General features: G+C 58.4%; 91 protein-coding genes, 1 tRNA gene, 1 pseudogene and 1 riboswitch. Of the genes and pseudogenes, 43 read left to right on the top strand and 50 right to left on the bottom strand.

Going from position 1 to position 90,036, the window contains the following annotated elements; genetic code table 11:
* Positions 1-228: zinc ribbon domain-containing protein (locus ACVWZ1_RS05095; protein ID WP_457502719.1), on the top strand; the 228-nt coding region annotated here is incomplete at its 5' end.
* Positions 229-265: 37 nt separating this feature from the next.
* Here ACVWZ1_RS05095 and ACVWZ1_RS05090 read toward each other — a convergent pair.
* Positions 266-466 carry a DUF2811 domain-containing protein gene (locus ACVWZ1_RS05090; protein WP_041436785.1) on the bottom strand — a complete coding sequence of 67 codons (201 nt, stop codon included), beginning with the start codon at positions 464-466 and terminating at the stop codon, positions 266-268.
* A gap of 252 nt (positions 467-718) precedes the next feature.
* Between ACVWZ1_RS05090 and ACVWZ1_RS05085 the strand changes: the two genes are divergently transcribed.
* Positions 719-970: a hypothetical protein gene (locus ACVWZ1_RS05085; RefSeq protein WP_457491954.1), complete on the top strand. Its 252-nt coding sequence runs from the start codon at positions 719-721 to the stop codon at positions 968-970.
* 115 nt (positions 971-1,085) lie between these two features.
* Here ACVWZ1_RS05085 and ACVWZ1_RS05080 read toward each other — a convergent pair whose 3' ends face one another.
* Positions 1,086-1,760, bottom strand: a complete 675-nt coding sequence (locus ACVWZ1_RS05080) for a RibD family protein (RefSeq protein WP_457502718.1) — start codon at positions 1,758-1,760, stop codon at positions 1,086-1,088.
* 106 nt (positions 1,761-1,866) lie between these two features.
* Between ACVWZ1_RS05080 and ACVWZ1_RS05075 the strand changes: the two genes are divergently transcribed.
* The 3 genes from ACVWZ1_RS05075 (at position 1,867) to clpS (ending at position 4,727) form a co-directional block, all read left to right on the top strand.
* Entirely contained in the window at positions 1,867-2,262 is a 396-nt protein-coding gene (locus ACVWZ1_RS05075; RefSeq protein ID WP_457502717.1) for a hypothetical protein, read from the top strand.
* Positions 2,263-2,402: 140 nt separating this feature from the next.
* A complete protein-coding gene (locus ACVWZ1_RS05070) occupies positions 2,403-4,244 on the top strand; it encodes a hypothetical protein (protein WP_457502716.1) in 1,842 nt (613 codons plus the stop codon).
* A 177-nt stretch (positions 4,245-4,421) separates the two neighbouring features.
* On the top strand, positions 4,422-4,727 hold the full coding sequence (clpS, locus tag ACVWZ1_RS05065) for an ATP-dependent Clp protease adapter ClpS (RefSeq protein ID WP_011434126.1): 306 nt from the start codon (positions 4,422-4,424) through the stop codon (positions 4,725-4,727).
* On the opposite strand, the gene cobT is transcribed toward clpS, so the two are convergent.
* Positions 4,676-5,803 carry a nicotinate mononucleotide-dependent phosphoribosyltransferase CobT gene (gene cobT, locus ACVWZ1_RS05060; protein ID WP_457502715.1) on the bottom strand — a complete coding sequence of 376 codons (1,128 nt, stop codon included), beginning with the start codon at positions 5,801-5,803 and terminating at the stop codon, positions 4,676-4,678. The genes clpS and cobT overlap by 52 nt on opposite strands.
* 150 nt (positions 5,804-5,953) lie before the next feature.
* Between cobT and ACVWZ1_RS05055 the strand changes: the two genes are divergently transcribed.
* From ACVWZ1_RS05055 to ACVWZ1_RS05040, 4 genes are all read left to right on the top strand, one after another.
* Positions 5,954-6,277: a DUF1825 family protein gene (locus ACVWZ1_RS05055; protein ID WP_011434128.1), complete on the top strand. Its 324-nt coding sequence runs from the start codon at positions 5,954-5,956 to the stop codon at positions 6,275-6,277.
* A gap of 29 nt (positions 6,278-6,306) precedes the next feature.
* The gene (locus ACVWZ1_RS05050) at positions 6,307-6,756 is read left to right on the top strand and encodes a Fur family transcriptional regulator (protein ID WP_457502714.1); all 450 of its coding nucleotides are present in this window, start codon (positions 6,307-6,309) and stop codon (positions 6,754-6,756) included.
* Positions 6,753-7,256, top strand: coding sequence for an AbrB family transcriptional regulator (locus ACVWZ1_RS05045; protein ID WP_414330730.1), 504 nt, complete (start codon positions 6,753-6,755; stop codon positions 7,254-7,256). Before ACVWZ1_RS05050 ends, ACVWZ1_RS05045 begins: the two co-directional genes overlap by 4 nt.
* Before the next feature lie 132 nt (positions 7,257-7,388).
* Positions 7,389-8,084 (top strand): chorismate pyruvate-lyase family protein, encoded by a 696-nt coding sequence (locus ACVWZ1_RS05040; RefSeq protein ID WP_457502713.1) that lies wholly within the window; start codon positions 7,389-7,391, stop codon positions 8,082-8,084.
* Positions 8,085-8,209: 125 nt separating this feature from the next.
* Here ACVWZ1_RS05040 and ACVWZ1_RS05035 read toward each other — a convergent pair whose 3' ends face one another.
* The gene (locus tag ACVWZ1_RS05035; protein WP_457502712.1) at positions 8,210-9,781 is read right to left on the bottom strand and encodes a photosystem II high light acclimation radical SAM protein; all 1,572 of its coding nucleotides are present in this window, start codon (positions 9,779-9,781) and stop codon (positions 8,210-8,212) included.
* 139 nt (positions 9,782-9,920) lie between these two features.
* Between ACVWZ1_RS05035 and ACVWZ1_RS05030 the strand changes: the two genes are divergently transcribed.
* On the top strand, positions 9,921-10,061 hold the full coding sequence (locus ACVWZ1_RS05030) for a hypothetical protein (RefSeq protein ID WP_457465518.1): 141 nt from the start codon (positions 9,921-9,923) through the stop codon (positions 10,059-10,061).
* A 3-nt stretch (positions 10,062-10,064) separates the two neighbouring features.
* On the opposite strand, the gene ACVWZ1_RS05025 is transcribed toward ACVWZ1_RS05030, so the two are convergent.
* The 3 genes from ACVWZ1_RS05025 to ACVWZ1_RS05015 all read right to left on the bottom strand — a co-directional run bounded on the left by ACVWZ1_RS05025 (position 10,065) and on the right by ACVWZ1_RS05015 (position 11,297).
* On the bottom strand, positions 10,065-10,376 hold the full coding sequence (locus ACVWZ1_RS05025; protein WP_414399467.1) for a hypothetical protein: 312 nt from the start codon (positions 10,374-10,376) through the stop codon (positions 10,065-10,067).
* 182 nt (positions 10,377-10,558) lie between these two features.
* The gene (locus ACVWZ1_RS05020; protein WP_414384205.1) at positions 10,559-10,846 is read right to left on the bottom strand and encodes a hypothetical protein; all 288 of its coding nucleotides are present in this window, start codon (positions 10,844-10,846) and stop codon (positions 10,559-10,561) included.
* Between the two features lie 130 nt (positions 10,847-10,976).
* Complete coding sequence (locus tag ACVWZ1_RS05015) at positions 10,977-11,297, bottom strand: hypothetical protein (protein ID WP_414408930.1); 321 nt, start codon at positions 11,295-11,297, stop codon at positions 10,977-10,979.
* 129 nt (positions 11,298-11,426) lie between these two features.
* Here ACVWZ1_RS05015 and ACVWZ1_RS05010 point away from each other — a divergent pair, with 129 nt between their 5' ends.
* Complete coding sequence (locus ACVWZ1_RS05010) at positions 11,427-12,557, top strand: geranylgeranyl reductase family protein (RefSeq protein ID WP_414352097.1); 1,131 nt, start codon at positions 11,427-11,429, stop codon at positions 12,555-12,557.
* Here ACVWZ1_RS05010 and ACVWZ1_RS05005 read toward each other — a convergent pair.
* The 3 genes from ACVWZ1_RS05005 to ACVWZ1_RS04995 form a co-directional block, all read right to left on the bottom strand.
* Entirely contained in the window at positions 12,554-12,955 is a 402-nt protein-coding gene (locus tag ACVWZ1_RS05005) for an ATP-binding protein (protein WP_414426315.1), read from the bottom strand. The two genes, ACVWZ1_RS05010 and ACVWZ1_RS05005, sit on opposite strands and share 4 nt — an antisense overlap.
* A gap of 203 nt (positions 12,956-13,158) precedes the next feature.
* Complete coding sequence (locus tag ACVWZ1_RS05000) at positions 13,159-13,998, bottom strand: OmpA family protein (RefSeq protein WP_457502710.1); 840 nt, start codon at positions 13,996-13,998, stop codon at positions 13,159-13,161.
* Positions 13,999-14,149: 151 nt separating this feature from the next.
* Complete coding sequence (locus ACVWZ1_RS04995) at positions 14,150-14,809, bottom strand: XRE family transcriptional regulator (protein ID WP_457465525.1); 660 nt, start codon at positions 14,807-14,809, stop codon at positions 14,150-14,152.
* A gap of 404 nt (positions 14,810-15,213) precedes the next feature.
* Here ACVWZ1_RS04995 and ACVWZ1_RS04990 point away from each other — a divergent pair, with 404 nt between their 5' ends.
* From ACVWZ1_RS04990 to ACVWZ1_RS04965, 6 genes are all read left to right on the top strand, one after another.
* Entirely contained in the window at positions 15,214-15,462 is a 249-nt protein-coding gene (locus ACVWZ1_RS04990) for a hypothetical protein (RefSeq protein WP_011433899.1), read from the top strand.
* A 100-nt stretch (positions 15,463-15,562) separates the two neighbouring features.
* Positions 15,563-15,925, top strand: coding sequence for a photosynthetic/respiratory NAD(P)H-quinone oxidoreductase subunit C (gene ndhC, locus ACVWZ1_RS04985; RefSeq protein WP_414424565.1), 363 nt, complete (start codon positions 15,563-15,565; stop codon positions 15,923-15,925).
* Positions 15,922-16,656: an NADH dehydrogenase subunit K gene (locus ACVWZ1_RS04980; RefSeq protein ID WP_457465577.1), complete on the top strand. Its 735-nt coding sequence runs from the start codon at positions 15,922-15,924 to the stop codon at positions 16,654-16,656. Before ndhC ends, ACVWZ1_RS04980 begins: the two co-directional genes overlap by 4 nt.
* Before the next feature lies 1 nt (position 16,657).
* On the top strand, positions 16,658-17,209 hold the full coding sequence (locus ACVWZ1_RS04975; RefSeq protein ID WP_414358109.1) for an NAD(P)H-quinone oxidoreductase subunit J: 552 nt from the start codon (positions 16,658-16,660) through the stop codon (positions 17,207-17,209).
* Positions 17,210-17,256: 47 nt separating this feature from the next.
* A complete protein-coding gene (locus tag ACVWZ1_RS04970; protein ID WP_011433903.1) occupies positions 17,257-17,430 on the top strand; it encodes a hypothetical protein in 174 nt (57 codons plus the stop codon).
* A 76-nt stretch (positions 17,431-17,506) separates the two neighbouring features.
* Positions 17,507-18,691, top strand: a complete 1,185-nt coding sequence (locus ACVWZ1_RS04965) for a class I SAM-dependent methyltransferase (RefSeq protein ID WP_457465528.1) — start codon at positions 17,507-17,509, stop codon at positions 18,689-18,691.
* Positions 18,692-18,726: 35 nt separating this feature from the next.
* Here ACVWZ1_RS04965 and ACVWZ1_RS04960 read toward each other — a convergent pair whose 3' ends face one another.
* A complete protein-coding gene (locus tag ACVWZ1_RS04960; RefSeq protein WP_457465529.1) occupies positions 18,727-19,596 on the bottom strand; it encodes a hypothetical protein in 870 nt (289 codons plus the stop codon).
* Between the two features lie 584 nt (positions 19,597-20,180).
* Here ACVWZ1_RS04960 and nagZ point away from each other — a divergent pair.
* A complete protein-coding gene (gene nagZ, locus ACVWZ1_RS04955; RefSeq protein WP_457502709.1) occupies positions 20,181-21,683 on the top strand; it encodes a beta-N-acetylhexosaminidase in 1,503 nt (500 codons plus the stop codon).
* Positions 21,684-21,704: 21 nt separating this feature from the next.
* Here the strand turns inward: nagZ and fabD are convergent, their stop codons facing one another.
* From fabD to hmpF, 4 genes are all read right to left on the bottom strand, one after another.
* Entirely contained in the window at positions 21,705-22,571 is an 867-nt protein-coding gene (gene fabD, locus ACVWZ1_RS04950; protein ID WP_414422165.1) for an ACP S-malonyltransferase, read from the bottom strand.
* A gap of 4 nt (positions 22,572-22,575) precedes the next feature.
* Entirely contained in the window at positions 22,576-23,577 is a 1,002-nt protein-coding gene (locus tag ACVWZ1_RS04945; protein ID WP_457502706.1) for a beta-ketoacyl-ACP synthase III, read from the bottom strand.
* Between the two features lie 5 nt (positions 23,578-23,582).
* Positions 23,583-24,701, bottom strand: a complete 1,119-nt coding sequence (plsX, locus tag ACVWZ1_RS04940; RefSeq protein ID WP_457465535.1) for a phosphate acyltransferase PlsX — start codon at positions 24,699-24,701, stop codon at positions 23,583-23,585.
* Between the two features lie 339 nt (positions 24,702-25,040).
* The gene (gene hmpF / locus ACVWZ1_RS04935) at positions 25,041-26,774 is read right to left on the bottom strand and encodes a pilus motility taxis protein HmpF (protein WP_414357591.1); all 1,734 of its coding nucleotides are present in this window, start codon (positions 26,772-26,774) and stop codon (positions 25,041-25,043) included.
* 283 nt (positions 26,775-27,057) lie between these two features.
* Here hmpF and trpC point away from each other — a divergent pair, with 283 nt between their 5' ends.
* The 6 genes from trpC to ACVWZ1_RS04905 all read left to right on the top strand — a co-directional run bounded on the left by trpC (position 27,058) and on the right by ACVWZ1_RS04905 (position 33,298).
* On the top strand, positions 27,058-27,978 hold the full coding sequence (gene trpC / locus ACVWZ1_RS04930; protein ID WP_457502704.1) for an indole-3-glycerol phosphate synthase TrpC: 921 nt from the start codon (positions 27,058-27,060) through the stop codon (positions 27,976-27,978).
* 65 nt (positions 27,979-28,043) lie between these two features.
* Positions 28,044-28,283: a DUF5340 domain-containing protein gene (locus tag ACVWZ1_RS04925; protein ID WP_414412982.1), complete on the top strand. Its 240-nt coding sequence runs from the start codon at positions 28,044-28,046 to the stop codon at positions 28,281-28,283.
* A 64-nt stretch (positions 28,284-28,347) separates the two neighbouring features.
* Positions 28,348-28,542: a heavy-metal-associated domain-containing protein gene (locus tag ACVWZ1_RS04920; RefSeq protein ID WP_414357588.1), complete on the top strand. Its 195-nt coding sequence runs from the start codon at positions 28,348-28,350 to the stop codon at positions 28,540-28,542.
* A gap of 112 nt (positions 28,543-28,654) precedes the next feature.
* The gene (locus tag ACVWZ1_RS04915) at positions 28,655-30,970 is read left to right on the top strand and encodes a heavy metal translocating P-type ATPase (protein WP_457502702.1); all 2,316 of its coding nucleotides are present in this window, start codon (positions 28,655-28,657) and stop codon (positions 30,968-30,970) included.
* 127 nt (positions 30,971-31,097) lie between these two features.
* Positions 31,098-31,233: riboswitch (cobalamin riboswitch) on the top strand.
* 30 nt (positions 31,234-31,263) lie between these two features.
* The gene (locus ACVWZ1_RS04910; RefSeq protein ID WP_457502701.1) at positions 31,264-32,307 is read left to right on the top strand and encodes a sirohydrochlorin chelatase; all 1,044 of its coding nucleotides are present in this window, start codon (positions 31,264-31,266) and stop codon (positions 32,305-32,307) included.
* Positions 32,308-32,404: 97 nt separating this feature from the next.
* Positions 32,405-33,298, top strand: coding sequence for a hypothetical protein (locus tag ACVWZ1_RS04905; protein WP_457502699.1), 894 nt, complete (start codon positions 32,405-32,407; stop codon positions 33,296-33,298).
* A gap of 8 nt (positions 33,299-33,306) precedes the next feature.
* On the opposite strand, the gene ACVWZ1_RS04900 is transcribed toward ACVWZ1_RS04905, so the two are convergent.
* Genes ACVWZ1_RS04900 through obgE form a run of 4 tightly spaced genes read right to left on the bottom strand, consistent with a single transcriptional unit; the run spans position 33,307 to position 36,190 of the window.
* Positions 33,307-33,924, bottom strand: a complete 618-nt coding sequence (locus ACVWZ1_RS04900) for a PAP/fibrillin family protein (protein ID WP_457502697.1) — start codon at positions 33,922-33,924, stop codon at positions 33,307-33,309.
* Between the two features lie 55 nt (positions 33,925-33,979).
* Positions 33,980-34,693: an L-threonylcarbamoyladenylate synthase gene (locus ACVWZ1_RS04895; RefSeq protein WP_414357584.1), complete on the bottom strand. Its 714-nt coding sequence runs from the start codon at positions 34,691-34,693 to the stop codon at positions 33,980-33,982.
* A gap of 18 nt (positions 34,694-34,711) precedes the next feature.
* On the bottom strand, positions 34,712-35,086 hold the full coding sequence (locus tag ACVWZ1_RS04890; protein ID WP_414357583.1) for a hypothetical protein: 375 nt from the start codon (positions 35,084-35,086) through the stop codon (positions 34,712-34,714).
* 60 nt (positions 35,087-35,146) lie between these two features.
* On the bottom strand, positions 35,147-36,190 hold the full coding sequence (gene obgE, locus ACVWZ1_RS04885; RefSeq protein WP_457502721.1) for a GTPase ObgE: 1,044 nt from the start codon (positions 36,188-36,190) through the stop codon (positions 35,147-35,149).
* 195 nt (positions 36,191-36,385) lie between these two features.
* Here obgE and ACVWZ1_RS04880 point away from each other — a divergent pair, with 195 nt between their 5' ends.
* A complete protein-coding gene (locus tag ACVWZ1_RS04880; RefSeq protein ID WP_457406009.1) occupies positions 36,386-37,354 on the top strand; it encodes a 30S ribosomal protein S1 in 969 nt (322 codons plus the stop codon).
* A gap of 210 nt (positions 37,355-37,564) precedes the next feature.
* Here the strand turns inward: ACVWZ1_RS04880 and ACVWZ1_RS04875 are convergent, their stop codons facing one another.
* The 3 genes from ACVWZ1_RS04875 to ACVWZ1_RS04865 form a co-directional block, all read right to left on the bottom strand.
* Positions 37,565-38,443, bottom strand: a complete 879-nt coding sequence (locus ACVWZ1_RS04875) for a hypothetical protein (protein ID WP_457502695.1) — start codon at positions 38,441-38,443, stop codon at positions 37,565-37,567.
* Positions 38,444-38,497: 54 nt separating this feature from the next.
* Positions 38,498-39,466 carry a CobW family GTP-binding protein gene (locus ACVWZ1_RS04870; RefSeq protein ID WP_457502693.1) on the bottom strand — a complete coding sequence of 323 codons (969 nt, stop codon included), beginning with the start codon at positions 39,464-39,466 and terminating at the stop codon, positions 38,498-38,500.
* A 174-nt stretch (positions 39,467-39,640) separates the two neighbouring features.
* Entirely contained in the window at positions 39,641-40,087 is a 447-nt protein-coding gene (locus ACVWZ1_RS04865) for a VOC family protein (RefSeq protein WP_457502691.1), read from the bottom strand.
* A gap of 196 nt (positions 40,088-40,283) precedes the next feature.
* On the opposite strand from ACVWZ1_RS04865, the gene topA reads away from it, so the two are divergent.
* A complete protein-coding gene (topA, locus tag ACVWZ1_RS04860; protein ID WP_457502690.1) occupies positions 40,284-43,085 on the top strand; it encodes a type I DNA topoisomerase in 2,802 nt (933 codons plus the stop codon).
* 49 nt (positions 43,086-43,134) lie between these two features.
* Here topA and ACVWZ1_RS04855 read toward each other — a convergent pair whose 3' ends face one another.
* The 10 genes from ACVWZ1_RS04855 to ACVWZ1_RS04810 all read right to left on the bottom strand — a co-directional run bounded on the left by ACVWZ1_RS04855 (position 43,135) and on the right by ACVWZ1_RS04810 (position 51,006).
* The gene (locus ACVWZ1_RS04855) at positions 43,135-43,347 is read right to left on the bottom strand and encodes a (2Fe-2S)-binding protein (protein WP_457502689.1); all 213 of its coding nucleotides are present in this window, start codon (positions 43,345-43,347) and stop codon (positions 43,135-43,137) included.
* A 37-nt stretch (positions 43,348-43,384) separates the two neighbouring features.
* Complete coding sequence (locus ACVWZ1_RS04850) at positions 43,385-44,554, bottom strand: SpoIID/LytB domain-containing protein (RefSeq protein WP_457502688.1); 1,170 nt, start codon at positions 44,552-44,554, stop codon at positions 43,385-43,387.
* A 42-nt stretch (positions 44,555-44,596) separates the two neighbouring features.
* Positions 44,597-46,153 (bottom strand): B12-binding domain-containing radical SAM protein, encoded by a 1,557-nt coding sequence (locus ACVWZ1_RS04845; RefSeq protein WP_457502686.1) that lies wholly within the window; start codon positions 46,151-46,153, stop codon positions 44,597-44,599.
* A 442-nt stretch (positions 46,154-46,595) separates the two neighbouring features.
* Positions 46,596-46,952: a phage holin family protein gene (locus ACVWZ1_RS04840; protein ID WP_457465565.1), complete on the bottom strand. Its 357-nt coding sequence runs from the start codon at positions 46,950-46,952 to the stop codon at positions 46,596-46,598.
* A 44-nt stretch (positions 46,953-46,996) separates the two neighbouring features.
* Positions 46,997-47,287, bottom strand: coding sequence for a BolA family protein (locus ACVWZ1_RS04835; protein WP_414357925.1), 291 nt, complete (start codon positions 47,285-47,287; stop codon positions 46,997-46,999).
* 29 nt (positions 47,288-47,316) lie between these two features.
* Positions 47,317-47,658 (bottom strand): Grx4 family monothiol glutaredoxin, encoded by a 342-nt coding sequence (gene grxD, locus ACVWZ1_RS04830; RefSeq protein WP_457384223.1) that lies wholly within the window; start codon positions 47,656-47,658, stop codon positions 47,317-47,319.
* 101 nt (positions 47,659-47,759) lie between these two features.
* Complete coding sequence (ubiE, locus tag ACVWZ1_RS04825) at positions 47,760-48,485, bottom strand: bifunctional demethylmenaquinone methyltransferase/2-methoxy-6-polyprenyl-1,4-benzoquinol methylase UbiE (protein ID WP_414427990.1); 726 nt, start codon at positions 48,483-48,485, stop codon at positions 47,760-47,762.
* A 106-nt stretch (positions 48,486-48,591) separates the two neighbouring features.
* Positions 48,592-49,293, bottom strand: a complete 702-nt coding sequence (locus tag ACVWZ1_RS04820) for a hypothetical protein (RefSeq protein ID WP_457465567.1) — start codon at positions 49,291-49,293, stop codon at positions 48,592-48,594.
* A 148-nt stretch (positions 49,294-49,441) separates the two neighbouring features.
* A complete protein-coding gene (locus ACVWZ1_RS04815; RefSeq protein WP_457465569.1) occupies positions 49,442-49,720 on the bottom strand; it encodes a hypothetical protein in 279 nt (92 codons plus the stop codon).
* Positions 49,717-51,006, bottom strand: coding sequence for an RNA-guided endonuclease InsQ/TnpB family protein (locus ACVWZ1_RS04810; RefSeq protein WP_457502685.1), 1,290 nt, complete (start codon positions 51,004-51,006; stop codon positions 49,717-49,719). Before ACVWZ1_RS04810 ends, ACVWZ1_RS04815 begins: the two co-directional genes overlap by 4 nt.
* Positions 51,007-51,139: 133 nt before the next feature.
* Here ACVWZ1_RS04810 and cobU point away from each other — a divergent pair, with 133 nt between their 5' ends.
* From cobU to ACVWZ1_RS04795, 3 genes are read left to right on the top strand one after another with little or no spacing between them, the layout of a single operon-like run.
* Entirely contained in the window at positions 51,140-51,697 is a 558-nt protein-coding gene (cobU, locus tag ACVWZ1_RS04805; protein WP_414374144.1) for a bifunctional adenosylcobinamide kinase/adenosylcobinamide-phosphate guanylyltransferase, read from the top strand.
* Positions 51,698-51,734: 37 nt separating this feature from the next.
* Positions 51,735-52,214, top strand: coding sequence for a CRR6 family NdhI maturation factor (locus ACVWZ1_RS04800; protein ID WP_457502684.1), 480 nt, complete (start codon positions 51,735-51,737; stop codon positions 52,212-52,214).
* A complete protein-coding gene (locus ACVWZ1_RS04795; RefSeq protein WP_457502682.1) occupies positions 52,196-52,804 on the top strand; it encodes a hypothetical protein in 609 nt (202 codons plus the stop codon). The genes ACVWZ1_RS04800 and ACVWZ1_RS04795 overlap by 19 nt, the downstream gene beginning before the upstream one ends.
* Here ACVWZ1_RS04795 and ACVWZ1_RS04790 read toward each other — a convergent pair.
* On the bottom strand, positions 52,773-57,689 hold the full coding sequence (locus ACVWZ1_RS04790; protein ID WP_457502681.1) for a translocation/assembly module TamB domain-containing protein: 4,917 nt from the start codon (positions 57,687-57,689) through the stop codon (positions 52,773-52,775). The two genes, ACVWZ1_RS04795 and ACVWZ1_RS04790, sit on opposite strands and share 32 nt — an antisense overlap.
* Before the next feature lie 296 nt (positions 57,690-57,985).
* On the opposite strand from ACVWZ1_RS04790, the gene ACVWZ1_RS04785 reads away from it, so the two are divergent.
* The 4 genes from ACVWZ1_RS04785 to ACVWZ1_RS04770 all read left to right on the top strand — a co-directional run bounded on the left by ACVWZ1_RS04785 (position 57,986) and on the right by ACVWZ1_RS04770 (position 61,617).
* A complete protein-coding gene (locus tag ACVWZ1_RS04785; protein WP_457502680.1) occupies positions 57,986-58,399 on the top strand; it encodes an STAS domain-containing protein in 414 nt (137 codons plus the stop codon).
* Between the two features lie 8 nt (positions 58,400-58,407).
* Positions 58,408-59,163, top strand: coding sequence for a precorrin-2 C(20)-methyltransferase (locus ACVWZ1_RS04780; RefSeq protein WP_457473882.1), 756 nt, complete (start codon positions 58,408-58,410; stop codon positions 59,161-59,163).
* Between the two features lie 1,294 nt (positions 59,164-60,457).
* Positions 60,458-60,916, top strand: coding sequence for a GNAT family N-acetyltransferase (locus ACVWZ1_RS04775; protein ID WP_457502679.1), 459 nt, complete (start codon positions 60,458-60,460; stop codon positions 60,914-60,916).
* Positions 60,917-61,095: 179 nt separating this feature from the next.
* Positions 61,096-61,617, top strand: coding sequence for a peroxiredoxin (locus tag ACVWZ1_RS04770; RefSeq protein WP_457502677.1), 522 nt, complete (start codon positions 61,096-61,098; stop codon positions 61,615-61,617).
* A 4-nt stretch (positions 61,618-61,621) separates the two neighbouring features.
* Here ACVWZ1_RS04770 and ACVWZ1_RS04765 read toward each other — a convergent pair whose 3' ends face one another.
* A complete protein-coding gene (locus tag ACVWZ1_RS04765) occupies positions 61,622-61,807 on the bottom strand; it encodes a hypothetical protein (RefSeq protein WP_414344512.1) in 186 nt (61 codons plus the stop codon).
* Positions 61,808-61,951: 144 nt separating this feature from the next.
* Here ACVWZ1_RS04765 and ACVWZ1_RS04760 point away from each other — a divergent pair, with 144 nt between their 5' ends.
* Entirely contained in the window at positions 61,952-62,692 is a 741-nt protein-coding gene (locus ACVWZ1_RS04760; RefSeq protein WP_414332228.1) for a glycerophosphodiester phosphodiesterase, read from the top strand.
* Here the strand turns inward: ACVWZ1_RS04760 and ACVWZ1_RS04755 are convergent.
* Positions 62,689-63,423: a protein-L-isoaspartate(D-aspartate) O-methyltransferase gene (locus ACVWZ1_RS04755; protein ID WP_457465900.1), complete on the bottom strand. Its 735-nt coding sequence runs from the start codon at positions 63,421-63,423 to the stop codon at positions 62,689-62,691. The two genes, ACVWZ1_RS04760 and ACVWZ1_RS04755, sit on opposite strands and share 4 nt — an antisense overlap.
* Positions 63,424-63,513: 90 nt before the next feature.
* Between ACVWZ1_RS04755 and ACVWZ1_RS04750 the strand changes: the two genes are divergently transcribed.
* Positions 63,514-63,762, top strand: coding sequence for a hypothetical protein (locus ACVWZ1_RS04750; protein ID WP_457502676.1), 249 nt, complete (start codon positions 63,514-63,516; stop codon positions 63,760-63,762).
* A gap of 284 nt (positions 63,763-64,046) precedes the next feature.
* Positions 64,047-65,927, top strand: a complete 1,881-nt coding sequence (locus ACVWZ1_RS04745; RefSeq protein ID WP_457502675.1) for an AMP-dependent synthetase/ligase — start codon at positions 64,047-64,049, stop codon at positions 65,925-65,927.
* 13 nt (positions 65,928-65,940) lie between these two features.
* On the opposite strand, the gene ACVWZ1_RS04740 is transcribed toward ACVWZ1_RS04745, so the two are convergent.
* Complete coding sequence (locus ACVWZ1_RS04740; protein WP_457502673.1) at positions 65,941-66,261, bottom strand: hypothetical protein; 321 nt, start codon at positions 66,259-66,261, stop codon at positions 65,941-65,943.
* Positions 66,262-66,516: 255 nt separating this feature from the next.
* Between ACVWZ1_RS04740 and ACVWZ1_RS04735 the strand changes: the two genes are divergently transcribed.
* The gene (locus ACVWZ1_RS04735; protein ID WP_457502672.1) at positions 66,517-67,914 is read left to right on the top strand and encodes a (Fe-S)-binding protein; all 1,398 of its coding nucleotides are present in this window, start codon (positions 66,517-66,519) and stop codon (positions 67,912-67,914) included.
* Between the two features lie 28 nt (positions 67,915-67,942).
* Entirely contained in the window at positions 67,943-69,148 is a 1,206-nt protein-coding gene (locus tag ACVWZ1_RS04730) for an RNA-guided endonuclease InsQ/TnpB family protein (protein ID WP_457502671.1), read from the top strand.
* A gap of 140 nt (positions 69,149-69,288) precedes the next feature.
* On the opposite strand, the gene ACVWZ1_RS04725 is transcribed toward ACVWZ1_RS04730, so the two are convergent.
* The 3 genes from ACVWZ1_RS04725 to ACVWZ1_RS04715 form a co-directional block, all read right to left on the bottom strand.
* Complete coding sequence (locus ACVWZ1_RS04725) at positions 69,289-70,788, bottom strand: cobyric acid synthase (RefSeq protein WP_457465922.1); 1,500 nt, start codon at positions 70,786-70,788, stop codon at positions 69,289-69,291.
* A 193-nt stretch (positions 70,789-70,981) separates the two neighbouring features.
* Positions 70,982-71,053 (bottom strand) — tRNA-Gln (locus ACVWZ1_RS04720).
* A 72-nt stretch (positions 71,054-71,125) separates the two neighbouring features.
* Positions 71,126-71,653, bottom strand: coding sequence for an FHA domain-containing protein (locus ACVWZ1_RS04715; RefSeq protein ID WP_457502670.1), 528 nt, complete (start codon positions 71,651-71,653; stop codon positions 71,126-71,128).
* A gap of 299 nt (positions 71,654-71,952) precedes the next feature.
* Here ACVWZ1_RS04715 and ACVWZ1_RS04710 point away from each other — a divergent pair, with 299 nt between their 5' ends.
* The 3 genes from ACVWZ1_RS04710 (at position 71,953) to ACVWZ1_RS04700 (ending at position 74,853) form a co-directional block, all read left to right on the top strand.
* Positions 71,953-72,789: an inositol monophosphatase family protein gene (locus tag ACVWZ1_RS04710; protein WP_414356752.1), complete on the top strand. Its 837-nt coding sequence runs from the start codon at positions 71,953-71,955 to the stop codon at positions 72,787-72,789.
* A gap of 187 nt (positions 72,790-72,976) precedes the next feature.
* Positions 72,977-73,834, top strand: a complete 858-nt coding sequence (locus ACVWZ1_RS04705) for an ABC transporter substrate-binding protein (RefSeq protein WP_457502668.1) — start codon at positions 72,977-72,979, stop codon at positions 73,832-73,834.
* Complete coding sequence (locus ACVWZ1_RS04700; protein ID WP_457502667.1) at positions 73,792-74,853, top strand: J domain-containing protein; 1,062 nt, start codon at positions 73,792-73,794, stop codon at positions 74,851-74,853. Before ACVWZ1_RS04705 ends, ACVWZ1_RS04700 begins: the two co-directional genes overlap by 43 nt.
* Positions 74,854-74,869: 16 nt before the next feature.
* Here ACVWZ1_RS04700 and ACVWZ1_RS04695 read toward each other — a convergent pair whose 3' ends face one another.
* The 5 genes from ACVWZ1_RS04695 to ACVWZ1_RS04675 all read right to left on the bottom strand — a co-directional run bounded on the left by ACVWZ1_RS04695 (position 74,870) and on the right by ACVWZ1_RS04675 (position 80,168).
* Positions 74,870-76,453, bottom strand: coding sequence for a CPBP family intramembrane glutamic endopeptidase (locus tag ACVWZ1_RS04695; RefSeq protein WP_457502665.1), 1,584 nt, complete (start codon positions 76,451-76,453; stop codon positions 74,870-74,872).
* Positions 76,454-76,551: 98 nt separating this feature from the next.
* A complete protein-coding gene (gene trmB, locus ACVWZ1_RS04690; protein WP_457502664.1) occupies positions 76,552-77,271 on the bottom strand; it encodes a tRNA (guanosine(46)-N7)-methyltransferase TrmB in 720 nt (239 codons plus the stop codon).
* 41 nt (positions 77,272-77,312) lie between these two features.
* Entirely contained in the window at positions 77,313-78,506 is a 1,194-nt protein-coding gene (locus tag ACVWZ1_RS04685; protein ID WP_457502663.1) for an RNA-guided endonuclease InsQ/TnpB family protein, read from the bottom strand.
* A gap of 136 nt (positions 78,507-78,642) precedes the next feature.
* Complete coding sequence (locus tag ACVWZ1_RS04680) at positions 78,643-79,563, bottom strand: L-lactate dehydrogenase (protein ID WP_011433746.1); 921 nt, start codon at positions 79,561-79,563, stop codon at positions 78,643-78,645.
* Positions 79,564-79,808: 245 nt separating this feature from the next.
* The gene (locus ACVWZ1_RS04675) at positions 79,809-80,168 is read right to left on the bottom strand and encodes a hypothetical protein (protein ID WP_011433745.1); all 360 of its coding nucleotides are present in this window, start codon (positions 80,166-80,168) and stop codon (positions 79,809-79,811) included.
* 659 nt (positions 80,169-80,827) lie between these two features.
* Between ACVWZ1_RS04675 and ACVWZ1_RS04670 the strand changes: the two genes are divergently transcribed.
* Positions 80,828-82,552: an ABC transporter ATP-binding protein gene (locus tag ACVWZ1_RS04670; protein ID WP_414408756.1), complete on the top strand. Its 1,725-nt coding sequence runs from the start codon at positions 80,828-80,830 to the stop codon at positions 82,550-82,552.
* Here ACVWZ1_RS04670 and ACVWZ1_RS04665 read toward each other — a convergent pair.
* The 3 genes from ACVWZ1_RS04665 to ACVWZ1_RS04655 form a co-directional block, all read right to left on the bottom strand.
* Complete coding sequence (locus ACVWZ1_RS04665) at positions 82,546-83,484, bottom strand: PfkB family carbohydrate kinase (protein WP_457502662.1); 939 nt, start codon at positions 83,482-83,484, stop codon at positions 82,546-82,548. The two genes, ACVWZ1_RS04670 and ACVWZ1_RS04665, sit on opposite strands and share 7 nt — an antisense overlap.
* A 264-nt stretch (positions 83,485-83,748) precedes the next feature.
* The gene (locus ACVWZ1_RS04660) at positions 83,749-84,618 is read right to left on the bottom strand and encodes a M48 family metallopeptidase (protein ID WP_011433741.1); all 870 of its coding nucleotides are present in this window, start codon (positions 84,616-84,618) and stop codon (positions 83,749-83,751) included.
* Positions 84,619-84,652: 34 nt separating this feature from the next.
* Positions 84,653-85,321, bottom strand: a complete 669-nt coding sequence (locus tag ACVWZ1_RS04655; protein WP_457502661.1) for a hypothetical protein — start codon at positions 85,319-85,321, stop codon at positions 84,653-84,655.
* A gap of 175 nt (positions 85,322-85,496) precedes the next feature.
* Between ACVWZ1_RS04655 and treY the strand changes: the two genes are divergently transcribed.
* Positions 85,497-88,298: a malto-oligosyltrehalose synthase gene (gene treY, locus ACVWZ1_RS04650; protein WP_457502660.1), complete on the top strand. Its 2,802-nt coding sequence runs from the start codon at positions 85,497-85,499 to the stop codon at positions 88,296-88,298.
* A 4-nt stretch (positions 88,299-88,302) separates the two neighbouring features.
* Here treY and tpiA read toward each other — a convergent pair whose 3' ends face one another.
* The 3 genes and pseudogenes from tpiA to ACVWZ1_RS04635 form a co-directional block, all read right to left on the bottom strand.
* On the bottom strand, positions 88,303-89,055 hold the full coding sequence (gene tpiA, locus ACVWZ1_RS04645; RefSeq protein WP_457465919.1) for a triose-phosphate isomerase: 753 nt from the start codon (positions 89,053-89,055) through the stop codon (positions 88,303-88,305).
* Between the two features lie 217 nt (positions 89,056-89,272).
* Positions 89,273-89,782, bottom strand: coding sequence for an FHA domain-containing protein (locus ACVWZ1_RS04640; RefSeq protein WP_457465885.1), 510 nt, complete (start codon positions 89,780-89,782; stop codon positions 89,273-89,275).
* A gap of 67 nt (positions 89,783-89,849) precedes the next feature.
* A pseudogene (locus ACVWZ1_RS04635) lies at positions 89,850-90,036 on the bottom strand (RNA-guided endonuclease TnpB family protein); the annotation flags it as partial.

Raw genomic sequence — 90,036 nt, 5'->3', positions numbered from 1 at the left:
AGTCAGACCTGTCATAACTGCCTGCACATCCACCCTGAGCAGGGCAAGTCCTACCGAAGCGGCAAGTCGTTCAAGTGTGGACATTGTGGCTGGGAGGGGGATGCTGACTATAACGCTGCTCGGGTAATCTCTCTCCTTGGGGCGACTGTAAACTCGCCTGAAATTCCGAAACTTAGCTGTCCCCTGGGGCCGCTAGGGATTGGGATAAAGCCCGCACCCTGCGCATAGCGCGGGTGCCGGGTAGTTTACGGGCCATCCTTGGGGCTCAGTTGCGGCGAAACAGGCTGTCCAAGTAGATGCGTGCCGCCCGCCGGTCGCTCTCCCCGCTTTGGAGCAGGAATAACGAGAGCGCTGCCGTCACCACCCGATCCTGATCCCAGTCGGGATGGCGAGAGAGGTAGTTTTGGAGGGTGTCATGCAGCTCCTCAGGAATTTCGCTCAAAATGCTGACGCTGTGAGAACTCATAGTCCAACCACTCACTCGGGGTCAAGAGGGGAGAAAACGGCATCCCGCAAAACCTGCGGCCACAGCCAAAACTTGGGCAGCTCGAACAGAGCGAACCCGCAACATCAAAACCCAACCTAGATAGGCCAAGAGCCTCAGCAGGCTCGCAAGCAGAAAAGCAAGCAATATAGGTTCATAGCTTGCCCCTATCCCGGCGGATGGGAGGGAGGGCATTCACAACTGTTCCTAAGCCTGTCGTGGGCCGTAGAACAGATGAAGTCTTTTCTTTCTAAGGAGAGCGCTCGGGAAAATCTCCACACCACTCGCCCTCAGGTGGGGCTATTCTGCCCTCTGCCCTATGGGGGATGTCAATCCCAAGCCAGGGATCCAACCGGACAAAAGCCTGCCATTGGCCTTGATGGGATCGGAAAAAACGGCGCGATCCCGTTACGTTTCTCAGGGTGTAGTCGCCTGAACCTTACCGACCTCAACTTTTCCACAGAAACCCCCGATGCCGCCCCCTGAGGGAAAGGCCCTGTGGAAAACAGCCCGCCCGCCTGTGGAAAGTCTGGGGAAAACCTGTGGATTTCCGGGAAATCTGAATTTGTCCAAAAATTTTTGTGTTTGTATAGAGCATTTCTCAGGGCCACTCGACTCGGTAGCGCAAAAACAGCTCCTTGGAACCGCGGCGGCATTCCAGCAGCTCCAACTGGGGCAGGGATCCCTGCACTTGCCAACCCTCAATGCTGGCAGGCGCATCGGCATATCCACTCAGCAGCACCGGAGCGAGGGTAACCCACAGCTCATCCAAGGCCCCTGCCTGGAGAAATGCCCCCAAAAGCCGCCCCCCGCCCAACAACCCCACCCGTTCAATGCCCAAGCTGCGCAGGCGTGCCAGCCGTGCCGGCAGATCCCAATCGGCAGCCACCCAGATATCCTCAAAGCCGGTTCGGTTCTGCCAAATTTGGGATCCCTTGGGAGTTGTCCACAGCCAACGGGTGAGGGGCTGGCGAAAAAACGGCAAATCCTCAGGAATATCTCCGCTGCCAGAGCAGATGATCGTCAGGGGCTGGGGAGAGAGGCCCTGAGCGGTTCTGCGTTGGATCAACTCGGGATCCCGAATACGCAGACTGGTGCCGTAGGCCCGCAGAGTGGCGGCCCCCATGATCAAAGCCTGTTGCTGGGCAGCTTGGGTTTCCAAGTGCCGATAGTCCTCAGGGCTGCTGAAGGAGGGCCTCTGCGCTCGATGGGCTGCGATCTTTCCATCCAAGCTCTGGGCGAAGATGGCAACCAAGTGGGGACGATTCAAAGACAAGATCGCTGAGAAAGGGTGGGCAAACCCTACAAATTGACCAGAATAGAGTCAGGCATCGCCGGGGGAACCGTGGCACCGGTCACCAGAGCGCCCACGCGGAATGGATATGCTAGGGACATTTCAATCCTCCACCATCCGGGTTGAAGTCGAGGCCAGTGCATTGACCGTGCAGCGCTGTCTGACAGAAGTGGGGTTGCTGCAGCAGTGGATCTGGCCCCAGCAACTGCAGGGATCCCTTCCCGAAAGGCTGGAGCTGGGCAGCACCTTTGCCGCCCAATGGGGCCCCCTCTCGATCATGCACCAGGTGGAAACCCTGCTGCCGGAACGGCTGCGCCTGCTGATGTGGGGAGGAGCCGATGGCTACTGTGACTGGCTGTGGGGGAACGGCTGGGTGCAGTTGCGGGTAGAGGCCGTCTCTCTCCTGCCCTTGGGCTTGGGACAATTGCTGATGCTGCGGCGGCTGCAACAGTTTGCCCAAAGCCAAGAACAGCGCCCCTCTTAGGACTTAAAAAGCGACCTTCCGGCAAAATCCGTGGATCCTCGGCTTGACAAAATGCGTTTCGGTTGCAGCATGCTACTTCTCTAAGGATTTTCCACTACGATAGTTGTAGCAGAGCTTACTCTTCCCGTCCGAGAGGCCCAATGAATCCGCCGACCAGCCCCACCCCAACCGCCATCGAGCAGGAAAAGTTTGAGATCCGCTTGGGAGAAGCCCTCAACCGAGCAGGACTGCTCACCCCCGCCCAACTGGCTCAGGCCATGTGGGAAAAGGCCGATACCCCCTTGATGTTGGGGGAGCTGTGTATGCAGCACGGCTGGATTGCCCCCCGAGATCTCTACCCATTGATTCCGGTCGAATTGGTGCGCATCGGCGAGATCTTGATGCTGCATGGGTATCTGGAGCTGGAGCACATCCATCAGGCCCTGATTCAGCAGCGGCAGCACCCGGAGCGCAAGCTGGGGGAGATCTTGGTGCAGCAGGGCTGGGTACAACCCCACTGGTTGGAATGGGCCTTGGACAAGCAACAGCGGCTGCGGCGCCAGAAAGGAGCTGCCAACAGTTGGGAAGTGATGGTGGAGCAGTGGTCCACCATTCCCGATCAGCCCCCTCTTTATGTCTCCCCTCTACAGGTAGCCCAAGAGACCTACAGAGTTACCCAGCAATACAAAGCCCAGCTGGAGCGCTACCAAGAGCAAATTGCCATCTTAGAAGCGCAACTGGAGCAGCAGCGGCAGCAGCAACAGCTCCTGGTCGAACAATCGCTGCAGCAGGTTGCCGACCATCAAGCCCGCCAGCAGGAACAGCAGCAGCGCATTGCCCAATTGGAAGCCCAAATCCAGCAGGGCACTGAACAACAAAAGGCTGCCCAACAGCGCATTCGGGAACTGGAGGAGCAACTCCAAGCCCAGCAAACTCAGGGATCCGCGCAACTGCAAGCCGCCCAAGCAGAGCTGGAAATCCTACGTCGCCGCTGCCACGAGTTGACAGAATGGCAATCTCAAGCCAAACACCAGCTGCAAGAGCTGGGATCCCAACTGCAGGAGCAGCAGAAGATACAGCAGGATCAGGCACAGCAGCTCCAAGAGCAGGCCCACCTGCGTCATGCTCTGCAGCAAATGGAAGCCCAAGTGGCTGCCCTGAACCAGTCGCTGCAGGAGCACCAACACCAACTCCAACTGGCCCAGTCCACGAAGCAGCGCTTAACTGCCGACCTGGCCCACGTTCGCCAAGAAGCTGCCGAGGCCACCCACCGCTTGCAAGTGCAGCTCCAAGAAACCCAAGCCCAACTGCGAGAAACTCAAGATCGCTTGCAGGAAGCCCAAGCCCAAGTGAGCCAGCTCCAGGCCCAACTGCAGGCGGCCCAAGTGGAAAACCGTGCCCTAGCTGCAGCGCTAGCCGAAGCCCGACGAACTTCCCCACCTGCAGCCGCACCGACCCCAGCTTCGGAGAAAGCCCGGCCAGAGGAAGAGGATCTCAAGACCCTGACCGTAGCCGACTGGGCGGCCGAGCTGAGTGCCCCAGAAAGCGAATTGCCCCCGCAGCAATATTTGGGGGAAGAGGACTTGGAAGCTCTACAGCGGGCCACCCCCTGGGTACAGCGGGTATTGACCCAATTGCGGGCGGCTGGCCTAATCGACAATGCCGGCATCGAAACCGTCATTCACGCTTGGGAAAAGGCAGGGGGCACTTTCACAGATGTGCTGGCCCACCACAGCGGCCTCAAGCCGGAGACCGTCAAATTTTTCAGCGAAGGGGGCTACTCTGTTCAACTGGCAGGGGGACGCCACGTGGCCGACTACCTCAAGGCTTCTGGATTGGTCAGTGCCACCCAAATCGAACAGATCCAGAAGCACCTGCCGCCAGGGGGATCCCTGTGTCAGGCCCTTGCCCAAGCCGGGATTCTACGCCGGGCCACTGCCCTGTATTTCGAGCGCCACTTCGGCGGGCAAAAGCCCCGCCGCCCGCTGCGGGAAGAGCTTTAGAGGAACCATGCTCTATCGCTGACGCCAACGACCGACAAGGGATCCGAATACAGACACAAGCTGCCAACAAGATGCCAATTAGACTAGAAACTAGATAGAGATAGATCATCAGAAGCGACCGGTTTCTCACCCCTGAGAGACCCAAGTTACTCGGTAGTTGTGTCGATCTCTTCTGCTATGACTACGGAAGCTCCAACTCGACCTGCTCAGCAGTTCTCGCCCTCGAGAACCCAGGTTCGCCAGCCCTACCCCCACTTCAAGGTGATCGTCTTGGATGACGATTTCAATACCTTTCAGCACGTTACGGAATGTCTGCTGAAATACATCCCCGGCATGACTTTGCCCCTAGCGCGGCAACTGACCGTGCAGGTGGATGCCGAAGGGCAAGCGGTTGTTTGGGTCGGCCCTCAAGAACAGGCGGAGCTCTACCATCAGCAATTGCTGCGGGAGGGGTTGACCATGGCCCCCTTGGAGCCGGCCTGAAGCACCAGGCGTTCGTAGCTGCGCTCAACTGCTGCCAACAGCTCCGCTTGGCCCCAACCGGCGTAAAGGCTGCTGGCAATGGCCAGCCCACCCGCCCCCACCCCTTCCTTGACATAGCCCCGCTCGTAAGCCTGTAGAGGCAGATAGCGGCTATTGGCAAAGCTCAGTTGGGTGGCCAAAAGGGGAGCAACCCCCAACAACTCTGCCAAGGCTACCGTATTGCCCGAGGGATCCTCTGCCACCCAGCGGGTGGTTCCCACAACCACGTTCTCTGGGGGCCAAGGGATCCCCTGCTCTTCCCCCCAGCGCTGCATCAAGGCCAGCACCGCCAACATTTGGGTTCCCCCTGCCAGCAGCACCGCTCCCCGTTGCGCTGCGCCCATCGCCAACCCGGCCACAAAGGGCTGCATGGGATCCCCCACTGCGGCCACCACCTCGGCAGCAGAAGCTCCCACCGGCAGACGGGCCAATCCCTGCCGGGCCAAGGCCAGCTTTTGGGTGTGGTTACAGACCGGGTGGCTGCTGTTCACCATGCCCTCTGCTGCCCACCCCAACCCCAGTAACACCGCCAGCGCCGTGGTAGTGCCCCCCGCCACGCATTCTCCAATCACGCAGTAGCCTTGCTCAAGCCGGGATCCCCGGTCGTACCCTTCTTGCCACAGGGATCCCACCTGCTCCACAGACAGAGCCTGCCCTGTGCTCAAGCAGCGGGCTACCCCCCCAGAGCTCACCATTTCTGCCCCCGGCAAAGGTTCCGGCAAGCCACAATCGAACACTCGGCACGGGATCCCCAACTCCCTCAGGATGGCGCAGCTGATCACCACTGGGGAAGGATAGCCATCGGGAGAGGTGGGCAAGCGGTGAGAATGGCCCGCCAGCAACACTTCGCCATCGGCAAGAGCCGTGTAGCGACGCAAGGAGGGGGTAGCGCCGGCAGCCGAAATGCCGGGAACGAGAGCCGTTTCGGTAAACCCCAAGCAGGCCAGAAACAGAGGTCGGGATCCCTGCACCCGTTCGCACCACCGCCGGGCCACAGTCGGCTGAGTGTAGGCCTTAACACAAGGAAACGGAAGCATAGCCGACACGGAGGCAAACAAGCCAGAGCTTATCTTGAGCCAGAAGGGCGGGATCCCGTACTCGCAGGAGGGGTTGCCTCCTGCTGAGGCAATCGGATTCGGATAGGATGGGTATACCCAATGCAGTTTATTCAGGGCAAACGGAAGGCCATGAGCTTCTTCGACTCTGAGATCGTCCAAGAGGAAGCCAAGCAACTGTTTCAGGATTTCCAAAACCTGATGCAGCTTGGTCAACGGTACGGCCAATTCGACCGGGAAGGCAAAAAAATCTTCATCGAACAGATGGAGGAGTTGCTGGAGCGCCAGCGCATTTTCATGAAGCGGCTGGAACTCTCCGACGACTTTATGGCTCAAATGACCATCAAACAACTGCAAACTCAGCTTGGGGGGTTTGGGCTCTCCCTGACCCAAATGTTTGACCAGATGCACCAGACCCTAGAGCGCATGAAAGCTGAGGCAGACGCTGAGCGTTGACCCCCAAGAACGACCTACACGAAGGGATCATGTCTTCTTCCCGCCAGACCCGCAACCAGAAATTGATTCTGGAGGTGCTAGAGCAGCAGTCGCGGCCCCTTTCGGCGCAAGAGATCTTTTTGGAGTTGCGCAATGCCAACCACACCGTCGGTCTGGCCACGGTTTACCGAGTTTTGGATGCTCTGCGCAATGAGGGCAAGCTGCAGGCGGTCAACTTGGGAGATCAGCAAACCTACTACCAGGTTCTGCCCAGCAATGGCCACAACCGCCATCACCTGATCTGCACCGAGTGTCGGCAGGTGGTGCCTTTGCCCGATTGTCCGGTGGAAGATTTGGAGGCACAGCTTTCCAGTCAGTACCAATTCGCGATCGAGTACCATGTGCTTGACTTCTACGGCGTCTGTGCACAGTGCCGTGGAGGAGTTGGGCCAAGCCCGGATTCACAGTGTTCCTCTCTTCTCAAAGCCAAGCCCAAATGATGAGCTATCTCTGGACGGTGTTGATCGGGCTGGCTGGCGCCCTGATCGGGGTCAAGCTGAGGCTTCCGGCAGGAGCGCTGGTGGGCTCCATGGTTGCGGTGGGTTTGGTGAATGTCTGGGGGGCGATCCCAATTCCCGCTCCCCCAGCCGGGATCCGTTTTGCCATGCAGGTGGTATTGGGCATCCTCTTGGGTACCAAGCTCACTGCCGATACGCTTCTGGCCCTGAAAGATCTGTGGCGACCAGCCCTGCTCTGTACAGTGATTGCGGTGGGCACGGGGGTCTTGTCGGGGTACCTGATCTCCCGTTGGCTGGGGATCGAGCGCTTGACTGCCATCTTGGGCACAGCTCCAGGAGGCATTTCCGACATGAGCCTGATAGCCCTGGACATGGGAGCCCAAACCAGCACAGTGGTGGTCATGCACTTGGCACGCCTGATCAGTGTCGTCGTGGTCGTCCCCTGGGTGGTGCGACTGCTCGTTCAGCCGGGCACGAGTTAGCTAGACCGCCGGGAAGCCCCGCCCTCTGTGCATCAGCATGAGTGCCGGAGTATGTCACGAAAGTCCTCGGAGCAGAGACGGTGGGTGGGTTAGACTAGGGGCGATACAGAACTTAACAACTGAACCGCCGCCTTGGAACTTTCCCCCTCTCCACTCACCTGCCATGCCGCCGCTGCCGGATCCCCTTGGAGCGCTACTCTCTGTTCTGCAGATGGCTCTTTGGGGAATGTCTCCTCCGGCCAGGGTGATTGGTGGCCTCTACAACTGCACTGGCAGGGGGAGGCAGATCCGGTGCAACCTGAGCTGGTACAGGTGGATCCCCTGTTGCGCTTGCTGCTTTTGGGGGATGGCTTTACCACCCGTAATCTTGCCACCTTAATCCAAGAGCCGATCCAGGCTCACCTGCTCGACACGGGCCGGGTTGATTTACAGGCAGAGCAGGGCACTGCCCCCAAGTCCATGCAACAGCTGGCCAGAGATTTGGGGCGGCTGGGATCCCCTTTGATGCGGCGGCGGGTTTGGCTGTGCGGGGCAACCTCTCAACAGCCCTTGCTCTATGCCACCTCTTGGTGGAACTCTGAACATTTGGCCCAATACTTGCCCCATCCCGATCAGCCCATCGGCCAAAATCTGATCCAAGAAAAACTGGAGACCTTTCGCGAGCTGCGCGGCCTTTACCACGGCGAGGCAGACCCGGTTGCCCGGCTGCTACGGTGTTCCGGCCCCTTTTGGGCCAGGCATTATCTCTTGTGGCACAGGGGCAAGCCTTTGACGGTCATCTACGAGGTGTTTTCTCCACGGCTGGGTGCGAGGGCTCTGTCCCGCTAGCGCGACGGAGACCTCCAACGGCGCACGGCTGCGGTGATGGCGGCGGCCACCTGCGGATCTGATTGGGCACTGGCGGAGATGCGCTGATAGTCCTCCTAAGGTTAGAGAGGCTGCCTGGCCAAGATCTAAGACACGTAAACCCCTGTCAGGGGCGCGCTCAGGGCTTCTTCCAACTCTGCCAGGCCAAGACGACGCTCCAGGATATCCATCACCTCGCGGCCAAAATCATGGGGGTTGCGATCCCAGGCTTCTAGACACACTTCCCCAAAAAAGGATCCCAGGGGTTCTGGGTTCCAGAGCAGTTTGCGCGCCGTCCAAGGAGTCATGTGCATGGGGTTAAAGCGGTCGTCGATAACACCGATTTTACGGGCAAAATCTTCCAGGTGGGTGTGGGGTTGCAAGCCGATAAAAAAGATAGCCGGCTCAACTTTGTCGCGGCCAAAAATGGCTTCCAGCTCGCGGTGATACCGTACTGTTTGCCGAATGGTTTCCGGTCGCTCGTCGATGACATTAAAGGAGTAATTGACCGAAACCAGATCGTTGAACCCTGCCTGTTTGAGGTAGCGGCAGCTCTCCAGTACCGTGCGCAGGTTATAGCCCATGCGCATTTTGCGCACCAGCTCCTGGGATCCGCTGGTGATGCCGATCTCGAAGTAGCTCATGCCGGTTTTCACCATAAGCTCAGCCAGCTTTGGGGTGAGGTTGTCGGCCCGAATATAGGCAGCCCAGCGGATATCGGTCATGCCGGCATCAAGAATTTTCTGCAGCAATTCCACCGCATCCTCAATGTAGCGGCGGGCAGGGATAAACTGGGCATCGGTAAACCAAAAGTTTCGCACTCCTCGCTCGTACAACTGCATCATTTCTCGGATCACCTCATCCACAGGGTTGAGGCGCACCTGCTTGCCTTCGATGACGGTGTAGATGCAGTAGCAGCAGTTGTGGGGGCAGCCGCGTTTGGTTTGTACCCCAATGTAAAAATCGCCCCCTTCTAGGTAGTAGTCAATTTCCGGCCAAATGGCGGTGATGTAGGTGTAATCACAGGCGGTTTTTTGCAGAGGTTGGGGCGGCTCGTGGATCAAGCCTGGGCGAGGCTGTTCCAGCTTGGCCCGATAGCAACGCTCTGCAGCAAGGCTTTGCCCTTGGATCACTTTTTCCAGCAGGGTTTCCCCCTCCCCTACCGAGATGATGGTGCCTTTGGGCAGATAGCGGCCCAATTGTTCATAGAAGACGCTGACTGCCCCACCTCCCAGCACCGCTTCAGCGTGAGGTTTGTAGCGCCTGGCCCTGCGGAGCCCCTGCCAGACCAGCCGTGTGTTGCGCCAAATCTCGCCATAGTAGGCCAGCACCAGCCTGAGGCTATTCAGGGATCCCCGCAATTTTTTCAGGGGGTTGCGGGCGTAGAAAAACTCAAAAGAGTGTTGCAACAGGTTGCCGGCCCGCCCGTTCACCGGCGCATAGACTTGAATATCTCGCCAAGAGAAAACCAGCAAATCCGGCTGAAACTGATCAATTTGCTCCAGCATGCAGCGGCGAAAATCCAAGGGCGGAAAGGTGCCCATATCGAAGATGCGCTGCTCAACTTGGGGGAACAGCTTGTGGACGTGATCGGCCAAGTAAACCACCCCAATGGGAAAGATGGGGTTGCAGGGCAGCCGCACATAGAGGATTTTTTGAATCTTCAGGTTCGAGGCCATACAACCTGAGAGCTTACTTCACATCTCTTCACTCACTCTAGTCGGTTTTTGAGGGGCGCGGCGGCCCAGTCGGCGATGGGATATTGACCGGCTGGAGCTGATCCCACGCCATACCCGACGGGATTCCGATGGGGATCGGGTGGAGGTAAGCCCACAGTTGAACGTCTGGGCGGGCAACCGCAAGTACGAGCTAAAGGATCTGCAAGAGCCAGAGTTGGAGTGGCTGGCCGCGGAGCTGAGCCGTTGGCTGAAGATCCCGGTTGAACGGCAGAAGGTGTAGTTGTCAATCCAAATAGGCACTCAACTCCTGCTCCAGTGTGGGCAGTTGCACCTCTCCCTGCTCCAGCTCTTCCAAGTCTTCCAGTTGTTTGCGCAGGCGGGCAATCCGCTCTTGCAGGCACTCCTTGATGCCTTTGGCCCCCAAACTGAGACAACTGCGGCAGACTTCCCCGTAGATTTGCCCGCGGTCGTTGTAGACCACCGCCAGCAACACTTGGTGCCCTTTTTTCTGGATGGGGTTGGCCCATCCCCCGCAGATAATGCAGGGCACTCGGCCATTGCCCGCGTAAATGCTGCGTTCCCAGACGATTCTCACGCTCAGCCTCAATGCAACTTGTTGCCCACCAGCATAAAAACCCAGGGGGATCCCTTGCCACCCCAAGATGCCGCGTTCCTTCCCTTCCCATTGCGGTGAAACGGTTTGCTGGTTAAATGCCTGCCCCCCTCTCCCCCTGGGAGAGGGGCTTGGGGGTGGAGGCCAAAAAGGGATCCCGGCGGCTAGGTGCTGGGCCGGGCAGGTTGGGAGCGGTCGATGGTGCGATAGGTAAGGCTGGCAGCCACCTCCAGAGCTTTGGCGGCGTCGCGGAAATAAAACCCCAACTCCTCATCCTTCTCCGTGCGGTTGGGCTTGTTGAACTTGGCCTTGAACTGCACGTTGCAATACATGGCCAACCCCACCAGAACCTCTGACAGGCCGTGCTGGTTGATCAGCCGCTCCACATCCGTAAGCAGGCTTTTGATCAAGGCATCGGCTACTGGTTCTGGCAAACTGTCCAGGTCGTGCATGGGGGCTCCTCAACCAACGAGAGCAAACAAGCCAACGGGTCTGGAAAATCGAGATGGATCTGGGATCCCGAAGGCAACCTCTCCTGATTTTCCTGCATCTTTTCCAGAATGCCCAATGCCCTTGCCAACGCTACCACCACTGCCGCAGCCAGCCCCACAGGCCCGGATACCGAATGGAGCGCTCCTGGGCCGCTTGCTCCAGATGATGGGCGTGGTCTTGGATGCCGGGATGCCGCAGACGATTTAGGCGAATCAAATAGGCGTAGCGGCGGATTTGTTCTCGCAACTGCTCTGGGGGAAGGGCAAAGCACGCTGGGCAAAGGGGGCCGAGATCCAACCCCTTATCGTTGAATAGGTGACGAACTCGCTTCCCGCCCGCAAAACGCTTTCCGCAGGCGGCACAGTAGCAAGTTGAGGGCTGGCTGGCAAGCCGCTGCCATCGAATTCGCATCGTCTTCTGTCTAGCCGGCTGCTGTGAAGGGATCCCTTGTAACCGTCATTCGTAGACCCAATATAATTCTTTTGGGCAGTTCTTCTGGTAACCAGAACCCCGGTCAAGGGGGCTTGCAGATCGAAAACCATGCCGCAACTCTACGACTGTGTCATCGTCGGGGCTGGCCCCGCCGGCGGATCTGCTGCCTACCATCTGGCCAAGCGGGGACGCTCAGTGCTGGTTCTGGAAAAGGATCCCTTGCCCCGCTACAAACCCTGTGGGGGGGGAGTTTCTCCTATGGTGGCGGCTTGGTTTGACTTCGACTTTGGCCCCGCCATTTCCCTCAAGATCCGGCAAATCCGCTACACCTGGCGTGGTGGCGATCCGGTGGTGGTCGATTTGGATTTAAAAGAGCCCGTTTGGATGGTGCGGCGGGATATTTTCGACCACTACTTGATTCAGCAGGCGCAAAAGCAAGGGGCTGCGCTCCAGGCAGAATGCCCCGTCTCCGGCCTTGAGTGGCAAAGTGACCACTGGCAGGTGATGACATCCGCCGGCCCAGTCTGGGGTCGGTACGTGATTGGGGCCGATGGGGCAAAAGGCTCGATGGCCAAGTGGCTGGGCTTTCAGGAACGCCGTCGTCGCCTGGCTGCCGCCTTGGAAGCAGAAGTGCCCCTCTCGCAGCCGCAAACTGCAGCCGCCCATTTTGACTTCGGTGCCGTCAGCAATGGCTACATCTGGAACTTCCCCAAGGCCGATGGCTACTCAATTGGAGCGGGCACCTTTCGGGGTGGAGAAAAACAAAACCTGCGGGAAATTGCCGCCCAATATGCCCAAAGCTTTGGTGTGGACTTGAAATCGGTCAAGCCATTTGGCCATCCCATCTGCCTCTGGGACGAAGATCAACCGCTACACACCCAAAATGCCCTCTTGGTGGGAGATGCCGCCTGCGTCATCGATCCGTTTACCGCCGAAGGGATCCGCCCTTCCCTTCTCACCGGCATGTTGGCGGCCCAGGCCATCGATCAAGCCCTGGGTGGGGATACAGAAGCTCTGGAGAACTACTCCGCCCGCGTCCAGCAGGAATGGGGCTCCGAGATGCGTTGGGCCAAGCGGATTGCGGCGTTGTTCTATCGCTTTCCGGGCGTGGGCTATAGGGTGGGCGTTAAGCGACCGGGAGCCACTCGGCGCATGGGCCAGATCCTGGCCGGTGAACTGCGCTACAGCGATGTAGCCAGCTCGGCCATTCGCAAGTTAAGCGGCGGCTTGCTCGCCTAGGCCCGGCACCGACAGACTCGAACAGGATCGTCGAAGCGCTTGCCGATCACCAGGCAGTTGCGACCATCGGCCTGGCGGGTGTAGCTCAAGTGGGTAGAGAGAGCTTTCATCAGCAAAATACCCCGTCCCCCCTCGGATTCAAGATTGGCGTTGGGCGATGTGGGATCCGACAAGTTCCGGGCAAATCCCTCCAGATCAAACTCCTGACCCTGATCCCAGATGCGCAACTCCAACCCCTGCGGCATCAGCAGCAGCTCAATGTCGATGGGCGTACTTTCCGGCAGAGCGCGGTGGGCGTGGCGAACGGCGTTGGTAAACCCCTCTACCAAAGCCAACTGACATTCCGCCCAAATGGGATCCGGGATGCCCGCATTTCGGAAAGACTCAAACCAGGTCAAAACCTGGTCAAGCGCGTCCAGGGTTGTGTCAACCCTCAGCGCAAACGTTTGTCTCTTGTCCAGAGGGATCCCTGCCGCGTTCAAAACCGAACCCCAACGATGAGGATTGAACTCAAGCCCATCAATCCTGGCCGGATTGACCCTACCAGATTCTAGACCAGAGCTCTGCTAGAACGTGTCATCCCCCACTTTGGGGGGTGCAGCTAGGGAGCGATGACCAAATCCACGCGGCGGTTCCGCTGCCGTCCGGCTTCTGTGTCGTTATCGGCCACCGGCAAGGTGGGGCCAAAGCCAGAGGTTGTCCAACTGATGGGATGGCCTTCCGGCAACAGTTTTATCAAATAGTCCTTAACCGCATTGGCGCGGCGCAGGGAAAGAGCCAAGTTGTAGTTTAAGGGCCCGATGTTATCGGTGTGGCCGTTGACTTGAACGCGAGCGCCGGGCATGGCCTCCAAGGATTTTGCCACCTGGGCCAACAGCGCCGCTGCTTCAGGTCGAATCTCGGCTTTGTCAAAATCGAACAGCAAATCGCCCGGCAGGCTGATGGTTTGGGTTCCCACCTGAAAGGAGGTTGGCGTTGTGGTCGGAGCCGGGGTGGGCGCAGAGGCGCTTTCTGCCCCTGGAGCGATCTCAGCAGCAGTGGAAGATTCCCTGATAGGCTCAGGGCCTGTTTGAGAACGCAGCCGTTGCAGCCGCGACTCCAATTCCTCAATTCTGATCAAGAGCTGGATCACCTGCTGGCGGATTTCCCGGATCTCCCCTTCCAGATCCGTGGGGCTCTCGTGATTTTCCTCTGGATCTGCATTTGGATCTGCATTGGCTGTTGGGCTGGCCACCGGAAGATTGGTCTGGGGTGGAGCCAAGGTGGGCAGGATCGGTGGTGTGGGAGAAACGGGTTGAGTGGGAGAGATGTTGGTCTTCGGCTGGGGCTGAGGCTGAGCCTGCTGGGGAAGCACCATCCCAACCCAGATCCCGCTGCTGACCAAGAGGATCCCACTCAGGAAATGGAGAGCAACTGTTGAGCGTTGGGAGGAACGAGGCATCGCTGGCAAACCTTCGGCTGGGTGGGCGCAGGTAAGGAGCGGGAACTCCTCTCAACTCAACCCTTAAAACCAATCCTAACCGGCGACCCAATCTCGCCAAGGGGATTCTCGGTCGGTCAAGCTGCCACTTTCCGCCATCTGCTGCCAGAGGCTAATCAAAACTGATGCGACCTCGATAACGTCCTATGAGGGTTAAGCCGTTGACGGGATCCGCCAAATCCGCCACAAAGGGGGGAAAGCGGGGGTTGTCGCTGATCACCTTCACCTGGGATCCGGGCAGGCGCTGCAGTCGTTTGACCAACAGATCCCCATCCATCTGAAAGACGTAAATGCCTTCACAGCTTAGATCCCCGCCCTCTTGCCGTTCCACAAAGATCCAGTCGCCATCCTCCAACGTGGGAGACATGCTATCCCCCTGCACCCGAATCAGACTTAGATCGGCAGGGTTTCCCTTCAAGTGCGTCCGCAGCCAGTTTCGCTCAAAAGCAATCACCGATTCGATCGATTCTTCGCGCACCAACACCCCCGCTCCGGCAGAGGCGGCTACATCGACAAAAGGCACATACACATACTCTGCTTTCGCGTCGGGATGCAACTGCGGGGATCCCTCCCCTGTGATCAGCCAACTGAGGTTGACCTGGCCCACTTGGGCAATTTTCACGGCCTTGTCAATGCTGGGCACGGATCCCTTCAGGTAGCTGCGCAAGGCCGTATCGCTAATTCCGGCCCGTCGCCCAAACGCATAAACGGCTTCATCGCCGATCACCTGTCGTAAGCGGTCTGCAAAAGAAGAACCAGAGGAGATGGACATCGGCTTAACGCTACAGGTTGTGTATAGGCAGATTTTTCACCACTATATCTTGACAAGTCAACAACCGGTGCAGCCATTTGGGGAGAATCTTCAACCTGAGCTGACCAAGCGGCAGAAGGGAAATCTCACTTATTGTTAGCAGGCTGGCTGGGGAATCCTACTGGCGCTACCGTGGTTTTGGGTTGTGTTCACAGCGGGTCAGCAGCGGGCCGGCACAGCTTACTCTACCCAAAAAGGTGCACGTGGGATCTTCACCAAGTGCTGGGGTAAGCTACCCTGTCTGTTGAACTTATTCCGGCAGTCTGTCTGGGTGAAAGATGCTGAGATATCGGCATTAGCGGCCCAAAAGGTTCGGTTCCCAGATTGCCTCTGGGTCTACTTCAAGCTGTTCTGCCTCAATCCCTATGGTTTCCTCTGACCTCAAGCGCTGGCTGGATAACTTCCTGATTGCCGTTGTCTTTCTGGTGTTCGCCGGGTTTGTCTGGTTTGTCTTTTCCGTAACCGGGGCTTTTCTTGGGATCCCACTGGGCTACAAACTTTGGATGCGGCTCTGGCTGCCTTTGTTTCAGCCGGCTTTGGGGATCCTGATGGCCGGGGCGGTGGTGAGCGGAGTGTGGGGCTGGCTGGAAAAACGCCGCTCCCAACAATCATGATCATCAATAGAACTGAAGATCCCGTGGCGCAGGGGAGCCCCAGACTGGCTCTATACTGGAAACGTATCTAAATGTTGAGCACCTGAGGCAGTCTGGCGTCGTGTTTGTTCTGTCCGGCTACGAGTATTTGCTGGTTTTTCTAATCGTCTGCTCTCTGCTGCCGGTTTTGGCTCTGGGGGCTTCCGCACTCTTGGCGCCAAAGCGGCGGGGATCCCTGCGGCGCAGCACTTACGAGTCGGGCATGGAGCCGTTTGGGCAAGCCTGGATCCAGTTCAACATTCGCTACTACATGTTCGCGCTGGTCTTCGTCATTTTCGATGTAGAGACGGTGTTCCTCTATCCCTGGGCAGTGGCGTTCCACCGCTTGGGGCTGTTGGCCTTTGTGGAGGCCCTGATTTTCATCGCCATCCTTGTGGTGGGTCTTGTGTACGCCTGGAGAAAAGGAGCATTGGAATGGTCATGACGTCTGAGAAATCGCAAGTCTTGTTTCCGGGGGCTGCCCCCCAGGTGACTACCGACCTCTCCAACAACGTCGTTCTGACGACGGTGAACGACCTGTACAACTGGGCCAAGATGTCCAGCCTCTGGCCGCTGCTCTACGGCACTGCCTGTTGCTTCATCGAGTTTGCTGCCATGCTGGGATCCCGCTTCGACTTCGACCGCTTTGGCCTGCTGCCTCGTTCTTCGCCGCGCACGGCTGATTTGATCATCACGGCAGGTACGGTCACCATGAAAATGGCGCCGGCGTTGGTCAAGCTTTACCAGCAAATGGCTGAGCCGAAGTACGTGATCGCCATGGGGGCCTGCACCATCAGCGGTGGCATGTTCAGCTCCGATTCCTACACGGCAGTGCGGGGGGTGGACAAGCTGATCCCGGTGGATGTGTACATTCCTGGCTGCCCCCCTCGTCCAGAGGCGATCATGGATGCCATTGTCAAGCTGCGCAAGAAGATCGCTGCAGAAGACATGCGGGAGCGGGGCCGTCTGCAACAAACCCACCGCTACTACACGGTCAAGCACAACCTCAAGCCTGTGCCGGAGATCATCACCGGCAAGTATCTGGAGAGCGAGACCCGCCAAGCTCCTCCGCCGGAACTGGCTGCTGCCATCGGCCTGCCGGTGCCCCCGGCTTTGCAAACTGCCGACTTTAAGCAGGCGGAACAGCAGCTCAAAGCCTTGCGAGGAGGGATGTGAGATGGCAGAGGAAAATGCCCGAGAAAAGCAAGCGCCGCCAGCGGTAGGCGAGCAGTCGGAACCCTTGGTGACGTTGGAGCGGGGCCCGGTTTCCCAGTTTCTGGCCGACAACGGCTTCGAGCACCAGTATTTGGGGAGAGACGCAGCGGGGGTAGAGCTGTTGGAGGTGGAGCGGGACTTTCTTCTGCCCCTGTGTACCGCCCTCTATGCCTACGGCTTTAACTACCTGGAGTGCCAGTGCGGGTATGACCTGGGGGCAGGGCAGCCACTGGTCAGCCTTTACCACCTGATCAAGCTGTCAGACGGGGCGGATCGCCCTCAGGAGGTGCGGCTCCAGGTAAAGTTGCCTCGCCACGATCCACGGCTGCCTTCCGTATACTGGATTTGGAAGTCGGCGGATTGGCAGGAACGGGAAACCTACGACATGTACGGCATTGTTTTCGAGGGACACCCGAACCTGAAGCGGATTTTAATGCCGGAAGACTGGATAGGTTGGCCCCTGCGCAAGGACTACATCACGCCTGACTTCTATGAGCTGCAGGATGCCTACTGATTGGGGATCCCTGACTCGGTGAGCAGCGTTGAATAGGATGGGTTGAGATGTGGCCTTTTTTGCTCTTGGCAATCTACGCAGGAGGAGTTTGGTACTCGGCCCGCAAGGCGGATCGCATCTATTCGGGATCTGGGAAGTGGCTGGTATCGGCCCTCTGGCCGGTGCTGCTGCTCTCAAACCGTCAGTTTCGCCAAAATTGGCGTCGTCCCCTGAACAAGTAAGTTGAGTGAGTCTGGATCCCTGGAATCCTCGCCTGTGCTCGCTCCTGAGCAACACCCGCGCAACCCAAGCTTTCCTTTGTCATCACCCCAGGCCACGCAGAAGTTGCAGGAGTTGATCGGCAGCCGCATTCGCGCTCAAGGGCCGGTGACCTTTGCCCAGTTTATGGAGTGGGCTCTCTACGAGCCAGGGTTGGGCTATTACGAGCAGGGATCCCCGATTGGCCCCGACTACCTCACCTCTCCCCACCTGGCGGCGGACTTTGCCCAACTGTTGGCAGAGCAGATCCTTCAGTTCTGGCACATTTTGGGATCCCCCCCTGACTTCAAGGTGATCGAGATGGGGGCGGGCAGCGGTCGCCTGGCCCAGGATTGGCTGACCTACGTGCGCTCCGCTAACCCCCCTTTTTGGCAGGCACTGGAATATGGGATCCTGGAGCGTTCTGCCCACCTGCGGCGGCTCCAACAGGAGCGATTGGCTCCTTTTGGGGAGAAGGTGCGCTGGTTGGATTGGGACGGGATCCCGGATGAGTCGGTCACAGGCTGTTTCTTCTCCAATGAGCTGGTGGATGCTTTTCCGGTGCATCGGGTGCAGGTACAGGATGGGGCTTTGCGAGAAATCTATGTCGATTGCGGCGAGGCTGCAGAAGCCAACTTCCGGGAAGTGCTGGGGGATCTGTCCACCCCTGAGCTAAGAGAGTACTTCGCCCGTCTGGGGATCCCTGTAGAAACTTATCCGTCCGGTTACCAAACCGAGGTGAACCTAAAAGCCTTGGAGTGGCTGCAGCTGCTGGCCCGTAAGCTGCGGCGAGGCTACGTGCTCACCATCGATTATGGCCACACCGCCCAGCGCTACTACAGCCCCCACCGCGCCCAAGGTACGCTCTTGGCCTACCGACAGCACGGCAGCTACACGGATCCCTATGTTCGGGTGGGATCCCAGGATCTCACCGCTCATGTGGACTTTACCACCCTAGAGCAGGTGGGAGAATCTCTGGGGCTAAAATGTCTGGGGTTCACCCGGCAAAGCAGCTTTTTGGTCAACCTGGGATTGACCGAGCGGCTGGCCGCCCTTAGCCAAATGGGGAACCCGGTTGATGGCGAAGCTGTGGATGTGGGCCAGGTTTTGCGGCGGCGACATGCTCTTCACGCGCTGCTGGATCCCATGGGGTTGGGGGGCTTTGGGGTATTGGTGCAGGCCAAGGGCTTGATCCCCTCAGAACACGCTCACCCTCTGCGGGGCTTTGGCGAGCCAGAGCTGTGAACCGTTTCGGTGCTATTGGGATGGGATGTCTGCCCCTACCGGCTACCGTTGCCTTCCATCGATGCCAGTTCTGCCATTGCTCTGGCGCTATCTTCCAGGTTGTCGATTCGCTCCTCGAGGGTTGCAAAGACTTCGTCATATTTGTCGGCCCATGCGACGCCGGCGGCAGTTTTGGTCATGCGGGCCGAGCCAAGAGATACGTCTGAAGATCCTTTCGCGGGCATAGGTGACCGTTTAATGGAGTTACTAGAGCCTGTTGACCGACAAGCCTGGGTTAAGCGGGCAATATCCTGCTTCAGGAGATTCTGTTTTGATTGGAGTTGTTCTACCTTGGCTATGCCCTCCTTAAGGGACTGAATGAGTTTCTGTTTCTTGGCTTGTAAATCTCCAATCGAGGCTTTCAGACTTTGCTCTTCTGCGCGTAACTGAGAAAGCCGTTCTTTTTGAGATTGGATCTGGGTCTCTATCTCCTCAAAATGGAGCTGAGCAGTTTGAGCTTGCGAATGAGCATTCTCATGAGTTTTGGCAGCAGCTTTTCCATTCTGCTGGACTTTTGCCCAATCTTCAAGGGCAGCACGCAGACTGGCCAACTCGTTTTGCAATTGCTGTAGGTCTGAAGGAGTGATTTCGTTTTGCTTCTGTCGATTTTCGAGGTGCTGCAGAAGCTGGATTTTGGCTTTGGCCTCGCTCCCAGATAGAGCAGAAGCCACATAGCCCGTCATCCCCGTGGCCAAACCTGCTGCTCCTGCCTGCCACAGGGATCCTCCCGCCCCAAGGCCACCAATAGCCACCGTAACTCCGGCCAACGCGGGAAAGGCAGTTATCCAAAGCTGGCGGCAGGAGAAAGGCAACATCATCGACCCCAGGGTGGAAGAGGAGATTGTCTTGAAGATTGTTTTGACCATAGGTAATGTTTGGGTAGGTTTTCTCTCACTCACAACTCCTCTTTTTTTAAGGAGAAAGGGGAGCTAGAACCAACACAAAGAACAAAGAACGCCTTAGAGACAATTTTACTGCACTATTTCACTGCACTTCATCACTGCACTTCAAGATGACTCTGGTGTACTGCTGAGGTTACAGTTCTTTACGCCATCCCTCCAGTATGGCCACAACTACAAGTCAATCGCCACTCTAAACCTGCAAGAGCCACTTCAGCTAGAAATTGCAGGAGCCCCGCACTGTACCCGTAGGGTCGGTGTCGGGAGGAATGCTACAATAATACTGCGGACACCAGAAACGGTTGTTTAAGGCACTGGTAACGGTCGATTGGGGGTGCTGTAAACCACCCCAGAGGCTCGTGGTTGGCTTGCTAACTGCAGGGCTACTAAAAGCCCGCTCCGTACCGCCTAGCGGTTGATGTCGGGTAGTTTACGCTCATCCTGACCGGCTTTCTTGGCAGCGACGCCCAAGGACATCTGCTTTGACATGCTCGATAGGACCCCGTCCCGCTGCCGCAGTGGATCCCAGGGCTTGGAGCCTTGAGGAGAAAGTGGGGCAACTGTTTCTGGTTTATTTTGAGGGAGCTGAGTTTTCCTCCGCTCTCGAGGAGATGATCCGGGACTACCACGTGGGCGGGCTGATCTTCTATTCGATTGCCGGCAACATTCAAACGTTGCCTCAGGTGGCCCAGCTTATTGCCGCGGCTCAGGCACAAGCCCTTGTCCCCCTGTGGATAGCCATTGATCAAGAGGGGGGGCCGGTGGTGCGCCTTACCGAGGGGGTGACGGTGTTCCCCAGCGCCATGGCAGTGGCAGCAGCGGGATCCCTGGCAAAGGCGGAAGCTATGGCCCGTGCGGTGGGAACGGAGCTGAAAAGTTTGGGGTTTAACCTCAACTTCGCCCCTGTTGTGGACGTGAACAGCAACCCCCACAGCCCCATCATCGGCATCCGAGCCTTTGGGTCAGACCCGAAACAGGTAGCGGACTATGGCCTGGCCCTGTGGCGCGGCTATCGGCAAGCCGGGATCCTCTGTACGCCCAAACATTTTCCCGGCCATGGGGACACCGATATGGATTCCCACCTGGGGTTGCCGCGGGTGGATCGCTCTCTGGAGGCGCTACAGACCACGGAATTGCGCCCGTTTCAGGCTTTGATCCGGGCAGGGGCAGAGGCGGTGATGACGGCGCATGTGGTGATGCCGGCTCTGGGATCCGTGCGACCGGCAACGCTGGCCCCTGAGGTGGTGTCGGGCTGGCTGCGGCAGAGGCTGGGTTTCCAGGGTCTCGTCCTGACGGATTCCCTGACCATGGGGGCCATTGCCCGCACCTACGGCATTCCCGAAGCGGCAGAACTGGCCTTTAGGGCAGGGGCCGATGTGCTGCTGTTTGGGGCAGATCCCGGCTTTAGCCCGGCCATCCAAAAAGAAGCCTATGCCCATCTGCTGCGGGAGTTCCGTGCCGGTCGTTTGTCGGTTGAGCAGTTGGATCGGTCAGTGGAGCGAATTTTGACCTTGAAGCGGCGCTACGGATTGGGATCCCCCTGCCCCCCTTTCCCCCCTGCCGGCTTGGAAAACCACCGGGCACTGGCCCGCCAAATCGCCCAAGACAGCATCACCCTAGTACGGGGATCCCTACCTCCCTTGGCCCCTGACCCGCTGCTTATCACCCCTGTACCTTTGTTGGGGGAGCTGCTGCAAAAAGCCTGTCCCGCTGCCCAAGTGTTCTCCATCCCTCTGGATCCCACCCCCGAACAGCAGCGGATTGCCCAAGAAGGGGCTCAAAGGGCTGCGCAGGTGCTGGTGGGATCCCTGGAGACGTGGCGGCATCCGGCGCAGAGGTTGCTGCTGGGATCCCTTCCGCCGGAAAAGGTGATTGGGTTGGCCTTGGGATCCCCCTACGACGCCTTTGCCCTGCCCCAGATCCCGGTCTATTTGGCCTGCTACGGCACTACCCCCGTCTCTCTACAGGCGTTGCTGCAGGTGTTGTTGGGACAGATCCCGGCCCAGGGTCGCTTGCCGGTTGGATCCCACTTGGAGGGATCCTGGTCGCGTTAGCGGAGCTCCATAGCAAATCCCCTAGCTGCTGAGGTTGCTGAAATTGCACCGCGTCAGGGTCGGCACCGTTCGCCTCACCAAGCCCGTCAGCACGTTGCCGGGGCCGATTTCCCACACCTCTTGGATGCCGTCGGCGGCCATCTGCAACACGGTTTCTCGCCAGCGGACAGGGGCAGTCATCTGGGCCAGCAGCGCCTGCTTAAGGGCTTGCGGATCCCGGCTGGCGGTGGCAGTGCAGTTGCTGTAGACGGGCACTCGCGGCGGCTGAAAGTCAACAGCGCGCAAGGTGTGGGCAAACTCCTCGGCAGCAGCCTGCATAAAGGGCGAGTGAAAGGCGCCGCTCACCTTGAGGGGAACGGTGCGCTTGGCCTGCAACTGCTCACAGACGGCTTGCACCCCCTCCACTGAGCCGCTGATCACCACCTGATCCGGGCTGTTGTCGTTGGCAAGAGTGACGTCGGGGATCATCTGGCACAGGTGCTCCAGCTTGTCGCGGTCAAACCCCATCACTGCCGCCATGCTGCCCGGGGGATCCCCTGCGGCTTCCATCAGTTGGCCCCGCAGCGCCACCAGCCGTAGGCCGGTTTCGAAATCAAACACGCCGGCAGCGTAGAGGGCGCTGTATTCGCCCAGACTGTGGCCAGCAGTGCAGGCAGGAGCCTGTCCCTGGGCGTAGAGATAGTCCGTCAACAGGGCCGATACGGTGAACAAAGCCGGTTGTGTGTAGCCGGTCTGGTGGATCTGGTCTTCCGACAGAGCTAAGGGATCCCATCCCAGCATCTGGCGGGCCAAAGCCAACTTCTGGGCTGCTCCCTGCCAGTTCCGCAAGTCCCTTCCCATGCCCACCGCTTGGGATCCCTGGCCGGGATAGATCCAGGCAACGGTCATCAATTCACTTCCCCCAACGAAACACAATCGCCCCCCAGGTGAGGCCGGCACCAAAGCCCGCCATCACCCCCAGATCGCCGGCGCCAAAGCGTCCTTGCTCGATCCAAGTGGCCAAGGCAATTGGCACCGAAGCGCCCGAGGTGTTGCCGTAATGCTCTAATACGCTGGCCACCCGCTGCGGATCCAGCTGCAGGCGCTTGGCTACCGCATCGAGAATGCGCTGGTTGGCCTGATGAATAAAATATCCCTGTACTGCTTCCGCCGGGATCCCAGCCCGGAAGAGAGCCTTCTCGATAACCTCCGGCACCGCCTGGACGGCAAACTTGTACACCTCGCGGCCATTCATGGTGATGGGACAGCAGCGATACTGCCCCACCTGCAGGGATCCCACCAGGGGCTTGGCCTCTGTAGCCATGGACAAGCTGAGTAGCTGGCTGCCACTGCCATCGCTGCGCAGCTCAATGCTGAGGATCCCGCCGGTTTCCCCCGCCTCCAGAACCACCGCCCCGGCCCCATCTCCAAACAAGACACAGGTGGTGCGATCTGCCCAGTCCACCGTACGGGAGAGCACATCCGCCGCCACCACCAAGGCCCGCCGGTACAGCCCGGTTTGCAAAAACTGCGCTGCCGTGGCCACTGCAAAGACAAAGCCCGTGCAGGCTGCCGTCAGATCAAAAGCCACCGCCCGCGTTGCTCCCAGAGCTGCCTGCACTTGAGGGGCCGAGCCAAACCGATCGACGCCGGTGGAAGTGGCCAGCAGGATCAAATCCAGATCTTGTGGCGGGATCCCAGCCCGATCCAGAGCAGCCTTCGCCGCTTGAGCCGCCAAGTCCACCAAACTCAGATGGGGGGGGAGAATGCGTCGTTGGCGGATACCGGTGCGGGGCCAAATCCATTCGTCAGAAGTTGCAACGATCTGGCTGAGGTCGTCGTTGCTCAAGCAGGGATCCGGCAGGGCAGCCCCCACCCCCACCAGCCGCACGGTCGGGAGGCCATTGCTGGGCATGGACACTACCCTTCCACGCAATCCAAGGGCCGCAGAGGCAGCACCTCTGATCGCGACAGCGGGACGGAGTCAGAGGCGGACTGTTCGCGACAGCGGGACGGAGTCCTTAAAGGCCGTTCAGAGCTGGGATTAGACTCGCGAGGATCGGCCATCTCCGCCTGCAGTCGCTGCAGGATTTTTTGCTCCGCCGCTTCTTTGGCCAAACGAATGGCATGGTAAACCATCGCCGCCTTGGAGCTGCCGTGGGTAATCACGCAGATGCCGTTGACTCCGAGCAGCAAAGCGCCGCCATACTCCACGTAGTCCATCCGCCGCTTCACCTGTTTTAGGTTGGGTCGGAGCAGCCAGCAGCCCAACTTGCCGCGCCAACCGCGGGGCAGCTCCTCCCGCAGCACCTGGGTGATCACCTGTCCGACGCTCTCGGCAAACTTGAGGAGGGCATTGCCCACAAAGCCGTCGCACACCACCACATCAAACTCCCCGGTCAGCACATCCCGCCCCTCGGCATTGCCGGCAAAATGGATCCCTGGCAATTGGGCCAGGCGCTGGTGGGTGGCCAGAGCCAAATCGTTTCCCTTGTTGGGCTCCTCGCCGATGTTGAGCAGGCCCACCCGCGGACGCTCGACCCCCAGTACACACTGGCAGTAGAGGGATCCCATACGGGCAAACTGCTCCAAAAAGCGAGGCCGGCAATCTACATTGGCTCCCACATCCAAAAGCAACACCGGCTTGCCTCTTAAAGTGGGCAGAAGAGCACCAATGGCCGGGCGATCGATCCCTGCCAGCCGGCCCAAATGAAGGTAGGCCGCAGCCATCGCTGCTCCGGTATTCCCGGCGGCCACCACAGCATCGGCTTGGTTGGAGCGCACCTGTTGCATTGAGACGTTGATGGAGGCTTTGGGCTTTTTGCGTACCATCAACGGCTCTTCCGCCATGCCCACATCGTCCTCGGCAGGCACGATGGTGATCCCAGCAGGCAAGGGCTGAGGCAAAAAGGGCTTGAGGGACTCTGGACGACCGACCAGCGCAATCCCGACCCGCAGATGCCGATGGGCCAGCAAGGCGCCCTTGATGATCTCTTCGGGAGCGTAGTCGCCCCCCATCGCATCAACCGCAATTCGCACAAGCTGACCTCACACTGGAATATCCTCGGCAACTGCAAGTCAAGCGTCAGGGAAAGTGCAGCGACCTCTGCAGTCCCCCTGCCGGAAAATTGGGAGCCTTAATGGCTGCAGGATGCTACCGAATTGTACCAAAAAACTGGATCTAAAGCCCCGCCCTACCGCTACGCAGTTCCTCGTAAGTGCTGTCGTAGAACCAGAAACCAGAATCCTTGCCCTCTAGAGCGGGGGGTATGTCAACAGATTTGTTTTCCTCAATCAAGGCCGTAGGTTCCGCACCGAGCCCGAAGGGATCCGTTTGCGCTGCTTCTTCCCCACCCTGCATAGGAAACGTGGACTTCCTCACGCCTGCGTGAGGGCAGCCAAGAGAGAGCGTACCTGTTGGACGTGGGCGTGTGCAGTGGAGTTTCTGGCCTGGTGTTGGCCCAGCTCCGTCTCCAACTGCGCCAATTCTCCTGCCAACGCTGCCCACCGATCCCGCTCTGGGTAGAGGGTGGCCTGCAGGTGATTCAGGCGACCCCAGGTTTCTGCCATGGCCTGGGCGCGCGCCCGCAGGGATCCCTCCTCTTGCTCCAGGTGTTGCCACTGCTGCTCCAACTCTTGCCGTTGGCGGGCAAGCTGCTCTTGTTGAGAAGGTAAAGAAGAATCCAATTGTTGGATGAGGCTCTGCAAGCGACCTTTTTCTTGAAGGAGATCCTGTTTTTGGCTGCCGATCTGATCCAGAATCGGGCCAATATCGACCAAGGTAGGGGCGGCAGCGGCCTGCCCTTGAAGCTGGCTGAGGCGGGCCTCTTGGCGGGTCAACTCTTCGTATTCCCGCTGTAGGTTTTTCTCCTGAGGCAGCAGAGCTTCTTCGAGGGCGCTGCAAGCAGACTGAGCGTAGTCAATATCCATTTCGATATCGAACCGCTCTTCGGGAGAGGCAGTGGCCAAACGCTCTTGCAGCTCCCGTAGGGCTTGGCGATTTTGCTCCAGCTCGGCCCGCTGCTGGCTAACTTGGGCCGCCCGCTGCTCGTAATCCCGGCGCAGTTGGCTGACCAAAGCCGCCAGCTCCTCGACCGAGATGGGAGGATCCGCGGATCCTGCCCTGCCGTCGTGATGGGCGATGATGAAGTCGTACTCTTGAACCAGGCGATACGTCTGTTGCTGGAGAGTTTCCTGCAAATGCAGGTGGCGGGTGATCTGTTGCAGTTGTTCTTGATAGGCTCGCAGGGATCCCTGCCGAGTTTGCCATTCTGCTTGGCTGTGCTCCAGGGATTGTCGGGATCCCCACCAAGCGGCGCGGCGTTCTTGCCAAGCGCGGTAGTCCCGATCCAGCTCGTCTTGCCGGATCTGGGCCTGCTGACGTTCTGCTTCCAGTTGGGCAATCTGTTGATTCAAGTGCTCCTGCTGCTGCTGAATGTGGCTTTTCAAGCTCTGCAGAAGCGCCAAGGGATCCCCAGCCGGATGTAGAGTCTCCTGGAGCTGCTGCACCAAAGCCTGTAGCTGCGCTGCTTCTGCTTCCCCCAATCGGCTGGAGCGAGCTTCTTGCAATTGAGCTTCCAACTCTTGCCGCTGTCGATTCAGAGCTTCCCGCTGTTCTCCGATCAGCCGCTGTTGTTCGGCCAAGTAAGCTTGCTGGGCTGCCAGCTCCTCTTTGAGGCTGTCCAGGAGTTTGCGATCTTCCTCTACGGCTTTGTATTGCTCGTACAGCCGCTGCACCTCTTCTTCTTGGGCTGCCAGATCCATCTCGCGGCGTTTAAGCTCATGGGCCTGAAAGGTGAGGGACTGTTTCCAAACCTCGATCTCCTCTTCCTGGCTGCGGGCTTTGAGCTGAAGTTGGCTGAAGTTTTGCAGGTAAGTCACCAGTTGGCGAGCAGCTTCGCTGATGCGGGCGACCTGACGGCTGCCGGAGATTTCCGCCAGCACCAATGACCCATCCTTGAAGCGCCCAGCCTCCTGGGCGATGCGGCCTTCCAAAGTAATGGATTCTTCGTTCACGGCCACCCAGGTATTGTCCTGCTGCTGCTTGGCCAGCAATTGCAGAGACGACTTGGCAAATCCAATCGGCTTGGATAGCTCTGCTAGGTACAGCACGCCTGAACTCCTTCAAAACAGCATGGACAACGCCAATCCCAAACCCTAACCCCACCGAGCCCTCGCCCCTGGCTGGGGAACAATGAACGGCTGCCGGAGTAGGGCTCCCCAAGGCGCAAAAGATGGCATCAGACTCTATACCTTACCGCTCTAGACTCAACCATAGGCTAAAAAAAGCACCTTCGCCAGATGAGTTTTGGGGATGTCCGGGGTAGCTATTCAAACCGGTGGCGGAGCACTAAGGTAGTCTAGGGTGTGGTGTAGGGTTCTGCTCAGGGTTTGTATGGAGCTGCAAGGTGAGCCGCTTTCTGTTCGTCGGCGTTCTCCTGCCCCGCCGGTGGTCGTAGCCTCTCAGGTGTACCAGACAACAGCGCCGGAAGCCAAACCGCGCCACATTTTGGAAGAGATCGTCTGGCACAAAGAACAGGAGGTGGAGCGGCAACGGGAGCAGCTTCCCCTGAAGCAATTGCAACGGCAACTGGATCAGGCTCCGCCGGTGCGGGATTTTGTGGCGGCCCTCACCCAGTCGCCTCACCCTATCTCTGTGATTGCCGAGGTCAAAAAAGCCTCCCCCAGCCGCGGCGTTCTCCGGGATCCCTTTGACCCGGTGGCCATTGCCCAGAGCTATGAGGCCGGTGGGGCCAGTTGTCTCTCGGTGCTGACGGATGAGCGGTTCTTTCAGGGCAGTGGCGAGTATCTGCGGCAGATCCGTCAAGCGGCAGGGATCCCCATCCTGTGCAAGGAGTTCATTCTCTACCCCTACCAAATCCTCTGGGCCCGCGCCTTGGGGGCGGATGCGGTGCTGCTGATTGCCGCCATTCTCTCGGATGCGGACTTGGGCTATTTTCTCAAGCTGGTTCGGCAATTGGGCATGGCAGCTCTGCTGGAGGTGCACACTTCCCAAGAGTTGCAGCGGGTGCTGCGTTTGCCCCAACTGCAAGAGTCCAGAGGGCAGGTGCTCATTGGCATCAACAATCGCGATCTGAGAACCTTTACGGTGGACTTGAACACAACGCGCGACCTGTTGGCCGCCCACTCGGATCTCCTCGGCGAGCTGCCCATTGTCAGCGAGTCCGGCATCCATACCCCTGCCGATTTGCAGCAGTTGCGGGCCTGGGGGGTGCGCTCTGTGCTCGTGGGGGAAGCTCTGGTGAGACAGCCGGATCCCGGCCAAGCTGTGCGCCACCTGTTGTCATCTCAGTGAATGAGAACCCTCCATCATATGGATCTCTGTTAAGAACAATGGATCTCTAAGGATTGCTCAGACCGATGAAACGTATTCCTGTGCCGGCTCACATCCACTACGAATTTCTGCTGCGGGTGTTGGAGCGGCAAACCTTTCCGGCAGTGGAAGAACAGGATTTTGGCAACCGAGGCCGCACGCAAGAGCTGATCAACTCCCTGCGCAAAGCCCTCACCCAACAGGTGCAACTGGAAGAAGACTGGCGACAGCGGGGCTATCAGGTGGACTACCGCTGGAATATGGACGAGCCTCAGACTCCCCCTTGACCTTCCAGTCCACTGTAAGGTTTAGCATCCTTTCAGTGGCATTGGGTTGGGGAGGTTTCCCAAGATGCAGGTTGTTTTGACAGTGCCCAAGCTGGCCTGTGCGGCTTGCGTGGACACCATTGCGCAAGCGGTGCGGCAACTGGATCCCCAGGCCCAGGTGGAAGGGGATCCCAAAACCAAACAGGTGCGGATTACTTCTGGGCGGTCTGTGAGCGATTTGCGGCAGGCCCTCACCCAGGTGGGATATCCCCCGGCCTAGTCAATTTTGGGCCGGGAACGGTCGGGCGTCTGTTTTGAATTTCTGTACAGATGGCTGCCTTCGCCCTGCCCAGGGTGGAGAGTAGCTGTCGTTTCATCAACAAGGTGTTGCCATGTCTGCCCATAAAGGGTCATCGGGTGCACTATCGGCCTCTGCGCCTTCTCCTGAGGGCACTTGGCAGTTGGCCCTGCAAGGGATGAGCTGTGCCTCCTGCGCCCGCAGCATCGAACAGGCCCTCACTCAGGTGCAGGGAGTATCCTCCGGATCCGTGAATTTTGCCAGTGAGCAGGCCACCGTCAAAGGGGATCCCCGGCTGGTGGATCCGCAGGCGTTGATTCGGGCGGTGGAGCGGGTGGGGTATCGGGCGCGCCTCATCCAAGAGGATTGGCAACTGGACGATCCGACAGACCCAGAGCGGATCGCCCAACGGGCCGCAGAACGGGAATTGAAGCTGAAGGTGGCGATGGGGGTGGGCATCAGCACGGTGCTGGTGATCGGATCCCTGCCGATGATGCTGGGAATGGAAATCCCGGGCTTTCCCATGTGGCTGCACAATCCTGGGTTGCAGTTGCTGCTGACGGCTCCGGTGCAGTTTTGGGTGGGCAGGCATTTTTACCGGGGAGCCTGGGCTGCTTGGCAACGGCGTTCAGCGGATATGAACACGCTGGTGGCCTTGGGGACGAGCGCGGCTTTCTTCTATTCCATTTTCCCAACGGTTTTCCCCGACTCTTTCCATCGGCAGGGACTGCATCCCGATGTGTATTACGAAGTGTCGGCGGTGGTCACCACCTTGATCCTGGTGGGTAAGTGGATGGAGCAACGGGCTAAGGGGCAAACCTCCGAAGCCATTCGCAAGCTGATCGGGCTGCAACCGAAAACGGCAAGGGTAATCCGCCATGGGGTGGAGCAGGATATTCCGATTCGGGAAGTGCAGGTGGGGGATCGGATCCGAGTGCGCCCCGGAGAGAAGGTGCCGGTGGATGGGGTCATTCTAGAGGGATCCTCCACCCTCGACGAGTCCATGGTGACCGGCGAGAGCCTGCCTGTTGTCAAATCGGCGGGGGATGAGGTGATTGGGGCAACGCTGAATCGGACGGGCAGCTTTGTGATGGAAGCGCGGCGGGTGGGCAAAGACACGGTTCTGGCCCAGATCGTGCGCCTGGTGCAGGAAGCTCAGGGATCCAAAGCCCCAATTCAACAGGTGGCGGATCGGGTCACCTCCTGGTTTGTGCCGGCAGTGATCGGGGTGGCAGTTCTAACTTTCGTGCTCTGGTGGGTGTTGGCGGACAACCTGACGCTGGCCTTGGTGAACACGATTGGGGTGCTGATCATCGCCTGCCCTTGTGCGCTGGGGTTGGCAACCCCCACCTCGATCCTGGTGGCCACGGGACGAGGGGCGGAATTGGGGATCCTGGTGAAAAGTGCCGACAGCCTGGAATTGGCCCACCACTTGCGCACGGTGGTCTTGGACAAAACCGGCACCCTGACCGAAGGTCGCCCTACCGTCACCGATATTTGGGCTAATGGCTCCTCTCCCCTGACGGTGTTGCGCCTGGCAGCGGCAGTAGAGCGGCACTCGGAACACCCTTTGGCCCAGGCGGTGGTGCAGAAAGCCGAAGCGGAAAAAATTGCCATCCCTCCTGCCCAGCATTTTCAGGCAAGGGTAGGCAGTGGGGCAGAAGCCTGGGTGGAAGACCAGTGGATCCGCATCGGTCGGCTGAGCTGGCTACAGGAGATGGGGATCCCCTGGGATCCCTCTTGGTCAGAGCGGGTTCAGAATTGGGAAAGCCAGGGCAAAACGGTGATCGGCGTAGCCCAATCCCAGAGCCTGGTGGGGCTGTTGGCCATTGCCGATCCGCTCAAACCCACCTCTCCTGAGGCAGTGCAACACCTGCAACAGATGGGCCTAGAGGTGATCCTGCTAACCGGGGATAACCCCACCACGGCCCAAGCGGTTGCTCGGCAAGCAGGCATTCAGCGGGTAATTGCCCAAGTCCGTCCGGATCAGAAGGCCGCTTACATTCGCAGCTTCAGACAACCTCGACACCGGGTGGCGATGGTGGGAGATGGCATTAACGATGCTCCGGCTCTGGCAGAAGCCGATGTGGGGATCGCCATTGGTACAGGTACGGATGTGGCGATGGCCGCCAGCGATATTACCCTCATGTCGGGGGATCTGCGGGGAGTCGCCACAGCCATTCAACTCAGCCGGGCCACCCTCAACAACATCCGCCAGAACCTCTTCTTCGCCTTTATCTACAATACGCTCGGGATCCCGATTGCCGCTGGGGCGCTCTATCCCTTTACAGGCTGGTTGCTCAACCCCATGCTGGCGGGGGCAGCCATGGCCCTGAGTTCCGTTTCGGTGGTCGCCAATGCCCTGCGCCTGCGACACTTTCAGCCCCCCAGACCAGCGGGCCGGCGTTAGGCCCTCTCCCAGGGGCAAGGGGGATTAGCGCGGCAACAGTTTTGCTGCCCTTTGAGCATGAGTCTGCCGTACCGCTCATGCCTCAGGGCTATCTTCTGGCAGACAAGAACATCCCCCCCGGGAGCTTGGTGAATGGCAAGAGGCAAGCTAACCTAAAAAGCTCAGGCAGACTGGGGAAAGCGCGGTGCAAGTCCGCCACTGTGACGCAACTGTGATGGGATCCCTCCCTCAGCCAGAACACCCACCTGCCGTTGTCCTGTACCCCTTGCGATTCACAAGGAACGGAGTTTTTTGTGTTGAATACCCTCAGTGTTTCCCCTCCCCTTTCGGTTGGGCAGCTTGCTTCTCCTTCATTGCCCCTATTGCTTATCGGCCACGGATCCCGCGACCCTGAAGGGCGGCAAGCCTTTCTGGAGTTGGCCCAAGTCTACCAATCCCTCACTCCCCATCGACCGGTGATCCCTTGCTTTCTGGAGCTGACCCAGCCAACCATTGCCCAGGGGGTAGAGCAGTGCTTGGCCCAAGGGTGGCAGGAGATCGTGGCCCTGCCGCTGTTGCTGTTTGGGGCCCGCCACAACAAGTTCGATGTGACGATGGAACTGGATCGCCTGCAGGCCCTCTATCCCCAGTTGCGCATTCGTTACGGTGGGCCGCTGGGGATCCGCATCGAGATCCTGCAACTGCTGCGAGACCGATTGGCCGCTTTGATGGCCGCCCAACCGCAGCGGATCCCAGAGGCAGAAACCGTGCTCCTATTTGTGGGTCGCGGCTCCAGCGATCCTGAGGCCAATGCCGAAGCCTGTAAACTGGCTCGGCTGCTTTGGGAAGGATCCGGGTTTGCCGCTGTGGAGACCTGCTTTATCGGCATTACCCATCCCCGCCTGCCTGTGGGGTTGGAGCGGGCCTCGTCCTGGCAGCCGCGTCGGGTGATCGTGCTGCCCTACTTTCTGTTTACGGGGGTGTTGGTGAAAAAAATCGAGGCGGCAGTGGAGAAACAACGACAACGACAGCCGGAAATCGACTGGCTGATGCTGCCGGAATTGGGCCTTGTGGATACGGTGCTGCACAGCCTGCAGCAACTGGAGCAGGAAGCCCTACAGGGCCAAACCCAAATGAACTGCCACCTGTGCAAGTTTCGCCTGGCCGTGAGCGCAGAGGTTGGAGCTGGATCCAGCCATCACCACCCTCACGAGCCTCATGACCACCATCACGGGCACGGATCCCATCACCATCCTCATTCCCACCCTCACCACGACCACGGCCATACCCACGCAGCGGCTGGGGATCCCTGGGCCCAATTAGAGGGCTACCACCAACGGGCTTGGCAGGTGCCCTAAGAGGGAAACAGAGGCTGCTGGCGGGATAGACTGAGTGCAGACAGGCCATTTTTGAACCTGGTTTTCCCGCTCTAGCGGTTGTGATGACGAAAAAACGATGATGCTCTCCCGCTCCTCTTGGGTTTCAGGTGCCGCTGCCGCGGGGAGCGGGATCTTTGTTTTCGCCCTGGTGGTGGGGCTGTTGGATCAGATCTTGCCCACCCTGCCCAAGGTTTCCCTCTCCCTGGCCGGGATCCCTGGGATCCTGGCTGCCGCTGGGGCCTCCTATGGGGCCTGGCGGGTGGTTCAGATGGGTCTGCAATCGGCTTCCTGGAGCGACTTTCGAGAATCGCTGGTGGCGACCCTATCTCCCTTTGATCCCGCCGATTATGGCGGCAACCCTCGGCAACCCGAGGAGGATTCTCTCCCTTTGCAGTCGGTTGACGAGGATCCTCAAACCCAGATCCGCGATCGACAAATTCTTGATCAAGCTGAGCAGCAGACGGAAACTGAAACCGAAGTAAGCGAACACACTCAAGTAAGACTGCAGGGCGAGCAGCACCAGGATCAAGCTTCGCAGGCCAAGGCCCAACAGTTGCAGCCCCTACAAGAATTGTCATCACCTTCTTCCCCAAGCCCTGAGTCGGCAAAACCCACACCAGAGCCAGAGCTCAACCAAAAACTTCGCCAACTCCAGATGCAGGTCGCCACTCTGAAAATAGAACTGGAACTCCAAGAAATCCAACTGCAGCAGTTGGAGGTGAGGCGGACTCGGCTTCAGCAGCAGAAGCAGAAACTCAAGCACGTTCTGCGTCGCACGGCGTCCGAAAATCAAAGGCTGCGCTTCTTACAGGAGCAAAAAGCCCGGCAACTGGAGCAAACTCAGCAAGAGCTGCAAGCTTTGCGGGAGTCCTACCGCGCCTTGCAAGTTCTCCAGGAAATAGGCTTCACCCTAACCCAAAACCTATCTCACAAAATAGCCGAAACGGAACCCTCTAAGCCCTCCGGCTAGCCGAAGTCTCAACTCACCCGTTTCAGGACAAATACACTCCCCTCGCTGCCCCGACCCAGCCGCAAGTCTTCATCCAAATAGGTGATATCCAGCCAGCCCGTTGGCTCGCGGCGGCGAATATCGATTTGAATAGCCGGGATCCGCTCCGGAGCCCGCTCGAGCAAATAGAGAAAACTCTCGATCTCGTAGCTCATCAAAGCTTGGGATCCGAACACCAATCGCTCGAAAATCACCCTCACCCGACGCTCCGATTCGGGGTAAAAGCGTGCCGATACCGCCAAGATTCCCCGTGGCACCCAAGCCCCCAGCCAGCCGGATCCCTGGATCTCCGCCACGTTGAAGACCCGTCCAGCCTTGGCCCGAATACACTGGTAGATCTCGCCGGTGGTCAAAAAAGGCAACTGTGCCAGCCGCAGCAGAGCTGTGCTCGTGGTAAATAGGGTGAGCCAGTTCCCCTCCAACCCTTCAGGAGCCGATGTTGGCTTGGGGGTGGGGTTGAGCGCTTCTAGGACGGCAATTTGAGACAAAATCTGGGCTTTTTGGTCAGGGGAAACTTTCCGGCCCCGGTCGGTCGCCTCCAGTAGGTGCAGCAGAGCCGATTTTTGCTGAGCCAGGGCCTCAGACATGGGCACACTCCGAAGGCACTGACCCTATTTTAGAGAACGCGGGATCCCTCTGCCCTTAACCGTCTTCTCCCACCAGTTTCAGGTTCAGATCTGCCACCTGCTCATACCCTAGCCCGGCCCGCACCACCAGCGGCTCGGATCCGGTCAAATCGATTACCGTAGAGACCTTGGCCCGGCGGGGGGCATCGTCATCCAGCACCAGATCCACCTGTTTTTCCAACTGCCGCATCTCTTCAGCCGCAAAGATCCCACCCTCATCCCAGGGATCGCTCTCCCATTCCCAGGTTTGCCCAAAACTTAAGCCCAGGGATCCGACGGGATCCCCCCCCAGCTTGGCAGAGGTCGAGACAATTGGATTGCCCAACTCTTCCAGCAAAGCCTGACAAATGGCAGAATCGGGCACGCGGATGCCGGTGGTTTTCCGCTTGGGATCCATCACCAACTTGGGCACCAGCTTGGTTGCTGGCAACAGAAACGTAAACGGGCCGGGGATCAGCCGCCGCATCAGTCGATAGGCTGAATCGGTGACCTGGGCATACTGGGCAATGCGCGAGAGAGAAGGACACAAGAAGGTGAGGGGTTTATCGTTGGAGAGGTGCTTGATGCGGCGTACCCGCTCCACTGCTTGTTTATGGGTCGCGTCGCAGCCAATGGCGTAAACCGTATCGGTGGGGTAGAGCATCACCGCCCCCTCCCGCAAAGCCGCTGCGATCCGCCGGATGGAACGGGTCTGGGGCTGTTGAGGATGCAGCTTAAAATACTCGGCCATCGGGCAGGTGGAAAGAGGTCAAGACTCGGAGCAGCTCCCCCCCAAAGGGTTTTCCACAAGAGGGCGGGGGGTCGGTGGCACCGACACCGGCAGGGATCCCTGAGATTCGGGCCAGTCCTTCAGTTGTTGCATCAGGGCTTGGATGTGCAGACGGGGCAGATAGGGCCAGTCGCCCGCTTCTTCCAAATCTTGAAGCACCCGATACAGAGCTTGACGGGTATTGGGCAAAGACTCCCGAAAGGCACCTTCCAGGATCGCGCGGTGCAACTCCTCCAGCAGCCGCAGGAGCATCAGCAGCTCCACACACGCTCCCGCCCTCGCCTGAGCCGCCTGTTCAACGGCCAACATAATCTGACGCAAATCCGGTGGCAGATCCTCCGCCGAGATATACATAGCCACTCGTCTCTGGGTTCTGGGAAGGCAGGGGCTTTCCCATTCTAAGATTCTTCTGCCCTAGGACTGGATGGATTTTGCCCCCACAAGATCCAACTGCGCAGGCTGTTGGGATCCCCGACCCAGGCACTGCCACACCCGCTGCAAGAGGGCATCCAGCCCCTGCTTGGCAATCGCAGAAATGGTCACCACCGAAGTGCCGGCAGCAGCAGACAGCCTCTGGGCGCGCTCGGCAACCTGCTGGGGATCCAGAACATCGATCTTGTTCAAAACCAGGATTTGTGGCTTATCGATTAACCCGTGGCCGTAGGCGCGCAGCTCCTGCTGAATGATCTGGTAATCCTTGACGGGATCTGCCGCCGTGCCATCCACCAAATGAATCAGTACCCTGGTACGCTCCACATGGCGCAAAAACTCATGGCCCAGCCCCACCCCCAAGTGCGCCCCCTCGATCAGCCCCGGGATATCGGCAAACACCACCCCATCTCCCGATGGATGGGGCACCACTCCCAAATTGGGCTGCAGCGTGGTGAAGGGGTAGTCGGCAATCTTGGGCCGGGCAGAGGAGACCACCGAAATCAGAGTGGACTTGCCCGCATTGGGCAGGCCGACAATGCCCACCTCGGCAATCAACTTCAGCTCCAGGCGCAGGCGCACCCGTTCTCCCGCTTCGCCCTTGGTAAATTGGCGGGGGGCACGATTGTGGTTGCTCAAAAAATGGGCATTGCCCAAGCCGCCTTTGCCCCCACGGGCTACCAGCAATTGATCCCCTTTGCCCACCAGATCGCCCAACAATTCCCCAGTCTCCGCATTGAACACCACAGTACCGCAGGGCACCCGCACCAGCCGATCCGCACCACTGGCCCCGCTGCGATGGTTGGGCCCCCCTTTGGCCCCGTGTTCCGCTTTGATCACCGGTTGAAAGCGAAAATCCAACAGAGTTTGCAGGCCGGGATCGGCCACCAGGATCACTGAGCCGCCCCGCCCGCCATTGCCGCCGGATGGCCCCCCAGCCGGCACATACTTCTCACGGCGGAAGGCAACGATGCCATCCCCGCCATTTCCCCCTTGCACTTCAATTTCGGCTTGGTCGATAAAGTGCAATTGCTCTTCTCCCAAATCTTCTATCTTCCAGCTTGGCAAGATGCCGGGAAACTTGCCACAAAAGACGCTCCTCTAAGCTACGATGGTATTTCCCAGCCACATCCTCCCCAGATGGGAAAGTGGAAGTGGGATCCTGCCAAACTCGATTGGCCTTCTACCCTTTATCCCGCACAACTGATCTGTTACTGCACCCCTATGAGTCGATTCACCGCTGCCGATGTAGGTTTTACCACTGAGGACTTTGCCGCCCTCCTGGATAAGTACGACTATCACTTCAGCCCTGGCGAAATTGTGGCGGGTACAGTCTTCTCGGTGGAGCCACGCGGTGCCTTGATCGATATCGGGGCCAAAACGGCTGCCTTTCTGCCACTCCAGGAGATGTCGATTAGCCGCCTGGAAGACCCGCACGAGATGCTGCAGCCCGGAGAAACCCGCGAGTTTTTTATCCTCACCGAAGAAAACGAAGAGGGACAACTCACTCTTTCCATCCGTCGCATCGAGTACATGCGGGCCTGGGAACGGGTACGGCAGCTCCAGAAAGAAGATGCCACCGTTCGCTCAACCATTTTTGCCACCAACCGAGGTGGAGCCCTGGTGCGGATTGAGGGGCTGCGGGGCTTTATCCCCGGATCCCACATCAGCAGCCGCAAGCCAAAAGAAGAGCTGGTGGGCGAAGAGCTGCCCCTGAAGTTTCTGGAGGTGGACGAAGACCGCAACCGCCTGGTGTTGAGCCATCGCCGCGCCTTGGTGGAGCGGAAGATGAACAAGCTGGAAGTGGGCGAGGTGGTGGTCGGCACGGTGCGGGGCATCAAGCCCTATGGTGCCTTTATCGATATTGGCGGCGTCTCCGGCCTGCTGCACATTTCCGAGATCTCCCACGATCATGTCGATACGCCCCACAGCGTCTTCAACGTCAACGACGAAGTGAAGGTGATGATCATCGATCTGGATGCGGAGCGGGGACGGATCTCGCTGTCCACCAAGCAACTGGAGCCCAATCCCGGCGACATGATTCGGGATCCCAAGCTGGTTTACGAGAAGGCCGAGGAGATGGCAGCCAAGTACCGTGAGCAACTGTTGGCCGCTAAGCAAGGACAAGCGGCAGAGGCCCCACCGGAAGTGGTGGAAGAGGAGCTGGAATACGCGGCGACGGCTGTGGAATGAGGGCAAGCTTGGCGCCATCTCTGCCTGCGATGAGACTGAGGTTAGGAGCCTTCAGCTCCGTTGGCGTGGGTGGCTCGTGGGAGCGGGGCAGCCCAGGCTCCTAGGGAGACGGGTACTGCTGCTGTGGCGAAGTAGGCCGACGGCGCTCACGCAGGGCTGCAAACCTGCGCCAGTAACGGGAATCCCCCGCTCCTGAGCTTGAGGAGCTGGTCAAAGACTGTAGATTTGCCCATCTACGAGCAGATGGGTGATGCCTTTCTTTTGCAGTTGGGTGCGCACAATCTCCAGAATGTAGCCGGGAAACTGGATTACCCGGTAGGGTGGGTAGGTGTTGCTGCCCCGACGGCTCATTTCGGAAAAGCGGCGGGCCACCTTGTGGCTGTCGAAAATGGGCAGCGTATTGGCGTTGTCGATCCCTTCGATGGGCAGGGATCCGGAGCCAAAGAATTCCTTAAGGGGGCGGGTGGTCAGTTCTTGGTAGCGGTCAACAACGACGTAGCAGGTTTCCGGCAGGGTGAGCTCTTCCAGGGGCAACACCTGAATTCGATAGCCGGGATCGGTGAGGGGATCCTCTTCTGGTCCATCTTCATCTTCTAAGGGATAGTCAGGGTCGTCCTCATCTTCGTCCTCGTCTTCAAGGTCACGGTCTTCTTCGGTCTCTTCCTCCACATCCTCCAGATCTTCCCGAAGCCCAGCCGCCAACGGCAGTTCTTCTGGGGGCAGTTCTGGCAGAGACTCCGTCCCAGCAGTGTTATCCTCGCCTTCCTCGTTTGCGTTCGGCTCTGCGGGGGGCTCCGGCAAGGGAGATGGAGAAGGCAACTCCGGTTCCAGCGGCAAGATCTGCTGCTCCAAGGCTGGGATCCTGCCAACAGCAACTTTTTCCCCCATGTCTTTGCGGCGGGCAGCCGAGCGTTTGAGATGGATCAACCGCTGGTACTCATCGGCGGCGATATTTTCCTTCAACACGCGGGTGATGGTGGTGATGCTCACCTGAAATTGCTCCGCCAATTCGACGGCGGTCGCTGCTGAGCCGCGGTAGGCGCTAACAATTTGCTGTTGTTCTTGCTCTGAAAGTTTGCTGCGAGCCATCCCAGGTCACCCAATCTAGAAATTGAAAGAAATAGGCAGTGGTGAAGAGGATCTCTAGCCAGCGGCGGTTGCCCCACACACCCGGCTGAGGCCGGCAGCCAGCTGCTCCCGCTCCAGCCCCTTGCCGATCAACACAATTTTGGACAGGCGGGGCTCATCGGGATCCCAGTCCCGTTCCAGAAAAAGGGTTTGCCGCTGGCCCACTTGATGGAAGATAACCCGCTGCGGCTCATCCAGAACCGACAGCACCCCCTTGGCGCGAAAAACGGTCTCGGACAAGTCTTGTAGCCAATCGCGAAAGGCCCCCAAATCCAGCGGCTGCTGCAGTTGAAAGCTCACCGATTGGATCCCGTCCTCCTCCAGGTGATGGCTGGGGTGGGCCTCAGTCCCCGAATCGGGGAGCCTGGGATCCCACAATTCCGGACGAAAGGCATGCACATCCAAGATGCGGGCCAAGGGCACCTGGGCATGGGTGGTGAGCAGGCAAGGGGCATCGGGGTTGTAGCGGCGCAGATCCAGAAGGATCCGCTCTCGTTCGGCTTCGCCGATTAAGTCCACCTTGTTGAGCAACACAATGTCGGCACTGCTGATCTGGTGGGCAGCAGTTTGCGAGCGCCGGAAATTCTGCCAGTATTCGGCCCCATCCACCAACGTCACCACACCATCCAGGCGCAACTCCTCATGAAAAGTCCTCTGCACAAATAGCTCCGTCACCTGCCTGGGATCCGCTACCCCACTGGTTTCCACCACCAGGTAATCCAACGCCTGGGCACGCTGCAGCAGCTCTCGGGCTGCCTGTTCAAAATCTTCTCGCACCGTGCAACAAAGGCAACCATTGCTGAGCTGCATCAGCCCCTCTTCGGGCAGATTGATCAGCTCTCCATCGATGGAAATTTCGCCAAACTCGTTGAGGATCACTCCAATGCGCAACCCATGCTCCTCTTCCAAGATGCGCTTGAGCAGCGTGGTTTTGCCACTGCCCAAAAAACCTGTCAAAATCGTCACCGGAAGCTGAGCTTTCATATCAGGTGAGGCTGAACTGACAAGCGGCCAACAAACCCTTCTCTCAAGTTCCCCAGAAGCTCTACTAGCTTAGCTTTAGGGTTGGCTCTCCAGGATCTGGACAAGGGGGAACGACCGCTCCCACCCAAATTAGATCCTCTAACCCATCAACTAGTTATCCAACTATTTAACTATTTATTTAATGTCCTCTGGGCGTTGGGGCAGACTCTCTCCTGAGGATCCCTGGGGACGAATGAGCTCGATCGGCAGGCCATCGGGATCGGCGATGAACGCCACTTCATAGACCTGGCCCCCAATTTGCTGGAGCTGGGGCGGCAGCAGCAGGGTAAGGGGCACTTGCGCTCGCAAATGTTCTAGGTAGTTGGCCAGGGATCCCCATTCGGGGCCCACCTCAAAAGCGGGATGGTAGTAGCCCACATAGTGGGGATCCCCAAAGGGATCCGGGGCAGGCCGGGGCTCCGGCACCTGCATCAGCTCTAAGCGCCCCCAGGGACCACGCATCCAGCAGGCCAACGTGATCCCAGCAGTAAAACGTTCTTCTACCGCAAAGCCCAACCCCTCGTAAAAGGCGATGGAGCGGAAGATATCGGCGGTGCGAATGGAAAAATGGTGCAGTTTCATCGTCCTGTAAAGCAGCCAGATGGGGGCAGACCGCTCAGATCAATCGCCGCTGACGGCTGGTCAAGCGCAGACAGACTTGCTACGCTCCAGAAAAGTAGGCTGTCTATCTCAGAGCACCTCTTGCGGTGTACGCTGGCCTGCCGGATCCCCGAAGCGGGAAGCGCGACAACCCAAGCCGATTACTGCCAACATCATCATGTCTAAGCTGGTTATTGTCGAATCTCCCACCAAAGCCCGTACCATCCGTGGATTCTTGCCCGCAGGGTACGAAGTTCAGGCCTCGATGGGACATGTGCGGGATCTCCCCGATTCGGCATCTGAAATTCCAGAAGAATTGAAAGGAGAAGAGTGGAGCCGCCTGGGGGTCAATGTCCACGCCGACTTCGAGCCCCTCTACGTCATCCCCAAAGACAAAAGAAAGGTGGTCAAGGAGCTGAAAGAGGCCCTCAAGAAAGCCGACGAGCTGATCCTGGCCACCGACGAGGATCGCGAAGGGGAAAGCATTAGCTGGCACTTGCAACAGGTGCTGCAACCCAAAGTGCCCACCCGCCGCATGGTGTTCCACGAGATCACCCGCGAGGCCATTCAGGAGGCGCTGCAAAACTGCCGTGAGGTGGATGAACAACTGGTGCGTGCCCAGGAGACCCGCCGCATCTTGGATCGCCTGGTGGGCTATACCCTGTCGCCGCTGCTGTGGAAAAAAATTGCCCCCAAACTCTCGGCAGGGCGGGTGCAGTCGGTGGCGGTCAAGCTTTTGGTGGATCGAGAGCGGGAGCGGCGGGCCTTCAGAAAAGCCTCCTACTGGGATCTCAAAGCGGAGCTGCAGCCCAAAACGACCGTCGCCGGCCAGCAGGCTGTCTTTCCAGCAGAGCTGGTGAGCTTGGGTGGCAAACGCCTGGCCAATGGGCAAGACTTCGATCCCAGCACCGGCCAGCTCATTGCCGGGCGGGATGTGGTGTTGTTGGATCAGGCCCAGGCCGAGGCCCTGCGGGATCGCTTGCTGGGAAAAGCCTGGATCGTCAGCTCTGTGGAAGAGCGCCCCTCCACCCGCAAACCTGCCCCTCCCTTTACCACCTCCACCCTGCAGCAGGAGGCCAACCGCAAGCTGCACCTGTCGGCCCAGCAGACGATGCGCATTGCCCAAAAGCTCTACGAAGAGGGCTACATCACCTACATGCGCACCGATTCGGTCCACCTGTCGGAGCAGGCCATCCGCGCTGCCCGCGCCTGCGTGGAGTCGATGTACGGCAGAGAATATCTCAGCCCCGAGCCCCGTCAGTACACCACCAAAACCAAAGGGGCGCAAGAAGCCCACGAGGCCATTCGTCCTGCCGGATCAGAGTTTCGCCTGCCCAGCCAAACTCCTCTGTCCGGCCAAGAGCTGGCCCTCTACGACCTGATCTGGAAGCGCACCGTCGCCAGCCAAATGGCTGAGGCGCGGCAGACCCACACCACGGTACTCATCGCTGTGGAGGATGCGGTGTTCCGGGCCAGCGGCAAGCGCATCGATTTTCCCGGCTTTTTCCGCGCCTATGTGGAGGGATCCGACGACCCCGATGCTGCCCTAGAGGATCGGGAGGTGCATCTGCCTCTGTTGCGGCAGGGGGATCCCCTCCGCTGCCGGAAGCTGGAACCCGTTGCCCACGAAACCCAGCCCCCGGCCCGATATACGGAAGCCTCCTTGGTCAAGGTGTTGGAAAGTGAGGGTATTGGCCGCCCCAGCACCTACGCCACCATCTTGAATACGATCATGAGCCGTGGCTACGTCAGGTCGATGGGGAATGCCCTCGTGCCCACCTACACAGCTTTTGCAGTCACCGAGCTGCTGGAAAAATACTTTCCCAACCTGGTGAATACCCGCTTCACCGCCGAGATGGAGCAAACGCTGGACGACATCGCTTCTGGACAGGCGGAGTGGTTGCCCTATTTGCGCCATTTCTTCTTGGGCGAGCAGGGTCTTGAGGGACAGGTAAAGGCCCGCGAGTTGGAAATTGACTCCAGCCTGGCCCGCTCCATCCATCTGGAGAACCTGCCCGTCAAGATCGGCATTGGCCCCTATGGCCCCTATGTGGCGGTCGAAACCGAGTCCGGAGAGGTGCGCGCCAACCTGCCGGAGGATATTCCCCCCGCCGATCTGAGCGCAGAACACATCGCGGAGCTGATCCAGCGGAAGCAGGAAGGCCCCAAGCCCATTGCCTTTCACCCGGAAACCCAAGAGCCCATCTACGTGATCCCGCAGGGCCCCTATGGCCCCTATGTGCAGTTGGGGGAAGTTTCTGAGGACAACAAAAAACCCAAGCGCACCTCTCTGCCCAAAGGGCTGAAACCGGATCAGGTTACGCCAGAGATCGCCTTGGGGTTGCTGAGCTTGCCCCGCACCTTGGGGGAACACCCGGAATCGGGGAAAAAAGTGCAGGCCGGCATTGGCCGCTTCGGCCCCTACGTGGTCTGCGATGGCGATTTTCGCTCTCTGCCCGCCGATGAGGATGTGCTGACCATCAGCCTGGAGCGGGCGCTGGAGTTGTTGGCCCAGCCCAAGAAAGGCCGTGGGCGCGGCTCTGCCAAGCCCTTGCGGGAGCTGGGATCCCATCCTGAGGATGGCGAGCCGGTTCATCTGCACGACGGCCCCTATGGGCTGTATGTCAAACATGGCAAGGTCAATGCCTCTTTGCCCAAAGAGATCCCTGCCGAAGCGGTTACCCTGGAAATGGCTCTGCAGGTGCTGGCCGAAAAGGAAGGCTCTTCTGCAGAGGTCAAGGGGAAAAGCCGCTCGACTGGCAAAGCGGGCTCCTCGGTCAGTAAAACCCAAGCCAAAACTGCCTCCAGCAGCCCTACAGCCCAGCAGGCCGGAAATGCTGTGCCGCAGAAGCGGCGTAAAGCGCAAACCACTTCCACTGGCAGCGGGATGGCCAAAGAGCCGCAAGCCCAAGCGAATGGGTCAGCTCAGGTTGGATCCCGTCCCACCATTGTGAAGATCACCCCCAAAGCCCCCGCCTGAGGTCAGCTTCTTGGGGTGCGATGGCCCAAGGTCGCCTGCTCAAGGTGGCTCAGGGATCGGCTATGTAGCAGCTTTGCTGACGAAACAACTGCTCCAAGGGCCACAAGCAGCGGCCACAGCGGCTTCCCGATTGGCAATGCACCCGCATCGCTTCTGCAAACGGCAAGGGATTCTGCTGCTGGCGCTTGAGAATCTGGGCATGTTCCAGCTCACTGCAGTAGCAGTAGGCAGGATGGCGACGATGGGGGTGTGCAAGGGACACGGGAGTAAATGAGAGTTGGAGTCGGGGCCAACAGCCTTCAGCTCAACGTTATCACCTGGGTGCCGGGGAAGTAGTGATTGAGGATTTGCGGCGCCGTGTAGCCCTTCTCGGCCAAGCCACGGGATCCCCACTGACACAGTCCCACCCCATGGCCGGCCCCACGATAGGTGAAAAGGTACACTTCCTGCTGGCCGGGCTTTGGCTGGAGACGTTCCCATGTGAAGCGGTTGCTGGGGAGGATCCCCCAACCCAGGGTTTGGCCAAGGCGCAGCACAAACTCTTGGCCGGTCAACAGTTGGGATCCAACGCGAATGCGCACAGGGCGACCCCAGGGATCCGACTGCACAATCTCCAGATCGCCGTTGCCCAAGGCTTGCTCCAACTCCCGTCGGCTGAGTCGGACGCTGTGAGGGCCATAGAAAGGAGAGGCACGACACCCGTCACAGATCACCCCTTGTAGGTAGGGGCGGGCGGGTGGGGCAAAAATATCCTGGTTGGCACTGGTGTGACCGCCGCAGGTGGAGTGAAACAGAACCTCTATCGGCTGGCCGGCATGGGTTAGGATCTGCCCTCGGGTTGCCTGCACCGCAGCAGTGGTCGCCGCCGTTTCATAGGCCAGGCCACCATAAAACTGGTGGGCGGTGGAATCCTGCAATAGCCTTATCGAGGTAGAGGGCCATTCTCTTCTGGGGCCGGGGTGCAGATGGGGAATGGCCAAAGTGCGGGCCAAGATGGCTTGCGCCTGCAAGGCGGCGGCTGGCCAATCGGCAGGCATTTCGCTGGGCACCAAAGCCAGCAGATAGTCTTCCAACTTGACCCAGTTCACCAGATGCAGGCGACCTGAACCCTCCGGGCAAATCTGTACCCAACCCCGATAGCGACGCTCCTCCCCTGCGAAGGGGCGCAGGGCTCCCCCCTGTAGCCAAAGGGATCCCTGGTAGCGACGAGGCTGTCCCGGCCCGGTCAGCAGGAGCTCTTGGCGGCGCACCTGTAACTTCCAGGCACCTGTTGGAAAAGGCTGCTGATTCAAAACAAAAGGGCCCATCAGCTCCAACTCGGCCAAGGGATCCGCACTCCAGCGGCTGAACAGCTCCACGGCCAGCCAATCTCCGCGCCCGGACGTTTGGGCCTGCCGAGAGCCTCCCCAAACAGCCCACAGGGATCCCAGCACCATCGCCCCCAACTGTCGTCGCCGCATAGGCCCCATCCGGGCATCCTCTATCGATAGACCATTCCCCCAGAAATACTGTCAAGATGAGCTGGCCAGCAAAGGATCGTATCCCAGTTGCTGGGTAAGCCGGGCGCGGGCCAATTCCCGATATTCCCAAAAGTGTTCTCCTGCAGCGCAGAGGCCCAAATACAAGTTCAGCAGGCTGGGCTTGCGCCGCCAAATCGTCCATAGCTGTCGCCAAAATTGGGCGCGAATTTCAGGGTGAAGGATCCCTTGCCGCCAGATGAGTTGTAGAAGCAGATGGATCCCTTTGCGAAGGGGCAGCTTCATCATTTGCCGCCGGCCATCTTTGATGCCGATATTCAGGCATTGTTGCAGGCAGCGAGATAAATATCGCGCAGGATCATACAATTTCCAAAAACTTTCCAGATACTCTCGGGCAATCTCCGATAGAGAACGGGTGGGAATAAAGTTCATCAGCGTATTTTGATCGCCAAACTCAGTCACGCCGATCCCTTCCAGCAAACGTTCCTCCTTCTTCAAGCGATTCCAGAGCTGTGTGTTTGGCAAAGCCTGTAAAATGCCCAGCATTGGCTGAGGAATACCGGTTTGCTCGACAAAAGCCTGAATGCGCTCCCCTGCTCCTGGCCGCTCTCCATCAAAGCCCAGAATAAACCCAGCATAGATCAGCAGTCCAGCATCGTTGATCTTGCGACAGGCCTCCACCAAAGGGTGGCGGGTATTCTGGAGCTTTTGGGTCATCTGTAAGCTGTCTTGGTCTGGAGTCTCAATGCCCAAAAAGACCGCATAGAAACCCGCCTCTACCATTAACCTCATCAGTTCTTCGTCTTCGGCCAGGTTAACCGAAGCCTCTGTCATAAAGGTAAATGGGTAATTGCGCTTTTGGCTCCAGGGGATCAGCTCTCGCAAAAATCGCTTGACGTTGCGCTGATTGCCGATAAAATTGTCATCCACTACAAATACCGAACCCCGCCAGCCCAAGTCATAGAGGGCCTGCAGCTCAGCTAGCATTTGACTTGGCTCTTTGGTTCTCGGCTTGCGTCCGTAAAGAGAGATGATGTCGCAAAACTCGCAATTGAAGGGGCAACCTCGCGAAAATTGGACTGACATCATGAAGTATTGATCCATACGCAGCAGATCAAACCTTGGCAAAGGACTTTGGGTTACATCCGGTTTTTCCGCAGCCCGAAAAATGCCCGACTCTTGCCCAGCTTCTAGAGCCTTGACAAAGGCCGGTATGGTCACTTCCCCTTCATCCAAAACCAAATAGTGAGCACCAGATTCCAGGGCATCCTGTGGCACAGAAGTTGGATAGGGTCCGCCCACCGCTACTTTTTTGCCCAACTGCACCGCTTTGCGAATGAGGGCGTGGAAATCCTGCTTCTGCACCAACATGGCTGACAAGATCACCAGATCGCACCACTGCCAATCGGCTTCTGTTTCAGCAGCGACATTGCGATCCACAAAGCGAATCTCCCAGTGTTGGGGCAGCAAAGCAGCAACGGTGATCAAGCCAAGAGGTGGCATTAGCGCTTTTAGCCCCACCATCTCAATGGTGCGATTGTAAGACCAGAATGATTGAGGAAAACGCGGATAGAGCAGCAACGCCTTCATACCAACCAGCTCCTAAATCCCAGCGTAATTGATTTCATCCTCGCCTTTTTCCCATTCGTTTTTATTGATTAGGCAATCCTACAAGTGGCCTTGAATAAAGCTGCTGTAAAAACTTTTCGGTATGCTTACCCGTAGTACCTTCTTTGGGTTAGTAGTTTACAGGTTTTGTGCAGGTTTCCTATGGAGAAGCTTGTGATTCTTGAGCAGCGATTGAGCAGGTAGGGCCAAGAGAGTGCAGTTGCCGATGACTTCAAAGGACGGCTGCCACCGGGTAGCGTATTGACGTTCTCCCAGCCTACTCTTCAGGAAGCCTCTCTGGATGACTATCTAACCAAGGATCTGAGCTGAGCCTTAAAAGTTACTGAATAACTGAATAAAGTGTTGCCGCAATTCTTTCGAGAACAGCAATATCAACCCTGGCCCTTGGCAGCTCCAGACAGAGTCAGTTCTGCACACCTTGCTCGAAAACCTGCTGAACCAAGCCACTGACGATGGAAAGTACAATCGCGCCGATAAACGCCCAGCCGAAATTATCGATGTTGAAAGCATTCCCGGCCAGCTTATCGGCAATGACCAAGCAGATGCCGTTCAAAATTAGCCAAAACAAGCCCAGGGTAAGAATTGTAATCGGCAGGGTGATCAACCGGAGAATCGGCCTGACCAAACCATTGACCAGACCAATGGCCAGAGCCGCCACCAAAGCACCCCCGAATCCAGAGACGTGGATTCCGGGCAAAAGCCAAGCCAGGATCATTACACTCAAGGCTGACATCAGCCAGGTGGCCAAAAGAGTTGCCATGCTCCCTCCTCTGCCCTGATGGGGCCGCGATTTTGCCCTCTATGCTAGCCGATCTGCTCAGGGATCCCTTGCGCAGAAACCTCTCCAGGGCTGTAAGTTTGCAGGGCCAACGCATGAATGCTCCACCCCATCTGTTCGGCTAGGGCAGCATACACCAGGCGATGTCGCTGTAGAGTCGTTTTGCCAACAAACAGAGGCGACACCACTTGAACTCGGTAGTGCCCTCCTGTCCCGCCCCCGTGGCCGATGTGAAGGTGGGACTCATCCTCTACCTGCACATGAAGAGCCTGCAGCTTCTCAGTCAGGTGCTGCCGAAGGTATTCGGGGGTAAGCATGGCAACCCTTCTGGATGAGATGGGATCCCTTAAGGTTGAGCCGTGGCCTTGGCAAAGGCTGCCTCGACCAGCGGACGCAGCTCGTTGCGGGCGTGCATCTCTTGGATGATGTCGCAACCGCCCACAAACTCTCCATCAATATAGATCTGCGGGATAGTAGGCCAGTTGGAAAACTCTTTGATCCCCTGGCGGATCTCGGGATCCTCGAGGACGTTAATCGCCGTGTAGGGGAAGCCCAAACTATCCAGCACACGAACGGCGGCATAGGAAAACCCACATTGGGGCATTTCCGGGGTGCCCTTCATGTAGATGAGCACCTTGTGGGTACGGATTTGTTCACGGATTTTCTCTTCCAAAAGGGGATCCAGCATGGTGTTCAACCACTATAGCGACAACAGCCGATAGGCAAACCGACATCCTATCGAGATCTCATTTTCGTTCACTTCTAACATACTTGGCACTCTCCCCACGGCTAGGCCGAGGGATTCTTTTTCGCAATCACCAGTACCCCCATCATGCCCCACGCTAGGGGGTAGAACTTGGCACTGGCAAACCCTGCCTGCAGGGCCATTTGTCGTTGCTCTTCTCCAGAGGGGAAGCGATCTAGGCTGGGATCGATGTAGGCATATTCGGATCCCAGTCCCAAAGTTTTGGCCTGGGCAACCACCTGAGTGTTCAAGTACCAGCGCTGAAATTGCTCGCAAAGAGGGATCCCTGTGGGGCGGTGAAAATCCAAAATGGCGGCACGACACCCTGGCTTCAGTACTCGCCCAATCTCTCGCAAGGCTTGGGGAATATCGGTTACATTGCGCAAGCCGTAGCCCATGGTAATGGCATCGAAGCTACTGTCGGGAAAAGGTAAGGCCAAGGCATCTCCCAAAACCCACTCCAGGGAGTAGCCAGGGAAGAGCCGGGAGCGACGCCGGGCAATCGCCAGCATGGCGGGAGAGAAATCTAGGCCCACCACATGTCCCCTTCGTCCTACTCGGCGGGCCAACTGCAGAGCCAGATCACCGGTTCCACAGCACAGATCCAGCACATATCCTCCTGAGCTGGCGCCCGACCAACGCACGGCCATACGCTTCCAAACCTGATGGAGGCCCAGGCTCAAGGTTTGGTTGAGGGAGTCATAGTGGGGAGCAATGCGGTCAAAAAGCGCTCGGATTTCCTCAGGCTGTTCAAAGGTTGGGCTAGGCACCTCTTCTCAACTCCACCTCATGTTCCCCGTACAAACTTTGTTGCTCCTGTTGCTCCGCAACGCTACGTGACCGGATCTGTGGTCTGAAGCTAAAGGAAGAGGGGTGTTACGGCGGCACTGGGATCCCACTGGCTCCCACTCGGTGGCGGCGGCTGGGGTAATCAGCCAAACTCAGGGACAGGGATCGGGATCCGGCTAGGCTCGAGGCTGGGATGCGGATGGTTCCCTGGAAGACTTGGCTATTGGGGGGCAACTCCCCCGGCAAACCCTGGGTGAGCGCGTTGATCGACCGTCCATTGTCGTCAGTAATGTTCAGGAAGCTATAGAGAAAGCGCACCGTCTCTGCCGAGTTGTTTTGCATAGCTACATTCAGAACCACTTGGCTTCCCTCGCGACGAACCGAAAGCACCTGCATAGAGACCTGTCCACTGGCGGCAATTGGTAGGGGGGGCGGAGGTGGTGTGGGCACCGGCGGGGCAGGAACTCCGTCCTGCTGACGCGGACGGGGAGGTGGAGGAGATGGAGTGGCGGGGCGAGGAGTTGGCGACGGGGCCGCCGCCAATTCAGGAGACAATCTGGGGGTGGGTGTTGGAGTGGGAGTTGCAACCGGGGTGGGTGTTGGAGTGGGAGTTGGGGACGGACGAAGGCTGGCTTCGGCTGCTGCAATTACCTCAGCCTCGTTCAGCAAAGGCACAGTACGGGGATCCCGAACTTCGCGGGAAGGAGAAGCCCGACCGGCGCCGGTGACGGGAGAAGAAACCCCCGATAGAGCTCGCTGACCAAATAGGTAGCCCAGACAAGCACTCAACACCGTTGTGAAGAGAAATGCGCTCGTCCAAAACAGCACCCCCGAGAATGTGGAGGCGAACTCCTGAGACGGTTTGGCCGGTCTACGCAAAGGCTGTTAACTCCTGCTGCTGGTTCGCTTACCCGATCATACGAAAGTGACGGAGAAGCTAGGGGTTCTCGACTGGGGCAGAGTTTTTGCGTTGTTGCTCATGGGCCTGTAGCGGGGCGCTGTCTAAGTTGGGCAGCCGCTCCCCCAGCCACCAACCCGGATCTTCCCAGCTCAGGGATCCCAGCCATTTCTCGGCTCGATCTGCCAAGACCAAGCCCAACAAAACGGGAGCAGTGGTGATCCCCAGCGCTAGGCTGAGCCAGAGCGGTTGAGGAGATCGAAAAGAGGCCGAAGCAGCCTTTTGTTCAGGCGGAGATATCGGCTTGGGATCTGTCATGGTCGAGCTTTTGAGCGTAAACTACCCGACCCTGACTGCTTCGCAGTACAGGGCGGGCTTAAGGCCTCCGGCCCGCTGGCGCGAACGGTAGCCCTGCAGTTGGCAAGCCAACCACGTTCGCGAAGCGAGCCGTAGGCTTGACCTCTAGGCTGGTTTACAGCAGCCCCCAAAAGCGCAATCACATTCGCACCATTCAAATCCGCATCCCCTTCCCATCCACAGTGTCCACACTTAAACTTCTTTCCACTGCGGTAGGATTGCGCAGGGTCGGGATGGATATGCAAACACTTGTGGCAGGTCTGCGACGTGTAGGCGGGCGGCACAAGAATCAGAGAAACCCCTGCAACCCTCGCCTTGTACTCCAGAAACTGACGTAGTTGGTAGAACGCCCAACTGTTGGCCCTGCGCCGTTCAGCTTTGCTGCGTGGCTGTTGATTGACCCTTTCCCGAATCCCTGTCAAGTCTTCCAGAGCAAGAGCGCTGTTTGTCGCCTTTGCCCTAGAGACAATAGCTTTGGAGATGCGATGATTGACCCACACTTGAAAGCGTCTTTCCTTGCCAGACAGCCGTTGCAACAGTTCTCTGCATCTGCGCCGCGAACTGCGGGTGCCCTTACTGGCTTTGCGTTGGAGTGCCGCCCTCAGCTTGGAGTAGTGGTCTCGGATTCGGTTCAACTGCTGTCCATTCCAGTTATCTCCTTCCGATGTATGAGCAATATCCGTCCTGCCCAAATCCACGCCTAGCACTCTATCCGTGCGTTGCGGTGGGGATGGCTCCGCTTCCACACAGATCTGAATAGAGTAGGAGCCGTCTTTGCGCTTGACCAGAGTGGCAGATTTGGGATTGGAGCCTGCCAACTGTTCTCTCTGGTAGCGGCCAATCGCCAGCTCAAAGCGCTCCCGACCCCCAACCGTGGTCAGCGACACCGTCCAGTCTTTCTCGCGAAACGAAAAGATACGGGCATCGTAGGTCGCAAAGCCTCTCTTGAACGCTTTGACCGGACGGTTTTTCTGTCGGGCAACTTTACGGGCACCGGCCAGCCGTCTGCAGACCTGCTGGTCGCGTAAGCGGGACGTAGTCCTTGCCAAGTTACTGGACAAGCCAAACCGAGCGCGAATCTGGTAATAGCAAAGGGACTGGAGTTTGACTGCGTTGACTACTTTTTCTGGTGTGTTTTGGTTGACCCAGTTCAACGCCTGCACAAAGGCATCCATTGTCGCGTCCAACTTTGCGGCTTGCGACTGGGACACCTTGAGCTTGCAGGAGACGGTCAGGACTTGGGTCATGGTTCTATCATAACTTCCGCATTCCTCCCGACACTGACCCTACGGGTACAGTGCGGGGCTCCTGCGATTTCTAGCTGAAGTTCAAGTGCGCTGTTGTTAGGTTAATCTTAAGCGTCAGTGGATTTCCAGCGTAATGTCGATTGTGCTGATCTGTGGCCCTGTGCGCTCCGGCAAAAGCCGGCTGGCAGAGGGTTTGGCTGCGGCTTCGGGCTTGCCGGTTGTCTACCTGGCTACCGGGCCGAAACCCGATCCCAAGACGGATCCAGAATGGGCAGAGCGCGTTCAACAGCACCGGCAACGACGACCTTCCGGTTGGCAGACTTGGGAAACCGGGAGGGACTTGGGGGCAGAACTGCAAAAGTTGCCCCAGCCCTGTTGCGCGCTGGTGGATTCGCTGGGGGGATGGGTGGCGCAGGGCCTAGACTGTCCCTCTTCAGAATGGGATCCCTTGGTGCAATCCTTCTTGGCAGCCTTGCAAAGCTGTAGGGGGGAGATCCTCCTGGTGTCTGAAGAGGTGGGCTGGGGGGTGGTGCCCGCCTATCCTATGGGGCGGCGCTTTCGGGATCGGATGGGAGAACTCACCCAAAGGCTGGCTCCTCTGGCTGACCAAGTGTTTTTGGTAACGGCAGGTTTTGCCCTCGATCTCACCCGCCTGGGGATCCCGGTGGCAGGCAAGATGGAACAGAGCTGAGATAAGCTGCATTTGCAAGCCAGATAGCCGTGTCGCTGTGCCGATTACCTTCTACCTTCCCGCCAAGGCCATTCAAACTCTGGATCTCACCCCCGGCCATGAGCTGGTGAAAACCCTGATGGCGGATCCCGTGCGTGCTGCCCAGCAGGTGCAATGCGCCATCGATTGGCCGCGCAGCCCTGAGGATCCGCGGGAGCTGTCCGAGATCCCGGAGGTGCGCCTGTGGTTTATTCGGTGGGATACGGTCTACCCCTGGATGCCCTACTTCCTCAATTGGCGTCAAGGAGAACTGGCCCGTTACGCGGCTATGATGGTGCCCCACCAATTCAACCCTCGGGAGGGCATTGTTTACAACCCAGAAGCGTTGGAGATCTTCGTCTACCAGAAGATCTTTGTGTTGATGCGGTGGTTCAAGCAGCAGAACCTGGGATCCGTCTCCATGCTGCGGGATATGGCTTTGGTGTTTGGCTTCGAGATCCAGCCGGAGTTTCTCGCCCTATGGGAGGCAGAGCCATGAAGGTGATGGTGGCCGACACCTGGCCGGGGATCCCGGGAGCTACGGCAGTGGCCGACGCTTGGCAGCAGGTGGTTCAACGCCCTTGGGGCCGGCTCAGTGTGGATCCCACCCCTTCGGAAGCTCAGCTCAAGGCTCTCTGGCAACAGATCTCCGAGTGGGCAGGAGAGAGAGAGCCCCTACTGGTTTTGCCGGGCAGCGTTGCCGATCCCATAGGGCCAGGCCAAACCTGGGCCGATCTAGCCCATGCGTGGGGGTTGAGCTTGCTGTTGACGTTGCAACGGGAGGCCGCCCTGAGCCAAGGTGCTGCTTTTGCCGCCCTGTTACGCCAAGCCAGGGCCCGTGGTTTGGGATGGGTGCTGGTTGGATCCCTGCCCGAAACTGGGGATCCCCAGGCTTTGGCAGAGCTGGATGCAGCTTTGATCCCACGCCTGGCAGCCCAAGTGGGAATGCCGGTGTTGGGGAGGATGGCTCCTGATGGCCAGATCCTTTGGGATACAGATGCTCTATCGCTCTGCGACGCTGGTAAAACCATTTTCAATCTGGCCGGAGCGGATCCTGCTAGAAGCGGGTCTCAAACTCGATGGAAATGACATTGTTGCCCTCAAAATCGGTACTGGCGCGGGTGAGGGTTTGCTCGTTGAAGCGGTAGCGGGCGCTGTAGCGGGTGGGCTGGAAGGGATCCGTCAAGTTCCGCTGCAGCGAGAGGGAAGTGGCCGGCCCCAGATCTCGGGCCACCTCCAGGGCCAGCCCCACTGAAGAACGGTTGGGAGCGCGGGTATCGATCTGGGGGATGGGGCTGAGGCGAATTTCATCCAGGCCAAGGGTATCCCGCAGAGCTTCCTGCAGCTCGCTGAGCAGGGCCGTTCCCGCCAGCCCGGCCACCCCTGCCTCTGGATTGAGTTGGGCCAAAGCCGTTCCCCCCAACAGGGCGACGATCTCTTCCGGGGAGCGGCTGGGGCTGCTGGAAAGGGACAGAACTCCATTGCGGGGATCCGCCTCGGCAAGTTGGCTGGCCCGCCCGTTGACCGTGGCAAAAATATCGATGCTCTGCTGGGATCCCGGCAGGTTGCGGTTGGTGTCGAAGGGGGAAAGATCTTGGGGGAAGCGGTACACCTCGAAGGCTTGGGTCATCAAGCGCAGGTTTAAGAAGGGATCAAAGGGGTTGTCCAAGTCGAAGGTGGCGGTGTTGGGGCGGGAGCGATCCAAGCGAAAGTTGGCGATGGGCAGGCTGACCCGGCCTCGCTCCAGAGTGATGGTGCCTGCCGGGCGCGGATCTTGGGGGGTGCCGAAAAGGCGCAAGGTGCCGGAAGCATTGAATTCAAACAAGTTAGGCCGCTGCACCCGGATCCGGGATCCCAAGGCCAGCTCCAGCCCATTCAACCGCGGCTGCCAAAAGGGTAGGGCTGTCGCGAACGTCGGCGGTGCAGAGTCCTCAGCCGCCTCTGTTGCGGTGGGTGGCTCAGGGCGAGGGCTTACATCCACAATCCCCTCGGAAACCTCTAAACGACCTTCAATCAACGGTCGCAGGAGCAGCCCCCCCACCACCACTTCTCCTTCCAGGCGGCCCGTGTAGAGATTGGGCAAGTTCAGGCGGATCCCTTGGAGCTGCAGGCTCAGCGGCTGCAGAGCTTCTCCTTCTTGCAAAGCTCCGCGAGAGTTGATGGGCAAAACGCCTCTGGCCACCAGGGATCCCTCCCCCAACTGTCCGCGCAGCTCCTGGACTTGCAGTTGATTGAGGTTAAAAGCAATCTGGCCTGTCAGGTCGGTGATGGGTTCCGGTAGGGCTGCCAGCTTGAGGATCCCGGAGTTGACGCTCAAGTTCCCCTGTAGGCTGGGCTCTCGTAAGGTGCCGCGGATGGTCAGCTCCAGTTGGCTTTGGCCGCCTTCCCAGCGCACTTGGTCGGTGAGGAGATTGATCAAGCGCAGGCCGCCGTTCTCAGCCTGTAAGCTCAGGTCGATCTGATCCTCTTTGGCTTGAACTAAGGACTCCGTCCCGCTGTCGCGATCGGCGAAGGGCAAGGTGTAGGGCACCAAGCCGGCAATGCGGATTGGCTCGTCGCCGTTGGCGAGAAGAGTGCTCTTCAAGCGCAGTTGTCCTTGTTGGTAGTCGAATTGTCCCGCCACCTCCCGCAGGGGCACTTGGTTAATCTGGGCGTTGACCACCGTCAGGGATCCGGTGGCACGGGGATCCCGCAGGTTGCCGGCCAGCTCCACATCCAGGTTGAGATCCCCCTGCAGCTCCAGCTCCTCCGGCAAGAAGCGATCCAGCAAAGCCAGAGGAAATCCTTGAATTTGCAGGGATCCCGACTGCTCCTCCAGCCCCAGCCTGCCGGAGAACAGGGCTTGCCGCTCTCCACTGCGCAACAGCAGCGGCTCCAGCACCACTGCTCCCTCCGCACCGCTTGTGGGAACGACAAGGCTGCCGACCGCAGTGAGGGTTTCAATGCCAAACTCCTCGGCTTGCCAATTCCGGCCCTCCAGTTGAAAGCTGACACGGGGCTGGGCAAGGTTGCCGGCAATACTCAAGCTGCCCTGAAACTCCCCTCGCAGACTCGTGGGCGGCGGGAAAGTGCTCCGCACCGCTGACGCGAACAGCGGATCCATGCGGCTGGCCAGAGTCTCCAGGTGGGCGGCCAGGATCTGGGCATAGTACTCTAGCTGCTCCAGGAGAGGATGGTTGGGCAAACCAACCGGATCGGTCTCCAACACCGAGGCAGGGCCCAAGGGGGGCAATTGGAAACCCCGGGTGGTGAGGTCGCGCCACTGCCGCCACTTGAAGGCGGAGATGATATCTTCTAGCCGACCTTGATGGGTGCTGATCTCTAGGTCAATTTGGGGAGCGAGAGCCGCCAAGGTGGGATCCAAACCGGCTTGCAGAAGAGTTGCAGGCAGCTCTAAGGTGCCCCTAGCCGTATAGGTGCTCTCGAACAAATCCAGTTGGGCTTGAGCAATGGTCAGCCGGGGAGAGCCGGAGTCGCCCGCAGTCTGGTAGTCAAAATCCACCGAGAAGCCCTGCACTTTCATCCCTCCCCACTGCAGATCCGCTACCGCAGCCCGTCCTTGGGCAGCACCACTCGCCAGGTCAACTGCCACCTCCCCATCGAGGTTCCCCTGTAGGCTGGCCCACGGCCCGGCAGCTAAGCCCCCCAGCAAAGCCAGCGGCAGCCGATTCACCGTCACCTGGAGCTGTTCCTGCTGTCGTTGACCTACTGCCTCCGCCTCCCCTCGCCGGACTTGAAATTGCAAAGGCTGCAACTGGGGATCCAACTGCAACGCCAGCCTGTCCTGCTGTCCCTGGAGATCCACCTCTACCCCTCGAGCAGACCCCTGGAAGGATCCGGCCAAGTCTTCAAATTCAACTCCTGCTATGCTGAGGCCCTGGAGCCGAGCCTCTCCCTCCACCTCTAGGTTGTCCAGGGATCCCCGAATCTGCCCCGAACCTTGCAGCACCCCCTCCACCAAGGGTGGCAGGCCGGGCACTTCTGCCAAGGAAACCCCATCCACAGCCAAGGCCAAATCCAGGGATCCCACCTGCAGGGTTTGAGGATCCACCGGGATCCGCCCCCGTATGCCGGCCAGCCGAGTTGCGTCGGCCAAGATCTCACCTTCTTGGATCACTAGGCCCGCCCCATCCCAGGCCACCTGGCCCCTTGCCTCTCCCAGAGGCTGCGACAGGATCACCGAGCCCTGCGCCCGCAGCGCCCCCAAAAAGGCCAGCTCCGACACCTCAGCCGTGTTCACCTGCGCCGTGAGGGCTCCTGAGAGGGATCCCGTCCATTGGGGGTTGAAGAAAGCCAGCGGCACATTCTGGGGGCTCACCTGGGCTTGCACTTGCCCTCCTGCCCACCGCCCCGCCACCTGCGCCTGCCCTCCTTCTACAGCCAAGACTGCCTGAGGCACCTCCACCACCCAACCGTCAGCCTCTGGCAAGAGCTGGAGCTGCCCTCTTCCGGCGATCTCTCCCCCTTGGGTTGCCCAGGTGGCCTCTACCTGAGGTTGGGATCCCGTCAGCGTCACCTGCACTTGCGCGGAAACCGGCCCCACCCAAGGAAGAGCGCCCCGGCGCGGCAAGTCTCCCCCGTAGAAAGCCAGCACCTGCTCCGCATCCATCCCCGTCACCTGCAGTTGGAACTGGCCCGCCAAGCCAGCAGCCCATTGCAATTGGCCGGATCCCTGAATGCGACCCCCCGCCGCCCTTAGGTCGATTGCCTCAAAAGTCAAGGTTTGATCCGCAAAGTGGAAGCCAAAGGCATACTCCGACACCGGCAGGCGATCCACCCGCCCCGGCGAAAGCCCCCGCAACTGTCCCCGAATCTGTGGCCGATCCAAGGGGCCGGTGACCGTTACGGATCCCCCCACCACCCCCTCCACCGCCACCGGCAGGCCAGTCACGTCAAACGTCTCTTGGATCTGTTGAAGACTGGCCGGCACCAGTTCCGCCTGCAAACCAAACCCCTGCCCCTGGCTCCAGTCCACAGGGCCTTTCAGCTCTGTGAAGGAAAGCTGACCCAAACGACCGCTGACTCCCTGCAGCTCCAGCCCCTGCAAGGTAAAGCCAACGGAGCCGTTCACCTCTTCAAAGGGATGCGGCAGCATCTCCAGCCCCAGCCGAGCCTGTTGAACCTGGGCCTGCCCCGTCAACTCCAGCGGTTGATCCCGCCGCCAGAGCACCTGGAGAGCCAAGCCGGTTTCCCCCTGCACCTCGGCAAAAGGGTCTGCCGGCACGACGCTGGGCAAGAGATCCAAAGGCAGGCGGTCTGCAGAAAGCGACACCGAACCGGAAGCCTGGGCGAAATCCGCCACCCCCCTGAGCTGCAGCGGGTATCCCCTCCTCCCCTCCAGGCGCGTCAGCGGTGCAGAGTCCTTAGGGCGCAACCGGGCTGCCGCCTGGAAACTGGCCCGCCCCCCGAAAAGATCCTCCTCTCCTGGCGGGGCATTGTGGGGCAGCCACACCTGCACCTGGGCCTGCAACTGGTCAAACTGCCGCCGCTCCCCCACCAAAGGAATGGCCGTCAGGGATCCCTGGCGCAAACGGATGTTCAGCCCATGCAAGGGCAGGGATCCCTCCCCTTCCCCTTCCGGCAGTTGAAACTGAACATCCGCCCAGCCGCGATCCAGCGTTTCCATCAGCAGCAGTTGTGGCCGATTTAAGGTAACATTGAGCACCCGTTCCCCCGTCCGCAGCCAAGTCCAGAAATCGGGGCTGAGGTCGATGGAGCCGATGGTGGCCAAATGCTCAATGCGGCTTTCTCCCAAACTCACCTGCCAAGGGGACAGAAACCTCACCTCCCCCAACTCCACCCGCCGCCGCATCGCCTGAGATAGAACATCCTCCACCTGGGGCAGCACCTGAGTTTGAAGATAAGCCGCAGCCCCCCAAGCTGCCCCAAAAGCTGCAGCCGTTAAGCCCAAACCCAGCCCTGCCCCCACCCAAGCCAAAGCGCCGGGGGAAAGGTTGAATTGTCGCTGCTGCATCTCTGGATCTCGGTGATCTTCTCCCAACCGCCCACCCCTTAAAAACCTGTCAGGCTGCCAAAAGCCGTTCGTGCATTGCAGGTCGGCCCTGCCGGCAAAGTTGCCCCCATCCTACCCAAGGACTCCTGGCTTGCCACGAGGGAACAGAAAGAAGAAATCCCTGCTCCCAGGCGTAATTCCCCCAAAGACCCAGCGGAAAAATACCGTCTCGCGAAGAGAACGGGGATGCTAAGCTATCTCCACACCCGAGATTGAACCCACCTTGGGGCCTCTCTCAGGTGTTCCCTTCTGTCGAGATGGTTGAAAGGAGAAGAGCCATTCCGGAACCCCTATCTCTGACGGTCAGCTTGCGCGGCAGCCACGAAGCGCTGGAAAACTGCCAGGTCTTTCACCTGACCGGCCTTCTGGATGCCTTTTCCGAGCCGGTCTTTGTTAAGGTGGTCACCAAGTATTTAGAAGAGGGATCCCCTAACCTCATCTTGGATTTGACAGGGATCGACTTCATCGATAGCTCTGGCGTCGGCGCCCTGGTGCAATTGGCCAAGCTGGTGCAGAGCCGTGCGGGTGTCTTTCAGGTGGTGAGCAATCCCCGCATCACCCAAACGGTGAAGCTGGTGCGCCTGGAGAAGTTCCTGTCTTTGCGCAACTCCTTGCAGGAAGCCTTGGATCGCCTGAAGGAAGGAAGTACGGGCAGTACAGAGACCGTCTGATACACAGTATGGGTCTGGGAACCTTTTGGGGGATCAGTGCTGGAGCAGGGGATCCCGACTGGATAACGGTCAAAGCAGCCCGCATCCTCAGCACGGTCAACTGGGTGGCCTGTCCCCAAAATGCCGCCGGCCAGCCGGGCCTGGCCTATCAGATTGTGCGCCCTTGGCTGCGACCGGAACAAACCCTCTTGCCGCTTCGCCTGCCCTTTGTCACCCAGCCGGAAGTCCTGCAAGCTGCCTGGCGAGTGGCTGCCCAGCAACTAGCCCCACTCCTAGAAAGGGGAGAAGATGTCGCCTTCATCTGTGAGGGAGACGTGGGCCTCTACAGCACCTTCGCCTACGTGGCCCAAGCCCTGCGGCAGCGGATCCCCGCCTTGCCCATCCAGGCCATACCGGGGGTGTGCTCTCCCTTAGCCGCTGCTGCTGCCCTGGGATCCCCCTTGGTGCTCGGCTCCGAGAAATTGGCGATTTTACCGGCTCTGTTTGCCCTCTCGGAACTGGAGCAGGCTTGTGCCTGGGCTGAGGTAGTCGTCCTCATGAAAGTGGCCTCTGTCTACCCTCAGGTTTGGCAGTGGCTGGCCGAAAGAGGTTGGCTGCAACAAGCCAGCTTGGTGGTCTGGGCCGGCTGGCCCCAGCAAACCCTCTTCCCCACCCTGGAAGGACTGGCCGACTACCAGCCCCCCTACTTTTCCCTCTTGATCCTGCGCTCTCGGCCCCGGAATAAAGATTGTCTTAACCCAGAAAACGGGCTGCGGCTGGATTGAGTTTTCTAGGATAGGGAATGAGTTTTTTCCGGCGATTCAGCCCGAAGCAGGGGTTGGTCGGTATTTTTTTGCGTGTGTTTCCATTGAGCTTAAGTCCCGTACCGAGCCGGCTTGTTTCCCCAAAAAAGCAGGTATCTTGTGCCGGAAAGATGTCAAGGAAACCCAGTCCAGCATCCTTAGGATCCTTGCGTTGACCTACATCAAAAAGAGATGAAAAGACCAAGTTAAAGGAATGATCCGACCTGTTAAGAATAGTTGCCAACCTGGGTTGAGAGATCGGCTATAGGTTAGATTATGAATGTAGTGATTCAGGCGAGGAGGATAATATCTCATCCCCATCTCAAATGCGAGGCACCGCTTCTCGATTGAATCAAATCCAAAATTCAAGTCCAAAATTCTCTGTCGGTCAACGCTTTGATCCAAGCTTCCGATCCGTTGCTTCGGCAGACTCTCCTGAGAAGTGGTTGTCTCGCTCAGCAGAGCACCTGGTACCTACGACAGGTTTTCCTCAAAGCAGAACAAGGGAGTTAGGCAGATAGCAGTTGGGCTTGCTGCACAAGCCACTGGGAAAGTGAGAGAGCGCTCTAGGTGTTCCTCAAATAATCCTCAAATAAAAGTGGTTTTGCCAGATCAACAAGCTCAGCCGGCTATTTTGAGTCTCCATTCATGAGCGAGTCAGGGTGGGAAAATCGGTGATCGGGTTCAGGTGCTCTCAACCTGCAAGCTCTGCGAGTCGGAACCAGCGCTCAGTGGGACAAGGACTGCGGGCTTTAGCAATTCGAGGTTCTCTCAGTTCATAGTTTCACTCTCACTTTCAGGAGGTTGCTATGTTTACCTTTCTCTCAAAGATTGCTAGAGCAATTATCCGCATATTTGCTCCTGCCAAGTCCGATCTGGTGGAAGTGGGTTACCAGCCCATCACGGATGATATCTATCGCATCAACGGCTCAGCCTGCCGTTTTAGCGATCTGGAGATCTCATCGTAAACCTCAGAGTCAGATTCTGGTGTCGGAGCGGCCACTGGCGCTGGCCTAGAAATTGGAAACAAGTTAAGACAACTGAATAAGTCTTAGTTAAGTCTTGGATGCGGTTAGTCCGCGTCGGCAGGGGTGGTTTTCCTCCCTGTGGCCAAGTTCTACCGGTTCAGTGGTGGCTCCCCGTGGGGGTCACCACTTATTGTTTTGTTGTTTGCAAGTTGTTTGGGAAAATAAGGAGAATGCTTGCGGTTGCCCTATCTCAACCTGTGTTGCCTTCCCCCGTAGTTTACCCAGCTACATCGAATGATCTGGATCCCTTGGCCGAAGTTCTAGCCCAGGTTTTTCATCCCCCCTCAGGTCTGCAACGCTGGATCTACCCAATTCGCAAGCTGGGCATTCGCGAAGAGTTGCGCCTCAGGCTGGCCACAAGGGATCCCTACTACTGCTGTCTGGCAGCTGCGGTGGGATCCGAAGTGGTGGGCACTGCCGAGATCTCTTTGCGGGTCACAGCCCACGGGAAGTATCCCTACCTCTCCAACTTGGCGGTGCTGCCCGGCTGGCGGCGGCGAGGAATTGCCCGTCTGCTTTTGCTCAGTGCCGAAGAAGTGGTGCAAGGGTGGGGCTACCGCCGTTTGCACCTGCACGTGTTGGAAGACAATCTCCCCGCGCGGCAACTGTACGCTCAACTGCGCTATACCCCCATCGAACGCACCTCTCAACTCTGGCGATGGTTGGGGATCCCTCCGCAGCTTTTGCTCTGCAAGTGGTTACCTTGAATTGGCAAAGGAATTGGCAAAGCGGCAACAGTGAGCTGGCAGAGTGGAGATGCTTCCCACCCCGCTGGCTTGCTTCTGCGCAGTGAGGCGAGTTCCTGGACTCATATAAAGTTATGTAAACTAGAGATGGGTTCTAGAGAGGTCTCGGAGGGGCAGTGAGGGAATTGGGCAGGGTTTTCATGGGATTGGTTGTGGGCCTGCTTGTGGGCTTTGGGATGGCTCAGCCTGCCTGGGCCCAGTGGGGGACTACCCCTCTCCCGCCGATAGGTTCTCCTGCGCCGGAGTTCGCATTGCCAGATCAATCCGGGCAAATACGGCGGCTGGCGGATTTTCGGGGGGAGTGGGTGGTGTTGTATTTTTACCCCCGCGACTTCACTTCCGGCTGTACGATTGAGGCCCGCCGCTTTCAGCAAGATTTGCCCAAGTTCCGGGCCATGGGGGCACAGGTTGTGGGCGTGAGCGCTGACTCGGTGGACTCTCACAGGCGCTTTTGCTCGGCAGAGGGGCTACAGTTTCCTTTGCTGTCGGATCCCGACGGCACGGTCAGTCGAGCCTACGGATCCTGGATGGGCGATGTTGCCCTGCGCAATACGTTCTTGATCGACCCCGAGGGGATTTTGCGAGAAATCGACCCAATCGTGAACCCCAGCCGCCACAGCGCTGAGGTTCTGGCCCAGTTGCAACGGCTTGTCGGTAGCTAGCCCTCTAGCTTTCCGGGCCAAAAGTCTGCTCGAACTCGTAGAGCAACTCGTCGATCTCCTCCAGCGCTTGGTTGACATCCACGCGCAAGCTGCCCAAGTCTGGCTTTTCCAACAGCTTGGCTACCGCTGGCCGGCGTTCGCGGATTAGCTTGATGCGCTCTTTCAAGGCGGCAATTTCGGCGGCGTCCATAGCTTCAGAGACCTAATTGACTCTCCTAGCTTATCGCTTCCGCTGGGGGAGTGTCGCCTGCTGGGATCCCTTTCTGAACCACCGAGAGCCAATCATAATAGAGCTGCGCAACCTGGCACTCAACCCCGCTTCAGAGGTGCTGACATGCTCCCCTACACCCAGATTGTCGCCCACCGTGGGGAGCACACCCACGCCGAGGAAAACACGTTGGCCGCTTTTGCTGCCGCTATTGAGGTGGGGGCCGAGCAAATTGAGCTGGATGTGCGCTGTAGCCGAGATGGGATCCCACTGGTTGTTCACGATGCCGATTTGGATGGACAGCCTTTGGCCGCATTAACTTGGGCCGAGATTCGGGCCCGCAAACCCACGATTCCCACTCTTGAAGAGACCCTGTCACATATCAAGGGCAAGATCACCCTCGATATCGAACTCAAAGAAGCAGGCTATGAGGAACAAGTCCTTGCCCTCGTTAGCGATATTTTGACCCCCGAAGAATTTGTGATCACCTCTTTTTTGCCTCAGGTGGTGCAGCGGGTTAAAACGCTTTTGTCCCCGCAACCCAAGGTTGGCCTGTTGATCGAGGCAAAGGCTGAGGAGCAAGCCAAGGGATCTTTACTTACCCGTTGCCGGGAGTTGGGAGCGGATTTTCTGGCCCCCCACTACAGTTGGGTGAACTTGCAGTTCTTGGCTGAAGCTGAACAGGCCGGGATCCCTCTGTACGTTTGGACGGTGAACGATCCTGAAGTGATGAAGTTGTGCTTGCAGCCATTTGCCGGCTCAGTAGGACAAAATCCCGTTGTTCAAGGGTTGATTACCGACCGTCCCCAATTGGCTTTGCAAATTCGCGCCCACCTTTTGGCAGGAGTAGAGGGGGCAAAACCCTAGACCATGGGCACAAACTGCACCGGAAAAGCCCCTTTTTGAACCCATCCTTGGGCTGTTTTGCAGAGGATCAGCAAGGACTGGGATCCCTGGGCACCGGAGTCCGAAGGGCTTTCTCCCACCGGCACCACCAAGGTGCCCCCCACCGCCAGTTGATCCAGCAGCACCATGGGCACAGTTGGGGGCGCTGCCGTCACCAGAATGGCATCGTAGGGAGCATGCTCTGGCCAACCTTGGTAGCCATCCCCCTGACGCACTTCCACGTTGCCATAGCCCAGGGCAGCGAGGGTTTGTTGAGCTTGAGCAGCCAATGGGGACAGACGCTCCAGGCTATACACTTGCCGGGCCAGCTCTGCCAAAACAGCCGCCTGATAGCCGGAGCCGGTGCCGATTTCCAACACCACCGATTCAGGCGTGAGGCGAGCAGCTTCTGTCATAAAAGCAACAATATAGGGCTGAGAAATGGTCTGGCCATAGCCGATGGGCAGAGGGCAATCCCTGTAGGCCCGATCCCGCAGATCAGAGGGGACAAAAAGGTGACGCGGCACTTTTCCCATGGCTTCCAGTACCCGTGGATCTCGGATCCCTCGTTTGATGAGCTGTTTCTTGACCATCTGCTCCCGTTGGGAAGCAAAAGGATCGGAAGCGTCTGGGGGCTGAGGTTCAACTTCTGGGATCCCAGCTGGAGAGCGAGAAGAATGTCTCCACCGGAAGGATGAGAATGGGTTGATCACCGATACACAACCTCCAGAAACGATGAGCTGCTCAGATCTGGACTCTGCTCAAGCTGTGGATAACACCGCAGCTGTTTGCTTTATGGGCTTATGGATCCCCGCCTGCCTCTTCCCTTTGTCGGCGAGGCAGAAAACAATTGCTACATACTGCGAGGATGGCTTAACCCTGTCTCTTTCATTGAAATTGAAAGAGAGCTAAGGGTGAGGGAAAAGATGCCTGTGGAGCCCTACCCCAATCCTGGCTCACTTTTGGCAAAACTTCACCACTTGATGAAGAGATTGTTGCCGAATGGGAAGATGGAAAAAGCGAAACAAAACCCCCAAGAGCCTTTGTTCTGATCCTGCGTGGCCTTCTGGAACTTCAGATGAAGCTCACAGCCGGGATCCCCATGGGAGATATGGGATCCGGTTTGATCAAAATTGTAAAGTTTTGTGCGCAATCTGCCGGGGCGAGCAATCACCACCCTGGTTCTGCCAGCGCAAGATTTTATAGTGTTGATCCCTACCTTTTCCCCGCAAGGGGAAGATGGTGAATGGGGTGACAGGCTGGGAACTGTCCTAGCGACACCTGGGGAGAGAGGCTGGGTTTAATAGACTGTAAACGTAATTTACGGTACAGATCTATGACAACTGCTGCCGCTTCTGCTACTCCCACTGCCCCTGAGACGACGCTGCTGAACGTCTGGCAAGTGCTGGCGGAAGAGTTTGCCGGTCAGGTTGCCCTACGGGATCCCCACGCGCAGCCAGTTTTCGAGATGTCTTATGGAGAGCTGTTTCGCCGCATTCAAACCCTGGCGGCTGGCCTGCAGGCTTTGGGCATTTGCCCGGGGGATCGGGTGGCCATTTTTGCCGATAACTCCCCCCGCTGGCTGATGGCCGATCTGGCCACGATGTTCACGGGAGCTGTGAATGTGCCCCGCAGCGCTGTGGCGGATCCCAGTGAGCTGGGCTACATCTTGCGCCACTCCGGTAGCACGGCCCTGATTGCTCAGGATCTGAAGACCCTGAGGCGGATCCGGCCGGATGTGCAGGAGCTGGGCCTGGAACGGCTGCTGTTGCTTTCCGATGAGCAGGAAGCAGGGGTGCTGAACTTTTCCCAATGGCTGCAAAAGGGTCGGGAACACACCTACCAACCCCCAAAGCTGGAGCGATCCCAACTGGCCACCATCATCTACACCTCCGGCACTTCCGGTCGGCCCAAGGGGGTGATGCTCAGCCACGGCAATCTGATGCACCAGGTGGAAAACTTGGGCGTGGTTGTACAGCCACAGCCGGGGAATAAGGTGTTGACCCTTCTGCCCACTTGGCACTCCTATGAGCGGGCTTGCGAGTATTTTCTCCTCAGCCGTGCCTGCATGCTGGTCTATACCAGCCCTCGCTTTATCAAACAAGATTTCCAACAGGAGCACCCCCATTTTCTGGTGGCAGTGCCGCGGATTTGGGAAACCGTTTATGAAGGGATCCAACGGCAATTCAAAGAGAAAAGCCCCCTGATGCAGCGGCTGATCCGCGCTCTGATGGCCGTGAGTGAGAGCCATGTGCTCTCTGGACGGATAGCTCGCAACCAGTCGATTTTGCATTACGGAGTCAGCCCCTGGGTGCGCCTGCAGGCTCGCCTGCAACATTGGCTGCTCTGGCCCCTGCACCGATTGGCCGATGTGCTGATCTACCGCAAGGTACGACGGGCGTTGGGCCCCAATTTTCAACATGCCATCAGCGGCGGTGGATCCCTGCCTGCCTACTTGGATCTGTTCTACGAGGTGGTGGGCATTTCCATCTTGAATGGCTACGGCCTCACCGAAACTTCGCCGGTGTTGTGCGCGCGGCGTCCAGACAACAATGTGCGCGGTACGGCTGGCCCCCCTCTGCCGGGGACGGAGTTTCGCATTGTGGATCCTGAAACTCGACAGCCCCTGCCCTCCGGCCAAAAGGGGTTGATCCTGGCCCGTGGCCCGCAGGTGATGATGGGCTACTACAACAACCCGGAAGCCACTGCCAAGGTGCTCAGCTCCGACGGCTGGTTTGAAACCGGGGATCTGGGCTGGCTCACCCCCGACGGGCAACTGGTGATCACCGGCAGAGCCAAGGATGTCATTGTCCTACTCAATGGGGAGAACATCGAGCCCCAGCCGCTGGAAGATGCTTGTCTGCAGTCTCCTTACATCAGTCAGATCGTGATCGTCGGGCAAGACCAAAAAAAATTGGCTGCCCTCATCTACCCCAACCTCGATGCCCTCAAAGCCTGGGCTGCCGAGCAAGGGATCCCGGCTGAGGATGCCGAGCTGCTGGCCCAGCCCCAGACCCGCACCTTGATTTTGCAGGAGGTGCGCCGCCGCATCCAAGAACGCCCTGGCTACCGGCCCGACGAGCAGGTCAGCGACTTTCGCTTCTTGCCGGAGCCGCTGAGCGTGGAAAACGGCCTTATGACCCAGACCCTGAAGATCAAGCGCAACCCGGTGGCTGAGCGCTATGCCCACCTCATCCAGGAGATGTATCCGGCTTGAGGTGCAGGCCCACCTAAGTTTGGGATCCCCGTTGTTGCTCCAAGTAGCGCCGGAATTGCTCCGGTGGAATGGCCCCTCGGTAGGCTCCACAGTAGTAGAGGGTAAGCACTGCCTTGTAGGCCCAATCGCTTGGCACCACATCCGGGAAAGGGCTGGGCAAAGTATCTGCTTGGTTGTTGGCGCAGGCTTGCAAAATTTGCTCTGTGGTTAGCTGTTCTGCCAGGTCTGGAGGGAGTTCCCGCAGGTTGGCTTGGGCCAGAGCGGCGGTGGGCAGGCTCAAACTGGAGAGGGCTGCGCCCACAAGAGCTAAGGTGAAGAGGTGTTGCACTTTCATAGCACTCCGTGCTGTGCAGAGCACAGACAACTCGAAGAGGGTTAACGAGGGATCGATTGAGAGGGAATCCGTCCGGGGAGTCCCTTCTTCAGGGTAGTACGGACGAAAGGAGCGTCTGGATCTGGATAGAACGCCTCAGCCGCTTTGTTCCCGGATTAAGATGCAGGAAACGGGGGCACCTCCAAAACCCCAAAACAAGCCAAAAGGCAAGATTGAGTCTGTACAGCAGGCTTTTGTGCTGAGAGCTAGAGGCCGATGAACGTATCCAAAGGGCCAAGTTTTGACGGCGTGGATCCCCCGGATCCCAAGCTGATCGATGCCTGCGTGCATTGCGGGTTTTGCCTGACCACCTGCCCCAGCTACCGTGTAATCGGCAAAGAGACGGACTCGCCGCGGGGGCGCATCTATCAGATGGATGCCCTCAACCAAGGTCAAATCTCCCTCTCGGCGGCTACGGTTTCCCACTTCGACAGTTGTTTGGGCTGTTTGGCCTGTGTTACGGCCTGTCCATCGGGGGTGCAATATGACCGCTTAATTGCCGCCACCCGCCCGCAAATCGAACGCAACTACCCACGTAGCCTTTGGGATCGGCTTTACCGCCAGTTCATCTTCTCGGTGTTTCCTTACCCGACACGGCTGCGACCGCTGCTGTGGCCTCTCTGGCTGTACCAAAAAATGGGGATCGGCACCTGGATCCGAAAAGGGCTGGAAAAGGTCTCCCCGCGTTTGGCGGCCATGGAATCCCTGATGCCCCCCCTGGAGGTGGAGCAACTGCTGCCCAAGCGTTACCCTGAGCGGATCCCGGCGGTGGGAGAACGCCGTTTCCGGGTGGGGCTCATTTTGGGCTGTGTGCAGCGCCTGTTTGCCCCACAGGTAAATGAGGCCAGCATTCGCGTCTTGACCCACAACGGCTGTGAGGTGGTGATCCCGCCTGTCCAGGGCTGTTGTGCGGCCTTGCCCCACCATCAAGGGCAACTGCAGCAGGCGGAAACCCTGGCCCGCCAGATGATCGATGCCTTTGCCGATTACGAGTTGGATGCCATTCTGATCAACGCTTCTGGCTGCGGGCATACCCTGAAGGAGTATGGCCACCTGTTGGCCAGGGATCCCGACTACAAAGAGAAGGCAGCCCGATTTGCCGCCCAGGTCAAGGACATTCAGGAGTTTCTCGCTCAGGTGGGGTTAACGGCTCCCCTACACCCGCTGCAGCCGGAACCCCTGGTGCTGGTCTACCAGGATGCCTGTCACATGCTGCATGGGCAGCGGCTCAGCCAGGAACCTCGACACCTGTTGCGGCAAATCCCGGGGCTGGAGCTGCGGGATCCCGTCGATGCGGCCCTCTGCTGTGGTAGCTCCGGCGTCTACAACCTGTTGCAACCCCAGGTGGCGGATGAGCTGGGATCCCAGAAGGTAAAGAACTTGCTTAACACCGGTGCTCAGGGGATTGTCTCTGCCAATATCGGCTGCCGCCTACAAATCCAGAAACATCTGCGCCTACAGGGCAAAGCCGGGATCCCCATCTATCACCCGATGGAATTGTTGGATCGCTCCCTTACCGCTGCGCGACGCTTTCGCGAACAAGCTACAGGGGCTGCCTCTAGTCCCCGATCTGCTGAACAATTGGTTACTTTGCGGAACCGAAATAGCCATTAAACTAAGCATGTTGGCCGCGGCTATCTGAATGCTGCTTGGATTCCGCACCCGCTTAGAGCTGAATAACCGGCAGAAGACCCTAGCCGCTCAGCACGCTGGGGTAGCCCGTCACGCCTACAACTGGGGCCTGGCCATCTGTCGGCAAGCCCTGGAGAACCGGCAGAAACTCCCCACCGCCATTGACCTGCACAAGCGCCTGGTAGCCGAGGTTAAGAAGGAAAACCCCTGGTACTACCAGGTCTCCAAATGCGCTCCTCAGCAGGCATTACGCAACTTGGAGCAAGCCTTTAAGCGCTGGCGGGGTGGGTTGGGGAAGTTCCCCCGCTTCAAACGCAAGGGAGTGCGAGACAGCTTTTACCTAGAAGGCAGCATCCGCATTTCTGGCGACCGCATCAAGGTGCCTATCTTCGGTTGGCTGCGCTGTGCAGAGTTACTTCCGGCGACCACACCCAAGAACGTGGTCATTAGTCTTCGCGCCGGACATTGGTATATCTCCTTCAAATATGAAGCTCCAGCGCCTCAGGTGGAGAAGACCGGGGAAGTTGTGGGAGTGGACTTAGGTATCCATCACCTGGCCACCTGTTCCGACGGGGAAGTATTCGAGAATCCAAAGCCCTACCGCAAGGCGAGGAAGCGTCTGGCCAGACTGCAACGGCGGCTGAGTCGCAAGCAGAAGGGATCCGCTAACCGTAAGAAGGCGGTGGTGCAGTTAGGCAAGGCCCATAAGCGGGTGGCAGACATTCGGCAAGACAATCTGCACAAGCTAACGACTTACCTGGCCAAGAAGTATCGGGTGGTGGTGATTGAGGGCTTGCAGGTGAAGAACCTGCTCAAGAACCGCAAGCTGGCAGGAGCGCTGTCAGACTGTGGGTTCTACGAGTTTCGGCGACAGCTAGAGTATAAGGCCCGGCTCTACGGCTGTCAGGTGGTGGTGGCGGATAGGTTTTATCCGTCCAGCCAACTGTGTTCAGGGTGTGGGCACCGACAGAAGATGCCACTGCAGGAAAGGGTGTTTTGCTGCCCGTGTTGTGGTCTGGAGCTAGACCGCGACTTGAATGCAGCCCTAAACCTGTTGCGGTGGTACAGAACTACCCCAAGCTCTGGGGGAAGTGACGCCTGTGGAGACTCCTCTGGCGGGGTGGTGGGGGTGAACTCTGCCGCTAGTCATGGGTCGCTGAAGCAGGAAGAAAGCAGCGATGCTGGGCAAAGTTCTGTTTTGTTCAGCGTTGCATAAGTCTTTCGGAGCGGACTTCTTCGGGTCAGGCAGAGGTAGCCGAGGCAACCGGTTGAGTGGATCCTGGATTTCCGGTCGCGCTGGCGTAACCTGGCGCAACATAGCCTCCCACCCCACTTCTCTCCCCCATCGCCGATGGGCTATTCCATCAACAGGCCCAAGTCCAGGTGAGGCTGCCACAGATCCGCCAGGCGCTCCAGCAATTGCTCCCGCTGCTGAGCATAGTGGCCCTCCAGATCCGGCAAGGGATCCCAGCCTTTTTGTCGGCGCAGCCAGTTCAGCCATTGTCGCCGCCACAGGTGGTTGTCAAACAGGCCATGCAGATAGCTGCCCCAAATCCGACCCGTGGGATCCCGCCAGCCCAGGTTCTCTTGCTCGAACAGCGGCAGGCAGCCAGAGGGATCCGCCTGGGTGGATCCCTGATGAATTTCGTACCCCTGGATGGGGGCCAGGGCAGGCCATCGGCTTTGGGTCTGTACCTGCTGGGTGACCTTGGTGGGCTGTAAAACGGTGGTCAAAGGGAGAAAGCCCAACCCCGAGTAGGTGCCGGCGATCCCCTCCCAGCCTTCGGGATCGGCGATGGTTTCTCCCAACATTTGCAGTCCGCCGCAAATGCCGACGATATGGCCGGAGTATTGGCGCAGTTGCTCGGCCAAGCCGGTCTTTTGCAACGCGAACAGATCGTTGAGGGTGGTTTTGCTGCCGGGCAGGATGACCACATCCGGGGATCCCAAACTTTGGCCGGGGTGAACCCAGCGCAGATGGACGGTGGGCTCCGCCAACAAGGGGTCAAAATCCGAGAAATTGGCCACCTGGGGCAAACGCACCACAGCAATCTCCAGGCGCCCTTCCCTCAGGGCTTGGCCACCGGCCCGGTCGCGGCGATCTTCCCAAAGCAGGGGGTTGGCTGCAATTCCCATCGAATCCTCTTGGGGCAGAACCCAGTCCACCCAAGGCAAGACCCCGACAACTGGGATCCCGGTGTAGTTTTCCAGCCAATCCAGGCCAGGCTGCAACAGTTCCCGCGAGCCCCGAAACTTGTTGATGACAATGCCCCGGATCAGGGCCCGTTCTTCGGGTTCCAGCAGTTGGAGTGTGCCCACCACATGGGCCAGCGCCCCACCTCGGTCGATGTCCGCCACCAGCCAAGTGGGGGATCCCAAATGCAAGGCAACCCGCATATTTGCCAAGTCCCGATGTTTGAGGTTCACCTCTGCCGGACTGCCTGCCCCCTCGCAAAGGATCCAGTCGTACTGCTTTTGCAGGCGAGCAAGGGCTTCTTTAACCGCTTGCCAGGCCGGCGCAAACCAGCGCTCGTAATACTCTCCGGCGCGGTAGGTGCCCACCGCCACTCCGTTCAAGACGATCTGGGAAGTCAGGTTGCCCTGGGGCTTCAGAAGAATCGGGTTCATTTCCACCGCAGGGGGAATCCCGGCAGCCCAAGCTTGCAGAGCCTGCGCGTAGGCGATCTCTTTGCCCTCTGGGGTGACATAGGCGTTGAGGGACATATTCTGAGCTTTGAAGGGGGCGACCCTTTTTCCCGCTTTCTTGAGAATGCGACAGAGGGCTGTCACCAAAAGGGTTTTGCCCACATGGGAAGAAGTTCCCACCACCATCAAGGATCGACCTGAACAGCTCACCCCGGATCCCTCACCCTTGGTTTCTGGTTGTTGCCATTCTCCCCGCGGCCAGCCTCGCCAAGCCAGGGCCTCCGTTGGCAAAGGCGACTCTGCAATCCCCTAGTTAACCGCCCTGCTGATGCCCAGAGCCGCACCCTCCGGTCTGCACGGGATCCCAGGGGCTTGCGCTTTGTGCTTTCGACAGGATTTTGAGCTGGGGCAGATGGATTCGAACCACCGAATGGCGGGACCAAAACCCGCTGCCTTACCGCTTGGCGATGCCCCAATTCACATTGCTTAACCAGCTTAATTAATCTAGCGATGCAGCTTCGGGTCTGTCAACAGTTGCAGTGAGCTCCTATGCGTGGGGAAGCTGAAGCTCTTCGCCAAGGTCAGGGCCAATGTCAAGAGGAGTCACGGGGAGAGTGCGGGCTACCTCAAAGAAATAGGCGCGGATCTCTGGCCCGAAATAGATGACATCTCCGCTCCTCAGGTAGTGAGTAGCCACCCGCGTGCCGTTGACAAACACCCCATTGGTACTGGACTGGCCCTTGCGGTTGCCGTCGATCAGGCAATAGGTAAACCCTGTCCGGTTGGACTTGGTGGGCACCCGCACCAGGTAAGCGTGGCGACGCGAGACAAACCGATTGACGATCTGGATGGCGTTGGAGGGATCCCGTCCAAGCGTATAGATACTCTCCCGCAGGATGTAGCTGCAGGGCCGGACAGGATGGCAGATGGACAGGGTGAACTCCGGATGGGACACCGGCCGTTCAGGGACTTGATCGAACAAATCCGCCGGCAGATCAAAGCCCTGGCTGGGAAGAGGACTTTTCCCGCCAACCTCTGTGATGGAGGTGAAAAAATCGTCGTAGCTATGTGGCAAAGGTCTTCCCCCCTCAACGCTCAACGCCATTTACAGCAGCTTGGCTTTCCAAATTCAAAGTCTTATCTATAGTTCCCCAAAATCCTACTGCTTTCAAAGGAACTCTGGTCTTGGCGGGCTGCCGGAAAACCCACAAGCCCCAGTGTACTGTACTATACACCATAGGCAGCCTTGGAGATACCCCCTTTCCCCGGAAACTGGGCTTGGGCTCAGGTTGGGCCCATTTTGGTTTTCAGGAATCCCTTGGGAGCCTCAGCCTTCGCGGGCTATCCTGAGTAACAGATTCTTGAGGTAGGGGTGTGACAGAGGCCCTGCTGCGTCGGTTGGATGTGGCCACAGAAGCTGCCCTGGAGGCAGGGGCTTTGCTGCGCAGTTATGTGGGGGGCACCCTTGCCATTGAGGAGAAACGTCCGGGCGACTTGGTGACGGCGGCGGATCGCGCTTCCGAGGATCTCATCTTGAAAATCTTGAGGCGGCACTTCCCCGAAGATGTCATCTTGACCGAGGAATCAGGCCAGCAGGGATCCCCGGAGGGTGCCTACGCTTGGATGATCGATCCCCTAGATGGCACCACCAACTTTGCCCATGGCTACCCTTTTGCCGCCGTCTCCATCGGTTTGCTGCAGGGGCGGGAGCCGGTTTTGGGGGTTGTTTGTGACGTTTTTCGCGGGGATCTGTTTCGCGCCGTCCAAGGAATGGGGGCCACCCGCAACCGTCAACCCATTCGAGTCTCCACAACGGCTGAATTGTCTCGGAGCCTGCTGGTTACCGGCTTTGCCTACGATCGTCGCGAAACCCCCGACAACAACTACGCCGAGTTTTGCCACTTTACCCATCTCACCCAAGGAGTGCGGCGCGGCGGATCTGCAGCTCTGGATTTGGCCTATGTGGCCACCGGCCAGTTGGATGGCTATTGGGAGCGGGGCCTCTCCCCTTGGGACATTGCCGCAGGGATCGTTCTGGTGCGGGAGGCAGGCGGCAAGGTGACCGCTTATGATGGCAGCCCGGTGGACGTTTACAGTGGCCGACTGTTGGCCAGCAATGGCTGGTTACACGCTGCTCTGCAAGAAGAACTGGCCCAGGTGCGGCCTTTGCCGGTCTCCTTTCCCATGCGGCGGGATCCCCACCCAACCTAGAAAAACCGGGAAAGCTTGCCGGTTGAACGAGTTGAATTCGAGACAGAAGTAGTTGAAGAATAATCAAGAAGACTACAAAACATCCGTGTCGGGCAGGGTAGGTAGAAGATTGGTTAGCAAGCTCCACAGAAAACAGCGACATTGCTGCCGGGCGGCACAGTTCGGCCTGGCTCTCCTCTTGGGAGCGATGGCCCTTGGGGTTGCCACTGCTGGCCCCGGTTACCCTCAGCCGGCACAAGGGAAAGTCGCCCCCACCGAGCAGGCACAGCCCCTCGATTCCCGTTGGGCCGAGATCCAGGCCCGGGGGCGCATTCGGGTTGGCTTGGATCCCAGTCTGGGGCCGGCCTATCTCTATACCGACTTGGAGCGACAAACCTACGCCGGCTTCGAGTGGGATATCCTGGAGGCGCTTGCCCAAACCCTTCAGGTGCAGGTGGATCCCATCTATGTGGCCTGGAGCGAACAGTTGGCAGCTTTGCAAGCGGATGAGGTGGACTTGATCTGGGGGGCGCGGGAAGCTTTGGGCTTGGATCCGGAGCAGTTTCTGGCCACCCGGCCCTACTATCTCAGCCCGCAGCGCTTGGTGGTACGGGATCCCTTCCCCACCTCTGGGCCAGAGGAACCGGCCATTGAAGCACTGTCGCAATTATTTGGCCGCAAAGTGGGCATTGTAGTTAACAGTACGGGGGCAGCCCTGCTGGAGGCGTACAACGAGAGGAGAGGCAACGCCATTCGTCTCTTTGCCACCAGTAACCCTGAGCGCTTGTTTGCTCAGCTACAGGCTGGCCAGTTGGATGCTGTGCTGGTCGATCAGCCCGTTGCCGCCCTGAACCTGCGCCAAGCCGGATCCCGACTGCGCCTGGTGGGACCGCCCTTGTTCCCCATGCCTCTGGTGGGAGTGGTATCCTCTCAGCATCCTTCCCTCAAGGAAGCTGTGGATGCGGCGATCGTGATCCTGACCGAAAACGGAACCTTGCAGCAAATCTTGGAGAAGTGGCAACTATGGGATCCAACTCTGATGTCCCCCGCCTCAACCGAGGGCTAGCCCGCTACGAGACCGACCATTTCGCCATCTTGGGCGTCCCTCTCACCACCGACTCCAAGGGGATCCGGCGCGGCTACCTGCAGGCGGCCAAGGCCCTCCACCCGGATCGGTTTGTGGGGGATCCCGAAGGTGCAGAGCGCGCCAACATCCTCTTTGCCAAGCTGGTCAACCCGGCCAACGAAGTGCTGACCAAAGAGCGGGAGCGAGGGGAATACGAAACGGTGCTCAAAATGCGGATCAAACGCCTTTTGGAGACACCGCCCCCCGACCTTTGGCCCTCTGGGGAAGCTGTCAAAGGCTTGGCCGAGCGCCCCGATTGGCAGGAAGAGTATGTCAGACGGGTGGAGAAGCTGGCCAAAGAGCAATACAGCTCCATGGAAACCCTGCTGGAGAAAACCGAGCAATTGAGCGAGCTGAACCTGGCCTATTTGTTGCTCAAGGCCGGCTACCAGGGGAGCCTAGCCCCTGCCTCTAGAACCACTACCGCGACCGGGATCCCAACCCCTTCCCCCAGCCGTACCACTGTGGGTGGGATCCCAGCCTCCCCCGTCGTTGCTCCGCCCAGCCGTCCCCCTGTTCAGCCCGTTCCCACCCCACCTCCGGCTCCCAAGCTCAGCCCTGCGGAAACCCGCTTTATCCAAGCCTTGGACATGATCGAGCGCAAGCAATACCGGGATGCGGTGCAGTATCTGAACTTTGCCATCAGCGCTGAGCCCAACGTGGCCCGCTACTACCTGCACCGGGGCATTGCCCACCTGAAGCAGGGGAATGCTGGCATGGCCAAAGCAGACTTTATGCAAGCCAGTCGCCTAGAACCTGCAAACGCCGAGTTGATGGCAGAAGTGCGCCGTTGGATGCAGCAAGTCACCACCCAACAGCCCGTTCCCGTCCCCAAGGACTCCGTCCCGCCAACGCGAGTGGCCAGCCGTCAAACGTCACAGGCTCAGAAAGTGGTGCCGCCTCCCCGCAAAGAAGACAACGGCGGGTTCTTTAGCCGCCTCTTCGGCAGGAAAAAGTAGGCAGACAGAGCCCCCCTTAACGCGCTCCTCCCAGCACCAGCAGCGTCACCAGGGATCCCGTATTCCAGAGGCTGTGCAGTAGGATGGGAGCCAGCAGGTTGCGGCTGTGGCTGTACACCACCCCCAGCACCACCCCCAGCATGGTCAAAGGCAGCAGATCAGAGAGGTTGAGGTGGGCAAGGGCAAAGGTGAAGGCGCTAAGCCCAATGGCGGCCCCCATAGGCAGGTAGCGGCTTAGAGTAGGCAGCCAAAAGCCCCGGAACAGCACCTCCTCAAAAACAGGGGCACAGACAGACACCACGGCCAAAAACACCAACCGCGCCCCCCAACCATGGCTATCCAGCAGCAGGGGCAAAATGGGATTCCCACCCCCCGCCTGCGGTAGCAGCAATTGCGAGAGTGCCGCTGCCAGCACCACCAAAGGCAAGGCCACCCAGTAGCCACACAAGCCCCACAGCAGCCAAGGGTCCCACAACCGCACCTGCAGCACCCTCTGCCAGCCGGGGTAGGTGTGCAAGAGACGGTACAATAACCCTGCCCCCAGCACAGCGCCGGAGTTGTAGGTGAGAAACAGGGCCACCGCCTGCTGCCAAGGGCTGAGCTGCCGTGCCCCCAGGCCGAGGATGATGATGTAAAGTCGAGGCACCAAAGCGTTGAGGGCGATAAACCCCAAAAACCAGCCGGTCAACACCGCTTGCGCCCCGATCCCCGGCCAAGGCACTTCCCAAGCAGGGCCCAGGAGCGGACGTTTGCGCCAAAGGCTCCAGCCCAGCCAGCCCAACAAGAGCATCAACCCCAGCAGCGCCCCCAGCACGGGAATCCCACCCACCACCGCCAGTCGAAACAGAGCCGCCAAGGCCAATTTTTCCTGCTGTTGGTTGAGGGCATTCAGGCTATCGCTGCGCTGCTGCAGTCGGTAAAGCTGTTGCAGGGCCACCGCCTCAAACCAGCCATCCAGATGATTGCGGATCTGCACTTCCGCTTCTGGCAAGATGCGCCGCGGTGTTCCCCACAGCCCTTGCAAAACCCGCGCTGCCCCCTTTTGGCTCGATTCCAGCTCCACGGGACGTTCCAGGTCGATGATCTGCTGCCATTGCTGCTGAGCGGCCTCCAGATCTTCTTGGTAGGCATAGAGCAAGCCCAGGCGCAGCCAAAGCGCATCCAGCTCCGTCTGCAAATCTTGCATTGAGGCCAGAAGGGCAGGATCCACCTCTGGAGATTGGGCAGGTTCTGGGCTGGCCGCCTCAGATTCGCCAGCAGGAGTTAAACGGGCCAGCCGCTTCAAGCGTTTCAGGCGTTCGGCGTAGTTATCGGCAGTCTGCTGATAGCGATTTTGGGCCACCTTGAACACATCCTGACCCAAAAGCGCCCGTGCCAGATCCTGATAGCGGGGATCATCGAGGGTGCGGGAAGCCTGCAGGGCGAGATCGGTTTGCAACAAATCCAACTGCGTTTGGGGCGGCGGCTGAAACCAACTGCTGGAAAGAGAAAGCCCGACAATCACAATGGCCAATAGGCTCAGCAGGTTGAGGATCCCACGGCGAACAGAAAACCAAGCAGAGGAGGGGTCGGCAGAGGCCGTGGTTTCAGAGTGAGACATTGCGGCGACGGATCCAACTCAAGCGGGTTATATCCTATCTTCTGTATTGTCTTGGCGGAATGGAGTTGTTATTACTGCATTACGGATTTGTCCTGTTGTCACCGTCGCTCCAGCCAATAGCGATAGATGGGCAGGCCCAGTTGCAGACACTGCCACTCCCGCTCCGTGGGGATGCCGAGGGGATTGGAGTCCAAAGGCCCCTGGTGGGGATCCCAAAACTGCGGATGATCCAAAAATCGAGCTGCCATTTCTTCGGCCACCTCTTGGATATCCGATTGCAGGAAGACGGGGCTGCCCGGTCGCAGCAGCAGAGCCAGATCCGCCACCAGTTGGGGCTGGACGATCCGCCGTTTGTGATGGCGCTTTTTGAACCAGGGATCCGGAAATAGGATGGTCACCCGGCTGAGATCCCCCGGCGCAAACAGATGCCGCAAAGAGACATTGATGTTGGCAAACAGAAAATGGACGTTATCCAGCCCCAGCTCATCCCGCCAGGCATTGGCCCGCTCCACCAGCGCCTGCCGAATCTCTACCCCTAGGAAGTTCCAGTCGGGCTGCTCCTGAGCGAGGCGCAGCAGAAATCGTCCGCTCCCTGTGCCGATATCCAGATGAAAGGGCTGCCCCAGCCGCCGGTATACCCGTTCCCAATGGGGTGGGGGGGCGGGCTGCTGATACTGTGCCTGCAGGGGATTGACGTGCTGCCGTACCCGGTGACTGAGGCCCCTCTGTAAGGGGATCCCGGCCCAAGGCGGAGAAGGGGGGCGCTTCTCCAGTTGGCCCTCAGGCGATTGCTGCCCCTGTTGCACCTCTGCTTCCATAGACCACCTCCTGCCGCCAGCTGCGGCCCTCGCCCAGTAAACTACCCGACCCTGACTACTTCGCAGTACAGGGCGGGCTTTCGGTAGCCCTGCAGTTGGCAAGCCAACCACGGACCTCTAGGCTGGTTTACGGCAGCCCCAAGTTTGGCAATCATGTTGGCTCCATTCCAGTCCGCATCCCCTTCCCATCCACAGTGCCCACACTTAAACTGCTTCCCATTGCGGTAGGATTGCGCAGGGTCGGGATGGATGTGCAAACACCGGTGGCAGGTCTGCGACGTGTAGGCAGGCGGAACAAGAATCAGAGCAACCCCCGCACGCAGAGCCTTGTACTCCAAAAATTGACGGAGTTGATAAAACGCCCAACTGTTGGCCCTGCGCCGTTCGGCTTTGTTGCGTGGCTGTTGATTGACCCTTTCCCGGATCCCTGTCAGGTCTTCCAGGGCAATAGCGCTGTTTGTGGCTTTTGCCCTGGAGACAATAGCTTTGGAGATGCGATGATTGACCCACACTTGAAAGCGTCTCTCCTTACCAGACAGCCGTTGCAGCAGTTCTCTGCATCTGCGCCGCGAACTGCGTGTGCCCTTACTGGCTTTGCGTTGGAGTGCCGCCCTCAACCGGGAGTAGTGGTCACGGACTCTGTTCAACTGCTGTCCATTCCAGTTATCTCCTTCCGATGTATGGGCAATATCTGTCCTTCCCAAGTCCACCCCGATCACCTTGTCGGTATCTTGTTGCTTGGGTGGCTTTTTCTCTACGCAAATCTGGATGTAGTAGGAGCCATCTTTGCGCTTGACCAGGGTGGCAGCTTTTGGGTTGGAACCAGCCAGCATCCCACGCTGGTAGTTGCCAATGGCCAGTTCAAAGCGTTCTCTCCCTTCCACCGTGGTCAGCGACACCGTCCAGTCTTTTTGACGGAACGAAAAGATGCGAGCGTCGTAGGTAACAAAGCCGCTCTTAAACTCCTTGACGGGACGCTTTTTCTGCTTAGCCACTTTGCGGGAACCCGCTACCCGTCTGCACACCTGTTGAGCCAAGTTACTGGACAAGCCAAACCGGGCTCGAATCTCGTAGTAGCAAAGGGATTGCAGCTTGACCGCGTTGACGATCTTCTCCGGCGTGTTTTGGTTGACCCAGTTCAATGCCTGTACAAAGGCATCCATCGTCGCGTCCAATTTGGCGGCTTGCGACGGGGACACCTTGAGCTTACAGGAGACGGTCAGGACTTGGCTCATAAGTTCATTGTACTTCATCAAAGCGCATTCCTCCCGGCACTGACCCTACGGGTACAGTGCGGGGCTCCTGCGATTTCTAGCTGACCAAGGGATCCCCCAGCTTGGAGGGGAGCGACAAAAGTCCAGGAGATCTAGGCTACCACCGGATGCTGTCGATGACTTGCCGCAAGATCTGGGCCGAGCGGTGCAGCTGCTTGCGCTCGCTCTCGGTGAGGGACATGGCCAGCGTGCGTTCCACCCCCTGCCGCCCGACCACTCTGGGCAAGCTGAGACAGACCTCTGGCAGATCGTACTCCCCTTGGGTGAGGCTGCTCACGGTTAAAACGCGGTGTTGATCCCGCAGCAGGGCTTGGACAATTTGCGTCACCCCTAACCCGATGGCGTAGCTGGTGGCCCCTTTGCGACGGATGATCTCGTAGGCAGCGTTGCGCACCTGCTCGAAGATATCCCCCAAATAGGCGGGATCCCAGTCCGGTGAGAGTTCCCCAATCGGGGTGCCGGCGATGTTCACCTTGCTCCAAACGGCCACCTCGCTATCTCCATGTTCGCCGATGATGTAGGCGTGCAGGCTACGCGGATCCACCCCCAGGCGCTCCGCCAAAAGATAGCGAAAGCGGGCTGTGTCCAAAACCGTCCCCGACCCAATTACCTGCCCTGCCGGCAACCCCGACAACTTCAGGGAAACGTAAGTCATGATGTCAACGGGATTGCTCACCACCAAAAGGAGTGTGTCAGGGCAATGCGCCATCAAGGCCGGGATCAAGCCTTTGAAGATCTCGACGTTGCGCTGCACCAAATCCAAGCGGGTTTCTCCAGGGCGCTGCTTGGCCCCTGCCGTCAAAATCACCACGTCTGATCCGGCACAATCCGCCAGCTCCCCTGCCCGTATCCGTGTCGGCTCCACAAAGGGGATCCCGTGCACCAGATCCATCACTTCCCCTTCCAGCTTGTTGCGGTCGATGTCGTGAAGGACCAGCTCATCCAGAGTGTTCTGGATTACCATCGAGTAGGCACAGGCCATGCCTACCTGGCCGGCGCCGATGATGGATCCCTTCAAAAGGCGGCGAGAAGTCAGCCCCTCGACCCGCTGCTGGGAGCGCTGCTTGGGTTGGTGCTTAGAAACAGTCATGGCTGCAGCCGCTACTCTTCGTTCTCCAGCTTAAGCCTGCCTAGAGGAAGAAAAAAACAGGCTACCGCTCTCCAGAAGAACTGGAAAGGCGAGAAGAGGCAGGATCGGTTGCCGCAGCGGACTGGATCCATCTGAAACAATAAAATAAATAGCCCTCTAACCTTCAACAGTCCTCAACCCGGCTGCTGGGTTAGCCGCTGCCAAAGCTGCGGAGGAATGCGCTCGTGAGGACACTTTAGGGACTGAATCTGAGCTAAATCTTCCGGCATGTAGTGCAAGGCTACCCGCGCTGCCGGATCCAAAAGGCTGCGCCGTCGTCGGTTACATTGCTCCGCTTCTCCCAGAAACACGTCCAGCCAGCCATCTCGCTCTTGGTAGCGAATCCTCAAAGCAGAGAGAGAAGGCAGAGCAGAGGAAACTTCTTTGCGGTAGAGCCGAAAGCCCTGCTCCAGACTCCAGCCCAACCACCACTGAGGCGCCAATTGCCCCAACTGCCTACACCACACCCCCGCCTGAACCTGTTGCCATGCCATGCTTGCCACTCCGCAGCTTGTTCTCCTGAGAAGACTTAACTGCAAATCTTTAGCAATTGCTACTTGGGTAAGCACTCTACCAGACTCCTCAAGCTTAATGCAAGTCTTTATCAAAGAGGATCCCTACTTTGCCGGCACGCTATTGAAAGCTAATCTCAATAGAGCTATGCTGTTACTCGGTTGAGTGGTGGAGTTGTATCCATCAGTCCTGCTCTCTTGCCTTGGATGCATCGGGGATCCCACGCCCGCGGAATTAGCCATCCTGGGTCTGGCAGGGATCCCTTTTCCAGGGCTAGCTGAGGTTCTTTCTAATGAGAGCAGTTCTAACTAATAGGAGCCTGGTTCCTTCCCAAGCGTGTCGATGTACGGGTAGAACAAGTTCGGGAGCCAGAAGCGGTTTAACCTTGAAAACGGCGACGCATAGCCCTTCACGTCGGCAGGACAGGCTTTTTAATAATTCTTTTAATTAACCTCAAGAGTTGCTTCAAAGAATATCCCCTCCGGAGCACCCAAAAGCCCGTGCCTTGGCCCTCTACCAGGTCAAAGAAAAGGGTCGCAGCGGCTTTCAGCTCTACCGGCCAGTTTCAGGGATCCCGGCAGCAGTCCGCAACACTATCCTGTAAGCTGGTTGGGTCAGAGGCCCTTCTGGTTTGTGATTTGTGCATCCAGGTCGTAGCTATCGCCGTCTCATTCCCTTCATTCGGCCCCACCTGTGGATGTTGTTGCTGGGGCTGACCTGCACCCTTGGCTTTGTGCTAACCATGCCCGCCCTCGCCTACTTGATCGAGTGGGTGGCCCGCTCCATTGGTGCCGGGGATCTGGGGCAATTGCGGATGCTGGCCTTGATTGGGGTGGTGTTTTTCTTGGTGCGCGGCGCTTTTCAGTATGGCCAAGACACCCTGATGGCGAGGGCCTCCTTGCAAATGGTTTTGGAATTGCGCCAACAGATTTATGCCCACCTGCAGGCACTGGATCTGGACTATTTTTCCGGCAGCCGCACCGGCGATCTGGTCTATCGCCTCACGGGGGATCTGGATCGGGTGGGAGAGGTGGTGCAGCGGTTTTTCCATCGCTTCATCCCCAGCGTGCTCACCATCTTGGCGGTGGTGGCCTACCTGTTCTATCTCAACGGCATTCTCACCTTGACCACCTTGCTGATAGCCCCCCTGATGGGAGCCTTGATCAGTTGGTTTGGGGATCGCCTTTTGTTTCGCTCCCGCCTCAACCAAGAGAAGATGTCGGATTTGGCCGCCCTCTTGACTGAAGTGTTTGCTGGCATCAGCCTCACTCGCGCCTTTGCGGCTGAGGACTACGAAATTCGCCGCTTCAGTGCCATTGCCGAAAGCAACCGCCTGGCCCGGTTTCAGACCGAACAGATGAGAGCCATTCAAGACCCGGTGGTGGGTTTTCTGTACGCCATGAGCGTGTTGGGGGTGTTTTGGGTGGGCGGCTGGCAAATTAGCCAGGGCAACCTGACCGGCAGCCAGTTTCTCGGCTTTATCGCCGGTGTTGCCATGTTGATCGACCCTATTGTTCATATCACCAACAACTACAGCGAGCTGAAACAGGGTGAGGCTTCGGTGGAGCGGATTTTCGAGCTGCTAAACACTCGCTCCCAGATCCGGGAGCTGCCCGGGGCCCGCCCCATGCCTCCCATTCAGGGTTGGGTGGAGTTCGACCAAGTTTCCTTTGCCTACAAACCGGATCAGCCGGTGCTCAAACAGATCAGCTTTCAGGTGTCTCCCGGCGAGATTGTGGCCCTGGTGGGATCCTCCGGCGCCGGCAAATCCACCCTGGTGAGCCTGATTCCCCGCTTTTACGATCCCCAGCAGGGCTGCATCCGCATCGACGGCATCGACATCCGCACCGTCACCCTCAAGAGCCTGCGCCGGCAGATCGGCATTGTGCCGCAGGAGATCACCCTGTTTTCGGGAACCATTGCCAGCAACATCGCCTACGGACAAGAGCATTTTGACCTGGAAGCGGTACGCCAGGCGGCCCAGGTGGCCAACATTGACACCTTTATCGAGAGCTTGCCCGATGGCTACGCCACCCGCGTGGGAGAACGGGGGGTCACCCTCTCCGGTGGACAACGGCAACGGCTGGCCATTGCCCGCGCCGTGCTCCTCAACCCCAAGATCTTGATCCTGGACGAGGCTACCTCTGCTTTGGACAACGAGTCAGAAGCGTTGGTGCAGGAAGCGCTGCAACGGCTGATGCAACGCTGCACCGTTTTTGTGATTGCCCACCGCCTCTCGACAGTGCGCACCGCCCACCGCATTTTCGTCTTGGAGCAAGGGCAATTGCTGGAGCAGGGAAATCACCGAGAATTGCTGGGCAAAGGGGGTCGCTACGCCCAGTTTCACCTGCGCCAGTTTCATTGAACCCTTGGCCTCTGGATCTCCTGGATCTCCCATGCCTGCCAGAAGGGCCGGTAAAACTCCGGATCCGCAGGCGCTCCCCCCGGGATCCCACAGATGGCCGCTGCAAATTGCACGGCTCGTTGCACCAGAACTGCCTCCGGCCATCCCCGCAACAGCCCCAGGATGGCTACGGCGCTAAACGCATCTCCCGCCCCCACCGTATCCACCATCTGAGGCGCGGGCACTGGGTCGGCCCGATGGATCTGAGTAGGGGTGATCAGCAGCGCGCCTGCCGCTCCCAAGGTCAGAAATAGACCTTTCAGGTTCAGATGAGCCTGGAGGATCTGCCCTTGCTCCAGCACGTCTCCGGCAGGGATCCCTTCCAGTTGGGCTACTTGTTCCAGCTCTGCCTGGTTCAGCTTCAGCCAAGTGCAGGTGCGCAGCATCTCCCGGATGGCGTCTGGATGCCACCAGGGATCCCGCAGGTTGAGATCCAGAAACACCGGACAGCCCAAAGCGGGGATCCCCTCTTGAAAGTGGCGATGGGCTGCCTCCCGGCGGGCTGCCAAGCTGCCCCGGTAGAGCAGGCTGGGCTGGAGAGCTTGCAGAGCCCCGATATCCAACTGGATGTAGTCGTAGGCTTGGTCGGGCAAGATGGCGAAGGTGGGGATCCCTTGCTCATCCAGGGTTACCTGAACTTTGCCGGTAGGGTGAACAGAATCCTGCTGCAGACCCTCCAGGCGCAGCCCCTGCCGTCGCAAGGCCCCCAGCAGCTCTCTGGCGGCCTCGTCTTGGCCAACACGACTGAGCAAGAGGGGATCGGATCCCAGCCCCTTGAGGTTCCAAGCCACATTCAAAGCTGCTCCGCCCAGCACAATCTCTGTGGGGAAGCAGTCGAAAAGCACCTCCCCCAAGATGAGCGGCAAACCCAGGGGCACATGAGAGGGATCCATCTTGAGCACTCAGCTAGAAATCGCAGGAGCCCCGTGCTGTACCGGTAGGATCAGTGTCGAGAGGAAAGTCCGCCTCCATGGTTATAATTGTACTGCGGACACCAGAAACGGTTGTTTAAGGCACTGGTAACGGTCGTTCACCTACGGTGGCGCGTAGCGCTTTGGGGGTGCTGTAAACCACCCCAGAGGCTCGTGGTTGGCTTGCCAACTGCAGGGCTACTAAAAGCCCGCTCTGTACTGCTTTAGCGGTCGGAGTCGGGTAGTTTACGAAGCAGCCGTTGACGTCCGCGGTGCGGAGCCCAATCCCTGGAGCTCCAGGATCTGCTGATAGGTGTTGCTGCGGAACCAACGCTCGATTTCTCTGGCCCGCAGCACCGGCAGCGGATGGGTGCGCCCCACCGTTTGCATCTGCTTCAGCTCCATCTGCCACAGATCCCCGTCCAGCTCGTCGTAAGTACGGGCCTGCTCCAAAAAGGCGTCCACGTTCAGCTTGGAGGCCAATTGCGGGGATCCCCCACACAATTTCATCAACACCGAGATCACCGTCTTGGCATCTTGGGCTACCAACAGCGCCGCCCGGTCACAGGTAAACTCGGCACACCGCAGCCAGTGCATCAGTTGATCCTGCAACGCCTGATAAAACAACCCCCCGAAGGGGAGCAAGCTGGTGGAGAGCATGAGAATGTTGGCCATCGTCAAGTAGACCCCGTGATTGCACTTCAAGTGGCCCAACTCATGAGCGATCACGGCCTGAATTTCCGGCGGCTCCAACAGATCCAGCAGAGAGCTGTGCAAGACAATGAAGGGCTTTTTCCCCTGCATGGCAAAGGTGTAAGCATTGGGCGTGGGGTTCTGCCGCACGTAGAGCTGGGGCACCTCCAGATCCAAGATGCGACAGGCCTGCACCAAAAGCTGATGAATTTCCGGCAACTGATGCTCGTTAATTTGGATACTAGAAGCAATGTTGTCCAGATAAAATATCTGTCCTGCCGTTGAGCCAAGCCAATTTTGAATCAGCAGGCCCAGCCCCGGCACTTGCTGCAGAGAGCGGGTGGCTTGCAGATCCACGGGATGACGAAATTGGTCGGCCCGCAGGCCCAACAGAATGCGAGGTTCTCGTTGAATGGACGACATAGACAATAGACAACAGAGGGAGAAAGGACTTCGGTTACAACTCGTAGGGCACAAACTGGCGGTGGCGATTCAACAAAAATAGCCGCTCCGGCGGCGGATCCGGCAGGGCCGGCTTGTTGGTAAAGTCAAACGGGTTCTCTCCAGAGGGGATCTCCCAGTAGACCACATGATCTTGAATGCGAGTGCCATCGGTAACAAAGCGCCCAGTATCGGCGGCAGCACGCTCAGCGCGGCGATAGAGTCGCCCTTGCCAGGTCAAGTGCGGGGGCAGCCCCAATCCCAAAAACAGTTGCTGCTGACTGGATTCCTGGTTGAACACCGTTTGCAGGCGATCCGCCCAGATCCTTGCCAGATCTGCCGGTTGGGGAGCAGCATGAGCCTCTGCATCGGCTGGAGTTACCTCCAACAGCAGTTGCTGGTTCAAAAGAATCCGAGCGGCTTGAGCTGGGGGATCCCCGCTGCCGGTCGTCGAGGGATTGGGACTGGGGATATCCAGACTGACCTGCACCTGAGGGCTGCTGGCCTGTAGCAAAATCTCTTCCAACCGTTGCTTCAGCAGACGGAGGCGAGCGGGGGCATCGGGGGTGCGCAGGGTCAAAACCAGCTCACTCCCCACCCGAAACTCGCTTTCTGCCCAGGTTGCCTCGCTCCGCCAACTCCCCATCAGCCCACCCACGAGCAGGATCCCTGCCCACCTCGCCATCCTTGCCGGCCCCCTTACCGGGGGTGAAGCGCTCCTCTGTGGCCTTGACAAGTTCACTAACCTCGCCTCTCCCCTGCAGGACTCCTTGATCTTAGCCGCTACCCTAGATACATCTGTTCTCTTGACCCTATGCCGTTGGCAAGCTCGGCTTCTTTGTCATTGTTCTAAGGTCATCATGCGGATCCCGACTTCCACCTATCGCATTCAGTTTCATGCTGGGTTTGACTTCGACGCAGCACGACAGATTGTTCCCTACCTGAAGTTGCTGGGCATCAGTGACTTGTATGCCTCTCCCATCTTTCAGGCCCGCAAAGGCAGCACCCACGGCTACGACGTGGTGGATCCCAGGCAGATTAACCAGGAACTGGGGGGAAGCGAAAAGTTTGAGCTCTTGTGGGAAGCCCTCAATCAGCAGGGAATAGGCTGGATCCAGGACATTGTGCCCAATCACATGGCCTACGATGGCCAAAACCAGATGCTCATGGACGTTCTGGAGAGTGGCCCCAACTCAGATTTTGTTGACTACTTTGATGTGAATTGGAATCACTCTTACCTGGGGATCAAAGGCAGAATCTTAGCCCCTTTCTTGGGAGATTTCTACGACAAATGTTTGGAGTCGGGTCAAATCCAGCTTCGTTATGATGCCGATGGCCTAAGTATTAACTACTACAACTTGAGGTTCCCCCTCAATATTGACACCTATGCAGATGTTTTTACCTACAACCTGAGCAAGCTGCGGCGAAAATTGGGACGCAGCCATCCCGACTACGTCAAGTTACTCGGGATCCTCTTCAGCCTGAAATTTATCCCTAGCAAGGAAGATCTCCTGGAGCGCACCGATCAAATTAGCTTTGCCAAGCATTCTTTGTGGGAACTCTACACGTCTAGCCAACCTATCCAGAGCTTTTTTGACGAGAACATTGCCATTTTTAACGGCAAGCCAGGGGATCCGTCGAGCTTTGACCTGCTGGATAGTCTTCTGGCGCGGCAACATTTCCGCCTTTCCTTCTGGAAGGTGGGTGCTGAGGAGATCAATTATCGTCGTTTCTTTACCATTAACGAGCTGATCTCACTGCGGGTGGAAGATCGCGAGGTGTTTCGCAAAACCCATCAGCTTATCTTTAAGCTTGCAGAACAGGGGCGTTTTAGTGGTTTGCGCATCGATCATATCGATGGCTTGTTCAATCCCGAAGAGTATCTCCATCGCCTGCGGGAACGCTGCCCAAATCTCTACATCGTAGTAGAAAAAATACTAGAGGCCAATGAAAGTCTGCCCCAAAGCTGGCCGGTTCAAGGCACAACGGGTTACGATTTTTTGGCTAAGCTCAACGGCATCTTTTGTCAAGAAGAAAATGCAGAGGCTTTTGACTCTCTCTATCAAAACTTCACAAATCTGCGATATGCCCCAGAGCAGGTTATCGAAGATAAAAAACGCCTGATCATCGAGCGCAACCTGTCAGGAGATATGGATAACCTTGCTTTTTTGCTCAAACAGATCACCAGCCACCATCGCTATGCCAATGACTTTACCCTCTACAGTTTACGTCGAGCTTTGGTAGAAGTTTTGGTGTGCTTTCCGGTCTACCGCGTCTATATCCACGAAGGGATCCTCAGTCCAGAAGGTCAACAGGTGGTTCGTCAAGCTGTGGAGAAGGCCAAGGAGAACCTGCCCGTTTTGGTGAATGAGCTGAATTTTATTCAGCGCTTTCTCTGCCTGGAGTCTCTGGACAATTTATCAGACCAAGAGAAACATGAGCAGATCTATTTTGCCATGCGCTTGCAGCAGTTGGCCGGCCCTCTCATGGCCAAAGGGGTAGAAGATACTGCTTTTTATGTGTACAACCGCCTTTTATCTCTCAATGAAGTCGGCGGGGATCCCTGTCGCTTTGGCCTTTCGGTGCAAGAGTTTCACCGCTTTAATCAAGAGCGGGCAGCTCGGTGGCCTCTGTCCATGAATGCTTCTGCCACCCACGACACCAAGCGTGGCGAAGATGTGCGGGCCCGGCTGAATGTGCTTTCTGAAATCCCCGCCGAGTGGGAAAAGCACATCAACCTTTGGCATGAACTGAACCTCGGCTACAAAGTCCGCAGCAAACAAGCCAAGCGCTCAGAACTGCCGGATCGTAATGACGAGTATTTGCTCTACCAGACATTGCTCGGCTCCTATCCCTTCCAACCGGAAGAGGTGCCCCAGTTCGTACAGCGGGTCAAAGACTATGCCATCAAAGCAGTGCGGGAAGCTAAAGTTCACACCGCTTGGCTTCGCCCCGATACCGAGTACGAAGAAGCCACTACCGCCTTTATCGAACGGATCCTTCAAGGTCCTAACCCCTTTTTGGAGTCCTTTTTGCCTTTCCAACGGAAAGTTGCCCACTTTGGCATTTTTAATTCCCTCTCGCAGACGCTGATCAAGCTCACCAGCCCTGGGATCCCGGATATTTACCAAGGCACGGAGCTGTGGGATTTGAGCATGGTGGATCCCGACAATCGTCGGCCTGTGGATTTTTCCCGTCGCCTCGCCTATCTAGAAGAAATTCAACGGCGGGTTAAACAGGATCCTCTCCAACTCATCGCGGATTTGCTCCTGCACCGCAGCGACGGACGCATTAAGCTGTTTCTGATTTACCACGTGCTCAAGGCCCGCCAGGAACAGCCCCAATTGTTTCTCGAGGGCAGCTACATTCCTCTGCAAATCAGCGGATCCCATGCTGACCATGTTGTGGCTTTTGCCCGTCAGCACAGTAAGCAGGTATTGCTCACGGCGGTGCCGCGTTTTTTAACAAAGTTGATCGACGAAACCCAAGATCCTCTGGGAGAATCCGTTTGGGCAGATACCGAAATTCATCTGCCGCGCTGGAAGCGGCTGGACTGGGTGAATGGGCTAACCCAGGAAAGGATCCCTGCCGGCGAAACCTTGCCGGTGGGCGTTGTCTTGAAATCCTTCCCGGTAGCCCTGCTGTGGGGACAATCCCGCTAGCGGCCTAGGCGGGAGCTAGGGCCTGAAAGTTGACGATGCGGGCAAACTCTTGGGGGTCTAGGCTGGCCCCTCCCACCAACACGCCGTCGATCTCAGGCTGGGCCATCAGCTCATCGATGTTGCCGGCCTTCACCGAGCCGCCATACAAAATGGGCAGTTGGGCATTGCCCAAGTGTTGCCGGATCAAGCCGATGACCCGGTTGGCCTCTTGAGCTGCACAAGTCTGGCCGGTGCCGATGGCCCAAATGGGCTCATAGGCAATCACCAAGTTCTCCAGATCGATCCCTTGCAAGGCGCGATCCAATTGCCCCACAATCCAAGACTCGGTCAAGCCTTGCTCCCGCTGCTGCTGGCTTTCTCCCACACAGAGGATGGGGGTAAGGCCGTGCCGCTGGGCGGCTGCCAAACGCCAATTAACGGTTTCGTCCGTCTCGCCGAAGTACTGCCGCCGTTCGCTGTGGCCGACGATGACGTAGCGCACCCCCAATTCCGCCAGCATGGGGCCGGAAATTTCCCCGGTAAAGGCCCCCTGATCCTCCCAATGCAGATTTTGTGCCCCCACGGCTATGTCGGATCCGCGGCTTTGCTCTGCCACCACCGCCAGGTCTGTAAAGGGCACACATAGGATGATCTGCCGCTGGGATGCTGACCCTGACGGCGATGACCGTAAAGCCAGGCCCAACTCTCGCAGAAACTCGCGAGCCTCAGCCTGAGTCTTGTGCATTTTCCAGTTGCCGGCGATGAGGATGGGGCGCAAGATGAGATCCTCCCTTAAAGACAGCAGAAGGAAGGGATCCCGCAAGCAGAAAGCCCAATAAAACAGCAGGGATCCCAGCTTTGTTTTTTCGTATGACACAGTTTACCAGCAAGCGATCCCAGAAATACGGCGACGGGATCCCCTCTCCAAGCGCCGGTTAACCCTTCAACCAGCATGCAGACGGGACAGGCCAAGACCCAACAGGGAAGGCAGCTTCCTACAGCCCAACGAGCTGGGTGTTTTCAAAGGTAGCCAGAATTTCATCCAGATCTTTGTTCTGCAGCGAGTAGGTAGCGGTGGCATCGTTGCCAAACTGAATTTCGTCCCCGTCCTCCAGATCCCGAAATTCCACCCGTTGCCCGCCCACGTAAAGGCCGTTGGTGCTGGGGGTGCCCTGAATGTCTCCGTCGATGATTTGGTAAGTGAACCCATCGGGAGAAGAGGGGGATTCTGTTTTGACCAAAATGGCGTGGTAGCGAGAGGCGTACTGGGAGTCGATGCGAATGCTGTTGCGTGGATCCCGGCCTAAGGAGTAGAGCTCAGCCGTCAACCAGTAGGCTTTTGGCCCATGACGATCCTTGACGATCAGCACGTGATTGAGGGCCGGTCGGCGAGGGGGCGTGGTCATGAAAGGCACCCGCTTGCACAACACTGAGGGCAAGATAGCCAAAACATAACATAGGATCCCCCAGGTGGATCCCTGTGTCCACCAGATCAGCCTCTCCAAGAGCAGCGGAATCTGCCCATCACTCTGAGCTGGCGCGGGATCCCCGTAAACTACCCGGCTCCGACCGCTAAGCGGTACGGATCGGGCTTTCAGTAGCCCTGAGCCTGTTCTGCTCTACCAGAGAACAAAACAAGCCCGGACCTCTAGGCTGGTTTACGACAGCCCCCAAGAGCGCAATCACATTCGCACCATTCAAATCCGCATCCCCTTCCCATCCACAGTGCCCACACTTGAACGACTTGCCACTGCGGTAG

Source organism: Thermostichus sp. MS-CIW-25 (genome assembly GCF_054060015.1).
This window is presented reverse-complemented; position numbering and strand designations above follow the sequence as displayed.

Excerpts from the sequence above, each read along its gene's own strand:
- grxD (WP_457384223.1), bottom strand. The coding sequence starts at position 47,658 with ATGCTGGATCCCCTTTTGGAAGAGAAAATCCGTGAACAAATCCGTACC.
- ACVWZ1_RS04840 (WP_457465565.1), bottom strand. The coding sequence starts at position 46,952 with ATGGCAACTCTTTTGGCCACCTGGCTGATGTCAGCCTTGAGTGTAATG.
- ACVWZ1_RS04705 (WP_457502668.1), top strand. The coding sequence starts at position 72,977 with ATGGCCCTTGGGGTTGCCACTGCTGGCCCCGGTTACCCTCAGCCGGCA.
- ACVWZ1_RS04875 (WP_457502695.1), bottom strand. The coding sequence starts at position 38,443 with ATGGCTCGCAGCAAACTTTCAGAGCAAGAACAACAGCAAATTGTTAGC.
- ACVWZ1_RS04980 (WP_457465577.1), top strand. The coding sequence starts at position 15,922 with ATGACGTCTGAGAAATCGCAAGTCTTGTTTCCGGGGGCTGCCCCCCAG.
- ACVWZ1_RS04675 (WP_011433745.1), bottom strand. The coding sequence starts at position 80,168 with ATGGCATGGCAACAGGTTCAGGCGGGGGTGTGGTGTAGGCAGTTGGGG.
- ACVWZ1_RS04870 (WP_457502693.1), bottom strand. The coding sequence starts at position 39,466 with ATGAAAGCTCAGCTTCCGGTGACGATTTTGACAGGTTTTTTGGGCAGT.
- ACVWZ1_RS05050 (WP_457502714.1), top strand. The coding sequence starts at position 6,307 with ATGTCTTCTTCCCGCCAGACCCGCAACCAGAAATTGATTCTGGAGGTG.
- ACVWZ1_RS04730 (WP_457502671.1), top strand. The coding sequence starts at position 67,943 with ATGCTGCTTGGATTCCGCACCCGCTTAGAGCTGAATAACCGGCAGAAG.
- ACVWZ1_RS05075 (WP_457502717.1), top strand. The coding sequence starts at position 1,867 with ATGCTAGGGACATTTCAATCCTCCACCATCCGGGTTGAAGTCGAGGCC.
- ACVWZ1_RS04735 (WP_457502672.1), top strand. The coding sequence starts at position 66,517 with ATGAACGTATCCAAAGGGCCAAGTTTTGACGGCGTGGATCCCCCGGAT.
- ACVWZ1_RS04900 (WP_457502697.1), bottom strand. The coding sequence starts at position 33,924 with ATGTCTGAGGCCCTGGCTCAGCAAAAATCGGCTCTGCTGCACCTACTG.
- clpS (WP_011434126.1), top strand. The coding sequence starts at position 4,422 with ATGACTACGGAAGCTCCAACTCGACCTGCTCAGCAGTTCTCGCCCTCG.
- ACVWZ1_RS04790 (WP_457502681.1), bottom strand. The coding sequence starts at position 57,689 with ATGCAGCAGCGACAATTCAACCTTTCCCCCGGCGCTTTGGCTTGGGTG.
- ACVWZ1_RS05010 (WP_414352097.1), top strand. The coding sequence starts at position 11,427 with ATGCCGCAACTCTACGACTGTGTCATCGTCGGGGCTGGCCCCGCCGGC.
- ACVWZ1_RS05000 (WP_457502710.1), bottom strand. The coding sequence starts at position 13,998 with ATGCCTCGTTCCTCCCAACGCTCAACAGTTGCTCTCCATTTCCTGAGT.
- ACVWZ1_RS04780 (WP_457473882.1), top strand. The coding sequence starts at position 58,408 with ATGGGTCTGGGAACCTTTTGGGGGATCAGTGCTGGAGCAGGGGATCCC.
- ACVWZ1_RS04880 (WP_457406009.1), top strand. The coding sequence starts at position 36,386 with ATGAGTCGATTCACCGCTGCCGATGTAGGTTTTACCACTGAGGACTTT.
- ACVWZ1_RS04990 (WP_011433899.1), top strand. The coding sequence starts at position 15,214 with ATGGTTTCCTCTGACCTCAAGCGCTGGCTGGATAACTTCCTGATTGCC.
- ACVWZ1_RS05035 (WP_457502712.1), bottom strand. The coding sequence starts at position 9,781 with ATGGCCTCGAACCTGAAGATTCAAAAAATCCTCTATGTGCGGCTGCCC.
- ACVWZ1_RS04975 (WP_414358109.1), top strand. The coding sequence starts at position 16,658 with ATGGCAGAGGAAAATGCCCGAGAAAAGCAAGCGCCGCCAGCGGTAGGC.
- ACVWZ1_RS05045 (WP_414330730.1), top strand. The coding sequence starts at position 6,753 with ATGATGAGCTATCTCTGGACGGTGTTGATCGGGCTGGCTGGCGCCCTG.
- ACVWZ1_RS04915 (WP_457502702.1), top strand. The coding sequence starts at position 28,655 with ATGTCTGCCCATAAAGGGTCATCGGGTGCACTATCGGCCTCTGCGCCT.
- ACVWZ1_RS04895 (WP_414357584.1), bottom strand. The coding sequence starts at position 34,693 with ATGGCCGAGTATTTTAAGCTGCATCCTCAACAGCCCCAGACCCGTTCC.
- ACVWZ1_RS04920 (WP_414357588.1), top strand. The coding sequence starts at position 28,348 with ATGCAGGTTGTTTTGACAGTGCCCAAGCTGGCCTGTGCGGCTTGCGTG.
- cobT (WP_457502715.1), bottom strand. The coding sequence starts at position 5,803 with ATGCTTCCGTTTCCTTGTGTTAAGGCCTACACTCAGCCGACTGTGGCC.
- ACVWZ1_RS04970 (WP_011433903.1), top strand. The coding sequence starts at position 17,257 with ATGTGGCCTTTTTTGCTCTTGGCAATCTACGCAGGAGGAGTTTGGTAC.
- treY (WP_457502660.1), top strand. The coding sequence starts at position 85,497 with ATGCGGATCCCGACTTCCACCTATCGCATTCAGTTTCATGCTGGGTTT.
- ACVWZ1_RS04795 (WP_457502682.1), top strand. The coding sequence starts at position 52,196 with ATGGGAGGCAGAGCCATGAAGGTGATGGTGGCCGACACCTGGCCGGGG.
- ACVWZ1_RS04665 (WP_457502662.1), bottom strand. The coding sequence starts at position 83,484 with ATGGATCCCTCTCATGTGCCCCTGGGTTTGCCGCTCATCTTGGGGGAG.
- fabD (WP_414422165.1), bottom strand. The coding sequence starts at position 22,571 with ATGACCGTTGCCTGGATCTATCCCGGCCAGGGATCCCAAGCGGTGGGC.
- ACVWZ1_RS04745 (WP_457502675.1), top strand. The coding sequence starts at position 64,047 with ATGACAACTGCTGCCGCTTCTGCTACTCCCACTGCCCCTGAGACGACG.
- ACVWZ1_RS05070 (WP_457502716.1), top strand. The coding sequence starts at position 2,403 with ATGAATCCGCCGACCAGCCCCACCCCAACCGCCATCGAGCAGGAAAAG.
- ACVWZ1_RS04740 (WP_457502673.1), bottom strand. The coding sequence starts at position 66,261 with ATGAAAGTGCAACACCTCTTCACCTTAGCTCTTGTGGGCGCAGCCCTC.
- ACVWZ1_RS04925 (WP_414412982.1), top strand. The coding sequence starts at position 28,044 with ATGAAACGTATTCCTGTGCCGGCTCACATCCACTACGAATTTCTGCTG.
- trmB (WP_457502664.1), bottom strand. The coding sequence starts at position 77,271 with ATGGAAGCAGAGGTGCAACAGGGGCAGCAATCGCCTGAGGGCCAACTG.
- ACVWZ1_RS05055 (WP_011434128.1), top strand. The coding sequence starts at position 5,954 with ATGAGCTTCTTCGACTCTGAGATCGTCCAAGAGGAAGCCAAGCAACTG.
- ACVWZ1_RS04785 (WP_457502680.1), top strand. The coding sequence starts at position 57,986 with ATGGTTGAAAGGAGAAGAGCCATTCCGGAACCCCTATCTCTGACGGTC.
- ACVWZ1_RS05090 (WP_041436785.1), bottom strand. The coding sequence starts at position 466 with ATGAGTTCTCACAGCGTCAGCATTTTGAGCGAAATTCCTGAGGAGCTG.
- ACVWZ1_RS04905 (WP_457502699.1), top strand. The coding sequence starts at position 32,405 with ATGATGCTCTCCCGCTCCTCTTGGGTTTCAGGTGCCGCTGCCGCGGGG.
- ACVWZ1_RS04750 (WP_457502676.1), top strand. The coding sequence starts at position 63,514 with ATGGATCCCCGCCTGCCTCTTCCCTTTGTCGGCGAGGCAGAAAACAAT.
- ACVWZ1_RS04660 (WP_011433741.1), bottom strand. The coding sequence starts at position 84,618 with ATGTCGTCCATTCAACGAGAACCTCGCATTCTGTTGGGCCTGCGGGCC.
- ACVWZ1_RS04685 (WP_457502663.1), bottom strand. The coding sequence starts at position 78,506 with ATGAGCCAAGTCCTGACCGTCTCCTGTAAGCTCAAGGTGTCCCCGTCG.
- ACVWZ1_RS04700 (WP_457502667.1), top strand. The coding sequence starts at position 73,792 with ATGGGATCCAACTCTGATGTCCCCCGCCTCAACCGAGGGCTAGCCCGC.
- ACVWZ1_RS04695 (WP_457502665.1), bottom strand. The coding sequence starts at position 76,453 with ATGTCTCACTCTGAAACCACGGCCTCTGCCGACCCCTCCTCTGCTTGG.
- ACVWZ1_RS04865 (WP_457502691.1), bottom strand. The coding sequence starts at position 40,087 with ATGAAACTGCACCATTTTTCCATTCGCACCGCCGATATCTTCCGCTCC.
- trpC (WP_457502704.1), top strand. The coding sequence starts at position 27,058 with ATGGAGCTGCAAGGTGAGCCGCTTTCTGTTCGTCGGCGTTCTCCTGCC.
- topA (WP_457502690.1), top strand. The coding sequence starts at position 40,284 with ATGTCTAAGCTGGTTATTGTCGAATCTCCCACCAAAGCCCGTACCATC.
- ACVWZ1_RS04815 (WP_457465569.1), bottom strand. The coding sequence starts at position 49,720 with ATGACAGATCCCAAGCCGATATCTCCGCCTGAACAAAAGGCTGCTTCG.
- cobU (WP_414374144.1), top strand. The coding sequence starts at position 51,140 with ATGTCGATTGTGCTGATCTGTGGCCCTGTGCGCTCCGGCAAAAGCCGG.
- ACVWZ1_RS04850 (WP_457502688.1), bottom strand. The coding sequence starts at position 44,554 with ATGGGGCCTATGCGGCGACGACAGTTGGGGGCGATGGTGCTGGGATCC.
- ACVWZ1_RS04890 (WP_414357583.1), bottom strand. The coding sequence starts at position 35,086 with ATGTATATCTCGGCGGAGGATCTGCCACCGGATTTGCGTCAGATTATG.
- ACVWZ1_RS04835 (WP_414357925.1), bottom strand. The coding sequence starts at position 47,287 with ATGCTTACCCCCGAATACCTTCGGCAGCACCTGACTGAGAAGCTGCAG.
- ACVWZ1_RS04770 (WP_457502677.1), top strand. The coding sequence starts at position 61,096 with ATGGGATTGGTTGTGGGCCTGCTTGTGGGCTTTGGGATGGCTCAGCCT.
- ACVWZ1_RS04960 (WP_457465529.1), bottom strand. The coding sequence starts at position 19,596 with ATGGTCAAAACAATCTTCAAGACAATCTCCTCTTCCACCCTGGGGTCG.
- ACVWZ1_RS04845 (WP_457502686.1), bottom strand. The coding sequence starts at position 46,153 with ATGAAGGCGTTGCTGCTCTATCCGCGTTTTCCTCAATCATTCTGGTCT.
- ACVWZ1_RS04995 (WP_457465525.1), bottom strand. The coding sequence starts at position 14,809 with ATGTCCATCTCCTCTGGTTCTTCTTTTGCAGACCGCTTACGACAGGTG.
- ACVWZ1_RS05085 (WP_457491954.1), top strand. The coding sequence starts at position 719 with ATGAAGTCTTTTCTTTCTAAGGAGAGCGCTCGGGAAAATCTCCACACC.
- ACVWZ1_RS05015 (WP_414408930.1), bottom strand. The coding sequence starts at position 11,297 with ATGCGAATTCGATGGCAGCGGCTTGCCAGCCAGCCCTCAACTTGCTAC.
- ACVWZ1_RS04810 (WP_457502685.1), bottom strand. The coding sequence starts at position 51,006 with ATGACCCAAGTCCTGACCGTCTCCTGCAAGCTCAAGGTGTCCCAGTCG.
- ACVWZ1_RS04765 (WP_414344512.1), bottom strand. The coding sequence starts at position 61,807 with ATGGACGCCGCCGAAATTGCCGCCTTGAAAGAGCGCATCAAGCTAATC.
- ACVWZ1_RS05020 (WP_414384205.1), bottom strand. The coding sequence starts at position 10,846 with ATGCACGACCTGGACAGTTTGCCAGAACCAGTAGCCGATGCCTTGATC.
- ACVWZ1_RS04945 (WP_457502706.1), bottom strand. The coding sequence starts at position 23,577 with ATGCCCAGCAATGGCCTCCCGACCGTGCGGCTGGTGGGGGTGGGGGCT.
- ACVWZ1_RS04760 (WP_414332228.1), top strand. The coding sequence starts at position 61,952 with ATGCTCCCCTACACCCAGATTGTCGCCCACCGTGGGGAGCACACCCAC.
- ACVWZ1_RS04655 (WP_457502661.1), bottom strand. The coding sequence starts at position 85,321 with ATGGCGAGGTGGGCAGGGATCCTGCTCGTGGGTGGGCTGATGGGGAGT.